This is a genomic window from Nonomuraea sp. NPDC001699 (genome assembly GCF_053596455.1).
In genome coordinates, this window is sequence record NZ_JBSFGF010000002.1 from 451,045 (window position 1) to 560,600 (window position 109,556).

Below are 109,556 nucleotides of genomic sequence, written 5' to 3' on the forward strand. Positions count from 1 at the left end.
GACCGGGCCACCCGGACCTGGCGCGCCCGCGCCGGCAAGCCGGTCCGGTACGAGGGCGTCGTCACAGCGGTCAGGCCCGGCCCGGCCTCGATCCGCGTCCAGGCCCGCGACGGGCGGCCCGGACCCGGCTCGGACGGGCTCGCCTACGTCACCGTCGGCGCGGAGTCGTCGGTGTTCGGCATGCCGCGCGAGGGCCGCGGACGCCGTACGGAGAGATCGGCGGCGGCGACGGCGGCGGCCGGTGACACGTGCGTCCAGGGACGCGTCACTCACGTCAGGACGGACGGTTCCATCGGCGGCGTGCCGATGGCGGAGGTGGACGCGTTCGACACCGACACGGGCGGCCGGCTCATGCTCGGCTGGGCCGAGACCGACGCCTCCGGCGGCTACAAGGTGTGCTTCCCCGGCACCGAGGAGGACGGCACCGGCCAGGACGTCACCATCGAGGTCAGCCCCGCCAACATCTACTGGACCGTGGGCTTCTCGGAGAAGGCCGACGACATCTACACCGACGCGAGCGCGCCGACGCAGGACGTTCCCCCCGGCACGTCGACCACCGTCATCGACTACCAGAGCGCGGGCGGCGATCCGATGGAGGGGGCCTTCCGCCTCCACTCCGCCGCCTACGACACGTGGAAGGCCTACACCGGCTGGCTGAACGACCCGGCCGACGACTGCTGGAAGCCGGGCGAGCAGAACTGCCAGTCCGTGACCCTCATCTGGGCCCCGGACAGGGTCCTGCCCACGTCGTACTACTGCCCGGGCTCAGACGGCGCCGACTGCCTGGGCCGGTTCCAGATCAACCTGGACGCGTCGATCCCGCTGGCGAAGATGACGGTCCCCCACGAGCTGGGGCATTTCATCATGGACTACACCTACGGCCTGATGCCCTCGGACGGCACCGACTGCGGGAAGCACTACATGACGACGCCGATGAGTAGCACGGTCTGCGCGTGGGGAGAGGGCTGGGCGGACTGGGTCGCCGTCCAGACCTACGACGAGACGCACTACCGGTGGTACACGACCGGTCTGGACCTGGAGAGCCCGCACTGGTTCAGCGAGGGCTGGCCGACCAAGGCGGACGCGAGCAAGACCGAGGGCCGCGTGGCCGGGGTGCTCATCGACCTGGCCGACTCGGGAACGCGCGACGAGAAGTACTGGGACCTCGGCGGCCTCGGGCCCGAAGCGATCGTGGCCACGTTCAGGAAGGGGGTCGCCCAGGACCTCGACGACTTCCTGAACCTGCTGGACCCCCAGCACCACGACCTCGCGCAGGCGGCGCTGTTCCAGAACGCCATCCCTGCCCAGCACGTGGAGGACCTGGCCGACCGGACCCCGACGCGCCGGCCCGCCAACGTCCCGCTCCAGACGGCCTTCATCACCACTCCGGACAGATGGCACGTGATGGCCGCGGTCGCCGGCCCGGACGGCGCGGACGTGGACCTGGCCACGACGCCCCACGGCAGCGGCGCCACCGTCAGGAGCGCCGAACTGGCCGCCACCAGCGCGGACTTCGTCGCCGTGCAGCCCAGCCCGGCCACCCGCAACTGGTTCGTGAACTCGGTCAGCTCGGACGCCGACTACGAGGAGTACGGGATGGAGGTGACCGAGGCGCCCGCCGGCAACCTGGAGGCCGGGACGCCGCAGCAGTTCCCCATGGCCGCCGGCCGGCTGGTCGAGGTGCGTACGACGTGGATCGAGAAGGGTGTGCCCGCCACGCTCACCGTCGTGCCGCGCAACGGGCAGGACCTCGACCTCTTCGTGATGGCGCCCGACCCCGCCGTGTGGGGCCTGCCCAGGTCCGCCGCCCGCAAGTCCGCGAGCGGCGGCCCGAACAAGATGGAACGCCTCACCATCAGCGACCCGAAGGTGACCGGGCTGTACGCGGTCGTCGTGGTCAGGAAGGCGGGCGACGGCGACGTCCTGCTGACCCGCGTCTGACGCAGGAGGTGCCCCGCGTGTCTGCGCGGGGCACCCGTGACGGTTACTTGGCCGCGAAGTCCTGCGTCCAGTGGAGGGGGCCCTGGCCGTTCCTGGCCACGCCCACGCCGATCACCGTGTACCGGCAGTTCATGATGTTGGCCCGGTGGCCCGAGCTGTTCATCCAGGAGCTCATCACGGAGGCCGGGGTGGTCTGGCCCTTGGCGATGTTCTCGGCGAAGGCGGTGCCGCCGGTGAAGCCGGCCGCGCGGATGCGGTCCATGAAGCTGCGGCCGTCCTTCGAGGTGTGGTCGAAGTAGTTCTTGGCCGCCATGTCGGAGGAGTGGCCGAACGCCGCGGCGCGCAGTTGCGCGTCGTGCTTGAGCGGGTTGCAGCCGCCCTTGGCGCGCTCGGCGTTGACCAGGCGCAGGACCTCGTTCTCCTCGGCGGTGCCCACCGTGCCGGCGGGCCCGGACGGCTTCGGCGCCGGGGTGGCGGAGGTCGTCGGGCTGGGCTTCGGGGACGGGGTGGCCGTCGGGGTCGGGCTCGGCGTGCCGGTCGGCGCGCAGGACAGCCTGACCGCCTTGGACGTCGCGCCGCGGCCACGGTGGTCGGTGGCGACCGCGTAGTAGACGCCGGGCGCGCAGGGGAGGGTGAGCGCGAGGCTGCCCGACCTGGTGGCGCCGCTCTTGACGACGGGGTCGGTGCCCGGGACGGCGCGCTTGAGCCGGACGCGCAGGAGCGCGTCCGTACGGCAGCCCTGGCGGGCGGCGGAGGAGACGATCTGTGCGGTGTCGGTGACGCGAGGCGTGGCCACGGTGACCCGGCAGCGGCCGGCGGCCTCGCTGCCGGCCGTGGCGGCCGTGGCCGCGGTCATCGGCGTACCGAGTGCCGCCAGGCTCACCAGGCCGGCGAGTACCCCTAGGGGTCTGCGCATTGGGGGCTTCCTCCAGTTGCGATGGACGCTGGATCGCACCGCATTCTGGTAGGACCGCAACCCCCGTGTCACGAAATTTGCGAAATTTCCCTGAGGTCCGAGTAAACCAAAGTGTCGGGAAACGCGTCGTGGCCCGTTCCAGCCGCCGCCGCGCTCAGACCCGGAACTCCTCGGTCCGGTGGGCGTAGGGGGGCACCGCGGCCCGCGTCTCGTCGGTGACCGACGGCGGCGGCAGCGGCACGATCTCCCGCCGGTGGAAGTCGCCGACGTCCTCGCCCTCGGCGAACAGCTCCTGGACCGCCCGCAGGCAGGGGCCGATCACGCCGGGATCGGTGATGCGCCGGCCGCCGCGTCCGCCGCCGTACTCGTCGTAGAGGACCTCGTACATCAGGCCGGGGGAGAAGATCACCAGCTCGGGCACCGGTTCGAGGGCGGCCACGCGCGCCGCGGGCACCACCCGGCAGGGGGAGCCCGCCCGGGCCCGCATGTCCAGCAGGTGCATCTCCCACTGCAGGTACGGGGTGACCGGGAACTCCACCACGCGTACCCGCCGGACCGGCATCCGGTGGCGGAAGTAGCCGGTCACCAGCGGCGCCATCTGCTCGGACAGGGCGAGGGAGCCGCTCCAGTCGCCGTCCATCATGGCCCGCCAGCTCGCCACGTCCGGCTCGTAGAAGGTCTGGGCGCGCTCCAGCTTCCACAGCGGGACGGCGCAGCCCTCGTGGTCGCGGTCGAAGGCCGCCAGGTAGCCGGGCGCGTCCAGGACGAGTGCGTCGGCGCCGCCCACGGCGGCGAACGGATTCGTGACGGCCACCACGGAACCCGGCTCTGCCATACGACGCCCCTTCGTTCGGTGAGACCCGACCAGATCATGAAATGTCACTTGACCCGGGTCAAGACCCAACATCACAAAGGGGCGTGAAGGTCACCCGCGGTAGTGAAATCGGCGGTGGACCAAGTTGGCGACGGTGGCCACCACGAAGACCGCCAGCAGGATCTTGAAGAGGCCGAACCCGAAGACCATCCCCAGCACCCCGAAGAGGATCAGGAAGGGAAGGAACGGTCCGGGGCCGCGGTGGCCGTGCCGGTGACGGCGGGAATGGTCGTGCCAGGGGCGGCCGGCGGGCGCGTGCCGCATGGCCTGCATCTGGTGGCGGTGCGCCCTCATCGCCTCGCGCCAGGCGTCCCGGTCGAACTGGGGGACCTGCTGGGGCGGCGCGTAGGCGGGGGACGAACCGGGCAGGTCGGCCGTCACCTGGGACAGGTCGCGGACCGTCTTGGAGGCCAGCGCCCGGTCGAGCCGCTCGTCGAGCTCCTCGTGGGTCAGACGGCCCTGGGCGAAGTGCTCGCGCAGGGCCGCCATCGTCTGCTCGCGCTCGGCGTCGCCGATGCGGAGATCGTTGTGGTCCATCTCTGGTTCCTCGCTCTCCCCGAACCGGCCTGTCGCTGCGGAGCCGGTCACCTGGTTACTCCTCACCCGGTTCGCCGTCGGCCAGGATCTGGTAGAGCTTGCGCCGGGTCTCAACCAGAGTCTTACGCGCTTCGCGGATTTGTGCGTCGTTTCCGGTCTGAAGAACCTGCATCATGGCGAATGCCGACTGTCGGGCGATGTGCCAGAGATCGGCGGTGTTGTCGTCGATGTCCGGACGCATCTCGTCCCAGGGGGCGCGGACCTCGTCGGCGTGCGCGTCGATGTAGGCGCGTCCCTCGTCGGTGAGGCGGAAGGTCTTGCGGCCCTCGTTCTCCTCCGAGATCACCAGGCCCTCGTCGGTGAGCTGCTGCAACGCCGGGTAGACGGCGCCGGGGCTGGGCTTCCAGCCGCCCTCGCTGCGCGCGGCGATCTCCTGGATGATCTGGTAGCCGTTGCGCGGCTCCTCCGACAGCAGGGCCAGGATCGCGGCGCGGACGTCACCCCGCTTGGCCTTGCGCCCCCGGCCGCCGCCCCACCCGTGGTGCCCGCCCCAGGGCCCGCCCGGACCGAAGGGGCCGCCGCGCCCGAAATCGAACGGGAACGGTCCGCCGGGACCGCCGCGCCGGCCGCGCTGCCTGTGCTCGTCGTGACCGCCGCCGCCCTGGCGATGGTGGTGGTGGCCGCCCATCTGCTCGAAGGCGTCGGCCATGGCCCTCAGCTTCTCGCGGGCCGCGCGCAGGTTCTCCCGCGGGCCGAACCACTGGTTGCCCGCCGCATGTGCGTATGTCATGTTCTTTCTCCTTGTATCGCGATCTATTCTCGATGCGTCAACGATATATCGCTACTGTTTCGTTGGCAAGGCGCGGAAGAGAGTGAGACAGATCACGAAAAAGTTGCGGAATCGGGGAACAGTATTGGGATGCCCGCCGTTGAACAGAGCAGACGAGGTCGTTCCGCGTCGGCAGGGCTGGGGGGTGCTGTCGCCGCGGAGACGACCTCGTCTGCGTTTACGGGTGTTCTCGCCGGACCGTTCCACCGTGAGGACAACCTGGCGGCGGGGCTCTCCGCGTAAAGCGGTTCTTTGCAATACAGTCCCGATCATGATGGGGCACACGCACGCGATGACCGGGGCGATCGCCTGGCTGGGGCTGGCGCCGCCGCTGGCCGCGCTGCCACTGCTGAACGAGAGCTCCCGGTTCATCGAGACCGGCATCATGGCCGGGGCCCTCGGCCCGGCCGAACTGATCGCCGGCGCGCTGGTCTGCGCGGGCGCGGCCATGCTGCCCGACCTCGACCATCCCAGCGCGACCATCGCCCAGACGTTCGGCCCGGTCACCTGGCTGCTCAGCAAGTTCGTGTCGTGGATCAGCGGCGGCCATCGCGGCATGACGCACTCGCTGGCCTTCGCCGCGGCGCTCGGGTTCGGCGTCCACTGGCTGGCCAACACCTACCCGATCGGCCGGGACATCATCGTGGTGTTACTCGTCGGGCTGGCGCTGCGGGCCATCGGCATCGGCATCCCGGGCAACAAGGCCGGATCGGTGATGGTCAACATCGGCCTGACCGCCGGGCTCTACGCCGTCTTCATGTCGTTGCAGGTCGGGTACGCCTGGCTGGGGCTGGCCGTGGGCGTCGGCTGCCTGATCCACGTGGTGGGCGACTGCATGACCGAACGGGGATGCCCGGTGCTGTGGCCGCTGGGCGCCAAGTTCGTGCTGCCGTGGAAGATCGGCATCAAGACCGGCAAGAAGTTCGAGCAGAAGATCCTCGCGCCGATCCTCTCCGTCGCCATCATCGGCCTGCTCTTCTGGCGCCTCGCGCCGCTTTAACTTGATGTCGAGATACCGTAGTAATATCTTGACGTCGAGACATCCGCCGCGAGCCCCGCAGGTTAGGTTCACCTAACGTACGTGTCGTTCCGTGGGTGCGGCAGGATTCAAGTGAGCAATTGTCTGATGGAGGAGGCGAATCACCGTGTCCGCGAACAGCTTCGGCAGCCGTGACACGCTACGCGTCGGAGACGCGGCGTACGAGATTTTCCGGCTTGACGCCGTCGAGGGCGCCGCACGCCTCCCGTACAGCCTGAAGATCCTGCTGGAGAACCTCCTCCGCACCGAGGACGGCGCCAACATCACCGCCGACCACATCCGTGCGCTCGGCGGCTGGGACCCGAACGCGACGCCCAGCGTGGAGATCCAGTTCACCCCGGCCCGCGTCATCATGCAGGACTTCACCGGCGTCCCCTGCGTGGTCGACCTGGCCACCATGCGCGAGGCCGTGCGCGACCTGGGCGGCGACGCCTCCAGGATCAACCCGCTCGCGCCCGCCGAGATGGTCATCGACCATTCCGTCATCGTCGACTACTTCGGTCACCCCGACGCCTTCCAGCGCAACGTCGAGCGCGAGTACGAGCGCAACCGCGAGCGCTACCAGTTCCTGCGCTGGGGCCAGACGGCCTTCGACGAGTTCAAGGTCGTGCCGCCCGGCACCGGCATCGTCCACCAGGTCAACATCGAGCACCTCGCCCGCGTGGTCATGATCCGCGACGGCAAGGCCTACCCCGACACCTGCGTCGGCACCGACTCCCACACCACGATGGAGAACGGCATCGGCGTGCTCGGCTGGGGCGTCGGCGGCATCGAGGCCGAGGCCGCGATGCTCGGCCAGCCGATCTCCATGCTGATCCCGCGCGTGGTCGGCTTCAAGCTCAGCGGCAAGCTGCCCGCCGGCGCCACCGCCACCGACCTGGTCCTGACGATCACCGAGATCCTGCGCAAGCACGGCGTGGTCGGCAAGTTCGTCGAGTTCTACGGCGAGGGCGTCTCCTCCGTGCCGCTGGCCGACCGGGCCACGATCGGCAACATGAGCCCCGAGTTCGGCTCGACCTGCGCCATCTTCCCGATCGACGGCCAGACCATCGACTACCTGCGCCTGACCGGCCGCTCCGAGGAGCAGGTCGCGCTGGTCGAGGAGTACGCCAAGGCCCAGGGCCTCTGGCTCGACCCGCAGGGCCCCGAGCCGGTCTTCTCCGAGTACATCGAGCTCGACCTCAGCACGGTCGTCCCGTCGATCGCCGGCCCCAAGCGCCCGCAGGACCGCATCGAGCTGTCGGCGGCCAAGGACGCCTGGCGCCGCGACGTCCAGAACTACGTGGCCGACGGCGTCGACGAGGAGGGTGAGGAGTCCTTCCCGGCCTCCGACGCGCCCGCCTCCAACGCCCGCGCCGACGGCGGCCGGCCGCACAAGCCGGTCCCGGTCACCTCGCCCGACGGCACGTCGTTCGAGATCGACCACGGCATCGTGTCGATCGCGGCGATCACCTCGTGCACCAACACCTCCAACCCGTACGTCATGCTCGGCGCCGCGCTGCTGGCCCGCAACGCCGTGGAGAAGGGCCTGACCCGCAAGCCGTGGGTCAAGACCTCGCTGGCCCCGGGTTCGCAGGTCGTCACCGGCTACTTCGAGCGCTCCGGGCTCCAGCCGTACCTCGACAAGCTCGGCTTCAACCTGGTCGGCTACGGCTGCACCACCTGCATCGGCAACTCGGGCCCGCTGCCCGCGGAGATCTCCGACGCCATCCAGGCCAACGACCTCGCGGTCACCGCGGTCCTGTCCGGCAACCGGAACTTCGAGGGCCGCATCAACCCCGACGTCAAGATGAACTACCTGGCCTCGCCGCCGCTCGTGGTGGCCTACGCGCTGGCCGGCACGATGGACATCGACCTCGACAACGAGCCGCTCGGGCTCGGCTCCGACGGGCAGCCGGTCTACCTCAGGGACGTCTGGCCCGCGCCGGAGGAGATCGCGGCCGTGGTCAACTCCTCGATCGGCCGTGACATGTTCGAGCGCGACTACGCCGACGTGTTCAAGGGCGACGACCACTGGCGCTCGCTGCCGATCCCGACCGGCGACACCTTCGAGTGGGACCCGTCCTCCACGTACGTGCGCAAGGCCCCCTACTTCGAGGGCATGCCGGAGAAGCCGGAGCCGGTGACCGACATCCCGGGCGCCCGCGTGCTGGTCAAGGTCGGCGACTCGGTCACCACCGACCACATCTCGCCGGCCGGCTCCATCAAGGTCGGCACCCCGGCCGCCCAATACCTGCAGGCCAACGGCGTCGAGGTCAGAGACTTCAACTCCTACGGCTCGCGGCGCGGCAACCACGAGGTGATGATCCGCGGCACGTTCGCCAACATCCGCCTGCGCAACCAGATCGCGCCGGGCACCGAGGGCGGCTACACCCGCGACTTCACCCAGGCCGACGGCCCGGTGTCGTTCATCTACGACGCCTCGGTCAACTACGCCGAGGCCGGCACGCCGCTGGTGGTGCTGGCGGGCAAGGAGTACGGCTCGGGCTCCTCGCGCGACTGGGCGGCCAAGGGCACCGCGCTGCTCGGCGTGCGCGCCGTGATCGCCGAGTCCTACGAGCGCATCCACCGCTCCAACCTGATCGGCATGGGCGTGCTCCCGCTGCAGTTCCCCGAGGGGGCCACGGCCGGCTCGCTCGGACTGACCGGCGAGGAGACGTTCGACATCACCGGCGTTGAGGCGCTCAACGGGGGCGGCATCCCGTCCACGGTGCACGTCAAGGCCGGTGACGTGGAGTTCGACGCGGTCGTCCGCATCGACACTCCCGGCGAGGCCGACTACTACCGGCACGGCGGCATCATGCAGTACGTCCTGCGCTCGCTGCTGGCCAAGTAGGAACTTCCCGAGTCCGCGTCCGGTCAAGAGCCGGACGCGGGCCGGGGACGGGGCGCGGATCCTCACGCGCCCGCATCGGGGGTATCACCCGACCCGTGAGAGCCGTCCGGCGGAACACCCTCCGCCGGGCGGCTCTCCGCTGTTCACCGGCCCTTTCCGGTCACCGGCTGGACGTGCGGTACCGGTGGGTCGCCAGCGGGGCGAAGATCGCGATGAGCGCCACCGACCACAGCAGGCTCGCCGCGACCGGATGCCGCAGCGGCCAGACCGAGCCCGCCGAGGTGGGGTTGCCGAACAGGAGACGGGCGGCGGCCACGGTCGCGCTCATCGGGTTCCAGTCGGCCACCGGCCGCAGCCAGGCGGGCAGTCCCTCGGTGGGCACGAACGTGTTGGCCAGGAAGGTCATCGGGAACAGCCAGCCGAACGTGGCGGCGTCGGCCTGCGCGCCGCTGCGCACGTACAGGCCGATGTAGGTGCCCACCCAGATCATCGCCAGGCCGAACAGCGCCAGCAGCCCGAACGCCGCCGCCGTCCGGCCCGGCGAGCCGTGCGGACGCCATCCGGCCAGGAACACGGCCGCCGCGACCATCGCGGCCAGCGACATCAGGTGCATCGACAGGTCGGCCACGCTGCGCCCGATGAGCACGGCGCTGCGGGCGATGGGCTGCGCGCGGAACCTGTCGATGATCCCGCGTTCCATGTCCTCGCCCACGGCGGTGGCGGCCGCGGTCGCCGTCATGGCCATGACCTGCATGAAGACGCCCGGCATGAGGAATTCGCGGTAGTCGCCGCCGCCGGGGAGGGTGATCGCGCTGCCGAAGACGTACCCGAACAGCACGGTCATGAGGATGGGGAACACCAGGAAACCGGCGATCTCTCCCGGTTGGGCCCGCCATCGCGAGTACGTGCGGCCCGCGATGGTCAGGGAGTCGCTGACGGTCCAGCGCAGGTTCATGCTCGTGGCTCCTGTCAGGGGGCAGGCTGTCGGGCGGTCAGGCGGTCAGGCGGAGGAAGACCTCGTCGAGGGTCGGACGGCGGAGCGCGAGGTCCTCGACGGCGATCCCGGCCGCGTCCAGGGCGCGGGCGACGCGGACGAGCGACTGCGCCCCGTCGGGAGCCGGCAGCGTCACCCGCGTCCCGCCCGGCTCCGACACCAGCTCGGACCCGAGCCCGGACCCGAGCCCGGCCCTGAGCCCGAGCGTCCTGAGGCCCGTTTCCACGTCTCCGGGCTCGCGGAAGACGATCTGGACGCGGTCGCCGCCGACCTGCTTCTTGAGCGCGCTGGGGGAGCCCGCCGCCGCGACCCTGCCCTCGCGCAGCACCACGACCTGGTCGGCGAGGTGGTCGGCCTCGTCGAGGTACTGGGTGGTCAGCAGCAGCGTGGTGCCCTCGCTGACCAGGTCGCGCAGGGCCTGCCAGAGCTGGAGGCGGCTGCGCGGGTCGAGGCCGGCGGTCGGCTCGTCCATGAACAGCACGGGCGGCGCGACGATCAGGCTCGCGGCCAGGTCGAGCCGCCGCCGCATCCCGCCCGAGTACGTCCTGACCAGCCGCCGCCCGGCCTCGGCCAGCCCGAACCGTTCCAGCAGCTCGTCGGCCCTGCTCCTGGCCCTGGCCCTGGACAGGTGGTAGAGGCGGCCGAACAGCTCCAGGTTGCGCCGGCCGGTCAGCAGCTCGTCCACGGCGGCGTGCTGTCCGGCCAGGCCGATGCGGAAGCGCAGCCGCGCCGCGTCGCGCACCACGTCGAGCCCGGCGACCTCGGCCCGGCCGCCGTCCGGGCGGAGCAGGGTCGCCAGGATGCGCACGGTCGTCGTCTTGCCTGCCCCGTTGGGGCCGAGCAGCCCGCAGACCGTGCCGGCCGGGACGTCGAGGTCGATGCCCCTGAGCGCCTCCTTGGCCGCGTACCGCTTTCGCAAACCCTCCGCGCAGATCATCGCAAGGCTCCTTAACGGTGTTAAATCTAACAGCGTTAAGGATGCATTGAACGTTGTTAAGCTGTCAACCGTGGCACTTGAGAAGGGCACCATCGTGGCCGCGGCGCTGCGGCTGCTCCAGGAGACCGGGCTCGACGGGCTCACGCTGCGGCGGCTCGCGGCCGAGCTCGGCGTCCAGGCGCCCGCCCTCTACTGGCACTTCAGGAACAAGCAGGAACTCCTCGACGCGATGGCCGAGGCGATGACGGCCGCCCACATGGACCGCCCCGCGCTCACCGAGCCCGCCGCGTGGCGGGAGTGGGTGCGCGACCACGCTCACCGCGACCGGGCGATGCTCAACTCCTACCGCGACGGCGCCCGGCTGGTGGCCGGCACCCGGCCCTCACCGGTGCTGTTCGAGGTGGTGGAGCGGTCGGTGGTGGCCCTGGAGTCGGCCGGGTTCGCGGTGGCCGACGCGGTGCGCGGGCTGTTCGCGGTCAGCGTGTACGTCGCCGGGTTCGTGCTGGAGGAGCAGGCCGACCGGATGCGGCCGGACGCCGACGGGGCCATGCCGGACATGGCGGCCTTCCAGCGGGCCCATCCCCGGCTGACGGCCGGGCTGACGGAGGTGGGCGACCCGCAGGGGGAGCGGTCGTTCGAGGGCGGGCTGCAGCTCATCCTCGACGGCATGCAGGGCCGCCTCGACCGTCAGGAGACCTGCCAGGCGGGGGCCGACCAGGTGTCGCAGGCCGCCGGCGAGACGGCCCGGTAGCCCCGCTCCAGCCAGCGGACGCGGTTGGCGCCCGTGCCGTGGCTGTGCTCCCCGTCCTCGTCGCCGGCGGCCCTGGTGGCGTCGAGCAGCGCGGCCCAGTCATGCCGGGTACGGCTCAGCGACGGCCACACGCTGCCCATGAACGCGCCCGCCAGGCAGTCGGCCTGGAGCTCGTACCGCCGGCTCTGCGCGCCCTTGCGCACGCCGAGGAGGCTCTGCGCGTGGTGGCCGTACTCGTGGGCGGCGACCTTGAACGGGTAGAGGTCGGTGCGGCCCTCGATCCAGGCGCCGGTCAGGGGGAAGACGAGGGTGTCGCGGCCGATGCAGTAGAAGGCCGCCGCGTGCTCGGGCCAGGCGAACCCGCACACCTCGCGCACCGGCTCGTCGTAGTAGCGGACGACGGGCCTGCGGAACGTCCGGCCGGTACGCCTGAGGTAGGCGGACCAGGACTTGTCCAGGCACTTCACGATCGTCGTGAGGTATTCGCGGCTTCGGGGGATGCCGCCGGAGCTGATCGCCGTCTCCGGGCACGCCGAGCGGCCGAGCCTGGGCGTCGCGGCCTGCGCGGGCCCGGCCTGGAGGACCGTCGCCCCGATCAACAGGGCTGCCAGGATCGTGGGGGCGCGCGGGGCGGGGGAGTGCACGGTGAGCAGCATAGGGCTTCTGGTGGCGGCGGATCGTCCGGTGTGCCCGCTTTCCGTCCACGGGTGGTGGCGGAAAGTATGGGTGATTGACTGCTCTGCGTGAGTGATGAGGTATTGGTACTGGTTGTCGGTAGTTTGGCGGTGTTTGTCGGGGCGGTCGTTCAGGGGAGCGTGGGGTTCGGGTTAGGGCTGGTGGCCGCGCCCGTGCTGACGATGCTCGACCACAGCCTGATGCCCGGCGCGATCCAGGTGGTCAACATGACGCTGCCGCTGTTCACGCTGGCCGTCGAGTGGCGGCGGGTGGACTGGCGGGGGCTGGGGTTCGCGCTGCTCGGCCGCGTTCCCGGCAGCGCCGTCGGCGCCCTCATCGTCGTGTACGTCTCCGTCCAGGCGCTCGGCGTGCTGGTCGGCGTGATGGTGCTGCTGGCGGTCGGGCTCACCGCCCGTACGGTCAGCATCGCCCGCAACGGCGCGACGATCACCGGCGCGGGCTTCCTGTCCGGGATCACCGGCACCGCCACGGGCATCGGCGGCCCACCCCTGGCCCTGGTGTACCAGAGCGCCAAGGGGCCGCAGATCCGCGCCACCCTGGCGATGTTCTTCTTCCTGAGCGCCGCGCAGTCGATCGCCATCCTGGCGTTCGTCGGCCATCTGCCCGCCCGCGCGCTGGCCACGGGCGCGACCCTGATCGTGCCGATGATCCTGGGCTTCCTGGCCTCCGGGCCGCTGCGGCGCTACCTGGACGGCGGCAAGGTGCGCGTCGCCGTCCTGGTCGTGGCCACGGTCTCCGCGCTGGCCCTGATCACGCAGAGCCTGCTGGCCTGACCCGCCGGGCTACTCGCCGGTCTGCCCGTCGACGGCCTCGCGGATGAGGTCGGCGTGGCCGTTGTGCCGGGCGTACTCCTCGATCATGTGGACGAGGATCCAGCGCAGGTGGGGACGGCGGCCGTCCGGCCAGGCGCGCTGGGCCGGCTGGTCGAGCCCGCCGGCGGCCAGCGCCTCGGCGGTCAGGGCGCGGGAGCGGGCCACCGCGTCCCGCCAGAGCGCGCGCAGCTCGTCGGGGGAGTCGGAGGCGGCGGAGTGCCAGTCCCAGTCGGGGTCGGCCGTCCAGTCGACGGTGTCCCAGGGGGCGTGCGGGTCGTGCCCGTGCAGCCGGCGGGAGAACCAGTGGTCCTCGACGTAGGCCAGGTGCTTGAGCATGCCGCCGAGCGTCAGCGTGGACGCGGCGACGGTGGTGTCGAGGCCCGCCGCGTCGAGGCCGGAGCACTTCCACTCCAGGGTGGCCCGCAGGAAGTCGAGGAAGCCCAGCAGGGTCTCGGCCTCGTCGCCCATGAAGGGCGGCTCCGGGCGTCCCTGCTCGTCGAAGTCGGTCATGGGCGGGCAGTCTACCGACGGGTTCGAACACGCGGCGGCGGTCGGGCGGCTTCTGTGTACGCTCGCGTGATGGTCAACGTGGTGGAGTGGACCAGGCTGGAACCGTGGCGGGTGGCCCGCGGCCGTACCGACCGCGACGAGAGCGTGATCGTCAAATGGACCGGGCCGCACGCCTCCGGCGCCCACGACGAGGCGTGGCGGGTGCGCACGGAGGCGGCCGCCCTCCGGTTCCTGTCGGAGGACCTCGGGGCCGGCCTGGCCCCGCGCGTGCTGGCCGTCGATCTGGCGGCGGGACGGCTGGTGCTGGAGGACCTCGCGCCGCGGACCGCGCTCGACGGGCTGCTGCGCCGCGACGGCGCAGCGGCGCACGCCGACCGGCTGGCCGCCGCCGCGCGCGTCCGCGGTGAGCTCGGCGCGATCACCGCGGGGCACGCGGAGGCGTACTACCGGCGGCGGAGCGCGCTCGGGCCGGTCGATCCGGCCGCCGACCGGCTCGGGCGGGTCGCCCGGCAGCGCGCGTCGGGGATGCCGTCGGTGCCGGACGTGCCGGTTCCGGGCGGGGTGGAGCGGGAGTTCGGCGCGGCCCTGGACGAACTGGCCGATCCCGGCCCGTTCCTCGTGCTCAGCAACGGCGACGCCGAGGCCAACAACGTCCTGGTACGCGCGGACGGCCACGCCGACCCGCGGCTGATCGACTTCGAGTTCGCCGGGTTCACGCACGCGCTGCACGACGCCGTCCCCCTGTACGTGCCGGGCCCCGGCTGGTTGTCGCTGGGCGGCGCGGCCGAGGCCGAGATCCACCGGCGGGCGCTGGCGGCCGGGGTCCCGCAGGCCGAGGACGACGGGCGCTACGGGAGGGGGCTGGCGGCGGCGTGCGCGTCGTACGCGCTGGCCAGGCTGACCCGGCTGCCCGTGCTGGACGGCCGCCCGGCGGGGGACGACAGCCGCGCCCAGCTCGTCGCGACCCTGGAGGCGGCCGCCCGTGCCGCCGAGGGGGCCCTGCCCCGGCTGGCCGGGTGGTGCCGACGGGGGGCCGCCGCGCTCCGGCGTCGCTGGCCGGACGCGGACCGCGACTTCGGGGCGCTGGCTCCGTACACGTCGCGCCGCTGACGCCCGGTCGGCGGGCACGAGGAACGGCCCCCGCGGGTGCGGGGGCCGTTCGGCGCTCGCTTAGGCGACGGAGAAGCTTCCCGACCCCGCCGGGACGTGGCTGCCGTAGCCGGGCCGGACCGTGACGGAGGACCCGAGACAGAACGGGTCGCCGTAGATGCGGACGGCCTGATCGGTCTGGTTGTTCAGCACGTGGGCGGCGAGGGGCAACTTCGTGCAGCCGCTGGGGTCGTCGTAGATCTCCAGGGGGAGGGCCTCTACCTGGAAGACGACGACCTGGCCGGTCGCGGCCCGGGCGGGGGCTGCCGCGACGAACGGCGCGGTCGTCGAGGCGAGGACCAGGGTCAGGGCGGCCAGGCGAGCAGAGTGGCGCATGGGCGGGGTTCCTTTCGTTTCGAGGGCCCCTCCATCCTCATGCGCCTCATCTGTCACGCACAGTAACCGTAAGGTGACATTCGATCTAGCCGTGGATCATGCAGTGGCCTCCTGAGCAGCTATGTCGCTCGGCGTGGTCCCCCGCGGGGCATTACTCTCCGTGACGGATCAAGGTGTGCATTCCGGGGTGTCGTCCCGCAGGCCCAGGCGTCCCTCGTAGACCGCCACCTTGTTGGTGATCAGCTTGAGGCAGCCGTCGAGTTCCCGCATCCGGGCGAGCACCCGTTCCTGATGTTCGCGCAGCACCTCCAGCCGTTCCGCCTCGTTGCCGCGGCCCGCCCTGACGAGTTCGGTGTAGCGCCGGATGTCGGTCAGGGGCATGCCGGAGGCGCGTAGCCGGATGCACACGCCCAGCCAGTCGACGTCACCCTCGCCGTAGACCCGGCGTCCCGTCGTTCCCCGCTGTACGGGCTGGGCCAGCAGGCCCTCACGCTCGTAGAACCGGAGCGTGTGCACGCTGAGCCCGGTGCGCTCGGCGACCTGGCCAATGCTCAAACCTGACATGCTGTCCAGTTTGACCTAGAGCCGACTCTAGAACCTACGGTTCCGGGATATGAGATATCGCATCCTCGGCGGCACCGGCATCGAGGTCAGTGCCCACTGCCTCGGCACCATGATGTTCGGCGCGGCCGGCAACCCCGACCACGACGACAGCATCCGCATCATCCACGCCGCCCTCGACCATGGGATCAACTTCGTCGACACCGCCGACATGTACTCGGCGGGCGAGTCGGAGGAGATCGTGGGCAAGGCGTTGCAGGGCAGGCGGGACGAGGTGGTGCTGGCCACCAAGGTGCACTTCCCCATGGGGGAGGGGCCCAACCGGGGCGGCAACTCGCGACGCTGGATCGTACGCGAGGTGGAGGCGAGTCTCAGGCGGCTGCGCACCGACTGGATCGACCTCTACCAGATCCACCGCCCCGACCACCGGACCGACATCGAAGAAACCCTCTCCGCACTCACCGACCTGGTACGGCAGGGCAAGATCCGCGCCTTCGGCAGCTCGGCCTTCCCGGCGCACGAGACGGTCGAGGCCTACCACGTGGCCCGGCAGCGCGGCCTGTACCGGTTCCGCACCGAGCAGCCGCCGTACAACCTCCTGGCCCGCGGCATCGAGGGCGACGTGCTGCCCACGGCGCAGCGGCTCGGCATGGGCGTGCTCACCTACAGCCCGCTGGGCTGGGGGTTCCTGACCGGACGTTACCGCAAGGGACAGCAGGTCGACCTGTCCCGGGGGCGCGCGGCGCGGGCGCCCGAACGGTTCGACCCCTCCATCCCGGTCAACGCGGCCAAGCTGGAGGTCGTGGAGGAGCTGGTCAAGCTGGCGGACGAGCTCGGCTGCACCCTGCCGGCCCTGGCCGTCGCCTTCGTCACGTCGCATCCGGCGGTCACCTCGGTCATTCTCGGCCCGCGCACGATGGAGCAGCTGGAGGGTTCGCTGAAGGGCGCCTCGCTGCTGCTCGACGACGCCGTGATGGACCGGATCGACGAGCTCGTGCCGCCCGGCACCAACGTCTACCACCCGGTCGGCCTCTGGAGCCCCGCGCCCCTGACCGACCCCGCGCTGCGCCGCCGCCACCTGGGTGACCGCGCCGCGAGCTGACCCCGGACATCCGCCGGACCTCGCGCGACGAGGTCCGGCACCCGGCATCCGCTCCGGTCGCGCCACCCCGCCCGACCGGAGCTCCGGCCGCCCAAGAGCCGGCCACTTCCCGCCGCCGGCCGCCCAAGAGCCGGCCACTTCCCCCGCCGCCGCTCGCCCCGGAGTCGGTCACTTCCGGCGGCGCCGGCCCGCTCCCGGTCACGGAACCGCGTCCTCGTGTTTCTGGATTGTTACCGGAAACAACAAACTCCCGAACGGAAGGGTCTTCCAAAGCAGGCTGTGGCGGAATACGTTGCCGCAAACAACATTCATCCGGGCCCCTCCGGAAGAAAGGACCCTGCATCATGCGCAAGGGGATCCTCAGCCTGACCGCCGCGGCGGCGACGCTCGCCCTCGGTCTCACCGCCTGCGGGGGCGACAGCGGTCAGACCGGCACCACCGCCACCTCCTCCGCCACGGCGGCGCAGCCCGCCAAGGCCGGCAAGATCGGCGTCATCCTCCCGGACAGCAAGTCGTCGGCGCGCTGGGAGACGGCGGACCGCAAGTACCTGGAAGAGGCGTTCAAGGCCGCCGGCGTCCAGTACGACATCCAGAACGCCCAGAACGACAAGACGGCGTTCCAGACCATCGCCGACCAGATGATCACCAACGGGGCCACCGTCCTGATGATCGTCAACCTGGACAGCGGCAGCGGCAAGGCCGTGATCGAGAAGGCCAAGTCGCAGGGCGTGGCCACCATCGACTACGACCGCCTGACCCTGGGCGGCGGCGCCGCCTACTACGTCAGCTTCGACAACACCAAGGTCGGCACGCTCCAGGGCGAGGGCCTGAGCAAGTGCCTGGCCGACAAGAAGGCCGACAAGCCCATCGTCGCCTACCTGAACGGCTCGCCGACCGACAACAACGCGACGCTGTTCAAGAACGGCTACGACGGCGTGCTCAAGCCCAAGTTCGACGCCGGCGAGTACGTCAAGGGCCCCGACCAGGCCGTGCCCGACTGGGACAACGCCCAGGCCGGGACGATCTTCGAGCAGATGCTCACCCAGCAGCCGAAGATCGCCGGCGTGCTGGCCGCCAACGACGGCCTCGGCAACGCCGCCATCACCGTGCTGAAGAAGCAGAACCTCAACGGCAAGGTGCCGGTCACCGGCCAGGACGCCACCGTCCAGGGCCTGCAGAACATCCTCGTCGGCGACCAGTGCATGACGGTCTACAAGGCGGTCAAGAAGGAGGCCGACGCCGGGGCCAAGCTCGCCGTCGCGCTGGCCAAGGGCGAGAAGCCCACGGCGAGCGCCAGCGTCAAGGACCCCGAGACCAGCCAGGACGTTCCCTCCGAGCTGCTGGAGCCGCAGGCCATCACCTTCGACAACGTCAAGGACGTCGTGGCCGACGGTTACGTCACCAAGGAGGAGCTCTGCACCGCCGACTTCGCCAAGAAGTGCACTGAGGCCGGAATCCAATAGCAGGGACGGGCGCGGCCGGATGCCGTCGGCGCGAGGCCGCGCCCCTCTTTAGGGAGCCCCATGACCCCCCTCCTCGAAGTGCGCGGGATCGACAAGAGCTTCGGTCCGGTGAAGGTGCTGCACGAGGTCGAGTTCTCCGCCTACCCCGGCGAGGTCACCGCGCTCGTCGGCGACAACGGCGCCGGCAAGTCGACGCTGGTCAAGTGCATCGGCGGCATCTACCCCATCGACTCGGGCGAGATCCTGTTCGACGGCCGCCAGGTCACCGTCCACACCCCCCGGGACGCGGGCGAGCTCGGCATCGAGATCGTCTACCAGGACCTGGCGCTCTGCGACAACCTCGACATCGTCCAGAACATGTTCCTCGGCAGGGAACGCAAGAACGGCTTCCTGCTCGACGAGGACAGCATGGAGGAACTGGCCGAGAAGACCCTCAGCAGCCTGTCCGTGCGCACGGTGAAGTCCATCAGGCAGCAGGTCTCCAGCCTGTCCGGCGGCCAGCGGCAGACCGTCGCGATCGCCAAGGCCGTGCTGTGGAACAGCAAGGTCGTCATCCTCGACGAGCCCACCGCCGCCCTCGGTGTGGCCCAGACGGCCCAGGTGCTCGAACTCGTGCGCAGGCTGGCCGACACGGGCCTGGCCGTCGTCCTCATCTCGCACAACATGAACGACGTGTTCGCCGTCTCCGACCGGATCGCGGCGCTCTACCTCGGCAGGATGGCCGCCCAGGTCAAGACCGCCGACCTGACGCACGCCCAGGTCGTCGAACTGATCACCTCCGGCCGCAGCGGCGAACTCGGCCTCAAGAACGGGGTCACCCCATGAGCAAGGTCAAGGAACTCCCGGGCGAGGCCATCGTCGTCGCCGCGCAGTCCCCGTCGATCGCGCACAGCGTGCGCGCCTACTGGGAGCGCGTGCGCGGCGGCGACATGGGCGCGCTGCCCGCCGTGCTCGGCCTGATCGTGCTCTGCACGGTCTTCGCCCTGGCCCGGCCCGCCTTCGTCACCTCGATCAACTTCGCCAACCTGTTCACCCAGGGCGCGAACGTCACGCTCATCGCCATGGGCCTGGTCTTCGTCCTGCTGCTGGGCGAGATCGACCTGTCGGCCGGCTTCGCCAGCGGGGTCTGCGCGGCGGTGCTCGCCGTCACGCTCGCGAGCTTCGGCCTGCCCTGGTACGTCTGCGTGCTGGCCGCCATCGCCACCGGCGTGCTCATCGGCGTCGTGCTCGGCACGCTGGTGGCCAAGGTCGGCATACCGTCGTTCGTGGTCACGCTCGCCGCCTTCCTGGCTTTCCAGGGCCTGGTCCTGGTGCTGGTCAACGAGGGCACGAACATCTCGGTCCGGGACAGCGTGATCGTCGCCGTCGCCAACAAGAACCTGTCGCCGCTGCTCGGCTGGATCCTGTACGCGGTGTGCGTGGCGGGCTTCGCGGGCGTGCAGCTCGCGCGGGCCAGGAGCCGGTCCGCGCGCGGCCTGGTCGCCGACCCGCTGTCGCTGATCGCGGCCCGGGTGGGCGCGCTGGCGCTGTTCGGCGGGCTCGCGGTCTACGTGCTCAACCTGGAGCGCAGCCGCAACCCCGCGCTGGTCTCGCTCACCGGCGTGCCGATCGTGGTGCCGGTCATCGTCGTGCTGCTGGTCGTGTGGACGCTCGTGCTGCGGCGCACCGCGTTCGGCCGGCACCTGTACGCCGTCGGCGGCAACACCGAGGCCGCGCGCCGGGCCGGCATCCCGGTCGACCGCATCAAGATCGCGGCGTTCGTCATCTGCTCGTCGATGGCGGCGGTCGGCGGGATCGTGGCCGCCTCCAGGGCCAGCTCGGTCGACCCGAACACGGGCGGCAGCTCGGTGCTGCTGTACGCGGTCGGCGCGGCGGTCATCGGCGGCACCAGCCTGTTCGGCGGCAAGGGCCGGGTGCTCGACGCGGTGCTCGGCGGCGCCGTGGTGGCCGTGATCGAGAACGGCATGGGCCTGATGGGCTACGGTGCGAGCGTGAAGTACCTGGTCACGGGGTGCGTCCTGCTGCTGGCCGCGGGTGTCGACGCCCTGGCGCGCAAGCGGGCGGCTGCTGCTGGTCTAAGGTGATCAGCGACCCGCAGCCCCCGAAGGAACCCCAGACGATGCGTGCCGGACCGTCCCAGGAGGACATCAGGCGCCACAATCTCGGCGCGCTGCTTCGCCATGTCCACCTGGGCGGGCCGATCTCGCGTGCCGAGCTGACGTCGAAGATGGGGCTCAACCGCAGCACCATCATGGCGCTCACCTCCGACCTCACCGCCGCCGGGCTGGTTCGGGAGGAGCTGCCGCGCGAGACCGGCCGGGCCGGCCGGCCCTCGCTGGTGGTGCGCCCGGAGTCGGCGCGCGTCTACGTGTTCGCGTTCGACGTGGGCCCCGACCGGCTGGTGGCGGCCCGGGTGGGGCTGGGCGGCGTCATCCTCGACCGCAGGGAGACCACCCGCGAGCGCGGCAAGTTCGCCCTCGACGAGCTGACCGGGGTGCTGTCGGGGTTCGCCCGGCAGATGCGGCGCAAGACCCGCGACGACACCGTGTGCGTGGGCGCCGCCGCCGCCGTGTCCGGCGGGGTGCGCAAGGGCGACGGCGTGGTGACGTTCGGGCCCAACCTGATGGCCCACGACGTGCCGTTCGGCGAGGAGCTGGGCCGCAGGCTGGGCCTCGGGCTGCCGGTCAGCGTGGGCAACGACGCCAACCTGGCGGCCCTGGCCGAGCACAGCCGCGGCCTCGGCGTGGGCGTGCGCGACCTCATCTGCCTGCACGGAGACGTGGGCATCGGCGGCGGCATCATCGCCGGCGGCCACCTGCTCGGCGGCTTCGACGGCTATGGCGGCGAGGTCGGTCACATGGTCGTCAACCCCGGCGGGCGCGAGTGCTCCTGCGGCTCGCACGGCTGCCTGGAGGCCGAGGTGGGGGAGCGGGCACTGCTGGAGCTGGCCGGCCGCTTCGGGCCCGGCCAGCACGGCCGCGACGCGGTACGGGCCGTGGTCGACGCGGCCGACCGGGGAGACATCGTCGCCCAGGAGGCGCTGAGCCGGGTCGGCGACTGGCTCGGGCTGGGCGTGGCGAACCTGGTCAACATCTTCAACCCGGAGATGGTCATCTTCGGGGGCATGCTGCGGGAGGTCTACCTCGGCTCGGCGGCGCAGGTCCGCACCCGGCTGGCGCTGCACGCCATGGCCCCCCAGCGCGAGCACGTACGGCTGCGCACCTCGGCGCTCGGCGACCACGTGACCCTGGTCGGGGCGGCCGAGCTGGCCTTCGCCCACGTGCTGGCCGACCCGCTGGAAGTGCTGGCCAGGGTCAGCTCCTAGCGCACCCGCTCCTTGGCGGCCGTCCAGGTGCCGCAGGCGGCGGTGGAGCCCTCGCGGTAGCCGCGGTCCTGCCAGTAGGCCAGGTTGCGCGGGCGTCCGTGGATCTTGCTGTAGTCCGCCCGGCGCACGGCGGCCAGCCATTCGCGCCAGCCGACGTCGGGTTTGATCGAGGTGAGCGCGGCGTTGTAGAAGACGCCGGCGTAGCACTCGGCCTGCATCTCCAGCCGGTGGCTGAGCACGGTGCGCGCCCCGGTGGAGGCGGGCCAGTACAGGGCGTTCTGCGCGTCCAGCACGCCGGTGAGCTGCTGGACGTGGTGTCCCCACTCGTGCGCGACGGAGTGCGCGATGTTCATCCGGAACGGGTCGTCCAGGTCGTGCTTCATGATGCGGATGACGATCGTGCGCTGCGCCGGGCAGTACTGCGCGCCGTTGGTGGTGATCCGGCCGCAGACGGAGTCGCGTCCCGTGGTGACGGTGACCTCGGGCGGGGTGTACGTCAGGCCCGCGGCCGCGAACCGGCCGGCCCAGAAGCGGTCGGCGCACCCGGCCATGGCCCGGTGGAAGGCTTTGAGCGAGGCGGCGCTGCCCGTCCTGATGGCGGGGATCCTGCACGACAGACGTTCCCGCGCGACGACCGGCGCGGCCGAGAGCCCCCCTTGCGCGGGCCTGCCCGCCGCGGCCGCCGGAGCCGGCAGCAGAAGATCCGCGATCATGCACATGGCAAGCGCCATGAGGGGAATGCGCACGATCGCGGATCTTAGAGGAGTTTGGGCGGGTTCGGGCTAGCGGACCTTGGCCTTGGAGGCGGCCCAGGTGTTGCAGGAGCCCGCCGACCTGCCGGTGAAGCCGCGCTTGAGCCAGTACGCGACGTTGGCGTCCGTGCCGTGCGTCAGGTCGGCCGAGGAACGCGCCTTCACACCGATCGCGCTCAGGTCGAACGCGTTGTGCGACCCCTTGAGCAGCGAGTCGAACTCCTTCTGGCTGCGGCCCAGGGAGTCCCAGACGCTGCCCATGAACACGCCGGCGTAGCACTCGGCCTGCAGCTCGGTACGGCGGACCGGCTCCAGGTCACGCGGGTTGTCCAGGACGTACTCGCCGCGCTTGTTGTGCCGGAGCATGCCGGTGAGCTTCTGGACGTGGTGCCCGTACTCGTGGGCCACGACCAGCATCAGCACCGGGTCCGACGGCTGCTCGACGACGCCCGGGCTGAGCAGGAGGGTCATCGTCTTGTTGACCGGGCAGTACAGGGCCTGCGCGCCCTCGGGGAAGCCGCCGCATCCCGTCGGGGTGCCCAGCTTGGTGGTCACCCTGAACTTCGGCTTGCCGAAGGCGAAGCCCGCCTGCTTGAGCTTCGGGCCCCATGCCTTGTCGAGGCAGCCGAGCACCGCGTCGAAGTAGACCCGCGCCTCGTCCTCGGTCCCGGACTGGACCGGCGGCTCCTCGCACGTCCTGAGCGCGAGCCGGCCGGTCTTGTAGATCGGGTTCTTCGTCAGGACCGGCTTGCTTGCCGGGGCGGCCACGGCCGCGTGGGCCGTACCGGCGACGAAGACGCTCGCCAGGGCGCCGGCAATGATCGCCAATCGGGGGGTACGCATGGGAAGGCACACTACAAAAGAGGGGGTTTTACGTAAAGCGGAAAACGCCCGACGTCACTGGACGTTTCGTGCAGCCGCCGCCCACGTGTTGCAGGCGCCCGGCGCGCCCCGGTTGAAGCCCCTGGTCATCCAGGCCGCCTGCGTCGGGCCCTTGCCGTGGTCGTTCTGCGGCCAGCCCTTGGCGCCGTTCTTGTAGAACCACTGGACGGTGTAGTCCCAGTCGGACTGGTTCACCAGGTCGGTGCCCTTCATCGTGCTCATGAAGATGGCGGAGAAGCACTCGGCCTGGAGCTCGGACCTGCGCGAGAGCTGGAGGCGTCCGGCCTTGCCCGCGGCGGACCTGGCCGTCCAGAAGTAGTTCCAGATGCCGGAGGCCTGCTGGACGTGGTGGCCGTACTCGTGGGCGACCAGGCGGCTGATGCCCAGCGGGAACGGGTTGCGGAGCTGGTCCCGGCTGATCATCAGGTACATCGTGCGGTCGCTGGAGCAGTAGACGCCGTCCGCGCCGGTGTTCCAGGCGCCGCAGGGCGTGCGCACCTTCTTGGTGATGATCCGCAGCCGCGGCCTGCTGAACGACATGCCGGCCTTGCGGAACTGGGTGGCCCACGCCTTGTTCAGGCAGTTCGTCACCCGGGTGAGGAAGCGGCGGTAGGCGATCATGCTGCCCGCGGGCAGGGCGCCCGGCGCGCAGTTCACGTCGACGAGCCTGCCGGTCTTGTAGAGCCGGTTCGCGGTGGCCTGCGTCTGGCCGCCGGGGGCGGCGGCGCCGCCGCTGCGGGCCGCGGCGCCCGCCGGAGGCAGGGCGATCTTCTGAGCTTGGTTGACCGGCGCACGCTCGGCCGAGGTCGGGGCGACGTCGGAAAGCACGAGCACGAGGGAGGCGGCGGCCATGGCGAGGGCGAGGGCGGCGGCGGCGACGGCCGCGATCCTGCCTTTAGGGAGGGAGTTCATATGTCCGGAAAGACTAGGTCAAGATCGGACATAAGTGGGTGGATTTGACTCGATGGAGTCAGTGAGACGTCGGCGAACTAGACTCTTCTGCGTCGTCGAAAAGGAACAGACGGCGAACGAGGCAGAGGGGAGTCGCATCCGTGAGCGGGTTGCTGGGCTCGATAGAGGGACCGCACGACGTCAAACGGCTCGCTGTTGAGGAGCTGCCGCGGCTCGCGGGGGAGATCCGTGACCTGCTCGTCGACTCCTGCGCCAGGTTCGGCGGCCACCTGGGCCCGAACCTGGGGGTGGTCGAGCTCACCATCGCCCTCCACCGCGTCTTCGACTCCCCGCACGACCCCGTGATCTGGGACACCGGCCACCAGGCGTACGTGCACAAGCTCCTCACCGGCCGCGCGGCCGGCTTCGAGGCGCTCAAGCAGGAGGGCGGCCTGTCGGGCTACCCGAGCCAGGCCGAGTCCGAGCACGACTTCGTCGAGAACTCCCACGCCTCCACCGCGCTGTCCTACGCCGACGGCCTGGCCAAGGCGTTCAAGCTGCGCGGCGACCGCGAGCGCACGGTCGTCGCGGTGATCGGCGACGGCGCGCTCACCGGCGGCATGGCCTGGGAGGCGCTCAACAACATCGCCGCGATCAAAGACCTGCCCGTCGTGATCGTGGTCAACGACAACGGCCGCTCCTACTCCCCGACCATCGGCGGCCTGGCCTCCCACCTGTCCTCGCTGCGCGTCAACCGCCGCTACGAGGACATGCTCGAGTACGTCAAGGACAAGCTCGGGAACGTTCCGGTCATCTACGACGCCCTCCACGGCTTCAAGAAGGGCGTCAAGGACGTCCTGGCCCCGCAGGTCATGTTCGAGGACCTCGGCATGAAGTACGTCGGCCCGATCGACGGCCACGACGAGCAGGCCATGGAGGCGGCGCTGCGCAAGGCCCGCGCCTTCCGCGGCCCGGTCATCGTCCACGCCCTCACCCAGAAGGGCCGCGGCTACACCCCCGCCGAGAACCACGACGAGGACCAGTTCCACTCGCCCGGCGCCTTCGACCGCGCCACCGGCGCCGAGAAGCCCAAGCCCCGCATCTGGACCAACGTCTTCAGCGAGGAGCTGGTCAGGCTCGGCAAGGAGCGCGAGGACCTGGTCGCCATCACCGCGGCCATGCTCCACCCCACCGGCCTCAACGCCTTCGCCGACGCCTTCCCCGACCGCATCTACGACGTCGGCATCGCCGAGCAGCACGCGCTGACCAGCGCCGCCGGTCTCGCGCTCGGCGGCCTGCACCCGGTCGTGGCCGTCTACGCCACCTTCCTCAACCGGGCCTTCGACCAGCTCCTGATGGACGTCGCCCTGCACCGGCTCCCGGTCACCGTCGTCCTCGACCGGGCCGGCGTCACCGGCGACGACGGCGCCAGCCACAACGGCATGTGGGACCTGTCGATCCTCCAGGTCGTGCCCGGCCTGCGGATCGCGGTGCCGCGCGACGGCGACCGCGTCACCGAGCTGCTGCGCGAGGCCGTGGAGGTCACCGACGGGCCGACCGTGCTGCGCTTCCCCAAGGGGCCGGTGGCCGAGCCCCTGGAGGCCGTGGGCCGCCTGGGCGAGATGGACCTGCTGCGCGCCGCCGAGGGCGAACCCGACGTGCTGCTGGTGGGCGTCGGCCCGATGGCGCACGTGTGCATGGAGGCGGCCGTCCTGCTCGACGCGCAGGGCATCTCGGCCACCGTGGTCGACCCGCGCTGGGTCAAGCCGCTCGACGAGGCGCTGACGCTGGCCGCCGGCGCCCACAAGCTGGTCGCCGTGGTCGAGGACAACGGCCGCGTGGGCGGCGTGGGCGACTCCGTGGCCCGCCTGCTCCGCGACGCCGACGTCGACGTCCCGGTGCGCACCTTCGGCATCCCGCAGGAGTTCCTCGACCACGCCAAGCGGGCGGCGATCCTCGGCCGCATCGGCCTGACCGGCCAGGACCTCGCGCGTCAGATCACCGAGGCCGTCGCCCGGCGGACCTCCCGCGTGGAGCAGCCCGTCCGCCGTTGAGCACCCGGCGGGCCACGGCGGTGATCGCCAGCACGGCCGCCACCGCCGCGCCCGCCACGGGCAGCAGCAGGCCCGCGTCCCGCCGCGCCACCTGCCCGGCCACCGCCCCCAGCACGATGTACGTGCTCACCCACGCCGTGCTGCCCAGCAGCGCCCACGGCATGAACCTGCGGTAGGGCATGCCCACCGCGCCCGCCACGGCCGGCGTCAGCGTGTGCACCATCGGCAGGAAGTAGGCCAGCGCCAGCGCCCAGCCGCTGCGCCGGAGTATCCGCTCCGCGCGCGTCCAGCGTTCCTCCCCGACGCGCCGGCCGAGCCTGCTCTGGCGCAGGCGGGGGCCGTACCGGCGGCCCAGCCAGTGGCCGCCCGTCGCGCCCAGGAGGCAGGCCAGCACGCCGGTGCCGATCAGCGCCAGAGTCTCCGGCACGCTGCCCGCCGTGGCGCCCGCGACGAGCAGCAGGCCGTCGCCCGGCGTGATCAGGCCGATCCCGACCGAGGCGTCCAGGGTCAGGAAGACCAGGACGAATGACAGCACCACCGCCACGTCCTGCCTGGCCAGCGTGTCCAGCAGATCGTCGAACATGATGCGGGTCCGCTACCCCCAGGGAGGCGCTTCACCGGGAAGCCCGGCGGGAGCGCATGATCACGGAGGGTCTGGGAAGGATCGCTGATCGTGGACATCTTTCGCACGAAGAGCGTCGAACAGTCGATCCGCGACACCGAAACTCCCGAGCACCAGCTGCGCAAGCGCCTGTCCGCCATGGACCTGATGGTCTTCGGCATCGGCGTGATCGTCGGCACGGGGATCTTCGTGCTCACCGGCCAGGTCGCCAAGGAGGTGGCGGGGCCGGCGGTCGCGGTCTCGTTCGTCGTGGCGGCCGTCGTGTGCGGGCTGGCGGCCCTGTGCTACGCCGAGTTCGCCTCCACCATCCCCGTGGCCGGGTCCGCCTACACCTTCTCCTTCGCCACCCTGGGCGAGTTCCCCGCCTGGGTGATCGGCTGGGACCTGATCCTGGAGCTGGCGCTGGCCGCGGCCGTGGTGGCGGTCGGCTGGTCGGGCTACTTCGCCTCGATGCTCGACTCCGTCGGCCTCCACCTGCCGCCCTCCATCGCGGGCGACGACCCCGTGGTCAACGTGCCCGCGGTGGTCATCGTGCTGATCCTCACCGCGATCCTGGTGGCCGGGATCAAGATCTCCTCGCGGGTCAACCTGATCCTGGTGATCACCAAGATCACGGTGGTGCTGCTGGTCATCGTGGCCGGGCTGTTCTTCGTCAAGGCCGCCAACTACACGCCGTTCATCCCCGAGCCGGTGACCACGCCGCGGGTCGAGGGGCTGAAGGCGCCGCTGATCCAGGTGCTGTTCGGGGTCACGCCCGTCGCGTTCGGCGTGATCGGCATCTTCTCGGCCGCGGCCATCGTGTTCTTCGCGTTCATCGGCTTCGACATCGTGGCCACCGCCGCCGAGGAGACCGTGCGCCCGCAGCGCGACGTGCCGCGCGGGATCATCGGCTCGCTGGCCGTCTGCACGATCCTCTACGTCGCCGTCTCGCTGGTCGTGGTCGGCATGCAGCCGTACCGGCAGCTGAGCACGAGCGCGCCGCTGTCGGACGCCTTCACCGCCGTCGGCCATCCCTGGCTGGCCACGATCATCAGCGTGGGCGCCATCGCCGGTCTGACGACCGTGGTGCTGGTGCTGCTGCTCGGGCAGACCCGGGTGCTGTTCGCCATGTGCCGCGACGGCCTGCTGCCGCGCCGGCTGGCCGTCGTCCACCCCACCTTCGGCACGCCCGCCAGGCTCACCATCCTCGTCGGCCTGGTGACCATGGCGCTGGCCGGGTTCGTGTCGTTCGGGGAGCTGGCCGAGTTGGTGAACATCGGCACGCTGTTCGCGTTCATGGTGGTCTCGATCGGCGTGATCGTGCTCCGGCGCACCCGGCCGGACCTGGAGCGGGGCTTCCGGGTGCCGCTGGTGCCGCTGTTGCCGATCCTGTCGGTGCTGGCCTGCCTGTACCTGATGCTCAACCTGCCGCTGGAGACCTGGCTCAGGTTCGTCATCTGGATGATCGTCGGCGTGGTCGTGTACTTCGCCTACGGCTACCGCCACAGCAGGCGGGGCGCCGCCGTGACCGGCGAGTGAGACGGCGGGGGATGGGCCGGCCGCCCATCCCCCTGTCGGCTCAGACGGCCAGGAGCGTCCCGAGGCCCGCCTTCATCGTGCAGGCGTTGGTGTAGACCTTGCCCCACTGGACGGTCTTGCCGTACCACTTGCCGAGGATCATGACGGCACGTGGCTCCACCTCCTTGCCGCAGGCCGCGGCCGCCTTCGGCGAGAGGTTGATCTTGGCCGGGTCACCGTTCACCTTGCGCAGGATCTCGCAGGCGGCGTGGGCGGAGGGGTGGGTGCCGCCGTCGGGGCTGCAGTTGAGCCAGGCGCCCTTGGTGGGACCGTTCTTCACCGCGACGGTGACCTTGAGGACGGCCTTGGGGGTGCGCGGCGCCGCCAGGGAGGGCGACGACGCGCCCAGCACGAGGGCTCCGGACAGAGCGATCGTGCCGACTGCTCGCATCATGGTTACTCTCCGTTCGTAGGACGGCACAGTACGCTACGGCGAAGAAGGCCATGACGTACGGAGACCCGCCGGGCGGGTCTCCGTAAAATCACGCGGGCAGCGAGGCCACGCCGGGCGGAAGGAACCGAGGCTGGGCGATCCCCGACCTGTCCAGATAAGGCGTGATGCCACCCAGATGGAACGGCCATCCGGCGCCCAGGATCATGCACAGGTCGATGTCCTGCGGACCGGCGACGACGCCCTCGTCCAGCATGATCCGGATCTCCCGGGCCAGCGCTCCGAGCACGCGCTCGCGGACCTGCTCGGCCGTGGACGGCGACGTGCCGCCGGCGAACAGGGCCACCGCCTCCGGGTCGAGCGAGAAGTCCGGACGGTAGACGCCGGGCTTGCCCGAGGCGACCAGCTTGGCCATGTTCTCCGAGACGCCGAAGCGCTCGGGGAAGGCCGCGTGCAGCGTCTCGGCCACGTGCAGGCCGACGGCCGGGCCGACGAGCTGCAGCAGCGCGAACGGCGTCATCGGCAGCCCGAGCCCGTCGATCGCGTGCTCGGCGACCTCCAGCGGCGTGCCCTCGTCCACGGCGGCCACGACCTCGCCCATGAAGCAGGTCAGCAGCCGGTTGACCACGAACGCCGGAGCGTCCTTGACCAGCACGGACGACTTCCTCAGCGACTTGCCCACCGCGAACGCCGTGGCCAGCGTGGCGTCGTCGGTCGAGGCGCCCCTGATGATCTCCAGCAGCGGCATCACGGCGACGGGGTTGAAGAAGTGGAAGCCGACCAGCCGCTCGGGGTGGGCCAGCCCGGCGCCCATCTCGGTGAGCGAGAGCGAGGAGGTGTTCGTGGCGAGCACGCACTCGGCCGAGACCACGGCCTCGACCTCGGCGAACACCTGCTTCTTGACCGCCATGTCCTCGAAGACGGCCTCGATGACGAAGTCGGCGTCGGCGAAGGCGTCCTTGGTCAGCGAGCCGGTGACCAGGGACTTGAGCCGGTTGGCCTGGTCGGCCGAGACGCGGCCCTTGCCCAGCAGCTTGTCGACCTCGGCGTGGACGTACCCGACGCCCTTGTCCAGGCGGGACTGGTCGAGGTCGGTCAGGACGACCGGGACCTCCAGGCGGCGGGCGAACAGCAGCGCCATCTGCGAGGCCATCAGCCCGGCGCCCACGACCCCGACCTTGGTGACCTTGCGGGCCAGCGACCGGTCCGGCGCGCCCGCGGGCCGCTTGGCACGGCGCTGGACCAGGTCGAAGGAGTAGAGCCCGGCCCGCAGCTCGTCGCCCATCAGCAGGTCGGCCAGCGCCTCGGTCTCGGCGGCGAAGCCCTCGTCGCGCGAGGCCGTCGCGGCCAGCTCGATCAGGTCGAGCGCCCGGTAGGGGGCGGGGGAGGCGCCGCGCAGCTTCATGTCGACCAGGAAGCGCGCGTCGGCGACGGCCTTCTCCCAGCCGTCGTGCTCCTGCCGCTCGACGGTGACCTCGCCCTTGACGACGCGGGCGGCCCAGCGCAGCGACTCCTCCAGGAAGTCGGCCGGCTCGAACATCGCGTCCGCGACGCCCAGCTCGTACGCGTCCGCGCCCTTGATCATGCGGTTCTGCGACAGCGGGTTCTCGATGATCAGCTTGATCGCCTTGGCCGGGCCGACCAGGCGGGGGAGGAGCTGTGTGCCGCCCCAGCCGGGCACCAGGCCGAGGAAGCACTCGGGCAGCGCCACCGCGGGCACACCGGAGGAGATCGTCCGGTACGTGCAGTGCAGCGCGATCTCCAGGCCGCCGCCCATGGCCGCGCCGTTCACGAACGCGAACGTCGGGATCGGCAGCTCACCCAGCCTGCGGAAGACGTGGTGGCCCAGCGCGCCGATGGCGTGGGCCTCCTCGCGCGAGGCCACGGCCGCCGCGCCCTTGAGGTCGGCGCCGACGGCGAAGATGAACGGCTTGCCCGTGACGCCCACGGCGGCCAGGTCGGTGCGCGCGGCGATCTCCGACAGGGCCTCGTCCAGCGCGAACAGGCCGTGCGGGCCGAAGGTGTTGGGCTTGGTGTGGTCGAAGCCGTTGTCCAGCGTGATCAGGGCCATCGTGCCCGCCCCGCCGGGCAGCGGCACGTCGCGCACCAGGGCCTTGGTGACGACCTCGTCGGTGTTGCGCCCGCTCAGCAGCGCGCGCCAGGTCTCGATGTCGCTCATGCCAGGTTCTCCCAGATCACAGTGCCGCCCATGCCCATGCCGACGCACATGGTGGTGATGCCGTACCGCACGTCGGGCCGCTCGCCGAACTGGCGGGCGAGCTGCGTCATGAGCCGTACGCCCGAGGAGGCCAGCGGGTGGCCGAAGGCGATCGCGCCGCCGTAGGCGTTGACGCGCTGGTCGTCGTCGGCGAGGCCGAAGTGCTCCAGGAAGGCCAGCACCTGGACGGCGAACGCCTCGTTGATCTCGAACAGGCCGATGTCGCCGATGGACAGCCCGGCCAGGCGCAGCGCCCGCTCGGTGGACGGGATCGGGCCCACGCCCATCACCTCGGGGTCCACGCCCGCGAACGCGTAGGAGACCAGGCGCATCTTCGGCGTCAGGCCCAGCTCGCCGGCGACGTCGCGGGCGGCCACGATGCAGCCGGTGGCGCCGTCGTTGATGCCGGAGGAGTTGCCCGCGGTGACGTTGCCGTGCGGGCGGAAGGGCGTCTTGAGCGCGCCCAGCGCCTCCATCGTGGTGCCGGGGCGCGGCGCCTCGTCCTCGGCGGCCAGGCCCCAGCCCTTCTCGGCCGTCCTGACCGCGGTGGGCACGAGGTCGGGCTGGATCTTGCCGTCGGCGTACGCCTTGGCCGCCTTCTCCTGGGAGAGCACCGCGTAGGCGTCGGCGCGCTCCTTGGAGATCGACGGGTAGCGGTCGTGCAGGTTCTCGGCGGTCATACCCATGACCAGCGCGCTCGGGTCGACCAGCTTCTCCGACAGGAAACGCGGGTTGGGGTCCACGCCCTCGCCCATGGGGTGGCGGCCCATGTGCTCGACGCCGCCGGCGATGGCCACGTCGTAGGCGCCGAAGGCGATGCCGCCCGCGACCGTGGTGACCGCGGTCATCGCGCCCGCGCACATGCGGTCGATCGCGTAGCCGGGCACGCTCTTGGGCAGACCGGCCAGCACCGCCGCCGAGCGGCCGATGGTCAGGCCCTGGTCGCCGATCTGGGTCGTCGCGGCGATGGCCACCTCGTCCACGCGCTCGGGAGGCAGACCGGGGTTGCGCCGGATGAGCTCGCGGATGACGCGGACGACCATGTCGTCGGCGCGGGTCTCCGCGTACAGTCCCTTCGGCCCTGACCTGCCGAAGGGCGTGCGTACGCCGTCGACGAACACGACGTCACGAGAGGAAGGCACGGATTCGCTCCTCGTTCTTGGATGGGGTTCCGCGGCCTATGCTACTCGTCGGTAACCACCCCGCAGACGAGGGCGGCGGTCAGCAGCGCGTAAATGATCGGCATGGGCGGCTCCCAGAGATGGGCGCGGGCTCCGAGCAGGGCGGCGACCGCCACGGCCGCGCCCGTCCAGAGCGCCGCGCCCCCTCGTGGACGCGCGCCCCGGCCGGGATCCCACGGATCGCCAGGTGATCCTCCCGGACGGCCGGCGCGCGCCATTATCCCCAGCGCGTCCCGTGCCCACCAGATGAGGAACGACACCCCGGCGGCCGACCCGATCACCATGGCGGCCTCGACGGCCCAGCTCAGGGCGTCGGCGAAGGCGTACAGGGCGGACGCCCTGAACTGGCCGGGACAGGTGCCGCCGAGCAGCAGCAGCACCGCCCAGCCGCACGCGATGCCGAGCCGGCTCAGCGGACGCCGCCGGGCCGAGGGCGGCACGGCGAACAGCTCGCGCTCGCGACGGCGCACCACGCGCGCCCGCGCGCCCCAGACGAGCTGGGTGGCCGCCAGGACGGGCAGCGCGGTCGCGAGCACCGCCAGCGACAACACGGCGAGCGGTAACGTCTGCTCTCTGGTCGGCGCCCGGTCGGCCAGCACCTGGGCCGTGGTCAGCAGCGCGATCGAGCCGGTGAGCGCGACGAAGACGGCTCGGCGGGCGGTTCTGGCCCGGGCACGCAGCCCGGTCAACGCCTCGGCGCCTGGAGGGGGCGCCATCTCGGTCAGAAGCATGAACGTCATGATGGCGTCACGGACCGTAGTGACGCCCCGGGTTTGTGCGCTTCACATGGAGCCCTCGCCGGACGCGTCCCCAGGAGTCTGGCATCGGGTGAAATCCGCGACATTCCGTATTAGTGGAGGAATGTCAGTATGCTGCGCGTCACACCAAAGGGGGCCGCGTTCCGCGAGGGGCGCGCGGGGTGCGTCCTGTGCGGGCGCGCGTAGAGGGGGGCGCGTGAGCGAGGGCCGGAGAGTGGCGGAACGGCCGCAGCGCAGTCCCCATCGCCGCCCGGACCGGCCTCCGGGGCGCACGCGGCGCATCACCCCGCTGGCGTGGACGAGCATGGTGCTGACCTTCGTACTGGTCGCGGTCACGCTGGGCGGGTACGCGTACTACCGCAGCATCGACAGCGACATCCCGCGCGTCGCCGTGGACCCCGGATCGACGCGGCCGCCCGAGACCGGCGCGCTCAACGTGCTGCTCGTCGGCTCCGACTCGCGCGAGGGCGACAACAAGAAGTACGGCGCGAAGTCGCAGGGCCTCGGCGAGCGCACCGACACGATCATGGTGCTGCACATCTCCCCCGACCGGGACAAGGCCACCATGATCAGCTTCCCCCGGGACACCATGGTCATGATCCCGCAGTGCCAGAGCCGCACCGGCGCGACGCTGGCGGGCGGCCTGCGCCAGATCAACTCCGCCTTCAACGACGGCGGCATCAACTGCACGGTCCGGACGATCGAATCGCTCACCAACATCAAGATCAACCACATCGCCAAGGTGGACTTCACCGGCTTCAAGGGCATCGTCGACGCCATCGGCGGCATCGAGATCTGCCTGCCCAAGGCGGTCAACGACCCCAAGGCCAAGCTCCAGCTCAGCGCGGGCAAGCACGTGGTCCGCGGCGAGCAGGCGCTCGCGTACGTGCGCACCCGCTACGCCCTCGGCGACGGCAGCGACCTCGGCCGGATCCAGCGCCAGCAGGTCTTCCTCACCAAGGTGCTGGACAAGATCACCAACGGCGGGTTGCTCACCGACCCCATCAAGCTCAACGCGTTCCTCAGGGCCGGGGCCAAGGCCGTCACCCTGGACGACAAGCTCACGCTGGAACGGATGGTGGAGATCGCGGGCAGCGTCAAGGGGCTGACCGCCAAGGAGCTCAAGGGCATCACCGTGCCCGTGGAGGCGTACCCGGCCGACAAGAACCGGGTGCAGCTCAGGCAGCCGGACGCCCGCAACTTCTTCGAGGCCGTCCGCTCGGACACCGAGGTGAGCCCGCCCTCGACCGCCGCCACCAAGCCGAAGGTCGAGAACGGGCGGGTGCGCGTCCAGGTGCTCAACGGCACGACGGAGGTCGGCAAGGCCGGTCAGGTGGCCGACGAGCTGGCCGACCAGGGCTTCGTCGTCGTCCAGGTCGGCAACGCCGCGCCGGTGCCCACCACGTCGATCCGGTACGCCAAGAAGGACGCCGACAACGGGATCGCCTACGGGGACGCGGTGGCCGCCCGGCTGTCGAAGGACAAGCGCACGCCGGTGGCGGGCAAGGTCGCCCCGGTGAACCCGAAGCCGTACCCGGCCAAGGTCGCCCAGATGCCCGACGGGCCGATCGTGCAGCTCGTCATCGGGGCCGACTGGCCCGGCGTGCGGGTGGTGTCGCCGATCCCGGGCTCGCTCAAGGACAAGGTGGTCGACTCCACCACGAACCCCTGCCTGTGAGGGCGGCGGGCTAAAGGTCCTCGGCCACGAGCAGGTCGACCAGGCCGGGGAAGCGGGCGTCGAGGTCGTCGCGGCGCAGCCGGATGAACAACTTGCGGCCCTCCGGGCGCTGGCAGATGACGCCGGCCTCGCGCAGCACCCGCCAGTGGGCGGTCAGCGTCGACTTCGGCACGTCCTCGACGACCTCGCCGCAGAACAGCTCGTCCCCCGAGGCCAGCGCGCGCACGATCTGGGCGCGTACGGGGTGGCCGAGCGCGGCGAGCACCTCCACCAACTGGATCTGGTCACGCGACGGGTGCAGCATGCGGCCATTGTACGGACAACGCGAACGATGATTTGACGGGCATTGTTCGTATGTACGAAGATTACGTACTCAATCGGTCCGAGGAGGGTGTCGTGTTCGATGTCGCCGTGGTGGGTGGCGGGCCCGTGGGCATGTTGCTCGCCGCCGAGCTGGGCCTTCAGGGGGTACGTCCGCTCGTGCTCGAACGGCTCCCCGCGCCGACCGGCCAGTCCAAGGCCGGGACGCTGCACGCGGGCATCGCCCAGAGCCTCGACCGGCGCGGGCTGCTGGAGGCGGTGGGCCGCACCACGTACGGGAGCGTGAGCTTCCACTTCTCCGGCATGTTCGGGCTCGACCTCGGGGCGGTGTCGGACGGCGGGCCGACCATCGTGGGCAGTCCGCAGGCATGGGCCGAGCAGGTGTTCGCCCGCCGCGCGGCGGCCCTGGGCGCGGAGATCAGGCGCGGCCAGGACGTCACCGGCCTGGAGCAGCGGGACGACCACGTCGTGCTGACCGTGAACGGCCGCGAGCTGGCCGCCCGGTACGTCGTCGGCGCCGACGGCGCGCGTAGCGTGGTGCGCAAGGCCGCCGGCATCCCGTTCACCGGCACCGGGGCCCGCGTCGCCGCGCTCATGGGCGACGTACGGCTGCTCGACCCGTACACGGTGCCGCCGGGTTACACGCGGACGCCGCGCGGCTGGATCATCGTCTGGCTCGACCCCGCCGGGCACAGTCGCGTCACCACCTACGACTTCCGTGCCCCGCACGCCGACCGCGAGGCCCCCGTCGCCCTGGAGGAGCTCCAGGAGGCGGCCGAGCACATCCTCGGCGTCCCGGTCCCGATGGCCGGCGCGCGCAACCTGTCCCGGTACGGCGACGCCGCCCTGCAGGCCGAGACCTACCGCGCGGGCCGCGTCCTGCTGGCCGGGGACGCGGCGCACGTGCACTTCCCGTGGGGCGGCCAAGGGCTCAACACCGGCCTGGGGGACGCGTTCAACCTGGGCTGGAAGCTGGCCGCCGAGGTGCGCGGCGACGCCCCGGCCGGGCTGCTCGACAGCTACCACGCCGAGCGGCACCCGGTCGGGGCGCGGGTGTTGTGGAACGTACGGGCCCAGAGCGCGCTGGCCGACCCCGACCCGGCCGTCGACCCGCTGCGCGAGCTGTTCGCCGAGCTGATGCGGTTCGACCAGGTCAACGAGTACCTGAGCGGGATGATCAGCGGGCTCGACACGGTCTACGACGTGGGCGTGCCCGGGGCCGGGCGGATGGCGCCCGACCTGCCGGTCAAGACGGCCGACGGCGTCGTGCGCACGGTGGAGCTGCTGCGCGGCGGCCGGGCGCTGCTGCTGGACCTCGCCGGGCGCGACGACCTGGTGGCGGCGGCCGCCCCGTGGGCGGACCGGCTGGAGATCGTACGGGGGAGCGCGGAGCACGACGCCGAGGCGCTGCTCGTGCGGCCCGACGGGTATACGGCCTGGACGTCGGGGGTGCCGGGGCGTCCGCTGGAGGCGGCGCTGGCCCGGTGGCTGGGGCCTGTGTGACGGAGAGTAACTTTAGGGAAACATGTGAAATTTCCGGACAAGTCTGTTAAGAAAGGTCGCGGTCCGTATTCAAAGCTAGAGAGGGTCCATCGTGGCGCGCGACGAGAACGACAGGCCGTACGAGGATGGGCAGGGTAGTAAGTCGTTAAATCCGGAGATGACCGGAGACGTGCTGTCCCCCCGGTGGAGCACCGAGGACACCGACGAGCAGCCCGCCATCCAGGTCTCCGGCAACGAGACCTACATCCTGCCGCCCGGCCAGGCCGCGCAGTCCGTCGAGCCCCCGGCGACCCCGGCGACCCCGGCGACCCCGGCCGACGCGCCGCACGACGTCCTGGACGGTCCCAGCGGCCCGCACGACGTCCTCGACGGCGCGAGTGGCCCGCACGACGTGCTGAGCGGGCCGCACGAGGCCCTCAGCGGGCCGCACGAGACGCTGGCCGGGCCGCAGGAGACGCTGAGCGGGCCGCACGCCGTCCTCGGGGCGGACGCACTCCACGCCGCCACCGGCGACCGTGCCGTCGACGACGACCTGCCCTACCTGCCGCTGGACCAGGGCTACAAGCCCGAGCGCGACGACGACGCCGACGCGGGCGGGACGAGGCGCGGATTCCTCGGCTCGGGCTGGACCGACGACGCCGACGACCGCCGTGGCGCCGGCGAGCGCGAGGTGCGCCGGCGTACCAGGGTGCTGGTGCTGGCGGGCGTCGCGGTGGTGCTGGTCGGGGCCGGGGCGGGCTGGCTGCTCACCGGCACCTCCTCCGACGACCCCTGTGGGACCGCCCGCTGCGCGAGCGCGAGCGAGGTCAGCGCCCCGCCGCAGACCGCGCTGCCGGAGCAGACCGAGGAGGCCACCCCCGAGCCCGAGGTTACGGACACCGCCGAGCCGACCGTGTCCGAGACCGTAACCCCCACCCCCGTGGCCCGCCGCCCCCGTCCCACCCGCGAGCCCACGGCCCGGCCCACCACCTCCAGCCGCGAGCGCCGCCCGACGGCCACGCCCGACGACGACGCCACCCGCGGCACGCGCGGCCACATGAACGAGACCTCCGACGGCGCCCCCGAGGACGCGGCCGAGGCGCCCGCCACCAAGGAGCCGGAGCGGCAGGAGACCGGCGCCCCCACGCAGGCGCCGCCCCCCACCCAGCAGGACCAGCCCGCGCCCGCGCCGAGCGAGAAGAAGGGCCTGTTCGACATCCTGTTCCCCTGGTAGCGAGACGCCTGTAGCGGCCCGCCCGAGCACGGTGCGCGGGTTCTGTCGCCGCCGGGGGCGGGCGTGCGAGGATGCGGAGCCAGGTCGCCGTCTGGCAGACTTGGAAACCGCTTTCCGGGAGGTCTCGTGGTCACGCTTGAGGACGTCGCCAAACAGGCGGGCGTCTCCCTCGCCACCGCCTCGCGGGTGCTCAACGGCAGCACCCGCCAGGTGGGCGCGACCCTGCGGGCCCGTGTCGAGCGGGCCGCCGACGAGCTCGGCTACCGCGCGAACATCGCCGCCCAGACGCTGGCCCGGGGGGCGAGCAACGTCATCGGCATCGTCGTCCACGACCTGACCGACCCGTACTTCGCGGCGCTGGCCGACGGCGCGATGCGGGCCGCCGCCACCGAGGGGCTGCTGGTCATGGTCGGCACCACCCATCGCGACCCCGAGCAGGAGATCGCCTACGTCGCCACCATGAACGCCCAGCGCGTGCGGGCCGTGCTGCTGGCCGGCTCGCGGGTCGCCGACCCCGTCGTGACCGGGCGGCTGCGCGAGGAGCTGGCCCGGTACCGGGAGGGCGGCGGGCGGGCCGCGTGCGTGGGGCAGGACCTGCTCGGCGTGGACACCGTCGCGCCCGCCAACCGGGCCGGGGCCGCGGCCCTGGCCCGCGCGCTGGCCGGGCTGGGCCACACCCGGTTCGCCGTGCTGGCCGGGCCGCCGCAGCTGGTGACCGCCGCCGACCGGTGCGAGGGGTTCGCCGAGGCGCTGCGGGGCCTGGGGCTGCCCGAGCCCGTCGTGGTCCACGGGGCGTTCGACCGCGACGGCGGCTACCGGGCCGCGACCGAGATCGGCGACGCCACCTGCGTGTTCGCGGTCAACGACGTGATGGCGGTAGGGGCGCTGGCCGCCTGCCGGGAACGCGGGATCCGGGTGCCGGAGGACGTCTCGGTGGCCGGGTTCGACGACATCGTCACGCTGCGTGATCACGTGCCCGCGCTGACGACCGTGCGGCTGCCGCTGAAGGACATGGGGGCGCGGGCCCTGGAGCTCGCGCTCGGCGGCGCGGACGTCACCGCCGCGCCCGTGGTGGAGCACGTCGCGGGCGAGGTCGTGCTGCGGGAGAGCGTCAGGAGGATGGCGTGAGGCTGGCCGTCAGCACGCTGGGGATGCCGGGCGAGGGGTTGGAACGGGCGGTGGAGATCGCCGCCGCGCACGGCTGTCAGGGGCTTGAGCTGCGGCTGCATCCGGACACCGGCGTCCATGCCGGGCTCACCGCGCCGGAGCGGCGCGCGGTGCGGGAGCGGGTGGGGCGGGCGGGGCTGGAGATCGCCGCCCTGGCCGGATATGTCGGCATCTGCGAGCCGGGCCCGGACGAGCCGGTCGCCGACGCGCTCCTCGCCGACCTGCGGCTCGCCGCCGACCTGGGCGCGCCGGGCGTGCGGGTGTTCCCGCGCGGCGACGATCCGGCGGTGGGCGCCCGCAGGCTGAGGTCCGTCGCCGGTACGGCCGCCGCCCTCGGCGTGCGCGTCCTGGTCGAGACGCACGACGAGATGGCCACCGGGGCGGCCGTGGCCGGGCTGCTGGCCGAGGCGGGCCGGCCCGAGTCCACCGGCGCGCTGTGGGACCTGCTGCACCCCTGGCGGAACGGCGAGCCCCCGGCCGCCACGCTCGCCGCGCTCGGTCCTTCGCTCGCCTACGTCCAGGTCAAGGACGCCGTCTCGGCTGCGGACACCACCCCGGTCCCGATGGGGACGGGCTCGGTCCCGCTGGAGGAGGCCGGCGACCTGCTGCGCGCGGCCGGGTACGCCGGGTGGGTCTCGCTGGAGTGGGAGCGCACGTGGTACCCGCAGGTGGCGCCGGTCGAGGAGATCCTGCCGGGCGCGGCCGACTGGGTGCGGCGGTTCACCGCTTAGATAGGGGAATGCCCCTTAACAAGAACAAAGTCCTCGTGGTCGGCATGGACGGCCTGCGCTTCGACCGGCTCGTCGCCCTCGCCCCGCCGGTCCTGTCGTCCTTGATGGCCTCCGGCGCGTACGGCACCAGCCGGCTCCCGTACGGCGAGGCGGCGGCGCCCAGGACGGAGTCGCCCGGCGAGGTCGTGCCGAAGAGCCCGGAGCCGCCGTCGGCGGGCCGCGTGATCAGGTCGCGGACGGACTCGGGCCCCGGCTGGTCGTCCATCGCCACGGGCACCTGGCCCGACAAACACGGCGTCGTAGACAACAGCTTCACCAGCCCCCAGTTCACGAAATTTCCGGACTTTTTGAGTCGTGCGAAGAATGCCCGCCCCGACCTCACCACCGCCGCCTTCCTCTCCTGGGCGGCCCTGGGCGAGCACAACGCGTTCGGCCCCGCCATCGACCACCGCATGGTCCTGGACGGCTACGCCCTCACCTGGACCGCCGCCGACCGGCAGATCGCCGACGCGGCCGGGCGCCACCTCGCCGACACCGCCCCCGATCTCGCCTTCGTCTACCTCGGCGACACCGACGAGGTGGCCCACGCCCTCGGCCCCCACTGCCCCGAGTACGCCGCCGCCCTGCACGCCCAGGACGCCTACCTCGGCCGCCTGCTCGACGCCGTCCGCGCCCGTCCCGGGGAGAGCTGGACCGTCCTGGTCACCACCGACCACGGCCACGTGGACGAGGGCGGCCACGGCGGCACCTCGCCCGAGGAGCGCACGGTGTTCGTGATCGCCAACCGGCTGGGCGAGGACCTGGGCGGCCGCCCGCTCGACGAGCCCCGCCTGGTGGACGTCGGCCCGACCGCCCTGGCCCTGCTCGGCGTGCCGCTCGACCCGGCCTGGGAACTGGACGGGGAACCGCTGTTCAACAGTTGGTGAATTTATGGCAGACTCCGGGGAAGGGGGTGCCTTCAATGAGGACCACGCGTGACTTCTCCGAGATCGACGCCACGATGCTCGCCGAGGTGGGCGGAAAGGCCGCCAACCTCGGCGAGCTGACCCGGGCCGGCCTGCCCGTCCCGCCCGGCTGGGCCCTCACCACCGACGCCTACCGCCAGGTCGCCGCCGGGCTCGACCTCACCCCGGGCGACGGGCTCGCCGCGCGGGCCAGGCGGCACCTGCTCCAGGCCCCGGTGCCCGGCCCGGTGCGCGAGGCGATCATGGCGGCCTACGCGCGGCTCGGCGCGGACGTCCCGGTGGCCGTGCGCTCCTCGGCCACGGCGGAGGACCTGCCGTTCGCCAGCTTCGCCGGCCAGCAGGACAGCTTTCTCAACGTGGTGGGCGCCGAGGCGGTGCTCGACGCCGTCCGCCGCTGCTGGGCCTCGCTGTGGACCGACCGGGCCGTGGCCTACCGGGAGTCCAACGGCATCGACCACGCCGCCGTCCGGCTCGCGGTGGTCGTCCAGGTGATGGTGGACGCGCGGGTGGCCGGGGTGATGTTCACCGCCAACCCGGTGACCGGCAGGCGGCGCGAGACCGTCCTCGACGCGAGCCCCGGTCTCGGCGAGGCGGTCGTCTCCGGCGCGGTCAACCCCGACCACTTCGTCGTCTCCGGTGGCGAGGTGCGTGAGCGGCACGCGGGCGACAAGAGGCTGGCCGTCCGGCCGTTGCCCGGCGGCGGCGTCGAACGGGTCGAGACCGCCGCCGGCGGCCTGTGCCTGACCGACGCGCAGGTGCTCGCCCTGGCCGCACTCGGCGCGCGCGTCGAGGACCACTACGGCGCGCCCCAGGACACCGAATGGGCCATCGGCCCGGACGGCACGCTCTGGCTCACCCAGGCCAGGCCGATCACCACGCTCCACCCGGTGCCCGAGCCGGCCGGTCCCGGGCTGCGCGTGCACCTGTCGCTCAACGTCGCCCAGGGCGTGATGGGGCCGTTCACGCCGATGGGGGTGTCCGCGTTCAACCTGGTCAGCTCGGGGGCGGCGGGCGTGTTCGGGCACGCGCCCGCCGACCGGCTCGACGGGCCCGCGTTCCTGTCGGAGGCGGGGCAGCGCCTGTGGCTCGACCTGACCACGCCGCTGCGCAGCCGTACCGGCCGGGCCGTCCTGACGCGGCTGATGCCCTTGGGGGAGGCGCGGGCCGCGGCCGTCCTGCGGGAGCTGGCCGACGACCCGCGGCTGTCGGTCGTCCAGAACTCGCGCCGCCCGTTCCTGCGCGGGCTGCGCCGCTTCGCGCGCCGCGTGCACGCGCCGGCGCGCGTCCGCGACGCGCTGCTCAGCCCGGCCAGGGCGCTCGCCCACGCCGCCCGCGTCGGGGCGGAACTGGACGGACGGCTCGAACCGCCGCCCGGCGCCACCCCCGCCCAGCGGCTCGACCACGCCGAACGCCTGCTCGGCGGCACGTTCCCGGCCATCGTCTCGATCATGCCGATCGTGATCACCGGCTACGCGCTGCTCGGCCTGGCCGCCCGGCTCTCCGGCACGCGGGTGGGCGACCTCCAGGACGTCCTGCGCGGCGTCCCGCACAACCCGACCACCGAGATGGACCTCGAACTGTGGGATCTGGCCACCCGCGTCGAGCCCGAGCCGTTCCGCGACCTGCCCGCGGCCGAGCTGGCCCGCCGCTACCAGGCCGGCGAGCTCCCGCCGCGGGCCCAGCAGGGCCTCGCCGCGTTCCTGGACAAGTACGGGCACCGCGGCGTGGCCGAGATCGACCTCGGCGTGCCCCGCTGGTCCGACGACCCCACCCACATCCTCGGTGTCCTGGCCAACTACCTGCGCATCGACGGCGACTCCGACCTCGCCCCCGCCGCGCTGTTCGCCAAGGGCGCGCGGGCCGCGCGGGAGGAGGTGGACCGGGTCGCCGCGCTGGCCGCGCGCAGGGGCCGGTGGCGGGGGCCCGTGGTGCGCTTCGCGCTCGGCCGCACCCGGGCCTACGCGGGGCTGCGCGAACTGCCCAAGTTCCACCTGGTCAGGGCCATCGCCGCCGTCCGGGACAGCCTGCGCGCGGTCGGCGAGCACCTCGTCCGCGCCGGCGTCCTGGACGACGCCCTCGACGTGTACTTCCTGCGCCTGGAGGAGGCCAGGGCCGCCCTGACCGGCGGCGACCTGCGCGACCTCGTGCGCGAGCGGCGGGCGGCGTACGAGCGGGAGTCGCGCCGCAGGCACGTGCCCCGGATCATGCTCTCCGACGGCACCGAGCCCGAGGCCCTGGCCGGCCCCGCCCCCGAGGGCGCGCTGACCGGCACGGCGGCCTCGGCCGGCACGGTCACCGGCGTGGCCAGGGTGGTGCTCGACCCGACCGGCGCCCACCTGGAGCCGGGCGAGATCCTGGTCTGCCCCTCGACCGACCCCGGCTGGACCCCGCTGTTCCTCACGGCCGGCGGCCTGGTGATGGAGATGGGCGGCGCCATGTCGCACGGCGCCGTGGTGGCCCGCGAGTACGGCATCCCCGCCGTCGTCGGCGTGCCCGACGCCACCCGGCGGGTCACCACGGGCCAGAAGATCACCCTCGACGGGTCCGCGGGCACCGTGACCCTGTAGGCCGGCCGGGTGGTTGTCACCGCGGCGCCACCCGATCGTGGGCGGCGCCTGCCGTTAAGCCCGCGCCGCCGAGGGTAACCGGGGAGGGCATGACGTTCCCGGATGAGGCGGTTCCATGCTGGTCACAGAGCTGGTGCGCAGGGTAGGCACGACCCTTGCGCAGTCGCAAGGGCGCTTCCCCCTCTACGCCGACCCCGTGACGGGCGAATGGACATGGTCCGAGGACGGGGACTGGTGCGGCGGCTTCTGGGGCGGCCTGCTGTCCCTGGCCGCGGTCGCCACCGGCGAGCCCGGCTACGCCCGCGCCGCCGGCCAGGTCGCCGAGCGGCTGACGTCCCGCACTGACGCCCCCACCCTGCTGCGCGGCCTGCTGTTCTGGTACGGCGCCGCGCTCCCGGCCGTGCTCGCCGGCGACGAGGACCCGGGCGCCACGACCGCCGTGGCCGCCGCCCGGTCCCTGAGCATCGGCTTCGACCCGCTGGCCGGCCTGCTCCCACCCCAGGAGGACGACGTCGTCAAGTACGACTGGCCCCGGCCGGGCGCCTGCGTGGACGGCCTGCCCGGCACGGTCCCGCTGCTGGCCTTCGCCTGCGAACGCACCGGCGCCCGCGAGCTGCTGGTGATGGCCGAGTCCCACGCCCGCGCCAGCTACGCCATGTGCGTCCGCGAGGACGGCTCGGTCGCCCAGACCTCGGCCGGCGCGGTCAACGGCTCCTCGCCGGGCAGCACCTGGGCCCGCGCGCAGGCGTGGGCCATGCTGGGCCTGGCCCAGGCCGCCCACCTGTCGGCCGAGTTCATCGGGCCGGCCACCGAGGTCGCCGACTGGTACCTGGCCCACGTCCCGTCCGACCGGGTCTGCTACTGGGACTTCGACGACCCCGCCATCCCCGACGCGCCCCGCGACACCTCGGCCACCGCGATCGCCGCCGCCGCCCTGTCCAAGCTCGCGCCGCTGGCCAAGGACGGCTACCGCGAACACGCCGCCGACACCCTGGAGTCGCTGGCCCGCGACCACCTCAACGAGCACGGCGGCCTGGTGGACGGCTGCTACGACCGCCGCAAGGGCCTGGCCACCGGCAACGAGCTCATCTGGGGCGACTACTTCCTGCTCGAAGCCGCCCTCACCCTCGACGGCACGGTCGACCCCAGCCGCGTCTAGACCACCAGCTCGGCGTAGCGGGCCTTCATCGTGGCCAGCACCTCGTCCGGGTCGGCCGCCCAGACGTCGGCGTTGAAGATCTCGACCTCGATGTCGCCCGCGTAGCCGGCGGCCAGCACGGCCCGCGTGATCGGCGCGAAGTCGATCACCCCGTCGCCCATCATCCCCCGGCCGAGCAGCACGTCCGCGGGCAGCGGGTGCAGGTAGTCGCACACCTGGTACGACGCGATCCGCCGGCCGGCCCGCGCGACGTCCTCGAACAGCCTGGGGTCCCACCACACGTGGAAGGTGTCCACCACCACCCCCACCTGCTCCTCCGGGTACGGCAGGCTCAGGTCGAGCGCCTGGCCCAGCGTGGACAGCACCGCCCGGTCCGGGCAGTAGACCGGATGCAGCGGCTCAAGCGCCAGCCGGACGCCGCGCTCACCGGCGTAGGGGGCCAGCACCGCCAGCGCCTCGGCCACCCGCTCGCGCGCACCGGCGACGTCCTTGGAGAAACCGGACGGCAGCGGCTCGCCCGGCCGCACCCCCGGCAGCCCGCCGACCACCATCACCAGGCACGCGGCGCCCAGCTCGGCCGCCTCGTCCACGGCCCGCCGGTTGTCGTCGAGCGCCCGGTCGAAGGCGCGCCGGCCCTCCTCGCCGGGCAGCCCGCCCGCCGTGAGGAAGCCGCCCCGGCACAGCGAGGACACCCGCAGCCCGGCCTCGCGCACCAGCTTGACGCTGCGCGCGAGCCCCTCCTCGGCCACCTTCTCGCGCCACAGCCCGATCGCCTCCAGGCCGTGCCGCGCGCAGCCGTCCACGGCTTCGGCGACCGACCAGCGCCGGGTCGTCCACTGGTTCAGCGACAGGCTCACAGGCCGTTCACCGCCAGCAGCGCCGTCATCCTGCGCACGGCCAGCTCCTGGTCGGCCAGCAGCCCGGCCCGGTCGGCCAGCCGGAACACCTCCGACAGGTGGCGCAGCGAGCGCGCCGACTGGGCGCCGTTCACCATGGCGAACGCGTCCTGGTGGCCGTTCAGCCAGGCCAGGAAGACGATGCCGGTCTTGTAGTGGTACGTCGGCGCCTCGAAGATCTTCCGCGACAGGGCGACCGTGGGGGCCAGGATCTCGTCGTAGCGGGCCAAATGATGGGCCGCCTCAGCACCGGTGGCCGTCTCGGCCGCGTCCAGCTCGCGCAGGGCCGCGGCGGCGGCCGGGGCGATCGCGTCGAAGATGCCGAGCAGCGCGTGCGAGCCCGACCTGATGAGCGAGGGATAGTTGAAGTCGTCGCCGGTGTAGAGGCGGACGCCCTCGGGGAGCGCGGCGCGCAGCCGCACCTCGTGCTGCTCGTCCAGCAGCGACACCTTCACGCCGTCCACCAGGGCGGCGTGGGCGTGGACCAGCTCCAGGAACGACTCCGTCGCGGCGTCCACGTCGCGCGCGCCCCAGTAGCCGGCGAGCTGCGGGTCGAACATCTCGCCCAGCCAGTGCAGGATGACCGGGCGGTCGGCCAGGCCGAGCACCTTGCCGTACACCTGGTGGTAGTCCCGCGGCCCCTCGGCCACCCTGGCGAGCTGCCGGGAGGCCATCACGATCACGCCCGCGCCGGCCGCCTGGACGGTCTCCACCTGCTCGGCGTACGCGGCGGTGATCGTGTGCAGGTTGGCGGCGCCGGGCGCGTGGTCGGTGCCCGCGCCGCAGGCCACCAGCGCCGCCGGGTCGCCGAAGGGGGACGCCTCCTGGGCGCTGAGCCGGATCAGCTCCTTGGTCGCCGCCCAGTCCAGGCCCATGTTGCGCTGGGCGGTGTCCATGGCGTCGGCCACCCGCAGGCCGTGCGACCACAGGTGGCGGCGGAAGCGCAGCGTGGCGTCCCAGTCGACGGCGGCGGGGGAGCCCGGTGTGTTGTCGCCGAGCGGGTCGGCGACGACGTGCGCGGCCGCGTAGACAACCCTGCTCGTGGCCGGGGCGGCCGACACCGGCCAGGTCACCGGCTCGCGCAGCTCGTACGCGCCGCCCGGCAGGTCGATCCTCACAGCTGCGGCACCTCGATCCTGCGGCCCTCGGCGTTCGAGCGCAGGCCCAGCTCGGCGAGCTGCACGCCACGCGCGCCGGAGGCGAAGTCGTAGGGGAAGGGCGCGTCCTCCAGCACGTGCCGGACGAACGCCGTCCACTGGACCTTGAACCCGTTGTCGAACTCGGCGTTGTCCGGGACCTCCTGCCAGTCCTCGCGGAAGCGGGCCGTGGCCGGCAGGTCGGGGTTCCAGACCGGTTTGGGGGTGGCGGCCCGGTGCTGGAAGCGGCAGTTGCGCAGGCCCGCGACGGCACTGCCGTGCGTGCCGTCCACCTGGAACTCGACCAGCTCGTCCCGGTTCACGCGGACCGTCCAGGAGGAGTTGATCTGAGCGATCACGTCCCCTTCGAGCTCGAAGATGCCGTACGCGGCGTCGTCCGCGGTGGCCTCGTACGCCCGGCCCTGCTCGTCCACCCGGGACGGGACGTGCGTGACGGCCTTGGCGTAGACCGACCGGACCCGGCCGAACAGGTTCTCCATCACGTAGTGCCAGTGCGGGAACATGTCGAGCACGATGCCGCCGCCGTCCTGGGACCGGTAGTTCCAGGACGGGCGCTGCGCCTCCTGCCAGTCGCCCTCGAACACCCAGTAGCCGAACTCGCCGCGCACCGACAGGACGCGGCCGAAGAACCCGCCGTCGATCAGCCGCTTCAGCTTGAGCAGGCCCGGCAGGAACAGCTTGTCCTGCACGACGCCGTTCTTCACCCCCTTGGCCGCAGCGGCCTCGGCCAGCGCGACGGCCTCCTCCACAGACTCGGCCGTGGGCTTCTCGGCGTAGACGTGCTTGCCCGCCTCGATGGCCTTGAGCACGGCCTTGACACGGGCGCTGGTGACCTGGGCGTCGAAGTAGATCAGGTTGTCGTCGTCGGCGAGGGCGGCGTCCAGGTCGGTGGTGTGGTCCGGGATCCCGTGGCGGTCCGCGATGTCGGCGATCCTGGCGGCGTTCCGGCCGACCAGCACCGGGCGCAGCCTGACGCGTTCGCCGTCGGAGAGCGTGACGCCGCCCTGCTCGTTGATGGCCAGCACGGAGCGGACGAGGTGCTGGCGATAGCCCATTCGTCCGGTGACGCCGTTCATCACGACGCCGATGGTGCGCACGCTCATGAGGATCCCTTCAGGCAGCGGGGGAGGGGAAAGCGCTTTCCCGAAACGTACGGCCGTCCCCCTCGGAGCGTCAAGTGGGAGGGCGACGACGGCGGGCGGAGGGGTGGACCCTCCGCCCGTACGCCGGCAGTGGGCTAGCTGTCGCCCCGGCCTTCGAGCCGGGCCAGCGCCTTGGCGATGGGATGGGCCGCGAGCGTGAGCTGCCACTCACGCGCCCCGAGCGCCCGCAGCCGCGCGGTCACGCTCTCGTCGGTGATCTCGGACGGGGGTTCCCAGGTGAGCCTGCGCACCGCGTCGGGCTGGAGCAGGTTCTCCGTGGGCATGTGGTGCTCCTCGGCCAGCGCGGCCACCACGGCGCGCGCCGCAGCGAGGCGTTTGGCCGCCGCGGGGTCGCGGTCGGCCCAGCGGTTGGGCGGCGGCGGCCCGTCACCCGGGGTGCTCGGCTGGGGGAGCTGGGCGTCGGGCAGCGCCCGTGCCCGGTTGACGGCGGCCAGCCAGTCGTTCATGTACCGGCGGGCGCTGCGGCCGGTGAAGGCCGAGATCTCCGTCAGCGCCTTCTTCGTGCGGGGGCCCTCAAGGGCCGCCGTGACGATCGCGGCGTCGGGCAGCACCCGGCCGGGAGCCAGGTCGCTCTCCCTGGCGATCGTGTCGCGCATGGTCCACAGCTCGCGCACGATGGCCAGCGCGCGCACGTTGCGCACCTTGTGGATGCCCGACGTACGCCGCCACGGGTCGGACCGCGGCGCCGGCGGCGGGGTGTTGAGCACGGCCGCGAACTCCTCGCGCGCCCACTCCAGCTTCCCCGACTCCGTCAGCTCCTGGTGGAGCATGTCGCGCAGCTCGACCAGCACCTCGACGTCGAGGGCCGCGTAACGCAGCCAGTCTTCGGGCAGCGGCCTGGTGGACCAGTCGGCGGCCGAGTGGCCCTTCTCCAGCCGCAGCCCGAGCACGGTCTCGACCATGGTGCCGAGCCCGACGCGTTCGTAACCGAGCAGCCGGCCGGCCAGCTCGGTGTCGAAGATCTCGCGCGGCTTGAAGCCGACCTCCATCAGGCACGGCAGGTCCTGGGACGCGGCGTGCAGCACGACCTCGGTGCCGGTCAGCGCGGCGTCGAGCGCCGACAGGTCGGGGCAGCCGACCGGGTCGACCAGCGCGGTGCCCGCGCCGGCCCGGCGGAGCTGGACCAGGTAGGCCCGGTTGCCGTAGCGGTAGCCGGAGGCGCGCTCGGCATCGACCGCCACGGGCCCGGTGCCCGCGGCGAAGGCGTCGACGACCCGCGCCAGCCCCTGCGCGTCGGCGATCACCGGCGGGATGCCTTCGCGGGGTTCGAGCAGGGGCTCAACGATGCGTTCTTCTGTCATGAGCTCACCGACCTCATGACGCTGGTGCTGTCTTGACTGGTGCCCTCACTTCGTACGGTCACTCTCCGGATCATCACGTCGGCGCGGCAGCGCGGCCACGTCGGGCGGGAGCGGCGGGATCCCCGCCGCCAGGCACATGAGGTCGCACCAGGCGGCGACGTGGCCGGTCAGATCCTCCTCGGCGGGCGACCAGGACGCACGCAGCTCGAGCTCGGTAGTGACCGGGTCCTCCGCCTTGTTGCCGAAGCCCTCGGACACGGCTCTAGTCACGGTACCGCCCGCGGCGGAGTAGTCGGCTTCGTGCGCCTCCAGGGCCTCGGTCAGCCAGCTCCACACGACCGGGCCGAGCAGCGGGTCGGAGGTGATCTCCGGCTCCATGTCGGCCCGGACGTAGGCCACCAGCCGGAACGGGCCCTCCCAGCCGCGCTGGCCGTCGGGGTCGTAGAGCAGGATCAGCCGGCCGACCGCGAGCTCGTCGTCGTCGCGGTAGACCGAGGCGCCGATGGCGGCCGAGTAGGGGGCCAGCCGCTGCGGCGCGGGCAGGTCCTCGAGCTCGATCTCCGGCCTGACCTCGCACAGCCGCAGGCTCTCCGCCGCGCGGGTGAACGCGGCGGGCGGCGGTGGCTGGTCACCGAGGGTCATAGCCGAAGCGTAGGTCGAGGACGGACGGAAGGGGACCACGGGGGTGCTCATCCTTGGTGATCAAGCCGCTGCCGTAACCAGCTGGCGGACCGGTCGGGTGGTCTCGGCCGGGCCGAGCAGGATCGCGTGGCCGCATTCGGCGCAGGCCCATTCCGGGCACTCGCCCGGCCCGTGCCCGTCGAAACAGGGCGGCTGTTCGAACAGCCGCTCGCCGGCACAGGCGGCACAGCGTTCGCTGCGACGCTCCGGGGAACTCCACAACGCGGTCATCGCACCAGTCATCGAACCGGGGCCTTTCTTCGGGTCGTGGCTCCGACGTTGGCACGAGCCGCTGACAATTCCCCGCAACGCGCTCGGCGTGTCCCGAAAGTGGTCGCTGAATCGATGCCGCGCGGTGCGTTGGTGAACATTTGGTCCAGTCGAGACCGGCTCTCTGGGCGGCCATGGGGTGTGTTCGACCCGTGTGCGACGCCGCTGCCGGGCAGACCGGTAAACCTTCATCTGGCTATCTGATCATGATTTTGGGTATCCAATGCATGTTTTTCCGACACCTCGCGCCGATGTCCCGGCCGATCGGGGGCCATGGCACCCTTGGAGGGTGAATCTCGCCGACTCAGCCTTCCTGCGCGCCTGCCGCAGGCAGCCCGTCCCGCACACCCCGGTCTGGTACATGAGGCAGGCCGGGCGTTCGCTGCCCGAATACCTGAAGGTCCGCGAGGGTGTGCCGATGCTCACCGCCTGCGCGACGCCCGACCTGATCGTCGAGATCACCATGCAGCCCGTGCGCCGCTACGGCGTCGACGCGGCCATCTTCTTCAGCGACATCGTCGTCCCGCTCAAGGCCATCGGCATCGACCTCGACATAAAGCCGGGCGTCGGCCCGGTCGTCGCCGACCCGATCCGCGACGCGCGCGGCGTGGCCGCCCTGCGCCCGCTGGAGCCCGGCGACGTGCCCTACGTGACGGAGGCCGTCTCGGCGCTGGTCGGCGAGCTGGCCGGCACCCCGCTGATCGGCTTCGCCGGCGCGCCCTTCACCCTCGGGTCCTACCTGATCGAGGGCGGTCCGTCGAAGAACCACGACCGCACCAAGGCCATGATGTACGGCGAGCCGGCCCTGTGGCACTCCCTGATGGAGCGCCTGACCGACATCGTCCTGGAACACCTGCGCATCCAGATCGCGGCGGGCGCCTCGGCGATCCAGCTCTTCGACTCGTGGGTGGGCGCGGTGGCCCCGGCCGACTACCGCGAGTTCATCCTCCCCCACACCCGGCGCATCTTCGAGGGCGTCACGGGCGTGCCCCGCATCCACTTCGGCGTCGGCACCGGCGAGCTGCTCGGCGTGCTCGGCGAGGCCGGGGCCGACGTCGTGGGCGTCGACTGGCGGGTGCCGCTCGACGAGGCGGCCCGGCGCGTCGGGCCGGGCAAGGCGCTGCAGGGCAACCTCGACCCGGCGATCCTGCTCGCGCCGTGGGAGGTCGTGGAGCGCAAGGCCCGCGAGGTGCTGCGGCGTGGCGCGGCGGCCGAGGGTCATGTGTTCAACCTCGGCCACGGCGTGCTTCCCTCGACCGACCCCGACCAGCTCAAGCGCCTGACCGACCTGGTCCACGAAGCGAGCGCCTGACCGTCAGGCCGCCGACGGCCCAGGCTCGCCGGGCTCGGCCTCGGCGGGCTTCGGGGCGGCCGGGGGAGCGGGGCGGCGCGCGCGGTTGCGCCGCACCAGGAACACCGCCACGGCCACCAGCGGCACCATGACGACCAGCCACGGCAGCAGCGCGCCGAACACGGTCAGCGCCGTCTTGGTGAACGACACCAGCGCCTCCCAGCCGGCCTTCAGCCCGCCGAGGAAGCCCGCCGGCTCCTCGGCCGGGTCCTCGACCACGGCCACCGGCCCGACCAGCCGGAGCGTCAGCGTGGCCATCGCGACCTGGGTGGCCAGCTCCTTCTGCTGGGCCTGCAACGCCTCCAGATCCGACTCGCGGGAGTTGATCTCCCGCTCCACCTGCAGCACCTGCCCGATGGTGTCGGCCTTCTTCAGCAGCGTGCGCAACGACGCCAGCGACTCCTGGGCCGACTTCAGCCGGCTTTCGACGTCGGCGACCTGGAGGGTGACGTCCTGGGTGCCCTGGTTCATCGAGAGCTGCTTGCCCAGCTCCTTGCCCAGCCTGCCGGTCACGTCGGCGTACCGGGTGGGCGGGATCTTGAACTCCAGCAGGGCCGAGTCCTCGGTGTCGCTGGCGGTGTTGGTCTCCTCCTTCGACAGGTAGCCGCCCGCCGCCGTGACGAGCTGCTTGGCCTGCTGCGCTGCTGAGGTGACCTGCTTGGCCCGTACCGTCATGCTGCCGGTGTAGATGACCTGCCGGTCCTGCTGCTGCTGGGCCAGTTTGACGCCGGAGACCGCGCTGTCGCCGCTCTGCCGCGCGACCCTCTTCTCAGGCGCCGCCTGATCCTGTGCCTCGGGCGCGGCGAGCGCCTGCGAAGACGCCTCCGACGCGCTGCCCGCAGCCACCATGGGCTCGCCACCGCCGGCGCCGCAGCCCGCGAGCAGCAGGGCGGCACAGGCCGAGAGCGCGATGCCTAACCGGATTCTCCTCATGCCCTCTATGACGGACGGTGGATCACCCCGGTTTGGCGACCTACGTCACGGTACGGTCACGTGCCCCGATCAGCTGGGCGGTCTGCCGAGGCGGTAGCGTCAGGAGACGTGGAAGGCAATCGGGCGCACGTCGTCGTCATCGGCGGTGGGATCTCCGGCCTGGCGGCCGCGTGGTTCCTCCGTCAGGGTACGAGCGAGCAGGTCAAGGTGACCGTGTTGGAGGGCAGCCCCCGCCTCGGCGGCAAGCTGCACGCCTCCGAGGTCGCGGGGGTGAGCGTCGACGCCGGGGCCGAGGCCATGCTGGCCCGGCGGCCGGAGGGCGTCGAGCTGGCCAAGGCCGTCGGGCTGGAGGACGATCTCGTCTTCCCGGGCACCGTGCGGTCGGCCGTCTACTCCCGGGGCGCGCTGCGGCAGATGCCGAAGGGGCACGTCATGGGCGTGCCCGCCGACCTGGCCGAGCTGGCGAAGTCGGGCATCGTCTCGCCCGGCGGCCTGCTGCGCGTGCCGCTCGACCAGATCCTGCCGCCCACGCTGGTGCGCACCGACGTGTCCGTGGCCTCCTACATCCGGGCCCGGATGGGCGGCGAGATCGTCGAGCGCCTGGTCGAGCCGCTGCTCGGCGGCGTCTACGCCGGCCGTTCCGACATGTTGTCGCTGGAGGCGACGATGCCGCAGGTCGCGGCCGTCGCCAGGGCCGAGCGCTCGCTGCTCAACGCCGCCCGGCACATCGTCGAGGAGGCCCCCAAGAACGGCGGGCCGGTCTTCACGACGCTGCGCCAGGGGCTGGGCGGGCTGCCCGAGGCGGTGGCCAAGGCGTCCGGGGCCGACGTCAGGACCGGCGTGACCGTGCGCGAGCTCCACCGCACCGAGCACGGCTGGCGGCTGGTCGCCGGGCCGGTGCCGCAGCCGGAGGTGATCGAGGCCGACGCGGTGATCCTGGCCACGCCGGGCCCCGCCGCCGCCCGCCTGCTCAAGGACGAGGTGCCCAAGGCCGCCGCCGAGCTGGCCCGCATCGAGTACGCCAGCATGGCCGTCGTCACCCTCGCCTACCCCGTCGACGCGCTCGCGCAGCCGCCCGGCGGCAGCGGCTACCTGGTGCCGCCGGTCGAGGGCCGGCCGGTCAAGGCGGTCACGTTCAGCTCGGTCAAGTGGCCCCACCTGGCCCAAGACCTGCTGGTCGTGCGCTGCTCGGTCGGCAGGATCGGCGAGGAGCACCTGCTCCAGCGCGACGACGCCGAGCTGGTGTCGCTGGCCACGGCCGAGCTGGCCGACGTCGTGGGCGTGCGCGGCCTGCCGATCGACAGCCGGGTCACCCGCTGGGGCGGCGCGCTGCCGCAGTACAACGTGGGCCATCTCGACCGGGTGGCCCGGGTGCGCGCCGCGGTGTCGGGCGCCGCCGGGCTCGCCGTGTGCGGCGCGGCCTACGACGGCGTCGGCGTCCCCGCCTGCGTCGCGACCGCCCGCACGGCCGCGGCCCGGATTCTGGACCACCTGTCGCGACAAGGAGAATGAAGGACATGACAGAGGGCGCGCCGCGGCTGAAGGCCCGCGATCTCAACCAGGTGATCCGTTACACCATGTGGTCGGTCTTCCAGGTGACCGAGCAGGTCCCGGGCAACCGGGAGAACATGGCCGACGAGGTCGAGGAGCTGCTCGGCCAGGCGGCCGGGAAGGACATCGTGACCAGGGGGGTCTACGACGTCGCCGGCTTCCGTGCCGACGCCGACTACATGTTCTGGTGGCACGCGCCCACGCCCGAGGACCTCCAGGACGTCTACTCCCGGTTCCGCCGCACCGGCCTCGGCCGGCACAGCAGGCCGGTCTGGTCGGCGATGGCCCTCCACCGGCCGGCCGAGTTCAACAAGTCCCACATCCCGGCCTTCCTCGCCGAGGAGGAGCCGCGGGCGTACGTGAGCGTCTACCCGTTCGTGCGCTCCTACGAGTGGTACCTGCTGGAGGACTCCGAGCGGCGGGCGATGCTGGCCGAGCACGGCCGGATGGCCCGCGACTACCCCGACGTGCGGGCCAACACCGTGGCCTGCTTCTCGCTCAACGACTACGAGTGGATGCTGGCGTTCGAGGCCGACGAGCTCCACCGCATCGTCGACCTGATGCGCACGCTGCGCGGCGCGGAGGCCCGCCGCCACACCCGCGTGGAGATCCCGTTCTTCACGGGCGCGCGCAAGCCGGTGCAGGAGCTCGTCGCGGCCCTGCCCTAGCGGGTCAGGGCGGCCCGCAGCCGCCACGACCCCAGGGCGAGCAACGCCGCCGCGAAGAGCGCGAGCACGCCGAGCTGCGGCAGGACGTCGGCCACCGTGCCGTCCCTGCGCAGCAGCTCGGCGAAGCCGTCCAGGGCCCAGGCGTGCGGCGTGAGGTGCGCGATCTGCCGCATCGGGCCGGTGAACTGGTCCAGCGGCACCATCGCGCCGCCGATCGCGGCCAGGCCCATCCCGGCCAGCACCCCCACGGACACCGCCTGCTGCGAAGTGCGCGCCACCGCGCCGAGCAACATCGCCCGGCTGCCGACCGGGGCGGCGTACATCCGCCGCGACACCCCGAGCCGCCTGGTCTCGATCAGCGCCGACGCGCCGGTCAGCGAGGTGAGGAAGACGAACAGCAGGAGCTGGGACGTGGCGGCGACGTCGAAGCCGGACACCTCAGGATCTCGTCCTGGGCCACAGGAGCAGTGTCGTGCCGGACGGCCGGGAAGATCAAGACCAACTTGACGATCTCCCTGCATTGATCTATCCCCTTTGTCACAATCGAGGATAAATTCCCTCGGGTGGCGTGACGTCGGTGGCACGGTCCACGAGGGGGCGAGGAGGGCGGGGTGGAGCAGTCCGCGGAAGGGCCGCGCCCCGGACGGCGCCGCGCGACGGGCCGCCATGCGGCGTTACGGGAATCGGGACGCGCCGACAGCCTGACCGGCGAACAACCGACTGACCCTCGACCGACCCGCGAGCGGGCGACCAGCGAGCGGGTGGAGGTGCAGGCGGGGCGTGGGCGGCATGGACGGCGGCGGCGCGGGCGTACGAGGAAACGCGGCCTGACGGCGGGCGCGATCGCGCTGGCCGGCGGGGTCGCGCTGCTCCTCGGCCTGAACGGCGCGCTCGGCGGTACGGTGACCGCCCTGGGAGTCCAGGCCGGCGCGGAAGGCGACACGGCCCGGCAGGACCCGGCGGCCGACAGCCGTGTCCCGGCGAACGCGGGCCGGGCGCCGGCGAACGGCAAGGGCGCCGCGGACGCCCGCGAGCAGCAGAAGGGCGAGGCCCGGCCGAGCACATCGCCCACGGACTCCGGAGGCTCCGGCGCCCCCGCCCAGACCGGCACGGCCGATCCCGCCGGGAAGCCCGGCACGGAGTCCGCCGCGAAGCCGGACGCCGTCCCGGGAAAGGCCGACACCGTCCAGGGGACGACCGACACCGGCGACGCCGAGGTGAGCGTCCCCGAAGCCGACGACCCGGCCGGTCGCAAGGACGACTCCGCCGGCCGCAAGCGCGGCGACTCGGCCGGCTTCAAGGCGGACGGGCCGTCGCGGCACACCGACCGGGAGGCCGTCGAGTACTTCCGCGCCCGTTGGGGCCCCGGCGACAAGGCGATGAAACACCTCAAGGACATCCGCACCATAGGCGGATATCTACGCATCTACACGAACCTGCCGGACTCAGCCGACAACTCGCGCACGGCCATCACGCTGTGCAAACGCGGCCTGGAATTCCTGCGGGCGAACGGCGTGAAGCGTCCGATCGTCTTCGTGCAGGCGGAGTTCGGCGAGAACGGGAACCCCGTCCTCGCCAACATCCTGGGCCCGTCCGACCGCAGCTGCCGTGTCACCTACCCCCGGCCGAACTGACCCGTGGCCGGACTAGCGCACCCGGACCCGCGTCTTCGCGCACACTTCACACCGCTGGGTCATGACACGTCCGATCGTCTCAATCGTCATCCAGCGGTGGCGAAGATGGACCCGGCCCACGAAGAGGCCCCTACCCTCCGTGGGCGATCGGTACGCTCTGTCGGTGATCGATCACCCCTTGGGTTCGAGCCGCAATGAGAGCGAGTTGATGCAGTAACGATCGTCGGTCGGCGTCGCGTAGCCCTCGCCGTGGAAGACGTGACCGAGGTGGGAGTCGCAGCTCGCGCAGCGCACCTCCGTGCGCGTCATGCCGTGACTGCGGTCCTCGATCAGCCTCACCGCCTCCGACTCCGACGGCTCGAAGAAGCTCGGCCAGCCGCAGTGCGACTCGAACTTCGTGTCGGACCGGAACAGCTCCGCGCCGCAGGCGCGGCACGAGTACACGCCCTCGGTCTTGGTGTCGACGTACTCCCCCGTGAACGGGCGCTCGGTCCCGGCCTCCCTGAGCACGTGGAACTCCTCAGGAGAAAGCCTGGCCCGCCATTCGGCCTCGCTCTTGACCACCTTGTCCATGTGTCCAGACTACGAGATCCGGCAAAAAGAGATCTCCGCAGGGTGAAGCATCCTTTCTCGGCCGAATTCGCGTCTTTGTCGGTAAGGGGGTGTCATCGCCTCCTGCCAAGGGGTGAGATCGTCCGCGGCTCGCCGTAGCGGCACAGCCCACGCCCGTGCTGGCGCCGCCGGCGACCGGAGATGGCCGGCCGGGTGGCGCGCCAGCGCCCGGAACGGCGAAGGATGATCTTAGGTCCGTCCCGTCGAGCCCCGGTCCCGCCACCGACGCGGCTCCGGGACGGGCCCACCTCTTTTGTCGGGGCGGGGGAGTAGGTTCGGTGGCATGGCATCGCCGTTCATAGAGCTCGAGGTGGGGGAGCGGACCGTCAAGGTCACCAATCCCGACAAGGTCTACTTCCCGGAGATCGGGGCGACAAAGCGGGAGCTGGTCGAATATTACGTAAGCGTCGGCGAGGGTGCCCTGCGCGCGCTCCGAGACCGGCCGACCAACATCAAGCGCCATCCCGACGGCGTCCAGACCGAGGCCATCTACCAGAAGCGCATGCCGCCCAGGCACCCCGAGTGGCTGCAGTCGGTCACGGTCACCTTCCCCAGCGGCCGCACCGCCGACTCGCTCCGGGTGACCGAGATCGCCGCGATCGCCTACTGCGCCAATCTGGGCACGATCGACTTCCACCCCTGGCAGGTGCGGGCCGCCGACGTCGAGCACCCCGACGAGCTGCGCATCGACCTCGACCCGCAGCCTGGCCTGGAGTTCGACGCGGCGCGCCGGGCCGCCGAGTGCACCCGCGAGGTGCTCGACGAGCTGGGCATGACGGGCTTCGTCAAGACCTCGGGCAACCGCGGCGTGCACATCGCGGTGCGCATCGAGCCCCGCTGGGACTTCGTCCAGGTGCGGCATGCCGGCATCGCCCTGGCCAGGGCGGTCGAGGCGCGCGACCCGAGCCTGGTGACCACCGCCTGGTGGAAGGAGGAGCGCGGCGACCGCGTGTTCGTCGACTTCAACCAGAACGCCAGAGATCGCACGGTCGCCAGCGCCTACTCCGTCCGGGCCCGCCCGCACGCCCCCGTCTCGACCCCGCTGACCTGGGACGAGCTGGCCGACGCCGATCCGCGCGACTTCGACATCCGCACCGTCCCGGCCCGCTTCGCCAAGCTGGGCGACGTGCACGCGGCCATCGACGACCAGGCGTACTCGATCGAGCCCCTGCTGGAGATGTACGCCGCCGACGATCGCGGCGACCTGCCCTACCCGCCCAACTACCCGAAGATGCCGGGCGAGCCCAAGCGCGTCCAGCCCAGCAAGGCCAGACCCGACACCGGGGAGTGACCCGCGGCCGGCCCCTGTCGCCGAGGCAGGGTCCTGTCGCCAAGGGGGTGACGGCGAAAAGCCAGCCCCGTCGCGGAGGCCGGCCTTTTCGCGGGAGCCGGTCAGCAGGTGTCGGCTCCGTCGAAGGTACGCACGCCGCGCGGCACGCGCGAGTAGATGGTCTCGCCGGGGTCGACGGTCTGGCACGCGCCGTCGGTCCCGTGCGCCCAGATGATCTTCAGCCTGAGCCGGCCCTCGCAGTCGTTGCGGGCGTAGCCGGTCTTGGTGATGGTGCCGGTGCTCTGCCAGACGGTCACGCACGACGGCGCGTTACCGGCCGGCGCGGCGGCCCAGGCCGGCAACGTGCTGAAGGTGCAGCACGCGACGGCGAGGGTGGTGAGGGCTGCTCGGGTGGCTGGGCGCATATGCGATGTCCTTCCGTTCCAGCCTCGGCCAGGCGGCTGCCTGGGCAGGGGGCGAGGTGGAGACATAAGCGAACATCTCAGACTGGTAACGGTGGTGGCGATCGTGTCAGGGCACAGGATGAGAGCCGCAGGTCTGGGCGTGTCGCGTGTAACGCCGCGACGGCGTTCCCGAAAATATGGTCGAGTCCCCACAAAGACCTGCGCGCCTTCCGCCTGACGAAACGCCGCGAACGGCATGACGGCAGATGTCATGCGCCTCCGGCCGAACTTGTCAGGCGTTTCCCGCATCGAAACGGTCATGAACTCAAGCGCCACGCACAAGAACAGCCCGACGGCCCGCCGGCTCCTCGTCTGGGCGTCGACCGTCGCCCTGTCGGCCTCACTGGCGCCGATCCTCGCCACGGGCGCCGCCTCCGCCGCGACCGGCCGGGCGACGGACCCCTTCCGGGGCGTCGACTGGGCGCCCGTCGTGGAGCGGGCCCTCCACTGCCCCAAGCCGGGGCCGAAGGACAAGTGGTACGTCGTCCGCGCCCGCGTCGCCGCCGTCGGCGACCTCACGCGTGACGGACGGCCCGAGGCCGTCGTGGTCTCGTCCTGCCCGAGCCCCACGGCGGGCAACCCGATGATCGCCTTCGTCTACGACGGCGCCTCCAAGCGCTCGGCCCCGCGGCTGATCGGCGAGCTGGGCAAGAACCGCTACTTCAAGACCCAGAGCGTCACCATCCAGCAGGGCCAGGTGCGCCTGAGCGGCAAGGTGCTCAGCGACCGGGCTCCCCGATGCTGCCCCGACCTGCTCGTCCGCCAGACCTACAAGTGGACCGGCAAGGCGTTCCAGCGGACGTCCGAGAAGCTGACCCGCATCTCCTGACGTGCGGCCCGCGCCGGGCGTGAGAGCCGCACGGCCGGACCCGGCGCCTGGGACGGGACCCGACGGCCCGGCCGTGCGGCGGCACAAGAGGTGCGGCCGAGAAACGAAGGTAACGCGCACATCTCCCGCTGAGGGAGGAATCGGATATCTGATTTCCGCTCGCGGTAGAGGATTCTCCCCTCAGGTAGAAGAAATCTCATCCTGGGTGGAATCGCCGAAGCACCCGTCCAGGACGAGCCGGGACGGGTGCGGAACGCTGGTTCAGCGGCGCACGAGATGATGTGGCGCCAGCTCGCGGGTCTCGCCGCGTTCCAGGTAGACCACGCGGTCGGCCAGGCCCACCTGCTCGATGTGGTGCCGAAAGTCGTCCAGCGGCGAGCTGAAGACGCCGTAGTCGTCGAAGTGCACCGGCACCACCGTGTGCGGGTTGATCAGGTCGACCCAGGTCGCGCCCTGCTCGCCGTCCATGGTGACGAGCAGCGTGCCGAGCAGGCGGGTGCCGCCCAGGTGCACGAGGGCCAGGTCGACGTCGGGGAAGCGGCGCGGGATCGCCTCCAGGCGGCGGTCGAGCAGCGTGTCGCCGCTGATGTGCAGGCGCAGCTCCACCAGGCCCTCGGGGCCACGGAACTCCAGCATCGTCCCGATCACCGGCGGCAGCAGCGCCTCCGCCGGGCCGGGCGCGTGCCTGGCGGGCAGGGCGGTGACGGTCACGCTGCCCTGCGGGCCGTTCAGCTCGTGCTGCTCCCACACCTCCAGGCCCGTGCTGCGGCCGAAGCCGCGGCGGCGCAACGTGCGCGCCGCCTGCCGGGTGGTGATGATCTGGGTGTCCTTGTCCAGCCCCTTCTCGGTCACCCGGTCCCAGTGGTCCCCGTGCAGGTGCGACAGCACCACCGCGTCGACGGGCGGCAGGTCCGACACGTCGATGGCCGGGTCCTTCAGCCGCCGCGAGCTCAGGCCGTAGCCCAGGTAGGCCCGCTGGCCGCGGTGCAGGAAGTTGGGATCCGTCAGCATCGTGAAGCCGTTGTAGCGGATCAGCGTGGTCGCGTTGCCGATGAACTGCAGGCTGCCCTTCATCGTGCTCACCCCGGATACGGCGGGTGCTGGCCCGGGGGCACGCCGCCGCCCTTGCCGCCGCCCTTGTGTCCCTTGTCGCTGCCGTGCGGCCGCCCGGCCCGCTTGCCGCCGCTCTTGGACTCCGGCACGGCGTCGGTGGATTTGGAGTTCGCGCCGGACTTACCCGACCGGCGAAGTTCGGGCTGTTGCGGATTACTCATGGCTTTTGTCCCCCTTTGCGGCTTATCACCTACCTCGCACCTCCGCCGCCAAACCCTCCGCCCGCCGACGGCTACCGGGTCAGGCCCGCGTCGTGGGCGATCAGGCCCGCCTGGGTGCGGTTGAGGCAGCCCAGCTTGTCCAGCAGGCGGGACACGTAGCCCTTGACGGTGGGTTCGGCCAGGTGCAGCCGGGCGCCGATCTGCGCGTTCGACAGCCCTTCGCCGAGGCACGCCAGCACCTCGCGCTCGCGTCCGGTCAGCGACTCCACCAGCTCGCGGGCGCGGGCGCGCGCCGGGTCCGCCGCCGTCGAGGCCGCCACCAGCCTCCGGGCGGCGACCGGTGACAGCACGGTGTGCCCCTCGGCGGCCACCCGGACGAGCCCGATCAGGTCCTCCGGCGGCGTCGACTTGACCAGGAAGCCGCAGGCGCCCGCGCGCAGGGCGCGCAGCACGTACTCGTCGGCGTCGAACGTCGTCAGCACCACGACGACCGGCGGACGGGGCAGCTCGCCCAGGCGTTCGATGGCGGTGAGCCCGTCCAGGCCGGGCATGCGCAGGTCCATGAGCACGACGTCCGGACGGCTGCGCACGACCGCCTCGATGCCGGCGGCGCCGTCGTGGGCCTCGTCCACGACCTCGATGTCGGGCGCCGAGCCGAGGATGGTGCGCAGGAAGCGGCAGACCATCGGCTCGTCGTCCACGACCACGACCCTGATCATGTGGCCACGTACGCGGGGAGGACGGCCTCGACGCTGAACCCGCCGTCGTCGGCGGGCCCGGCGCGCAGTGTGCCGTGCACGACCTCGACCCGCCGCCGCAGGTTGGCGATGCCGAGGCCGGAGCCGGTCCCGGCCAGCGGGCCGCCGGGCAGGCCGGTCGGCGGGGTGTTGCGCACGGTGAGCCGCACCTGGGCCTGGCCGTACTCGATGCGCACCTCCACCCGCGCGCCCGGCGCGTGCTTGCGCACGTTCGTCAGTGCCTCGCGCACGATCCGGTACGCCGTGCGCCCCACCACCGGCGAGGCCAGCGCCCGGTCGCCCTCCTCGACCAGCTCGGCCGGGGTGCCCACGGAGGCGGACTCGGCGACCAGCGCGGCGAAGTCGGCCGCCGACGGCGGCGCGTCCGGCTCCGGCGCGGTGCGCAGGAGGCCGATCACGTCCCGCAGCTCGTCGAGCGCCTGGCAGCCCGCGGCCCGCAGCTCCTCGGCGGCCTGCCGGGTCTGCTCGTCGCCCGCGGTCACCCGCAGCGCGCCGGCCTGCAACACCATGAGGCTCACTCGGTGGGTGACGACGTCGTGCATCTCGGCGGCCAGCCGGGCGCGCTCCTCGGCGCGGGCCTGCTCGGCCAGCAGGTGCCGCTCGCGTTCGGCCCGTTCGGCGCGCTCGGTCAGCATCCTGATCACCCGCCGCCGTCCGTCGAGGTAGAGCGCGAGCAGCGGCCCGACGGCCGTGCGCAGCACCCCGTTGACGAGGACGCCCACCGACGGCTCCCACACCCGCGCGATCACCAGTGTGTACACGGCCAGCGCGGCGAGGGCGACCCGCCGGTCCCGGCGGTAGACCGGCCCGTACGCCGCCGCGATGGTCGCGAACGGCGCCCACACGTTCCCCGGTCCGGCCGGGACCAGGGCCCCGCCCGGCGAGATCAGCAACGTCAGCACCAGCGTGAACGTCCCCAGGACGGCCAGGACCGTGAGCGGCGCCCGGCGGCGGGCCACCAGCGACAGGCAGACGGCCGCCTGGACCGCCAGCAGCCCCCAGGCGAGCGGGCCCGGACGCTCGGGCCACCACGTGAGGCCGAGCAGCGTCGAGCCGGTGTCGAGCAGCGCGAAGCCGACCGCGATGACCACGTCCAGCACGAGGGAACGGCGACACGCCCCTGCACTCATGCCGCAAACGCTATGACATCCCTGTATGCCGTAGATATCGGGCAAGTTGGAATCCATACGAAAGTCGCACGCGCTCCCTCCGAACGTCGCCCCCACGACCGACGGCCCGCCCTGCCGGACGGCCGTCCCGCCGCCGTGCAATGGACCCATGACGAACCTTCCCCCGCTGGGCCGCTACGAGATCGACGTCGAGAACTCCGCGATCCGCTTCACCACCAGGCACCTGTACGGCCTCGGCCGCGCCCGCGGCACGTTCGACGTCAAGGGCGGCACCGTGGACGTGGCCGAGCCGCTCGCCGATTCCCGCGTGCGCGTGGAGATCGACGCCGCCGGCTTCCACACCGGCAACCACCGGCGCGACGAGACCGTCCGCTCGGCCCGCTTCCTCGACGTCGCCCGCAACCCGGTCATCACCTTCACCGGCGGCCACACCGACGGCGAGACGCTGACCGGCACGCTCACCGTCGCCGGCGTCGAACAGCCGCTCACCCTCACCGTCGAACGCTGCGACGTGACCCCGAACGGCTTCACCGTCGTCGTCGCCGCCCGCGTGGACCGCACCGCCTTCGGGGTGACCGCCATGCCCGGGCTCGCCGCGCGTCACCTGACGATGTCGGCCGAGGTCAGATGCGTGCGGGCGGGCGTCAAGGATCGCGGGGAAGACCGAGCGCGCGCTCGGCGATGATGTTGAGCTGCACCTCGGTGGTGCCGCCGCCGATGGTGAAGGCCCGGGTGGCCAGGATCATGCGGTTCCAGTGACGGTCGGACGGAACCAGCGACCAGCAGAACTCCGAGATCGCCTGCGCGTGCCGCATACCGAGCAGCTTGCGCACGCTGGAGGCGGGCCCGGGGTCGGCGCCGGCCAGCCTGGACAGCGTCACGCGCAGCCCGAGCGCCGAGATCGCCTGCCCCTCGGCCCACAGGCCCCCCGCCTGCTCGCGGCGCGACTGCCGCAGCGGCGGCAGGCCGCCGATCAGCCGGATCATGTCGGTGTGCTGAGAGCCGGGTCCCCAGGAGTCGCCGAGCGCGACCCGTTCGTACGAGAGCGTGTCGCGGGCCACCCGCCAGCCGCCGTCCACCTCGCCGACCACCAGGTCGTCCGGGACGAAGACGTCGTCGAGGAAGACCTCGTTGAAGATCTCGTCCCCGTTGATCTCCTTGAGCGGCCTGACGGTGACGCCGGGGGCGGACATGTCCACCAGGAAGTACGTGATCCCCTCGTGCTTGGGCCTGTCGGGTGAGGTGCGGGCCAGGCAGATGCCCCAGTGGGCGTACTGGGCGAGGGACGTCCAGATCTTCCGGCCGTTCAGCGACCAGCCGCCCTCCACGCGGGTGGCCCTGGTCGACAGGCCGGCCAGGTCGGACCCGGCGCCCGGCTCGCTGAACAGCTGGCACCACACGAGCTCGCCGGTGAACGTCCTCGGCAGGAAACGTTCCTGCTGCTCGCGGGTGCCGTACGTGACGATGGACGGGACCGCCCAGGCGGCGATCCCCAGGTTGGGGCGTTTGAGGTCGCGGAACTCCTGGTGGATGATCACCTGTTCCAGCGGCGTGGCCGCGCGCCCCCACGGCCTGGGCAGATACGGCATGATCCAGCCCTCGCGGGCGAACCGTCCCAGCCGGGCGAGCGGCTCCTCGCGCCGCAGCGACCCGGCCTCCGCCCTGATCGTCTCCCTGAGGGGGACGGACTCCTCGGGCAGGTCGGGCTCCATCGCCCGGCGGACGCCCGCGAGGGCCAGCTCGGCGACCTGCTCGGCCCACGGTCCCGGGTCCCCGGCGAGCATGCGGCCGGACAGGGCGCGGCGATAGTGGCGGTGGGCGTCGTGCTCGAAGGTGTAGCCGATGCCGCCGAGCACCTGGATGGCGTCGGCCGCGCAGCGCACCGCCGCGTCGGGCCCCAGCACGGCCGCCACCCCGACGGCCAGCCTCGCCTCGCCGCCGAGCACACGCGTTCCGTCCTCGCGCGGTTCGGCCTCGTGCGGGCCGTCCGGGTGGGAGGCGTATGGGCGGGGGCCGTCCGAGGGCGGGGCGTCCGGGTGGGGGCTGTCCGAACGGGGGTGGTCGAGGGCGCGGGCGGCGTCCCAGACGGCGGCGCGGGCCTGCTCAAGGGCCACCAGGGCGGCGGCCACCCGGTGCTTGACGCCCTGGAACTGGCCGATCGGGCGGCCGAACTGCTCGCGTACCTTGGCGTGGGCGGCGGCCGTGCCGACCGCCCAGGCGGCGGTGCCGCACGCGTCGGCGCCGAGCAGCACCGCGGCCAGCTCCCGCACCGGCACCGGGCCGAGCACCCGCTCCGGCGGGATGGCGCGGACCAGGCGGTCCGGCGGCACCCCGCGGGCCGTGACCGTGCAGAGGTCCCGGTCCAGATCGACGCCCTCGGCGGGTTCGGCGGTCACGTCCGCACGGTCCAGCAGCGCCCACCCGTCGCCGTGCGGCACGAGGAACAGGTCGGCCCCGGCCGCCCCGAGGGCGACCGGCCCGAGGACGACGGCCGCCGTCAGCGACCCGTCGGCCAGCCCGCGCAGCAGGCCGGGCGCGGGGGCCCGGGACCGGGCGAGCGCCGCCGAGGCCAGCACGACCGGCAGGTACGGCCCCGCCACCCGCAACTCGCCCAGCACCTCCACGGCCACGCACAGCTCCACCAGCCCGTACCCCTGCCCGCCGTGCTCCTCCGGCAGGTGCAGCCCCAGCAGCCCCTGCCCGGCCAGCGCCCGGTGCTCGACGGTACGCCCCGCCAGCCCCCGTACGGAGGCCGCCAGCGCCCGGTGTTCCTCGGTCAGCCCGATCCCCATGGACGCACACTAGAACGATATTCGGTCGATCTCCAGCGCCCCGGAAAACCGTTGGCGCGCGACCGGCGGGGATGGTTACCCTCGCAACTGTCCCGTTCGGCGCGATTTCTGGAGGTGGGTTGATGCCCGGCACGGCGCCCAGCGCGCCTCTCCGTGCCACGGGTGTGCCCCGCCTTCCCTGAGAGCCGGAGGACCGGCTTCCGAAAGGGTCAAGGCCTCGGAAGGACCGGACCACCTGTCGCACCAGCGTGCCTGTGAGGCCCGCTCGGCGCTCCCTTGCTGCCTTTTCTCGTACCAAGATCCGGCAAGGAGAACCCAGGTTGTCTGCCAACGGCAAACCTCGTTCCATCATCAGCACCGACACCTTCGCGTGCGTCCGCTGCGGCCTGACCGTCGCCGCGCACGGCCCCGACGGCGCCCGCCGCAACCACTGCCCGAGCTGCCTGCACTCGCTGCACGTGCTCGACCGGGTGGAGGGCGGCCCGTCGGAGTGCCGGTCGCGGATGAACCCGATCTCCATCGCGGTGCTCCGCACCGGCGACTGGATGATCATCCATCGCTGCTCGCGCTGCGGCGAGCTGACGTCCAGCCCGATCTGCGGGGACGACAACCAGCTCATCCTCATGCGCATGGCCGTACGCCCGCTCGCACAGCCGCCGTTCCCGCTCGAAGCGTTCGGCGACCTGTGACATGCCCAGGAAGAACCCTGGCCGGGCCAGGCCGCAACAGCCCAAGGCCGTACAGCGGGGCGAGCGCGGCGACGCGTTCCGCTGCGTCGGCTGCCGGCTGGACGTACCGATGGACGCGCCGGGAACGGCGCACCGCAACCACTGCCCGCACTGCCTGACCAGCCTGCACGTCGACCACCGGATCCCGGGGGACCGGCGGGCGGGCTGCCGGGGCCCGATGGCGGCGCTGAGCGTCACCGTCAGGCCGGACGGGGAGTGGCTGATCATCCACCACTGCCAGGCGTGCGGCGGGCTCAGCGCCAACCGCATCGCCGGCGACGACAACGCGCTGGCCCTGCTGCGCATCGCCGTCCGGCCGCTGTCCGACAGCCGCCTGCCGGTCAACGCGCTGCTGGCGCTGTGAAGACGCGTTCTGCGTGAGACGCGCCTCTGAGACGCGTTCTGTGAGGCGCGCCTTGTGAGGCGCGTTCGTGAGACGGCGGGTCGTCCTTCGGGGCGGCCCGCCCCTCGCGTCGGCCTAGTCGTCCCCGAACTCCAGGCGCAGGGCCAGCGTGAAGTCGGTCACCGCCTCCTCGTGGCGTTCCATCTCCTGGAAGATCTCGCCGCGCACCCGGTAGGCCCAGATGTACTCGGGGTCCAGCTCGACGGCCCGGTCCAGGTCGCGCAGCGCGGCCTCGTTGTCGCCCATCTCGCTCAGCACCGCGCCCCGGCTGCCGAACGCCCGGTCGTTGTCGGGGTCCAGCTCGACCGCGCGGTTCAGGTCGGCCAGCGCCTCCTGGTACCGGTCGATCATGCGCAGCGCCTCGCCGCGCCGGCTGAGCGCCCGTACGTGGTCGGGGTCGGCCGCCAGAGCCCTGGTGTAGTCGTCGATGGCCTCGCTGTAGAGGTGCATGCGCTGGTACAGGTCGCCGCGCGCCACCCACGAGTACGCCAGCTCCTCGTTCAACGCGATGATCTTGGCGTGCTCGTCCAGGGCCTCGGCCAGCCGGTCCATGTCCACCAGGGCGTCGGCCTTGGCCTCCAGGATCCACAGGGACTCGGGGGCGAGGGTGAGGGCGTGGTCGAAGTCCTCCATCGCCTCCTCCGGCCGGCCGAGCGCCGCGTACGCCTGGCCGCGCGAGCCCAGCGCGTACGCGCTGTCGGGTTCCAGTCTCAACGACTCGTCGAAGTCCGCCAGGGCGGCCTCGTACCGCTCGATGACCCGATGGCTCTCACCGCGCAGCCGCCAGGCGCGGGCGTTGTCCGGGACCAGCGCTATCGACTCGGTCAGATCGGCGATAGCGGCCTCGTGCCGCGACAGCGCGATGTACGATTCGGCTCGGCTGCGCAACACTGACGCGCGCGACTGGGCGGCTGCCTCGGTCAGCTCGGTCAGCTCGGACTGGTCGTTGATCCCCTCGCTCATGGAGGGAATCTATCTAACTAAATCTGGATGATGGCCGCCTTTTCGCGGGTGTACTCCAGGACCGAGTCGTGGCCGTACCCGCTGTCCTTCACGCCGCCGAACGGCAGGCCCGGAGGCATCTGGCGGTAGGTGTTCACCCACACGGTCCCGCTCTGCAGATCCCGGACGAACCGGTGCGCCCGCCCGAGGTCCCGCGTCCACACCCCGGCCGCCAGCCCGTACGGCGAGTCGTTGGCGATCTCCAGCGCCTGCTCGTCGCCGTCGAACGGGATGGCCACCGCCACCGGCCCGAAGATCTCCTCCTGGCAGATGCGCAGGCCGTTGTCCTCGGTCGTGTAGAGCGTGGGCGCCACCCAGTAGCCGCCCGGCAGGCCGGGCACCACCTCGGCCCCCGACCGTCCGCCGAAGACCAGCTCGGCCCCCTCCTTCTCGGCCGTCTCCAGGTACGACCGCACCCGCTCGAACTGCCCGGCCGACACGATCGGGCCCATGGACGTGGCCAGGTCGAGGGGGTCGTCCAGGACCAGCCCGGCGCAGATGTGCCTGATCCGCCCGAGCAGGTCGTCCCAGACCGACCGGTGGACGAGGATGCGCGAGCCGGCCACGCACACCTGCCCGGCGTTGCCGGTGTAGATCGAGTTCACCGTGACGCCCTGCGCGGCGGCGTCCAGGTCGGCGTCCGGGAAGACGATGTTGGGCGACTTGCCGCCCAGTTCGAACGTCAGCGGCTTCAGCGCGTCCGCCGAGGCCCGGGTGATGGCCTGGCCGGTGGCCGTGGAGCCGGTGAGGCTGACCTTGGCGACGTCCCGATGCCGGACGAGCGCGTCGCCGACCTCCTCGCCGAGCCCGCTGACGATGTTCAGCACGCCGGGCGGGAACACCTCGGCCAGCAGCTCGCCCAGCCGCAGCACCGACGCGCTCGCCTGCTCGGCGGGCTTGACGATCACCGTGTTCCCGGCGGCCAGGGCGTAGGCGGCCTTGGCGGAGAAGGTGGAAATGGGGGAGTTCCAGGGGATGATGCAGACCGCCACCCCGTACGGCTCGCGCCGCGTCAGCCCCAGCGTGTCGGGGCCGAGCAGGACGGTGTCGCCCTTGACCGCGTCCAGGCACTGCCCGGCGGCGAGCTGCCACAGGTACGCCATGCCCGGCAGGTCCTTCTTGAGCGTGTCGCGCAGGATACGGCCGTTGTCGCGGGTCTCCAGCCGGGCCAGTTCCTCGGCGTGCCGGCCGAACAGCTCCGACACCTTGCGCAGGAAGTGCGCCCGGCCCAGCGCGGGCATGGCCGACCAGGCGGGGAAGGCCGCCCGCGCCGCCGCCACGGCGGCCTCGGCCTCCCGTGCGCCACTGGCCGGGATGCTCGCCCACGCCTCGCCGGTGGCGGGGTTGACGGTGTCCATCGTCCGGTCCGCGGGGACCAGCTCGCCGCCGATGAGATTGCGATACTCAGGCACGCGCCCAAGCATATGCTTGCTTGACAGCGATGGGCCAGTCCTGGATGGATCGGGGCATAATGGTCTTCCGTGAAGATTGAGCTGACCTGGCCGGAAACCGCCGACGAACCCGTGCTCGCCGCCGTCCACCGCGTGCTGCACGCCGTCGTCGAGCTGGGTGGCGCCGTCGGCTACCTGGCGCCGCCCACCCGGGACGAGACCGACCCCTGGGTGCGGGCCGCGCTCGCGTCGGCGGCGAACGGCGAGGGCCGCCTCGCCCTCGCCACGGTCGACGGCACGGTCCAGGCCATGGGGGTCTGGCGCCGCGGCCAGGAGGCCGTCTTCCGGCACTCCGGCGAGATCGGCAAGGTCATGGCTCACCCGGAGGCGCGCGGGCTCGGTCTTGGCCGGCTGGTCGTGTCCGGCCTCGCGGACGACGCCCGCGCCGCCGGCATCGAGACGCTCACACTGCGCGTGCGCGGCAACAACCACGGCGCGATCGCCCTGTACGGGAGCCTCGGGTTCCGTGAGTGGGGGCGGCTGCCGAACGTCGTCGAGGTGGGGGAGTGGCGCTTCGACGAGGTGAGCATGTATCTGGAACTCGGCCGCCGGTCCGGCGTCATCCTCCACGGCTCCTCCCCGGGCGGCCCCGGCTCCTCCCCCAACCCCGCAACCCCCTGATCCACGACCCCCTGGCCCGTCCCTGGCGGTCCGGCTCCTGTTCGCCCGGGAGTCGCGGTTAGGATCGGGGGCATGCTGCTGGCCCCCGGAGTGCACGCCGTCGTCACCGACCGCCACGGAGGGGTCAGCGCCCCGCCGTACGGCTCGCGCAACCTCGGCGGCATGGTCGGCGACGACCCGGCGGCCGTACGGGCCAACCGCGAGACCCTGGCGGCCGAGCTGGGCGTGCGCGCCGTCGTGTACATGCGCCAGGTCCACGGCGCCGAGGTCGCGTACGTGAGCGAGCCCTTCGGCGACGACCCGCCGCCGCTCGACGGCGTGTTCACCACCGAGCCGCGCCTGGCGCTGGCCTCACTGGGCGCCGACTGCCCCGCCGTGCTGGTGGCCGACCCCGAGGCGCGCATGGTGGGCGCCGCGCACTCCGGCCGTCCGGGCACCGAGGCGGGCGTGGCCACCGCCCTCGTCGAGGCCATGGCCGCCAAGGGCGCCCGCCCCGGCAGGATGGTCGCGCTGATCGGCCCGGGCGCGTGCGGCCGCTGCTACGAGGTGCCCGCGGAGCTGCGCGACCGGGTCGCCTCGAAGGTGCCGGCGACCTGGTCGACGACGTCGTGGGAGACCCCGGCGCTCGACCTGCGGGCCGGGATCGAGTCCCAGCTCAGGGCGGCGGGCGTGCCCGACGTGCGGCACGACGCCCGCTGCACCATCGAGTCCGCCGAGCTCTACTCCCACCGCCGCGAACAGCCCGGCGGCCGATTCGCCGGCCTCATCTGGCTGACCTGACCCCGGGGCCTCGCCGGACGGCGGCGGCGCCCGGGCCGGGGGCCTACTTCTCGCGGGAGCTGTTGAAGACCACGTTGACGATGATGATCCCCACCCAGATCGGGATCATCATCAACGCCCGCCCGCCCCCCGCGAACGCGAGCGCGATCGTGGACAGCGTGCCCAGGGAGAGCGAGACGATCGCCAGCGCCAGCCGCTGCCCGTCCGACCCCCTGGCGGGCGCCTTGGCGCGCGGAGCCGCGCCGGCCAGACGCTGGTCGACGCGCCGATCGACCTCCTGGCCCACCTTGTCGAGGAACGACTCCACCAGCGCGTCCTCGAAGTCGGGGCCGAGGTCGCGCCGCGCGGACACGGCCGCCTTGAGCTCATCACCGGTGGTCATACGGGAGAGACTAGACCGCTTTGCCCCCTAACGGGCGAGGATGTCATCGAGATCGTAACTGACCGGCCGTTCCAACTGTTCGTACGTGCACGACTGCGGGGTACGGTCGGGCCGCCAGCGCCGGAAGTGCGCCGTGTGCCGGAACCGGTCGCCCTCCATCTGGTCGTAGGCCACCTCGATCACCAGCTCGGGCCTGAGCGGGATGAACGACAGGTCCTTTTTGGCGTTCCACCGCGACACCGCGCCCGGCACCCGCTGCCCGCCGGTGGCGGGCCCCGCCGCCGGCTGCCCGGCGTTGGCGGCGGACTGCTCGGCCCAGTGGCCCCACGGGTGCTCACTCAGCTCCGCCAGGTACGGCCTGAGCTCCTCCACCAGCTCGGCCCGGCGCGCCATGGGGAACGACGCCGCCACGCCCACGTGGTGGAGCCGGCCGTCGTCGCCGTAGAGGCCGAGCAGGAGTGAGCCGACGATGGGCCCGCTCTTGTGCTCGCGGTAGCCGCAGATCACCACGTCGGCCGTGCGCTCGTGCTTGACCTTGAACATCGTGCGCTTGTCGGGCACGTAGGGCTGGTCGCCCGGCTTGACGATGATGCCGTCGAGCCCCGCCCCCTCGAACGTCTCGAACCATTCGCGCGCCTGCTCGTCGGCGGTGGTGACCGGCGTCAGCCGGACGGACCCGCCCTTGTGCGGGAACAGCTCCTCAAGCCGCCGCCGACGCTCGGAGAACGGCTCCTCCATCAGCGACTCGTCGCCCACCGCCAGCAGGTCGAAGGCGACGAACTGGGCCGGCGTCTGCTCCGAGAGCAGCTTCACCCGCGAGGCGGCCGGATGGATGCGCTGCTGGAGGGCGTCGAAGTCGAGCTGCGCCCCCCGGGGCAGCACGATCTCGCCGTCGACGACCACCTTGTCGGGCAGCTCGGCCTTGACCGCCTCGACCAGCTCGGGGAAGTAGCGGGTGAACGGGCGCTCGTTGCGGCTGCCGAGGTAGACCTCGTCGCCGTCGCGGAACACGATGCAGCGGAAGCCGTCCCACTTGGGCTCGTAGAACAGCGTGCCGTCCTGTTTGGGCATGGCCTTGACCGGCTTGGCCAGCATCGGCGGCACGGGCGGCCGGACCGGCAGGTTGGGCACCGGCTCTTCGACGGGCTGCTCGGTCATGGGCTCTGCTCCCTCGTGTATCTGCAGAAGAGGACCCCCTCCTCTTCCAGGACCTGGCGGAGGTCAAGCGGGACCTGCGCGGCCACGCCGTTCAGTATGCGGGCCGCGCCGCCCGCGACCAGCATGGGACTCACCGACAGGCACAACTCGTCGATGAGGTCGTCGGCCGAGAGCTGCGCGTTGATGCGCGGGCCGCCCTCGCACAGGACGCGGGTCAGGCCGCGCTCGTGCAGCTCGCGCACGGCCAGCCGCATGTCGACGCCGTCGTCGCCGGCGATGATCAGGTCGGACCGCTGGGCGGCCAGTTTGCGCCGCTCGGCGGGCGCGGCCTCGCAGGTGATCAAGATCGTCGGGCTGGTCGCGTCGGTGAACAGCTCGCCGTCGAGGTCGAGGTCGAGGCTGCGGGTGATCACCGCGATCGGCGGCACCTCCGGACGCCCGGCCCGCATCGACGACCAGGAGGCGCGCGGCTTGACCGGGCCGTAGCCCTCGGTGCGGACGGTCGCCGCCCCCGCGACGATCACGTCGGACATCCCGCGCAGGACGCCGAAGATGCGCTTGTCGCCCCTGCTCGACAGCCCGCCCGAGCGCCCCTTCAGCCAGGCCGCGCCGTCGGCGCTGGACACCATGTTGAGCCGCAGCCAGGGCCGCCCCTCGGGGTAGGCGTACGCCTGCTCGATGTCCGGGTTGTCTTGAATGTCGGGATAGATGCGCCGCACTCCTCTACCTTGGCACACCCCACTGACAATCCGTCCCGGGGGTTTGCCGCCGACAGCACTTTTGGGTAATCGAAGGACGAAAGGCCCCTTGCCTGCATACGGTGACGGAAGGGACTTGCCGGGAGGGAACGTGGGCCTGGTCACCGCCGCCGCATGGGCGATCGCCGCACTGATCGGGGTGTACCTGCTCTACCGCTGGCTCTCGGCCGGCGGCCTGCGCGGGCAGGAGGCCAAGGTCACCCGCTTCCCCGTGACGCTGCTGCTGTCCCATCCGGCGCTCGCGGTGTCGTCGCTGGCCTGCTGGGTCGCGTACGTGCTGACCGGCAGCGTGCCGCTGGCCTGGATCGCCTTCTGCGGGCTCACCGTGGCGGCGCTGCTCGGCTTCGCGATGTTCACCCGCTGGCTCGGCGGCGGACGTCACCAGCGCCGGGCCGCCGGCTTCCCGGTGCTCGCGGTGGTCCTGCACGGCGTGGCCGGGGTGACCACGTTCGCCCTGCTCCTCGTCACGGCCGGCATCGCCCGCCTCTTCTAGCGGCCCGGCCGGCTACGGCGTCCGGGGCTCCCTGGGCAGCCGCAACACCTGGAACGACCGGCCGGTGACCGCCACCAGGTCGCCCGCCCGCCACCGCTCGTCGCCGGACGCCTCCTCCACCACGTCGTGGCCGGTGTCGAGCACCGGCAGCCACTCGGCCCCGAACTCCGGCCCCGGCAGCGTGAACGACAGGTTCTCGTGGTGGGCGTTGATGAGCAGGAGGAAGGAGTCGTCGACGATCCGCTCGCCACGGGGGCCCGGCTCGGTGATGGCCTCGCCGTTGAGGTAGACCATCAGCGACTTGGCGTAGCCGGTGTGCCAGTCGCCGGCCGTCATCTCCTTGCCGCCCGGGGTCAGCCAGACCAGGTCGCGTTTGCCGTTGTCGGGATGGCGGCCGTGGAAGAAGCGGCGGCGCTGGAAGACCGGGTGCTCGCGGCGCAGCTTCGACAGCGTGCGGACGAACGCCAGCAGGTCGGACTCGGCGTGCAGCATCGACCAGTCGATCCAGGCCAGCTCGTTGTCCTGGCAGTAGGCGTTGTTGTTGCCCCGCTGCGTGCGGCCGATCTCGTCGCCGTGGGAGAGCATGGGCACGCCCTGCGACAGGAACAGCGTGGTCAGGAAGTTGCGGCGCTGGCGGCGGCGCAGCGCGACGATGTCCGGGTCCTCCACCGGCCCCTCGGCGCCGCAGTTCCAGGAGCGGTTGTCGTTGGTGCCGTCGCGGTTCTCCTCGGCGTTGGCCTCGTTGTGCTTGTGGTCGTACGAGACCAGGTCGGCCAGGGTGAAGCCGTCGTGGCAGGTGACGAAGTTGATCGAGGCCACCGGGCGGCGGCCGGAGGACTCGTAGAGGTCGGCCGAGCCGGTCAGGCGGGAGGCGAACTCGGGCAGGGCGGAGTTCGTGCCCCTCCAGAAATCGCGCACGATGTCGCGGTATTTGCCGTTCCACTCCGTCCAGAGCGGCGGGAAGTTGCCGACCTGGTAGCCGCCCGGCCCCACGTCCCAGGGCTCGGCGATCAGCTTCACCTGCGAGATCACCGGGTCCTGCTGGATGAGGTCGAAGAACGCGCTCAGCCGGTCGACGTCGTGCAGCTCCCTGGCCAGGGCCGAGGCCAGGTCGAAGCGGAAGCCGTCGACGTGCATCTCCAGCACCCAGTAGCGCAGCGAGTCCATGATGAGCTGCAGCGCGTGCGGCGAGCGCACGTTGAGCGAGTTGCCGCAGCCGGTGTAGTCGAGGTAGTAGCGCCGGTCGCCGTCGTGCAGGCGGTAGTAGTTGACGTTGTCGATGCCCCGGAAGCCCAGCGTGGGGCCCATGTGGTCGCCCTCGGCCGTGTGGTTGTAGACCACGTCGAGGATGACCTCGATGCCCGCCTCGTGCAGCGCCCGCACCATGGCCTTGAACTCCAGCACCTGCTGGCCCCGCGTGCCCGAGCCGGAGTAGCGGCCGTGGGGCGCCAGGTAGGCCATCGTGTTGTAGCCCCAGTAGTTGGTCAGCCCCCGGGCCACCAGGAAGTGCTCGGGCACGTAGTGGTGCACCGGCATGAGCTCGACCGCCGTCACGCCGATGGACAGCAGGTGCTCGATGATCGCCGGATGCCCCACCCCCGCGTACGTGCCGCGCAGCTCCTGCGGCACGCCCGGGTGGCGCATGGTCAGCCCCCGCACGTGCGCCTCGTAGATCACCGTCTCGTGGTACGGGATGCGCGGCGGCCGGTCGTTTCCCCACTCGAAGAACGGGTTGACCACCACGTTCTTCGGCATGTACGGGGCGCTGTCCTCCCTGTTGCGCACCGACGGATCGGTGAAGTAGTAGGGGAACAGCGCCTCGTTCCAGGTCAGGTCGCCGTCGATGGCCTTGGCGTAGGGGTCGAGCAGCAGCTTGGACGGGTCGCAACGACGCCCCTGCGACGGCTCGTACGGCCCGTGGACGCGGTAACCGTACCGCTGGCCCGGCTGGATCCCCGGCAGGTAGCCGTGCCAGACGAAGCCGTCGACCTCCGGGAGCGGGACCCGCTCCTCGCTGTCGTCATCGTGAAAAAGGCACAGCTCGACCCGCTCGGCGACCTCGGAGAACACGGCAAAGCTGGTGCCGACGCCGTCCCAGGTGCCGCCGAGTGGATAGGGCTCGCCCGGCCAGACCTCGCGCATGTGACCCGATTGTCGCACGCCAAAGCGCTCCCGTTAGAGGAGTTCGGCGTTCAGTGTGATCGTGGTGCCCGCCAACGCCTTGCTGACCGGGCAGTTCGCCTTGGCGGTCGCGGCGGCCTCCTGGAACTGCTCGGCCGTGATGCCCGGAACCTGTCCCTGCACGGTGAGCACGATGCCCGTGATGCCCTCACCCGGCTGGAATGTCACGTCCGCGCTCGTGCGCAGCGACTCCGGCGGCGTGCCCGCGCCGGCCAGGCCGTGCGACAGGGCCATGGCGAAGCAGGAGGAGTGGGCGGCGGCGATGAGCTCCTCCGGCGAGGTCTTGCCGCCCGCAGCCTCGGCCCTGGAGGGCCAGGAGACGTCGAACGTGCCCACGCCCGAGGAGTCGAGCGAGACGGTGCCCGAGCCGTCGAGCAGGGCGCCCTTCCACTGCGCGGTGGCGGTGCGGGTGGTGGCCATGGCGGGTGATCCCTCCTGTCGTCGTCCTCCCGACACTATCGTGGGCCTCAGGAGCCGCCGCGGGGGGTCGTCCGCCTCAACATTTCCGGCGAACAATGGCATGCTCGGGTCGCGGCGCACCCGCCGTCTTGGTCCGGACCACGGGAGTGTGGTGCCAGTGGAGGCACCGTACGACGACCGCCTGCTGCACCAGCGGGTGGTCGGCGGCGACGAGTCGGCGCTCGGGGAGGTCTACGATCGGCTGTCCGCGCTGATCTTCGGGCTCTCCTTACGGGTCACCAGGGACCGTGTGATCGCCGAGGACATCACGCAGGAGGTGTTCCTGGTGTTCTGGGAGCGCCCGCTGGCCTACGACCCGGAGCGCGGCACGCTGCGCGCCTGGCTCGCCACGATCGCCCACCGCCGCGGGGTCGACCACGTACGGGCCGAGGAACGCCGCCGGGTCTCCGTCCTCGGGCCGAAGCTGTTCGAGCGCGAGCCCGTGCGGCCGGAGGACACCGTGCTGGCGGCCGAGGAGGCCGAGCGCGTTCGGCAGGCCGTGACGTCGTTGCCCGAGGGGCTGCGCCGGCCGGTCGAACTGGCCTACTACGGCGGCCGTACCTATCGGCAGGTGGGTGAGGAGCTGGGCGTGCCCGAGGGCACGGCCAAGTCGCGCATCCGGCTGGCGCTGCGGCGCCTGGCGGACGCGCTGGCGGAGGAAGAAGGCTGATGGATCCTGTCGAGCGCCTCTTTCTGGACGCGTTGATGGAGGACCCGGCGGTGCCGGTCGGCTCTCTGCGCCCGCAGCTCCTGGCCGGCGCCAGGGCCCGCCGCCGTCCCGCGGCGCCGACCGCCGGCTGGGCGCGGCCGTACGCGGGCCGCGTCGCCGCCATGGACGCGCTGCTGGCCTCGGCCGTGGACGACGACTGGTCGCGCGTCATCGTCGAGGGCTGGACGTTGCAGGAGCTCGTGGCCCACCTGGCCGCCAAGGACGGCCTGCTGGCCGCCTCCGTCGGCGCGCCCGTGCTCGGCCCTCCGCCGGCCGCCTCCGACGCGGCCGGCCGCACGGCCGACGTGCAGGCGTACGAGCGGGCCCGCAGCCCCGAGCAGACCAGGCGCGACTGGCGGGCCCAGGCCGACGCCCTCTGCCGCCACCTGGACGGACTCGACCCGGCCCGGCCGGCCACGGTGGACGGCATGGAGGCGGCCGTGCGTGACCACGTGCTGGCCAGGAGCCTGGAGACGTGGGTGCACACCGCCGACGCCGCCACGACGGCCGGGATCCGCCTGCCCGACCCCGTGCCCGAGCACATCCGCCCGACGGCCGACCTGTGCGCCCGCCTGCTGCCCTGGACGATGCTGCTGTCCGGCCTGGACGGCTCCGGCCGCACCCTCCTGCTCACGCTGACCGGCGCCGGCGGCGGCGAGTGGCGGATCCCGCTCGGCGTCTCCGACACCGCGCCGGGCACGCCGGACGCCCACGTGACGGCCGACGTGGTCGCCTTCTGCTTCCTGCTGGGCGGCAGGGGAGAGCCGGACACGTTCCCGGCCGAGCTGACGGGCGACCTCGCGCTGGCCCGCGACGTCCTGACCACGGCTCCCGCGCTGTCGGGGCCGTGAGCGGGTAGGCTGTGATCGATTTGTTACCTAATATAAGGTGATAAATCGGGATCCATAGGGAATCCTTTGATCCGAAGTCCAGCAGAGGGCTTCATCTCACGTTCAAACGTGGCGTGCCTCTGCCTGGGCTTTTTCCATGGGCAGAGCCGCCATCGGGCATATGGAGCTACTCAGATGGCCGTCCTGGAAATCGCACTCGACGAAATGACCGCCGAACAGCTTCTGGCTGAGATGAACAGGCCGGAAGCCTCGGACGAGCACAAGGCCCGCATCCGCGAGCGTGTCGTCACCATGTACGACTCCCTCGTCACCGAGGTCACCCGTCGCTACCGCCACCAGCGCGAGCCGATGGAGGACCTGCGCCAGGCCGCGTACGTCGGCCTGATGAAGGCCATCAACGGCTTCGACCCCGAGCTCGGCCACGAGTTCCGCGGCTACGCCATGATCACGATGGTCGGCGAGGTCAAGCGGCACTTCCGCGACCGCACGTGGGCCGTCAAGGTGCCGCGCGTCTACCAGGAGCGCAGGCTGGAGCTCAACAAGGCTACAGCCGACCTCACCCAGACGCTCGGCCACTCGCCCACCGTCTCCGAGCTCGCCGCGCACATGAACATCACGGAGGAGGACGTCCTGCTCACCATGGACGCCTCGACCGCCTACAGCGCCCTGTCGCTGGACGCCCCCGTCGGCGGCGACAACGACGGCGCCGACCTCGGCGACTTCCTGCCCTCCCAGGACGACTCGCTGGACACGCTGCTCGGCAAGTACGCCGTCAAGCCGCTCATCGACGCCCTGCCGTCGCGCGAGCGCAACATCCTGTTGATGCGCTTCTACGGCAACATGACCCAGTCGGAGATCGCCGCCGAGTTCGGCATCTCGCAGATGCACGTCTCCCGCATCCTGCGCGCCGTGCTCACCCGGCTCCGCACCGCCCTGTCGGACTGACCGGGCGGGCAGGCGGTCCGCGGCCCGGCCGACAACCCGCGCCCCCCGGCGCCTCCGCACGGCGGGGGCGCCGGGGGGCGCCGGGGTCACTCCTCGCCGATCCCCGTGACGAGGTCTCTGGCGTAGTCGTCGTCGCTCTCCTCCAGCACCCGCCGGACGCCCTGCTCGGCCCGCTCGTCGCCGCGCGTCGCGAGCCCCCGCGCCGCCTCGGCCACCGTGCGCAGGTCGGCGTCGCCCAGCCGGTCGGCCAGCGCCTCCCGGATGCGGGGCGTGTCCGCCGACAGCCCGGCCAGCCCGGCCGTGGCCCAGTCGCGGATCTCGGCCTCCTCGTCCCGGGACATCTCGATGAGCAGGGCCAGGCCCTCCTCGTGGTCGGCGGGCAGGACGTCGGCCAGCGCGATGGCGTCCGTCATCGTGCGTTTGTGGCCCGGCCGGCCGATGATGTCGAGCACGGCGGGCAGCGCGCGCGGGTCGCCCTGGTGCCCGAGCGCGGCCAGCACCGAGCGCAGCACCTGCGGGTTGCCCTCGGTGGTCACCATCTTCTGCAGCAGCGCGAGAGTGCGGTCGAGATAGGGCTTCTCGCCGTCGGCGAAGCCGAACTGGGCGATCGCGTCGACCCCGAACTCCCGCTCCCGCGCGTCCTCGCTCACGCACAGCCGGGCCAGGGCCTCGTACGTCTCGTCGTCGGCCCGCCGGCCCAGCGAGTCGGCCACGATCCACCAGGTCTCGGCGTCCTCGTCGACGTCGCGGTGGGCGACGGCCCTGGCGACGAGCTGGTCGGCCGGCGTGTAGACGCCCGCCGCGTCCTCCAGGACGGTCGCGATGGCGGCGTGGCCGCGCTGGGCCTGCACCTGCTCGGTCTCCGAGCCGTCGGGGGAGCGGCCGGCCACGGTGACCAGCTCGGTGCCGTCCTTGGCGTACTGGCGGCCGACGACGTACTCCCAGCCCTCCTGGGCGATCTGGTCGAGCAGCGCGGACTCCAGGTGCACGCCCACCCAGTCGGCCGCGATGTCGAGCGGGCTGTCGCCGTCGCCGTCGAACTTCTCGTGGTCGGCGCCCGCCTCCAGTAGCGTCTGCACCACGCCCAGCGCCCCGCGCCTGGCCGCCAGCGTCAGCGGCGTGTCGCCGTCGTCGTTGGCGGCGTCGAGCTCGGCCCCGGCCTCGATCAGCACGCGGGCGGTGGCGGCGTGGCCGTTGGCGGCGGCCCACAGCAAGGCGGTCCAGCCGCCGGCCTCGCGGCCGTCGACTGCGGCCCCGGCAGCGAGCAGCGCCTCGGCGACCTCGACGCGGTCCCAGGCGGCGGCCGCGCAGAGCGGCAGCCCGGCCTCCTCGCCCTCGCTGGCCTTGTTGGGGTCGGCGCCCCCGGTGAGCAGCTTGCCCACGGTCTCGGTCTCGCCGTTCAACGCCGCGCGGTAGAGCTGTTCCTCATGCATGACAGGACCCTAGCGTCTTCGCCGCCCGGGGTCGCCGGAGCACGCTGACGGGCGCGCGCGGCGGCGGCGATGGGGCGGCGCCGGGGAGCGTGCCCATCCAAGGGTGTACGGATGTTCCTCCCAAGGGAGGAGTCCAGATCGGTCCAAGACGCGATATGTTGCGTCTATGACAGATCCGGGTGAGGTGCGCGCGTCGGACGCCGAACGCGAGGCCGTCGTGGAGCAGCTCCGTGTCGCCTCGGTCGAGGGCCGGCTCACGCTCGCCGAGCTGACCGACCGTACCGAGGCCGCCTACACCGCGACCACGCACGCCGAGCTCGCGCTGCTCACCCAGGACCTCCCCATGGGTGCCGGCCCTGTGCCCGCGCCCGCCCCGGCCCGTCAGGGTGGCAAGCGGCGCTGGTTCGTCGGCATCATGGGCGACACCAAGCGGCGCGGCACCTGGCGCATCGACCAGGAGCTGGGCGCGGTCGCCGTCATGGGCGACGTGCTGCTCGACCTGCGCGAGGCCGAGGTGCGCACGGACGTGGTCGACGTCACGGCGGTGTCCGTGATGGGCGACGTCAAGATCATCGTGCCGGACGGCGTGAACGTGGACCTCGACGGCGTCGCCGTGATGGGCGACAAGAGGGTCGACGTGCTGGAGGCGGCCCCCGGGATGAACGTGCCGGTGATCCGGGTGCGCGCCTACGCCGTGATGGGCGACGTCAAGGTGCTCGGCGACTCCCGCGCCCAGCCGCTCAAGCGCGGTCTGGCCGCCTGGCGGGAGCACTGGCGGGCGCTGCACGGCGACGACTGGCGCGAGATCGGCCGCCGGATGCGCGACGACGCCCGCGAGGTCGGCCGGCAGATCCGCGACGAGCACCGCGCCCTGGAGCACGAACGCCGCGAACGCCGCCGCGACTACCGGGGCTACTGAGGCCGTGCAACGTACGCGGGGGTCCTCGGCGTACTGATCGGTGAACATCACCGGACAGTGAGGATCTCTCGATGCGGGATCGTGCCGACTTCGAGCGCTACGTCGAGCAGCGCTCGGCCCGCCTGCTCAGGACGGCGTACCTGCTGTGCCGCGACTGGCCCTTGGCGGAGGACCTGACGCAGACCGCGCTGGCCAAGGCGTGGCTGGCCTGGCGGCGCGTCGGCGCGAACCCCGACGCCTACGTCTACCGCATCCTGGCCAACACGCACGCCACCTGGTGGCGGCGGCGCTGGCGGGGCGAGGTGGCCACGGGCGAGCTCCCGGACCAGCCGCAGCGGGACGAGACGGCCGGGATCGGCACCCGTGACGCGCTCAGGGCCGCCCTGGCCGCGCTGCCGCCCAAGCAGCGGGCCGTGGTCGTGCTGCGGTACTTCGAGGACCTGCCCGACGAGGCGATAGCCGGGATCGTGGGGTGTTCGGTGGCCACCGTACGCAGTCAGGCCAGCCGCGCGCTGGCCAAGCTGCGGCTGGACCCCGCGGCCAGGGCCGCGGCGGAGACCGGGAGCTGACGATGACAGAACAGCGACTGCGCGACCTGCTCGACCACGACAGCGCCGGAGCGCCCCCGGGCGGGATCCGGCTGGCCGACGTGGACGCCCGCGTCCGCCGCCTGCGGTGGCGCCGGGGCCGGGCGGCGGGCTCGGTGGCGGCGGCGGCCCTGGCGGTCACGGCCGTCACGGTGCTCACCGTGGACGCCCGGCCCGTTCCCCAGGCCGCCTCCGCCTCCGGGGACGTGTGGGTCGGCGCCCTGGCTGAGCCGTCGCCCGGCCGCGCCCAGCCTGGCCTGCCGCTCTTCCACGGCTACTCCCAGGGAGGCAGGCGGGAGACGTTCACCTTCAGGGCGAAGGCCGAGAAGCTGTCCTTCGCCCTCACCTGCCCGTCCGGCGGCTACGGGCTGGTCTGGCTCAACGGCGACCTGGCCGCCACCGGCGCGTGCGGGCCCACGGTCCGGCAGCCTCCCGGCTGGTTCGGCGACGCCACGGCCCGCGACGGCGTGAACGAGGTGAGCGCCGCCGTCGTGCGCGCCGCCGACGTGGGCGCCGGCCCGATGACCGCCGCGAGCGCCGAGCTGCTGCTGGCCAGGACCGCGTCCTACGCCGCCGAGTGGCGGCTGACGCTGGTAGACGCCCGCACCCGCTCGTGCCGGGCCGACGTGATCCGGGTCGATCCGAGGAGCGGCGAGATCACGGCTCGGTGCTGAGCGCTCAGCCGGCCACCGGGACGCGGTCGAGCAGGGCCGCCTCGTACCGTTCGAGCAGCACGTCCACCAGCTCGGGCGCAGGGCCGAGCACGTCGGCGCAGACGGCCGGGGCGGTGACCCGGCGGATGCGGTCGGCGAAGAAGCCGGGAGCCAGCAGGTAGGGGGCGACGGCCACGCGCGGCGCGCCCGCGGCCCGAAGCCGCGCGACGGCCTCCTCCGGGGTCGGCCCGGCGGCCGAGGCGTAGGCCGCGGTCACCGTCCACCAGCCGGCGCGCCGCCAGGCGCGGGCCATGCCGGCGACCACCTCGTTGGCCCTGGCGTCGCTCGAACCGGCCGAGACCAGCACCACCGCCGTGTCGGGGTCGCCGGCCGGGACGCCCGCCTCCGACAGCCGCCGCTCCAGCGCCGGCAGCAGCAGCGGGTGCGGCCCGAGCGTCGTGCCGTAGCGCACCCGCAGGCGCGGGTCGCGCGCGCGGGCCTCGTTGAGCGCGGCGGGCAGGTCGACCCGGCTGTGGTAGGCCTCGGTGAGCAGCAGCGGCAGCACCACGGCCGCGCCGAGCCCGTCGAGCGCCTGCCCCAGCGTGGGGGCGCAGTGGTCGAGGTAGGCCACCCGCACCGGCACGTCGGGACGCGCCAGGCGCACGCGGTCCAGCAGCGCGGCCACGGTGGCGGCGGCCCGCGGGTCACGCGACCCGTGCGCCACCGCCACCAGTGGCACGCGCCCGGGGGCCGGCCCGCCTGCCAACGGGACGCGGCCCCTTCCGGGGATCACAGGTGAATGCCGCATTCGACCTTCCCCAGCCCCGCCCAGCGGCCGCTGCGCGGGTCCTCGCCCTCGGCCACCTGGCGCGTGCACGGCGCGCAGCCGATCGAGGGGTAGTTGTCGTAGTGCAACGGGTTGATCAGCACCCCGTTGTCGGCGATGTAGTTGTCGACGTCCTCCTGCGTCCAGGCGGCGATCGGGTTGACCTTCACCATCTGGCGCTTGGCGTCCCACTCGACGACCCTGGTGTCCGTACGGCTTGACGACTCGTCCCGGCGGATGCCGGAGATCCACGCCAGGTACGGCTCCAGCGCCCGGTTCAGGGGCTCCACCTTGCGCAGGTAGCAGCACAGGTCCGGGTTGCGGCCGAACAGGCGCGGCCCGAGGTCGCGATCCTGCTCCTGGACCGTCCTGGACGGCTTGATGTCGATCACGTTGACGTCATAGACCTGCCGCACCGCGTCACGCGTGCCGATGGTCTCGGCGAAGTGGTAGCCGGTGTCGATGAACAGCACGTCCACGCCGGGTTTGACGCGGCTCACCAGATCGATGAGCAACGCGTCGCTCATGGAGGACGTCAGGCACAACCGGTCGCCGAACGTCGCCGCGGCCCACCGGATGATCTCCCGGGCCGGGGCGCCCTCAAGGAACGTGGCGGCGGACTCGACGATGTCCTGCAGGTCGAGCGTGCCGCGCTGATCTCTTAAACCGACTTCGATGTCGACCAGCGTCATATCTTCACTCCGATTCCGAGAAACTTCAGCTTGAAGGCGCGGGCGCAGGCGCGGCAGTACCAGCCGCCGTCCCCCTCGTAGGGCTCCAGGTCCTCGTCGCCGCAGTACGGGCAGTGGAAGGGAACCGCTCGCGTGGTCATTTCAGGTCCGCCTCGTCCGCGCGCTGCACCCAGTTGGCGAAGGTCTCGCCCTCCTTCTTCTGGGCGTCGTAGTTGCCCACCACGCGCTCGACGTAGTCGGGCAGGGCCTTGGCGGTGGTCTTCAGGCCGCGCACCTTGCGGCCGAAGCCCGACTCGACGCCGAGCGAGCCGCCCAGGTGGATCTGGTAGCCCTCGACCTGCTCGCCGTTCTCGTCCACGACGAGCTGGCCCTTCAGGCCGATGTCGGCGACCTGGATGCGGGCGCAGGAGTTGGGGCAGCCGTTGACGTTGATGGTGAGCGGCTGCTCGAAGTCGGGCAGCCGCCGCTCCAGCTCGTCGATCAGATGCGCGGCGGTGGCCTTGGTCTCGACGATGGCGAGCTTGCAGTACTCGATGCCGGTGCAGGCCATCGTCTGGCGGCGGAAGGTGGAGGGATTGACCTGGAGGTCGTTGGCCTCCAGCTCGGCCACGAGGGACTCGACCCGGTCCGGCGCGACGTCGAGGACGACCATCTTCTGCTCGACGGTGGTGCGCACCCGGCCCGAGCCGTGCCGCTCGGCGATGTCGGCGATCGTGTGGAGCTTGTCGCCGTCGAGGCGGCCCACCTTGGGCGCGAAGCCGACGTAGAAGTTGCCGTCCTTCTGCGGGTAGACGCCCACGTGGTCGCGGCGGCTGCCGCGCGGCAGGGCCGGCGCCGGGCCGTCGGGCAGGCTCTCCTTGACGTACTCGGTCTCCAGCACCTCGCGGAACTTCTCCACGCCCCAGTCGTTGACCAGGAACTTCAGCCGGGCCCTGTGGCGCAGCCGCCGGTAGCCGTAGTCGCGGAAGATGCCGATCACGCCCGCGTAGACGTCGTCGACGCGGTCAGGGCTGACGAACACGCCGAGGCGCTTGGCCAGCATCGGGTTGGTGGACAGGCCGCCGCCGACCCACAGGTCGTAGCCCGCCTCGCCGTGCTCGTTGACGACGCCGACGAAGGCCACGTCGTTGATCTCGTGCACCGTGCAGTGGGCCGGGCAGCCGCTCAGCGCGCTCTTGAACTTGCGCGGCAGGTTGGAGTACTCGGGGTTGCCGATGAACTGCCGGTTGATCGCGTGGATGTCGTCGGTGGCGTCCAGCACCTCCTCGGCGTCGATCCCGGCCAGCGGGCAGCCCAGGATCACGCGCGGGGTGTCGCCGCACGCCTCGGTGGTGGACAGGCCGACGGCCTCCAGGCGCTCCCAGATGTCGGGCACCGACTCGATCTCGATCCAGTGGAGCTGGATGTTCTGCCGGTCGGTCAGGTCGGCCGTGCCGCGGGCGTACTCGTTGGCGATGTCGGCGATCGTGCGGAGCTGGCGCAGGTCGAGCTGGCCGCCGTCGATGCGCACGCGGAGCATGAAGTAGCGGTCGTCGAGCTCCTCCGGCTCCAGGATCGCGGTCTTGCCGCCGTCGATGCCGGGCTTGCGCTGGGTGTAGAGGCCGTACCAGCGCATGCGGCCACGCAGGTCGGCGGGGTCGATCGAGTCGAAGCCCCGCTTGGAGTAGACGTCGATGATGCGCTGGCGGACGTTGAGGCCGTCGTCGTTCTTCTTGTTCTCTTCGTTCTTGTTCAGCGGCTCCCGGTAACCGAGGGCCCATTGGCCTTCGCCGCGCGGGCGCTTGTGATGCCGGCTGGCAGGGGTGCTCATTGCGCGTCCTTCGAATTGTGGGCGCGCGCAGCGTTCCTCCTGCCTCGTCGTCGAGTGCAGGGGTTCAGGTGGTTGCGACGCGCTCTGCGGTGGAGAAGATGAGTTAGCGGGCGTCGCAACAGATGGCACTGCGGACACGCTGAAGGTCGACGTGGCGTCGACCGACGAGCATGGGGTCCGCTGGCATACCTCTGAAGATACTCCGGAGATCCCGGATGTCCAAGATGGGGTCCAGAGTCTGGACTCCGCCGGACCCTAACCCTGGCGCGGCCAGTCGAGCGCGGACTCCTGCGGCCGCTCCTCGCTCTGGTGCTGGCAGTCGCACCAGGAGCCGCCGCGGCAGTCGTCGTGACGCTTGTCCTTGCAGCTCTCGCAGATCACGTCTGCATTATTCTCCTAGAACGTTGTTCGGGTTAGGCTGGCGTGCGTGGACCTCATGGCCGGGCTGCTGGCCGACCTCCGGGCCGAGACCGATTCCCTGGAGGCGCTGCTGGCGCCCCTGCGACCCGCCGACTGGGAGACGCCCACGCCCGCCGACGGATGGGCCGTGCGCGACCAGGTGAGCCATCTGGCCTGGTTCGACGACGCCGCCGTGGTGTCGGTCACCGATCCGGCCGCCTTCCGGGCCCTGGCCGCGCGGGCCGGCTCGGTGGACGACCTCGCCGCCGCCTGCCACGCGATGCCGCCGGGAGAGCTGCACGCCTGGTTCCGCACGGCCCGCGCCGGCTCGCTGGAGGCGTTCGGCGCGCTCGGCGCCCGCGTACGGGTGCCCTGGTTCGGGCCGGCGATGTCGGGCGCGTCCTTCGTCACCGCGCGCCTGATGGAGACCTGGGCCCACGGCCAGGACGTGGCCGACGCGCTCGGCGTCACCCGGGAGCCCACCGAACGGCTGCGGCACGTGGCCCTGCTCGGCTGCCGCGCCCTGCCCTACAGCTTCGCCGCCCGCGGCCTGCCCGAGCCCGCCGAGCCCGTACGCGTCGAGCTCACGACCCCCGGCGGCGACCCGTGGACCGCCGGCCCCGCGGACGCCTCCGCCGTCGTACGCGGCCCGATGCTCGACTTCTGCCTGCTCGTCACCCAGCGCGTCCACCTGTCGGACACGGCCCTGGAGGCGACAGGGGAGCCCGCCCGCGCCTGGATGGAGATCGCGCAGGCGTTCGCCGGGCCGCCGGGGAAGGGGCGGCCGCCGCGGTCAGGGTAAGTTCAGGGTCGTACCGGATGACGTCGGCGGCACGGCCGGTGACATCCTGTGAGCATGCGGACCATTCTGAACGTCATCTGGCTCGTGTTCGCCGGAATCTGGCTGGCGATCGGCTACGCCGTGGCCGGGATCATCTGCTGCGTCCTCATCGTCACCATCCCGTTCGGGATCGCCTCGTTCAGGATCGCCGCCTACGCTCTGTGGCCGTTCGGCCGGACGGTCGTGCGCGACCCGGACGCCGGCGTCTTCTCCCTCATCGGCAACATCATCTGGTGCGTGGTCGCGGGCATCTGGCTGGCGATCGGGCACGTGATCACCTCGATCCCGCTGTTCATCTCCATCATCGGCATCCCCCTCGGCATCGCGAACCTCAAGCTCATCCCCGTCTCCCTCCTTCCGCTGGGCGCGCGCATCGTGGACAACGACTAGGGCAGGTGCCGGGACGTAAGCTGTCCCGGAGAGTCACTGCGAAATACCGTTGGGTGCCATGACGTCCACCAATGCGCCTTCCCGGTCCAGGAGGCGGCTCGCCTCGAACGCCCGGGCCAGGCTGAACTGGGTGCTCGACACCAAGTCGTGGGCGATCGTGCGCGCGGCCACGAACGCCGGTGTCGACTACCGGGTCACCGGCCTGGCCGGCGAGGCCGCGTTCTTCGCGCTGCTGTCGCTGCCGCCGTTCGTGCTGGGCCTGATCGGCGTGCTGGGCAAGCTCGGCACCTGGCTCGGCGGCGGCGTCGTCACCGAGGTCAAGACCTGGGTGATCGATCAGGCCGGGCTGCTGTTCACCGACGAGGCCGTCAAGAAGGTGATCAGTCCGCTCATCACCGACGTGCTCAGGGACGACGCCAACAAGGTGTCCATCATCTCCCTCGGTTTCCTGCTGTCGCTGTGGTCGGGCTCGCGGGCGCTCTATGTCTACGTCGACCTCATCTCGGTCGCGTACGGGCTGGGGGAGGAGCGCGGCATCATCCGCACCCGGCTCCTGTCGTTCGGCCTCTACGTCGTCGGCCTGATCATCGGCATCATCGTCATGCCGATCCTCGTCATCGGCCCCACCCTGCTCAAGGACGCCCTCCCCGGCGAGTACGGCATCCTCATCGACGTCCTCTACTGGCCGGTCGTGATCATCGGATCGGTGCTGTTCCTCACCGTGCTCTACCACGTCAGCGTGCCGGTGCGGACGAAGTGGTACCGGGAGCTGCCCGGCGCGATCCTGGCCCTGTTCCTGTGGATCGTGTGCGCCGCCGTGCTGCGGGCGGTGCTGGCGGCCTGGTTCTCGCCCGTGTCCGTCTACGGCTCCCTGGCCGCCCCGATCGCGCTGCTGCTGTGGCTGTACATCACCGCCCTGGCCGTGCTCATCGGGGCCATCCTGAACGCCGAGGTCGACCGGCTCTGGCCCGGTGTGAGCCGGACCAAGTAGCGGGACGAGCGGCCTGCGGCGCATCCGCTATCGTCTAGGGCGACGCGACTGGCGCATTCGGTGGGATCGACCACCAGGGAGCGAATCAACCGGGAGCGGAGGCCGAGCGCCTGGGTCTTCGCCAATTGTCAATGATGACAGGGGAGTCATGAGTTCTCTTGCTAGCGCCGACCCGCAGCTCGCCGAGCTCATCAAGGCGGAGGAGCGCCGCCAGGCCGACACCGTCAAACTGATCGCGTCCGAGAACTACGTGTCCAAGGCCGTGCTCGAAGCGACCGGCACGGTGCTGACCAACAAGTACTCCGAGGGCTACGCGGGCAAGCGCTACTACGAGGGCCAGCAGGTCATCGACCAGATCGAGACGCTGGCGATCGAGCGGGCCAAGGGCGTGTTCGGCGTCAACCACGCCAACGTCCAGCCGTACTCGGGCTCGCCCGCCAACCTGGCCGTCTACCTGGCCTTCCTGCAGCCCGGCGACACCGTGCTCGGCATGGGCCTGCCGTTCGGCGGCCACCTGACCCACGGCTGGTCGGTCTCGGCCACCGGCAAGTGGTTCAACCCGGTCCGCTACGGCGTGCGCCGGGACACCGGCCGCGTCGACCTCGACGAGGTCCGCGAGCTGGCCCTGGAGCACCGGCCGAAGCTGATCTTCTGCGGCGGCACCGCGATCCCGCGCACGATCGACTTCGAGGGCTTCGCCTCCATCGCCCGCGAGGTCGGCGCCGTGCTCGCGGCCGACATCGCGCACATCGCCGGCCTGGTCGCGGGCGGCGCCCACCCGTCCCCGGTGGGTCACGCCGACGTGATCTCCACGACCACCCACAAGACGCTGCGCGGCCCGCGCGGCGCCATGCTCATGGCCACCAGCGACGAGCACGCCACCGCGCTCAACAAGGCCGTCTTCCCCGGCCTCCAGGGCGGCCCGCACAACCACACCACCGCCGCCATCGCCGTCGCGCTGCACGAGGCCGCCCAGCCGTCCTTCCGCGACTACGCCCACCAGGTCGTCGCCAACGCCAAGGCCCTGGCCGAAGAGCTGTCCAGCCGGGGCTTCGACCTGGTCTCCGGCGGCACCGACAACCACCTGATCCTGCTCGACCTGACGCCCAAGGGCATCGGCGGCAAGCCCGCCGCCCAGGCGCTCGACCGGGCCGGCCTGGAGACCAACTACAACGCGGTGCCGTTCGACACCCGCAAGCCGTTCGACCCGTCGGGCATCCGCATCGGCACCCCGTCGGTCACCTCGCGCGGCATGGGCGAGGCCGAGATGCGGCAGATCGGCGCCTGGATGGACGAGGTCGTCACGGCCCTGGCCAAGGGCGACGCCGAGGACGTCATCACCCGCGTCCACCACGAGGTCAGCGAGCTGACCGCCCAGTTCCCCGCGCCCGGCCTGTCCTGATCCGGCGCCCGGCCCGTCCCGCTGCTGACGGCGGACGGCCGGACGCCCCGCCGCACGGGCTCCCGGTGTGCGGCGGGGCGCCGGTCGCGAGCGGGGGCCGGAGTTCCCCCGTCGCGGTGGCCGGTCCGCGTGGACCGGCCGGCACGGCCGGCGGGGGCGGACCGAATCGCCCCTGACCGGCATCGGGCGACCGCCCCTGGACGGAGCGGCGTGTACTCCAGGCTGTACGCGGCCCGGCCCGTCCGAGGTTCAACCGTCCCGCGGAACGGTCACTGCCGGACCGTCACCACGATCTTGCCGAACTGCGCGTTCGACTCCAGGTGCCGGTGGGCCTCGACGATCTCCTCCAGGTCGAACGTGCGATCCACCACCGCCCGGAAGGCCCCGGAACGCAGCCCCGACGCCACGAACGCCGCCGCCCGCCGCAGCCGTTCGGGCACCCGCGTCGTCTCGTGCATCGTGTACGTCCGCATGTTCAGCGCCGGCATGCCCAGGTCGATCGCCGGGTAGGGCGTCGGCCGGCCGCTCAGCGCGCCGTACACCAGGAGCAGGCCCTCAGGGGCGACCACCCTGGCCAGGTCCGTCACGCCCGGCCCGGCCACGGCGTCGAACACGAACTCGGCCCCGCGCCCGCCCGTCGCCGCCAGCACCCGTTCGGTGACGTCCTCCTCCTCGGTGACGATCACCTCGGCCGCGCCCTCCTTCAGCAGCGCCTCCTTCTTGGCGGCGGTACGGGTGAGGGCGATCGGCGTGGCGCCCACCCGGTCGGCGACCCGGATGGCGGCCAGGCCGACGCTGCTGGAGGCGGCGTTCAGCACGACCGTGTCACCGGGACGCATCCCGCCCACCTCCACCAGCGCGCCATAGGCCGTCACGTACGGCATCCACACCGCCGCGCCCTCCACCGGGCCCACCCCCTCGGGACGGGCCAGCACCGCCGCCGCCGGCACGACGGCCCGCCCGGCGTAGACGCCGTAGTCGTTCTGCGAGAACGCCGGCACCGTGCTCACCGGCCGGCCGGCCTCCAGCCCCGTGACGCCCGCGCCCACCGCCTCGACCACGCCGGCGGCCTCGGTGCCCAGCCGGGCGGGGAAACGCCGTACGGGCTCGATGTAGTGCCCGCTGCGGAACAGCGCCTCGGACCGGTTGAGCCCGATCGCCTCCACCCGGATCCGCACCTCGCCCGGCCCCGGCTCGCCGGCCGCCACGTCCTCCAGCCTCAGCACCTCGGGCCCGCCGAGCTCGTGGAACAGCACCGTCCTGGTCATCACTTCGCCCTTCCGCGTCAGAGGCCGTCATTCAACCGCCAAAGTACGACCGTCGTCAAACTTCGATGGTTGTCGTACTATGGCCCCATGGACGCCGACCGCACCCCGGACCACCCCGACCTGCGCGAAGTCACCCTCCAGCGGGTGCTCGAAGCCCTCGTCGACCCGGTCCGGCGCAGCATCGTCACCCAGCTCAGCGACGCCCCCGCCGACATCAGCTGCGGCGGGTTCGACATCTCCGTGAGCAAGTCCACCGCCACCCACCACTTCCGCGTGCTGCGCGAGGTCGGCCTCATCCGCCAGCACTACGTCGGCACCTCGCGCATGAACACCCTGCGCAGGGCCGAGTTCGACCAGGCGTTCCCCGGTCTGCTCGACGCCGTCGTCACCGCCGACCGCGCGTCCTCGTGAACGCGCCGAAGGCCCTCCCGCCCGCCGGCGGAAGGGCCTTCACCGAAGCGGGGCTCAGGTCTTGACGGTGAGCAGGGTCGTGCCCGTCCTGGTGACCACCTCGAAGCGGTCGATCTCCTTCAGCGGCGTCGCGCTGCCGCCGTGCATGTAGAGCGGGGCCGGCGAGCCCGGCACCCCGTAACCCGGCGCCGGAACCGCCCAGCCGGTCATCACGCGCCGCTCGCCCGACTTGCCCACCGACACCAGCTCGCACTCCAGCGGCCCCTTCACCCCCGACAGCTTGAGCGCCGCGTGCGTGCCCCAGGCCTTCGACTCCACCACCAGGCCGCCCGACACCCCGTCGACGCCCTTGCCCGCGATCGGCGTGCCGTCGGCGTAGAACTGCTCGGCCGGGCCCATGTGGTCGGTGCGCCCCGCCATGGCCTGCGGCGGGTCGCCGCCGCCGGTGAGCTGCGTGCCGACGGTCAGCCCGCCGGCCGCCAGCGCGACCGCCGCCGCCATCCCGAGCAGGAACGTGCCCCTGCGCGACCGCCGGTCGGCCGCCTTCTTACGGCGGAGCAGGTCGACCACGGCGGCCTGCCCCTCATCGGGAGGAGGGCCGGCGTCCTCCACGGGGCCGAGGCCGTGCAGCATGTCGGCGACCCCCGCGAGGTCCGACAGCTCGAAGCGGCAGGAGGGGCAGGTGCGCAGGTGGGCCTCGAAGGCCACCCGGTCGTCCGCCTCCAGCAGGCCGAGGGCGTAGGCGCCCACGTCGGTGTGCTCGACTCCCGGGCTCACGCCGTCACCCCCCGCTCCTCCAGCGCGACCCGCAGCGCGCGGACCGCGTAGTAGACCCGGGACTTCACCGTGCCCACCGGGATGCCGAGCGCCGCCGCGGCGTCGTTGACCGACCGGTCCCGCAGGATCGTCTCGTTCAGGATCTCGCGGTGCGCCGGTGACAACGCCTTCAGCGCCTCTGACACGACCACCTGGCGCAGCAGCCCCTCCAACTCGTCCGGCACCGGCACGCTGTCCAGCGCGCCGTCGCCCGATTCCGGCGGGCGCGCCTCTCTGCGCCGCCGGTCATCGATCACGATACGTCTGGCCACGGTGGCGAGCCAGGGCATGAGCGAGACCGAGTCGGGGTCCAGCCGCTCGGCGCTGCGCCAGGCCCGGATCATCGTCTCCTGCACCACGTCTTCCGCCCACTGCCGGTCGCCCGCCGTCAGGCGTACCACGAAGGCCAGCAGCGGCCGGTGGTACTCCCGGTAGAGCACGGACACGACCACCTCGTCGTCCGGCCGCACCCGCCGGATCAAGTGGCGTAGGCGCGTCTTGCCCGCCGGGGCCGCGTCCTCCGCCGAGGGCGGGGGATACGTGCTGATCCGCATCATTCCCCTTTCTCGCGTCCGTCGGGAGGGAGTACGCTCGGCCGCCCTGGCAGGGTTCAACGGATCGGCGAAGATAATCCGATTGCATCGCCCGGGACAGGTGGTTAGAGTCGCTTGCGCAACCGATCGAGGAGGTGAGGACCATGCGGGTCGTTCTTTTCCGTCTGCCGTCCCTCTACCTCCGGGGGCTCGTCTGAGCTGCCCGTTTCCTTCTCGATCAAAGGTTTCACCGTCTTGTCTCACGATCTTTCCCTGCTCGGCTGGACCGACCTGCGCGCCGCCGAGCTTCCCGCTGACACCGTCCCGGCGCGGGTGGCCCGCGTCGACCGCGGCGCCGCCGAGGTGATCGCCGCCGACGGGCAGCACCACGTCAAGTACGGCGCCCGCGTGCGCCGTTCCTCCGCCGACGACCCGGTGGCCCTGCCGTGCGTCGGCGACTGGGCCGCGCTCAGATGGCTGCCCGAAGGCCGGTACGAGCTCGACCAGGTGCTTTCCAGGACCACCGCGTTCGTCCGGGGCGGCGTGAGCCGCGACTCGGTCGGCGGCCTGTCCGGCGACGGTCAGGGCCAGGTGCTGGCGGCCAACGTCGACGTCGTCTTCGTGGCCGAGCCGTCCATGCACGCGACCGACTTCGCCGACCTGGGCCGTATCGAGCGTCTGGTGGCGCTGGCCTGGGAGTCCGGCGGCACGCCCGTCGTGCTGGTGACCAAGTCCGACCTGTTCGAGGCCGGGCTCGACGAGCTGATGGCCGACGTACGCGCCGCCGCGCCGGGCATCGACGTGCACGCCGTCTCCTCGCTGCTGGGGGAGGGGGTCTCGCTGGCCGCGAGCTATCTGCACGGCTCCCGTACGGCGGTCGTGCTCGGGCCGTCCGGCGCGGGCAAGTCCACCCTGGTCAACGCGCTGGCCGGCATGGGTGCGATGGACACCCAGCAGGTCCGGGCGGCCGACGGGCGCGGGCGGCACACGACCGTCCACCGGGAGCTGATCCCGTTGCCCGGCGGCGGCCTGATCATCGACACCCCGGGCATCCGGCGCATCGGCCTCTACGACATCGGGGAGGGCGTGGATCTCGTCTTCTCCGACATCGAGAAGCTGGGCCAGCGGTGCCGGTTCGCCGACTGCGGGCACGTGAGCGAGCCGGGCTGCGCGGTCCTGGACGCCATGGAGAGCGGCGAGCTGCCCGAGCGCCGGCTGCAGAGCTGGCGCAAGCTGCAACGCGAGGCCGCGTGGATGGCGTCCCGCACGGACGCGCGGCTGCGCAAGGAGCAGCAGAACAAGTGGAAGATCATCCACAAGGAGATGCGCCGCTCCAACCGCAACCGCCCCTGACCCCTGATCCCACCTCCCGCCCTGCCTGACGCGGAAGGTGTGGCCGGGCCCACCTCCCGTTCCGCTCGGTGCGGGAGGTGGGGGCGAGCCCGCACCCCTTCCGCCTCCTGGGGTGGGAGGCGAGTAGGGCGGGTTGTGGGGGTAGGCACAGGTCATGGAGCTGTTCGCGGATCGGGCCGAGGCCGGGGCGTTGCTGGCCGAGCGGCTGCCGGAGGTGAACGACCCCGTCGTGCTGGCGTTGCCGCGCGGCGGGGTCGCCGTGGCCGTGCCCGTCGTACGGCGGCTCGGCGGGGAGCTGGACGTGCTCGTCACCCGGAAGATCGGCTACCCGCCGGCGCCCGAGCTGGGTGTGGGGGCGATCGCCGAGGGCGGCGAGCCGGTGTTCGACCTGACGATGCTCGACCGGCTGGGCATGACGCCCGAGGACGTGGCCGGCGTGGTCGAGCGGGAGCGGCACGAGCTGGCCAGGAGGGTGGAGGTGTACCGGGGCGGCCGGCCGTTGCCGCCGCTGGCCGGTCGCGAGGTGATCGTCGTGGACGACGGCCTGGCCACGGGCGTCACCGCGAGGGCGGCCCTGCGCGCGGTCGCCGCCGCCGGTCCCGCCAAGGTGACGCTGGCCGTGCCGGTCGGCGCCGAGGACACCGTCAGGATGATGCGGGCGGAGGCCGACGAGGTGGTGGTGCTGCTGACCCCGGTCGACTTCAGAGCGGTCGGCCAGTGGTACGAGCACTTCGACCAGCTCACCGACGCCGACGTGCTCGACCTCCTGAACCGGAGATGACCCCTACCGGACACCGACGCTCAGGCTGGTGCCTAGGTGGACAGGACCGCCCACACCAGCTTCCTGGAGCTGCCGGGGGCGAACCAGCCCCATGCGCTGCAGAGCGCGTCCACCAGCCGCAATCCGCGCCCGAACTCGGCGAACACGTCGGTCTGCGCCGCCACCGGGACGGTCTGGCTGTGGTCGGTCACCACGCAGGCCAGCTCGGGCCGCCGGAAGAGCAGCCGCAGCTGTACGGCCCCGCCGCCGTGCCGCATCGCGTTCGTGACCAGCTCGGAGACCACCAGCTGCATGTCGAAGGCCACGTCGGCGACCGCCCACGAGGTGAGGGTCTGGTCCACGAAACGCCGGGCCATCGCCACGCACCCCGGCTCGGACGCGGTGCTTTCGTGGAACGGGAACACCGCGTCGCACGGTCCGGCCCGCCCATCCACCAGAATGGAGGCGAGCCACCCTGGTGGCCCGGAACCTATGGCGGCTTGCGGCCGAGCGTCGAAAGTCGTCATCCTGGCCCCCGAAGCGCGGTCTGGTGATCCAGTGCCCATCTTTACGGGGTGTGGTTATTGATGCAAGACTTTTCGTGTTTTACCGATGCGAATACCATCTGCACGTGCAGATGATCTAGGAGCGGTCGAGTGAGCGCACAGAGCGCGGAGGGAAAGCTTCTCAGCTACTCGCCGGGAAGCCCGACGGTGCTGCGGATCCTGCTGGGTACGCAACTGCGCAGACTCCGTACCGAGAAGGGCATCTCCCGAGAGGATGCCGGATACTCCATTCGCGCATCTCATGCGAAGATCAGCCGACTTGAGCTCGGGCAGGTCAGCTTCAAGCAGCGGGACGTCGCCGACCTGCTCACCCTCTACGGCGTCACCGATCCCGACGACCGGGAGCCGCTGCTCGCCCTGGCCCGGCAGGCCAACGCCCCCGGCTGGTGGCACAAGTACGGCGACCTGCTCCCCGGCTGGTTCGAGGTCTACATCGGCCTGGAGGGCGCCGCCTCCGCCATCCGCACGTTCGAGAACCAGTTCATCCCCGGCCTCCTGCAGACGCCCGCCTACGCCAAGGCCGTCATCCGGCTCGGCAACGAGAAGGCGCTCGACTCCGAGCTCGACCGCCGCGTCACCCTGCGCACCACCCGGCAGAGGCGGCTGGAGAGCGGGCTCAAGCTCTGGGCCGTGATCGACGAGGCCGTCCTGCGCAGGCCGCTCGGCGGGGCCGAGGTCATGCGCGAGCAGGTCCGCCACCTGCTCGACGCCACGGAGGAGCGCAACGTCACCGTCCAGGTGGTGCCGTTCGAGAGCGGTGGGCACGCGGCGGCCGGTGGCTCGTTCAGCATTCTGCGCTTCCCCGAGCGCGAGCTGCCCGATGTGGTCTACATGGAGCAGCTCACCAGCGCCCTCTATCTGGACAAGCCGGCAGACTCCGACCACTTCATGGAGGTCATGGACCGGCTGAGCATCCAGGCGCTGGAGCCGAAGCAGACGAGGCGCTTTCTGGAACAGTTCATTTCCGGATGAGCTGCTGAAACTCCTGTGATCCACTCCATAGTCGGATTTTTGGGCATCCGGTATATGGAGTCTGTCGTGCTGTCGTAGGGTCAGCGCAAACGCGGATGCACGTGCATCCGTAAGATCGCTAGGAGCTGTCCCCCATGCACGAGTTCCGGAACGGAACCCCCGCCGGTCACCTCCCCGTCGTATGGCGCAAGAGCAGGCGCAGCAACCCCAACGGCAACTGCGTCGAGGTCGCGGGCCTGCCCACGGGGGAGATCGCCATGCGCAACTCCCGGTTCCCCGACGGCCCCGCGCTGGTGTACACGCAGGCCGAGATCAGCGCGTTCGTCCTCGGGGCCAAGGACGGGGAGTTCGACGACCTGATCGTCTGATCAGCGGGGTTCGTTGTACCAGCGCCACCGGGGCAGGCGCGGGCGTCCGGGCAGCTCGCCGCGGCCGGTCGCCCACAGCAGCGTGGCCCACGGGGCGGTGTCCACGGGGGCGTCGGGGAACAGGCGGGCCAGCACCCGCGAGCACAGATCCGCGGACGGCTCCCAGGCCAGGCCGAGCCCCGCGGACACGTCGTGCATATGCACGAGCGTTTCCACCAGGCCCATCGCGGCGAACGCCGTCGCGTCCCCCGTGCCGAAGATGTGATGACCTCCGGCCCCTGGCGGCGCGGTGCGGACCATGGCCGACAACAGCGCGCCGCTGGCCTGGAGCACCTGCAGCAGCCCGACGGGCCCGGCCGCGCGGTCGGCGTGGACGGCGTTGTTCGGGCCGCCGGGCCTGCGCCGGTCCAGTGCGAAGGGCACGTACGTGTCCAGCGGCGGCACCCTGAGCCCGAGCTGGGCGGCGTAGGAGAACAGGTCGTCGGCGAGATGCTCGACGGTCTCCCAGCAGGTCCACTCCAGCGAGCCCGCCTGCTCCTCCCACGCCTGCGGCGGCGCGTCCCGCAGGGTGTCGACGGCGAGGGCGACGGCCTCGTCGAGGTCGTCCGCGGTCACGAGCGGTGAATCCGGCATAGGGCGCACCTTATCTCCGTCCGCTTCGTGCGTCCGCGTGTAGGGTCGTCACGATCCGCACGTCCGGACGGGAGCCGTACCGCATGACCGAGCCCGAAGACCTCACCGCGCGCGCCCGCATCAGGGAGGCGGCGCTGCTGCACTTCGGCGAGCACGGCTTCGAGGGGGCCACGACCCGGGCCATCGCCGAGACCGCGGGCGTGTCCCCGGGGCTGCTGCGCCACCACTACGGCTCCAAGCGGGCGCTGCGCGAGGCGTGCGACGAGCACCTGATCAGGATCGTCCGGCGCATCGAGGGCGACGTCCGCGCCGGGGCCGTGCCCGCCGGGAGCAACCCCGTGGCCGCCGCGCTCGACGCGCTGGCGCCCTACCGGCTGTACGTGGCGCGGGCGCTGGCCGAGGGCTGGGCGGAGCCGCTGTTCGACGGCATCGCCGAGCTGAGCGAGCGGTGGCTCGAAGAGCTCGACGAGACCCGCACGGACGAGCCGTTCGCCGGCCGCAAGGCCCGCGCGACGGTGTCCACGGCCATGTCGCTGTCGATCGGCGTCCTGCACAAGCACGTCTCCCGCGGCCTGGGCGTGGACGTGTTCAGCCCCGAGGGCGCCCACCTGCTCGCGCTCACCCTGCTCGACCTCTACTCCCACCCCCTGCTGACCCCCGCGGCGGCGGCGGAGCTGCGGGACGCCCTCGGCAGAAGCCGCGCGAGCGGATGATCCCGCTCAGGACAGGAAATCCGCCAGGACCGGACGCAGCGCCTCGGGCCGGCCGAGCACGCCGTGGTCCTCGCCGGGAAGCACCAGGTGCCGCGCGGCCGGCACGGCCTCGGCGACCGCCCGTACGGCGTCGAGCATCCACTTCGGAGACTGGTCGCCGCCGATCGCCAGGGTGGGCACGGTGATCCGGGACAGCCGCTCGACCGGCGGGAGCTGCCCCGGACCGCACACGGCGGCGTCGTAGGGGAGCGTGTGCGCCAGGCCGGTGAACCAGCCCCACACGCCCTCCGAGCGCATGCCCGCCACGGTCTCCTCCGGCACGTCGACGCCCTCGGTCAGGAACAGCGCCACGGCGTCGTCGCGGCGGTCCTGCGCGATGAGGGCGCGCAGGCGCTCGGCGAAGTCGTCCCCGGGAGGGGTGCGGGCGCCGTCCACGACGTACGGCGGCTCGTAGACGGCCAGGCGGGCGATCGGCAGCCCGTACGCGGCGGCCTCCAGCGCGAGGATGGCGCCGGAGGAGTGGCCGAAGACGCTCGCCGAGCCGCCCGCGTGCTCGATCAGCGCCGCGAGGTCCTCGATCTCGCGCTCGACGGCGTAGGCGGGCGCGTCGCCGCTGCCGCCCCGGCCGCGGCGGTCGTAGGCGATCGCGCGGAAGCCGGGGGCGAGCGCGGTGGCGAGGGCGGCGACGGTGGTGCGGTCGTTGAACGCGCCGCCCACCAGGATCACCGGGTGGCCGTCGCCGCCGCTCTCGAACGCGATGCGGGTGCCGTCGGCCGAGGTGACGGTCTGAAGCGTGGACTGCATTGCCGGACTCCTTCTTCGTGCTTGTGTCACCAGGAGGTCGGAGCCGGCCCGCGCCTCTCTACATGCCTCTAACGAAAAATTCGCGGATCCGCCTGAAGGCCGCGCGAGAGGCGGACGGTGATGAACTCGTTGTCGTCGGGACGACCCGGCGTGCGGCCGCTGGAGAAGGGGAAGTTGTTGTCGTCCAGGAGGGCCAGGGTGCGGTCGTCGAGCACGACCACGTCCTCGATGGTCTGGAAGGGGAACCGGAACGTGCCGGGCGTGCCGCCGAGGCCGCGCGGGTCGGCCAGGTCGAGCAGGTCGGCCACCTGCGTCTTGTCCAGTGCGCCGTCGTGGTCCCGGTCCCGCGTGTCGGCCAGGTAGACGCGCTTGACCTTGGCGGCGTCGCCCTGGAGGTTGTCCCGCTCGATGATCAGGAAGCGGTTCTCGTCCACGGCGACGGCGTCGCCGATGGAGTGCGAGGGGTCCTCCAGCCGGTACGTCCACGTGCGCCCGGTGTATGCGCGCTTGCGTAGGTCGAACTCGTTCATCCGCAGAGTGCCCGCCGGGTCGCCGTTCACCGTGCCTTCGAGCAGCGGGTAGAGCCTGCGGCCGTCCACCGACCTGGCCATGCCCTCGAAGCCCTTGCTACTGGCCAGGTTGGGACGGCCGCCGTTCAGGTAGGGGTTCTCGGGGGCCTTGACGCCGGGCAGTTCGATCGGGGCGTCGAGCAGCCGGCCCTTGCGGTCGAAGTGCAGCAGGAACGGGCCGAACTCGTCGCCGATCCAGTACGTGCCGTCCGTGGCGCGCACGATCGACTCGACGTCGAAGTCGGAGCCGGTCAGCGTACGGTCCGGGCGGGTCAGGGGGAACGGGACGAGCCCGCGCGGATCGGTGAGGTTGAAGCCGCCGAGCACCTCGACCGTCCTGGCGTCGAAGTCCGGCTTGACGTTGTGCACGCGCAGGAGGAAGTCGGCGCTGTTGGCCTTGTTGCCGAAGCCGTTGTCGGACAGCACGTCGAAGCTGCCGTCGTGGCGGCGGGCGATGCCGCTGAAGCCCTGCACGGGCTGGCCGGGGAAGGGCGGGGTGACGCCGTTGACCGGCGCGGTGCCGAGCAGCGAGCCCGACGGCTCGCTCCGGGGGACGTAGGTCTGGGCGGGAAGCGCGGCGAAGCCGGTGAGCGTGGCGCGGCCGAACGTCGCGCTGCCTCGGCCCTCGGGCTGAGCGGGGTCGGCCAGGGCGGCCGTGGCGGGGGCGGCGAGGGCGAGCGTCATGGCCGCCGCGCACGTCAAGGTGGTGATGCGTCTCATGGCGGGCACGCTAGAGGCGCCACATGACGGCATTCCGAACAACGGGCAACCGCCAGGAAACCGGCCATACCAGGAGCAAACACACCCAAGCCCGCAGAAAAACCAAGGCGGGTACGCCCACAAGAAAGGCCCACCTGGAGGAAGGGGCGATCCGGGAAAGAGGCGGCCGAGTTCGGAGGAAAGGCCGAGCCGGGAGGAAAGGCGGACACGCTCGGGAGAAAGGTCGAGTCCGCAGGAAAGACGGAAATGCCCGGAGAAAAGGTGGGTGCGGTGGAAACCGCGACGGCCACCCCTGCCCAGGATCGGGCGGGGGTGGCCGGGTGTGTCCGGGATGACGATCTCGGGCCTGATCAGGCAGTTACCCCGACCGGGTTCGCCAGAGCCTGGACATGGAAGGCCAGGCTCCGGTTCATCGGGACAACTGAGTGATCACGCGATGATCGTTGATGCTGCCGAGGTGTGTCAGGCGGCGGAGATGCCGGCGCTGGCGGCGCGGCGCATGCGACGGCGACGCTCGCTGGCGCGCTCGTCCTCGTTGAGACCGCCCCACGTGCCGTACTTCTCCGGCCGGGACAGCGCGTAGTCTAGGCACTCGTTGCGGACAGGGCACCCGGCGCAGATCGCCTTGGCCTTCCGCTCACGTACGTCACGCTCGGGCTGCCGCTCCCCGTCGGGGCCGAAGAAGAGCACGAGATCCTCACCCCGGCACGCGGCATCATCCTGCCAACCCCAGCTGGGGCGCGGGCGGGCGAGCTGCCGACGTACCTGAGACATGAGAAAACCACCTTCGTGAGAGGTATTTCGGTAATTGAGCCGCATTGGACGCTTTTGGCGTCACTGTTCCAACGCAAGGACGGGCCGTGATGTTCCCTAGTCAGGCGAGGGCGGGCGTGGCGTACCGCACAGGCGTGAGCCTGTCCAGCGAAACCAGCCGGTAGGTGGTGATCGTCTCGGCGCAAGCCGTACCACACGGCGCTGTGAACGCCGATGGCTCAACCACAACCTGGAACCGGACGTCTCCGCAGCGCACGACTGCTTCGGTGACGTCGCCGTCCGACCTGGAGGATTCCACGGCCACTGCGCCGACGGAGCACTCTCCCGTATGGGCTCGGGCAAAATGCTCGACGGCTTGCAATGGCTCAGGGATGCCTGCGCGCCCCCGGAGACGGTCGAGAATGACCTCGCCCGACCGGTACGCGTTAGCCGCTGCCAGTGCAGCAGCCTGAGACATGCTGCCGTAGAAAATTCCGTGTGGCAAGCACACGAGGTTGGCGGCGTAGCGATCGCCGCCAACGTGTGACGTTTCCCACACTCTGTCGGGCAAAGATTCGGCCAGCGACCGAGCGAGGGGTAGTCCAATGCGGGCGCAGCACACATTGCGCTTGGCGTGCGTGCAGACCAGAAATACCGGCTCGTCTTCAAGTATGCAGGACTCCGGGAGCACTCCCGCCACGAAGGCGTCCAGGTCAAGATCGTCCGGACCTGCGACGACACCGCGGGCCAACCAGGGGCGGTCGCCCGCCGCGTAGGCCAATAGCACACGGATTCCCTGGTCCCGCTGGCGGGTTCGCCTCCCCGGACGCCTGATGAGCTGGGGCCTGATACCGCGTTCGAGCGCTCGGCGCACGAGTTCGGAGATTTCTTCAGGAAGTTGCAAGCTTTCCAGGTGGGAGGGCCAGGGGCCGTCGTACTCGACGAGCAGCCAGAGCCTGGCTCCCACGGTGGCGCTGGCCAGGGTCGGCATGGCTCCCGTGTGGCAGCCCGCCATGTGCTCGCAGCCCCTCGCCAACGCCTCTCCCTTCCCGACGAATTAGGTAAGGATAACCTAACGCATCGGCGGGTTCGGGGGCGGGGTCACCGGTTCCCGAGCACGTCGCGTGTCGCGGGCAGCGCCCGAACGCGGTCGGCGGCGACCAGGCCGATCCTGGTCCTGCGGTCCAGCAGGTCGGCCTCGTCCAGCGCGCCCTCGTGCCGGACCGACCAGAGCAGGTCGCCCTTGGTCAGGCCGAGCCCGACCTCTTCCGGATGGGCCTTGACCAGCTCGTACGCCGCCTCGGCCTCGCTGCCGTACCGCTCGGTGAGCCGCGCCGGCACGCCGCCCGGCTGCGGTCCGGCGCCGACCAGGGGGATCTTCTTCGTCCGGCTCGGTCCGGCGTCGAGCTCTTTGAGGGAGACTGCCCGGTCCACGGCGTCCTCGGCCATTCGCCGGTATGTGGTGAGTTTGCCCCCGACGACCGTGACCACGCCGCCGTCCGACAGGACCGCGTGCCGGCGCGAGAGGTCCGCCGTGCGGCCGTCGGCGGCCAGAAGCGGCCTCAGGCCCGCGTACGCGCCCGCGACCGCCTCAGGGGTCACCCGGGCCTCAAGGATGCCGTTCAGCACCTCCAGGAGCGCTGTGACGTCCTCCGCGGGCACATCGGGAACGTCCGGCACCGGCCCGTCCACCGGCTCGTCGGTCAGCCCGACGTAGACGCGCCCGTCGCCCTGGGGAAGTACGAGCGCGAATCGGTTGGTCTCTCCGGGAATGGGCACGTGCATGCCGGCGATCAGCCCCGGCAACGTCCCCGCGTCGAGCACGAGGTGGCTGCCCCTGGACGGACGCAGCCGCACCGCCGGGTCGAGCTGCCCGGCCCACACGCCCGTCGCGTTGACCACCGCCCTGGCCCGGACGGTGAACTGCTCGCCGGTCAGCTCGTCGCGCACCTCGGCGCCCTCGTCCGTGAGCCGCAGGGCCCGGCAGCGGGTCAGGACGCGGGCGCCGTGCCCGGCGGCGGTCCTGGCCAGCGCCACGACCAGGCGGGCGTCGTCGAGCAGCCGGCCGTCCCAGGACAGCAGGCCGCCGCGCAGGCCGTCGCGCGCCAGCACCGGGGCGAGCGTGTGGGCGCGCGCCGCGCCGAGCCGCGTGGGGCCGGGCAGCAGGCGGCGCGGGGTGCGCGCGGCGGTCCGCAGCCCGTCGCCGAGCCGGTAGCCGGCCATCACCACGGCGGCCTGCCGCCGGTCGACCGCCGGCGTCAGCGGCAGCAGGTACGGATGCGCCTTGACCAGGTGCGGAGCCGTCGTCCTGAGCAGGATGCCGCGCTCGACCGCGCTCTCGTAGGCCACGTCCACCTGGCCCTTGGCCAGGTAGCGCAGCCCGCCGTGGACCATCTTGGAGCTCCACCTCGACGTGCCGAAAGCCAGGTCGTGCGCGTCGATCGCGGCTACCCTCAAGCCGCGGGAGGCGGCGTCCAGGGCCGCGCCGGCTCCCGTCGCACCGAGCCCCACCACCAGCACGTCGAGCCGCTCCCCGGCGACCACGCCCAGTTCGTACGACCTTCTGCGGGCGTTCAGCGAGCTATCCAAGGTAGGCCTCCAGCAGCGCGGCGAGTTCGGCGTCCAGGTCGTCGAGCGTCACGGGGTCGAGCATCGTGGGGGCCGACAGCAGGAACGACTGGGCCACCAGCAGCACGGCCCGCGCCCTGGCCGGGCCGCCGACGGCCGGCTCCAGCAGGGCCAGCACCGCCTCGTGGCTCGCCCCCCGCCGGTCCAGCAGGTACGGCAGCAGCAGCTCCGGGTCCGCCTCCACGATCTTCCGCCACAGCGGGTGCGCGCGCAGCCCGCGTACGCCGTCCACGATCGCGCGTACCGGATCGGACAGGTCGAGCCGCGACACCACCGCGACCCACTCCCGCGTCATCAGGTCGGCGACCAGCGAGCGCACGTCCGGCCAGCGGCGGTAGATCGTCATCCGCGACACGCCCGCCCGCCTGGCCACGTCCGTGAGCGTGGTCCTGCGCACGCCGTAGGCCAGCACGCACGCGCGCGCCGCGTCCAGCACGCCCTCATTGTGACGGTTCGACGTCATGTGTCACAGTGTATGCGTGACCGGTGAACCCATGCTCTGGTGTGGCTGGGGCGACCCCGCCAAGGCCCGCGAGCTGCCCGAACAGATCCGCAAGCTGCTGCACGACCTCCTCGGCGTGCGCGCGCCCGAAACCCCGGCCGCCGCCTTCGACGACGTGCGGCTGCCGCCGGTCGCGCTGCCCGAGCCGGTGCTGGCCGCCCTCGCGGCCGTCGCCGGGCCCGCGCACGTGCTGACGTCGCACGAGGCCAGGCTGCGGCACACGCGCGGCAAGTCCACGCCCGACCTGCTGCGGATGCGCGCCGGCGACGGGTCCGACGCCCCCGACGCGGTCGTGCTGCCCGGCTCGCACGACGAGGTGGCTGAGCTGCTGCGGCTGTGCGCGGCCGAGCGGGTCGCGGTCGTGCCGTTCGGCGGCGGCACCTCCGTCGTCGGCGGGCTCGTGGCCGCGCGGGCCGGCTTCACCGGCGTGATCGCGCTCGACCTGGGCAGGCTCGACCGGCTGCGCTCGGTCGACGCCGAGTCGATGGTCGCCGACTTCGAGCCGGGCGTGCGCGCCCCCGAGGCCGAGCGGCTGCTCGCCGAGCACGGCCTCACGCTCGGGCACTTCCCCCAGTCCTTCGAGTACGCCACGCTCGGCGGCTTCGCCGCGGCCCGCTCCAGCGGCCAGGCCTCGGCCGGGTACGGCCGCTTCGACGACATGGTCGTCGGCCTCACGCTGGCCACGCCGTCCGGGACGCTGGAGCTCGGCCGCGCGCCGAAGTCCGCGGCCGGGCCCGACCTGCGCCAGCTCGTCCTGGGGTCGGAGGGGGCGTTCGGTGTCATCACGTCGCTGCGGCTGCGGGTGCGCAGGCGTCCGGCCGAGCGCCGCTACGAGGGCTGGCGGTTCGAGTCGTTCCGAGCGGGGACGGCCGCCGTGCGGGCACTCGCCCAGGACGGCCCGCTTCCTACCGTGCTGCGGCTCTCCGACGAGACCGAGACCATGATCGGCCTGGCCCGGCCGGACGCGATCGGCGGCGGCGGCTCCGGCTGCCTGGTGATCCTCGGCGTCGAGGGCGACTGGATCGGCCACCGGCACGCCGCGGCCGCCGCGGTCCTGGCCCGGCACGGCGGCGAGCCGCTGGGCCCCGAGCCCGGCCAGGCATGGGAGCACGGCCGCTTCTCCGCGCCGTACCTGCGCGACTCGCTGCTCGGCGCGGGGGCCACCGTGGAGACCCTGGAGACGGCCGGGTTCTGGTCGAACCTGCCGCGCCTGTACGACGCCGTCCGGCTGGCCCTGCTCGGCGCCCTCGGCTCGCCGCTGGTCATGTGCCACGTCTCCCACGTGTACGAGACCGGCGCGTCGCTGTACTTCACCGTCGTGACCCCGCAGGAGGGCGACCCCGTCGAGCAGTGGGAGCGGGCCAAGCAGGCGGTGAACGCGGCCATCGTCGAGGCCGGCGGCACGATCTCGCACCACCACGGGGTGGGCCGCGACCACCGGGACGCCTACGGCGCGGAGCTGGGCCCGCTGGGCGTGGGAGTGCTCCAGGCGGTCAAGGACCGGCTCGACCCGGCCGGGATCCTCAACCCCGGGGTGCTCGTGCCTCAGTCGCCGCCCGGGATCTGATCGGCCTCGGCCAGCGTCTCGGCGGCGTCGCTGTAGCGGTGGAGCGCCTCGTACGCCTCGGCCAGCCGGTACAGCGAGACCGCGAGGTGGCCGCCGCCGAGCCCGCGGCTGAGCGCCACCGCCTCCTGCGCCATGGGCAGCGCCTCGACGGCGCGGGAGCGGTCGAGCAGCAGCCCGGCCGTGGTGCGCAGGCAGTGGACCAGCAGGCCGGTGTACTCGGCGGGGGAGCCGGCGGCCAGCGCCCGGCTCTGCGCGATGGCCTCGCGGGCCCGTTCGGCGCCCCGGCCCCACCGGGGCAGGCGCAGGGCGTAGGCCAGCAGCGCCTGCACGGCCGCCGCGTCGGGGGTGCCCATCCGGGTCGCGTCGTCCGGGCCGTTCCGGTTCATGGGAGCCCACCTCCGCGTCCCAAGGGCTTGCTTGGGGACGTGAGGTTACACCATGCCGCACCATCTGTGTTTCCGGGAGTACGGAGCGTGGAGTGTGCGCGAATGGAAGATGCCGGTAAAGATGTGGTCATGGTGGAAGTGGCGGCCGAGCGCGGGAAACAACATTCCTCACGGGTGTCGGAGGCGGGGGCCGGCTGGGCCTGTGCGGAACCGGGGACGTTCGCCCAGCTCAGGCCGGACAAGGGCGGATTCACCTGGTTTAATTTACGCACGCTCTGGTTGTCCAGGAACGAGATCCTGGCCGGCTTGTTCGGTGATCCTTCCGGGGAGGTGCGGGAACGGTGGATCGCGGCTCAGGAAGCGCGCGGGATAGATCCGGAATTTCGCATCAAGCCCGGCGTCGGGGGAAATTTCAATTTCCTGATCCTCGGCGACACCGGCGAGGGCGACGCCTCCCAGTACGCCGTCGTCCCCGGCATGCTGAGGCTGGGGCAGGACACGTCGTTCGCCGTCATCGCCAGCGACGTCATCTACCCGACGGGGTCGGGCAACGAGTACGGGAACAAGTTCTTCCGCCCGTACCAGGACTACGAGGCGCCGATCTACGCCATCCCCGGCAACCACGACTGGTACGACGGGCTCGGCGGCTTCATGCGGGTCTTCTGCGACGCCCCGCCACTCAAGCCCAAGCCGGACCGCGGGCTGCGCGGCCTGCTGTGGCGCAAGCCGGAGACGATCGACGAGGCGAAGCTGGCCGAGGCGCGCAAGCTGCGGGGGCGGCCGGCCCAGCAGGCCGTGCAGCCGGCGTCGTACTGGGCGATCGAGAGCGACAGCCTGGTGATCGTGGGCGTGGACACCGGCATCAAGAACGTGATCGACAAGGCGCAGACGGCCTGGCTGCGCCGCGTCTCGCTCGACCCGCGGCCGAAGATCCTGGTGACCGGGAAGCCCATCTACACCGGCAACGTCCACAAGCCGTCACTGCTGGAGGAAGGCGGCACGATCGATGACATCGTGCGCGACCCGGCCCACCGGTACGTCGCGGCCATCGGCGGAGACGTGCACAACTACCAGCGCTATCCGGTCAAGGTGGGCGACCGGGTGATCCAGTACGTCGTGACCGGCGGCGGCGGCGCGTTCATGCACGCCACCCACATCATCGACAGGGTGGACGTCGCCGGCGTGGCCGAGGACGACTTCAAGTGCTACCCGCTGCGCGGCGACTCGCTGTCCTTCTACAGCCAGCTCTACGCCCGCCGGCTGCGGATGAAGTGGCTGCGCCTCACGCCCGAGGAAGCGGTGTGCATCATGTCGAGCCGGATCGGCAACCGGCCGGCCCGGCCGATCGAGGGCCAGGTCACGGTCACCCGGCGGATGCGCTGGGCGGCGCGGCTGCTCGGGGCCTGGCCGTGGCCGTTCAGGCTGCCGGTGGACAAGGTGTTCCACCGCTTCCTGTCGGAGCTGTCCGACTGGGACCACCCGCCGTTCTTCAAGCAGTTCCTGCACGTGTCGGTCACGCCCGACCGGCTGACCCTGCGGTGCTTCGCCGCCACCGGCTGCCTGGAGCAGGAGCTCCGGCCGCCGCTGGAGGACGAGGTGCACATCGGTTTGTCGTAGCTGTTTGGCACCCTTATGTGCGTGTATGTCGTGGTAGCAGGGGAGACGGTGCTCCCCGTCGGGGGAACGGCCCGGCGCGTGGCCGATCCGGCGTCCGCGGTGCGGGAGCTGGAGGCCGGGGCCGGGCCGCGGTGGGTCTGGGCCGACACGCGGGAGACGTACCCGCCGCTGCTGGAGCAGGGTGTGCGGGTCGCGCGCTGCCACGACCTCGCGCTCACCGAGGGGCTGCTGCTCGCCCACGAGGGCCGCTACGGCGAGCCGCGCTCAGCGCGGGCCGCGCATGCCCGGCTGCACGGCCTGCCGGTGCCCGACGACCAGCCGAGCGTGTCCGGCACGCTGTTCGCGCCCGAGCCGCTGGGGGCCGAGGCGGTGGCCGAGGTGCTGGCCGAGCAGCTCCGCCGCATCGAGGCGCTGCCCGAGCCGGGCCGCTTCCGGCTGCTGGTCGCCGCCGAGTCCGCGGGCGCGCTGGTCGCCGCCGAGATGTCGGACGAGGGCATGCCCTGGCGCCGGGACGTGCACGACGCGCTGCTCACCGACATGCTCGGACCGCGTCCCGTGCACGGCATGCGCCCGGCCAAGCTGCAGGCGCTGGCCGACGAGGTGGCGGCGGCCTTCGGGCACCCGGTCAACCCCGACTCGGTGCAGCAGCTCGTCAAGGCGTTCAAGGGCGCGGGGGTGGCGCTGAAGACGACCCGGTCGTGGGAGCTGAAGAAGATCGAGCACCCGGCCGTCGCGCCGCTGCTGGCCTACAAGGAGCTGGCCCGGCTGTACAGCTTCCACGGCTGGGTCTGGGCCGACCAGTGGGTGCGCGGCGGGCGCTTCCGCCCCGAGTACGTCGTCGGCGGCGTGGTGTCCGGACGGTGGGCGACCAGCGGCGGCGGGGCGCTGCAGATCCCCAAGGTGATGCGCCGGGTCGTGGTGGCCGACGAGGGATGGACGCTGGTCGTCGCCGACGCGGCCCAGCTGGAGCCGAGGGTGCTGGCCGCGATGGCCGGCGACGGAGGGCTGGCCAGGGCGGCGGGGGAGATCGACCTCTACTCTGCGCTGGCCCGGTCGTTCGGGGGCGAGCGCGCCAATGCCAAGATCGCGATGCTGTCCGCCATGTACGGCGGCACCAGCGGCGACGCCTCCAAGCTGCTGGCCGTCATGCGGCAGCGCTTCCCGAAGGCGTACCAGTTCGTGGAGGACGCGGCCAAGGCAGGGGAAGAAGGGCGGCTGGTCCGGTCGTGGCTCGGGCGTACCAGCCCGCCGCCGTCCGGGCGGTGGAAGGAGCTCGTGTCCGGCCCGGAGGGCGGGCGGGCGGCCCGCGACCGGGGCAGGTTCACCAGGAACTTCGTGGTGCAGGGCACGGCGGCCGAATGGGCGCTGGCGCTGCTGGCGGTGCTGCGCGGGCTGCTGCCCGAGCCCGCCAGGCTGGTGTTCTTCCAGCACGACGAGGTCATGGTGCACTGCCCGCTGGAGCAGGCGGAGGAGGTGGCCGCGGCGGTGACGACGGCGGCGGCCGAGGCGAGCAGGCTGCTGTTCGGCTCCACCCCGGTGCGCTTCCCGATGGAGACCGTCGCCGTCGCCTGCTACGGCGACGCCAAGTGACCGTCCGAGCCGGTCAGGCGCGTTCGCGGTAGCGGGCCGAGGCCAGCCAGAGGCCGGACAGGGTGACCATGACGCCGACGACCAGGCCGAGCACGCCGTAGGACAGGATGCCCACGATGGCGCCCGCGATGATCGTCCCGGTGGCGCCGCAGACGTTCATGAGCAGGTCGGACAGGCCCTGCACGGCGGGACGGCGGTCGATCGGCACCGACTCGGTGACCAGCGCCGACCCGGCCACCAGCCCGCACGACCAGCCGAGCCCGAGCACGATCAGGGCGGTGGTCACCTGCCACACCCGGTGCCCGGCCGTGCCCGCCAGGACGGCCGCCGCGAGCAGCAGCGCCGAGCCGAGCAGCAGCACCGGCACCTTGCCCGCCCGGTCGGACAGCCAGCCCACGACCGGCGAGAGCATGTACATGCCGGCGATGTGCAGGCTGATCACCAGGCCGATGACGTTCAGGGTCGAGCCGTCGTGGTGGAGCTTCACGGGGGTCATCGACATGATCGAGACCATCGCGGTGTGCGAGACCGCGATCATGACCAGCGCGCGGCGGGCCATGGGGGTCTCGCGCAGCGTCCGCAGGCCCGTCCTGATCGTGCGATGGCGGCCGGGGCCGGGCTCCGGGGCGCCGTCCAGCTCGCGGGCCAGCTTGAGCGGGTCGGGACGCAGGCCGCCGATGATGATCACCAGCGCCACGGCGAACGCCAGCGCCGCGAACGCGAACGGCCCGGCCTTGGCCGCCAGCCCCGCCTGGATGCCCATCCGGTCGGCGGGCTCGGCCAGGTTGGGCCCGGCGACCGAGCCGACCGTCGAGGCCCACACCACCAGCGACAGATGCCGGCCCGCGTGGCCCTGCGGCGACAGATCGGTGGCCGAGTAGCGGGCGGCCAGGCTGCCCGCGCTGCCACCGCCGACCAGCACCAGCCCGGCCAGCAGCAGCGGCCAGTTCCCCAGGCTGATCGCGGCCACCGAGATAGCGCAGCCCGCCAGCGCCGCCAGGTAGGTCAGCGACAGGCCCGCCCGGCGTCCCCCCACGGTCGACAGCCGCGCGGTCGGCAGCGCGAGCAGCGCCGCCCCGAGCACGGTCGCGGTCCCGGCGAACCCGCTGATCACGGTCGAGCCGGACAGCTCGTCGACGACCACCGAGCTGAGCGCCAGCCCGACGGCCACGCCCACACCGCCCACGATCTGCGCGGCGGACAGGACGACC

113 protein-coding genes and 1 riboswitch (2 of these 114 only partly in view) are annotated in these 109,556 nt (G+C 72.1%); of the genes, 52 read left to right on the forward strand and 61 right to left on the reverse strand.

Annotated features, from left to right (window positions below; all coding sequences use genetic code 11):
* On the forward strand, window positions 1-1,941 hold the 3' portion of the coding sequence (locus tag ACWCSU_RS07565) for a hypothetical protein (protein WP_449934263.1). The gene continues 306 nt to the left of window position 1, outside the view; the window shows 1,941 of its 2,247 coding nt (coding positions 307-2,247); its start codon lies beyond the left edge, outside the window; its stop codon occupies window positions 1,939-1,941.
* A 43-nt stretch (window positions 1,942-1,984) separates the two neighbouring features.
* Here the strand turns inward: ACWCSU_RS07565 and ACWCSU_RS07570 are convergent, their stop codons facing one another.
* The 4 genes from ACWCSU_RS07570 to ACWCSU_RS07585 form a co-directional block, all read right to left on the reverse strand.
* A complete protein-coding gene (locus ACWCSU_RS07570; RefSeq protein WP_357697998.1) occupies window positions 1,985-2,857 on the reverse strand; it encodes a CAP domain-containing protein in 873 nt (290 codons plus the stop codon).
* Between the two features lie 154 nt (window positions 2,858-3,011).
* On the reverse strand, window positions 3,012-3,692 hold the full coding sequence (locus tag ACWCSU_RS07575) for a DUF6879 family protein (protein ID WP_449934265.1): 681 nt from the start codon (window positions 3,690-3,692) through the stop codon (window positions 3,012-3,014).
* A gap of 90 nt (window positions 3,693-3,782) precedes the next feature.
* Window positions 3,783-4,268, reverse strand: coding sequence for a DUF1707 SHOCT-like domain-containing protein (locus ACWCSU_RS07580; protein WP_449934267.1), 486 nt, complete (start codon window positions 4,266-4,268; stop codon window positions 3,783-3,785).
* A 55-nt stretch (window positions 4,269-4,323) separates the two neighbouring features.
* Window positions 4,324-5,058, reverse strand: a complete 735-nt coding sequence (locus tag ACWCSU_RS07585) for a PadR family transcriptional regulator (protein WP_449934269.1) — start codon at window positions 5,056-5,058, stop codon at window positions 4,324-4,326.
* 310 nt (window positions 5,059-5,368) lie between these two features.
* Between ACWCSU_RS07585 and ACWCSU_RS07590 the strand changes: the two genes are divergently transcribed.
* Window positions 5,369-6,097, forward strand: a complete 729-nt coding sequence (locus ACWCSU_RS07590; RefSeq protein ID WP_364090088.1) for a metal-dependent hydrolase — start codon at window positions 5,369-5,371, stop codon at window positions 6,095-6,097.
* A 145-nt stretch (window positions 6,098-6,242) separates the two neighbouring features.
* Window positions 6,243-8,972, forward strand: coding sequence for an aconitate hydratase AcnA (acnA, locus tag ACWCSU_RS07595; protein ID WP_449934272.1), 2,730 nt, complete (start codon window positions 6,243-6,245; stop codon window positions 8,970-8,972).
* A gap of 160 nt (window positions 8,973-9,132) precedes the next feature.
* Here acnA and ACWCSU_RS07600 read toward each other — a convergent pair whose 3' ends face one another.
* Both ACWCSU_RS07600 and ACWCSU_RS07605 read right to left on the reverse strand, forming a co-directional pair.
* Window positions 9,133-9,927: an ABC transporter permease gene (locus ACWCSU_RS07600; RefSeq protein WP_449934274.1), complete on the reverse strand. Its 795-nt coding sequence runs from the start codon at window positions 9,925-9,927 to the stop codon at window positions 9,133-9,135.
* A gap of 37 nt (window positions 9,928-9,964) precedes the next feature.
* Window positions 9,965-10,903, reverse strand: a complete 939-nt coding sequence (locus ACWCSU_RS07605; protein ID WP_449934276.1) for an ATP-binding cassette domain-containing protein — start codon at window positions 10,901-10,903, stop codon at window positions 9,965-9,967.
* 70 nt (window positions 10,904-10,973) lie between these two features.
* Here ACWCSU_RS07605 and ACWCSU_RS07610 point away from each other — a divergent pair, with 70 nt between their 5' ends.
* The gene (locus ACWCSU_RS07610; RefSeq protein ID WP_449934278.1) at window positions 10,974-11,654 is read left to right on the forward strand and encodes a TetR/AcrR family transcriptional regulator C-terminal domain-containing protein; all 681 of its coding nucleotides are present in this window, start codon (window positions 10,974-10,976) and stop codon (window positions 11,652-11,654) included.
* Here ACWCSU_RS07610 and ACWCSU_RS07615 read toward each other — a convergent pair.
* Window positions 11,591-12,310: a neutral zinc metallopeptidase gene (locus tag ACWCSU_RS07615; RefSeq protein WP_449934280.1), complete on the reverse strand. Its 720-nt coding sequence runs from the start codon at window positions 12,308-12,310 to the stop codon at window positions 11,591-11,593. The genes ACWCSU_RS07610 and ACWCSU_RS07615 overlap by 64 nt on opposite strands.
* A gap of 129 nt (window positions 12,311-12,439) precedes the next feature.
* Between ACWCSU_RS07615 and ACWCSU_RS07620 the strand changes: the two genes are divergently transcribed.
* On the forward strand, window positions 12,440-13,123 hold the full coding sequence (locus ACWCSU_RS07620; protein ID WP_449934765.1) for a sulfite exporter TauE/SafE family protein: 684 nt from the start codon (window positions 12,440-12,442) through the stop codon (window positions 13,121-13,123).
* Between the two features lie 9 nt (window positions 13,124-13,132).
* On the opposite strand, the gene ACWCSU_RS07625 is transcribed toward ACWCSU_RS07620, so the two are convergent.
* A complete protein-coding gene (locus tag ACWCSU_RS07625) occupies window positions 13,133-13,672 on the reverse strand; it encodes a DinB family protein (RefSeq protein WP_364090071.1) in 540 nt (179 codons plus the stop codon).
* Window positions 13,673-13,741: 69 nt separating this feature from the next.
* Here ACWCSU_RS07625 and ACWCSU_RS07630 point away from each other — a divergent pair, with 69 nt between their 5' ends.
* Entirely contained in the window at window positions 13,742-14,782 is a 1,041-nt protein-coding gene (locus tag ACWCSU_RS07630) for a hypothetical protein (protein ID WP_449934282.1), read from the forward strand.
* Window positions 14,783-14,842: 60 nt separating this feature from the next.
* On the opposite strand, the gene ACWCSU_RS07635 is transcribed toward ACWCSU_RS07630, so the two are convergent.
* Both ACWCSU_RS07635 and ACWCSU_RS07640 read right to left on the reverse strand, forming a co-directional pair.
* Entirely contained in the window at window positions 14,843-15,157 is a 315-nt protein-coding gene (locus ACWCSU_RS07635; RefSeq protein WP_449934284.1) for a hypothetical protein, read from the reverse strand.
* Window positions 15,158-15,325: 168 nt separating this feature from the next.
* A complete protein-coding gene (locus ACWCSU_RS07640; RefSeq protein WP_357698024.1) occupies window positions 15,326-15,721 on the reverse strand; it encodes a MerR family transcriptional regulator in 396 nt (131 codons plus the stop codon).
* A 49-nt stretch (window positions 15,722-15,770) separates the two neighbouring features.
* Here ACWCSU_RS07640 and ACWCSU_RS07645 point away from each other — a divergent pair, with 49 nt between their 5' ends.
* The 5 genes from ACWCSU_RS07645 (at window position 15,771) to ACWCSU_RS07665 (ending at window position 21,608) form a co-directional block, all read left to right on the forward strand.
* Window positions 15,771-16,820, forward strand: coding sequence for an aldo/keto reductase (locus ACWCSU_RS07645; protein WP_357698026.1), 1,050 nt, complete (start codon window positions 15,771-15,773; stop codon window positions 16,818-16,820).
* A 344-nt stretch (window positions 16,821-17,164) separates the two neighbouring features.
* Entirely contained in the window at window positions 17,165-18,283 is a 1,119-nt protein-coding gene (locus ACWCSU_RS07650) for a sugar ABC transporter substrate-binding protein (RefSeq protein WP_357698028.1), read from the forward strand.
* Between the two features lie 60 nt (window positions 18,284-18,343).
* On the forward strand, window positions 18,344-19,108 hold the full coding sequence (locus ACWCSU_RS07655; RefSeq protein ID WP_357698030.1) for an ATP-binding cassette domain-containing protein: 765 nt from the start codon (window positions 18,344-18,346) through the stop codon (window positions 19,106-19,108).
* The gene (locus tag ACWCSU_RS07660) at window positions 19,105-20,367 is read left to right on the forward strand and encodes a sugar ABC transporter permease (protein WP_357698031.1); all 1,263 of its coding nucleotides are present in this window, start codon (window positions 19,105-19,107) and stop codon (window positions 20,365-20,367) included. The genes ACWCSU_RS07655 and ACWCSU_RS07660 overlap by 4 nt, the downstream gene beginning before the upstream one ends.
* 35 nt (window positions 20,368-20,402) lie before the next feature.
* Window positions 20,403-21,608 (forward strand): ROK family transcriptional regulator, encoded by a 1,206-nt coding sequence (locus tag ACWCSU_RS07665; RefSeq protein ID WP_364090053.1) that lies wholly within the window; start codon window positions 20,403-20,405, stop codon window positions 21,606-21,608.
* On the opposite strand, the gene ACWCSU_RS07670 is transcribed toward ACWCSU_RS07665, so the two are convergent.
* Genes ACWCSU_RS07670 through ACWCSU_RS07680 form a run of 3 tightly spaced genes read right to left on the reverse strand, consistent with a single transcriptional unit; the run spans window position 21,605 to window position 24,154 of the window.
* Window positions 21,605-22,354: a neutral zinc metallopeptidase gene (locus tag ACWCSU_RS07670; protein ID WP_449934289.1), complete on the reverse strand. Its 750-nt coding sequence runs from the start codon at window positions 22,352-22,354 to the stop codon at window positions 21,605-21,607. The two genes, ACWCSU_RS07665 and ACWCSU_RS07670, sit on opposite strands and share 4 nt — an antisense overlap.
* 36 nt (window positions 22,355-22,390) lie before the next feature.
* Window positions 22,391-23,203: a neutral zinc metallopeptidase gene (locus ACWCSU_RS07675; protein WP_357698037.1), complete on the reverse strand. Its 813-nt coding sequence runs from the start codon at window positions 23,201-23,203 to the stop codon at window positions 22,391-22,393.
* Between the two features lie 54 nt (window positions 23,204-23,257).
* The gene (locus ACWCSU_RS07680) at window positions 23,258-24,154 is read right to left on the reverse strand and encodes a neutral zinc metallopeptidase (RefSeq protein ID WP_357698039.1); all 897 of its coding nucleotides are present in this window, start codon (window positions 24,152-24,154) and stop codon (window positions 23,258-23,260) included.
* 140 nt (window positions 24,155-24,294) lie between these two features.
* Between ACWCSU_RS07680 and dxs the strand changes: the two genes are divergently transcribed.
* Window positions 24,295-26,187, forward strand: a complete 1,893-nt coding sequence (gene dxs / locus ACWCSU_RS07685) for a 1-deoxy-D-xylulose-5-phosphate synthase (RefSeq protein WP_449934292.1) — start codon at window positions 24,295-24,297, stop codon at window positions 26,185-26,187.
* On the opposite strand, the gene ACWCSU_RS07690 is transcribed toward dxs, so the two are convergent.
* On the reverse strand, window positions 26,132-26,770 hold the full coding sequence (locus ACWCSU_RS07690) for a DedA family protein (protein ID WP_449934294.1): 639 nt from the start codon (window positions 26,768-26,770) through the stop codon (window positions 26,132-26,134). The genes dxs and ACWCSU_RS07690 overlap by 56 nt on opposite strands.
* A 90-nt stretch (window positions 26,771-26,860) precedes the next feature.
* Here ACWCSU_RS07690 and ACWCSU_RS07695 point away from each other — a divergent pair, with 90 nt between their 5' ends.
* Window positions 26,861-28,327, forward strand: a complete 1,467-nt coding sequence (locus ACWCSU_RS07695) for an amino acid permease (protein ID WP_357698043.1) — start codon at window positions 26,861-26,863, stop codon at window positions 28,325-28,327.
* A 40-nt stretch (window positions 28,328-28,367) separates the two neighbouring features.
* Here ACWCSU_RS07695 and ACWCSU_RS07700 read toward each other — a convergent pair whose 3' ends face one another.
* The 4 genes from ACWCSU_RS07700 to ACWCSU_RS07715 form a co-directional block, all read right to left on the reverse strand.
* Window positions 28,368-28,760 carry an SSI family serine proteinase inhibitor gene (locus tag ACWCSU_RS07700; protein WP_357698045.1) on the reverse strand — a complete coding sequence of 131 codons (393 nt, stop codon included), beginning with the start codon at window positions 28,758-28,760 and terminating at the stop codon, window positions 28,368-28,370.
* Between the two features lie 88 nt (window positions 28,761-28,848).
* Window positions 28,849-30,936: a 3-hydroxyacyl-CoA dehydrogenase NAD-binding domain-containing protein gene (locus ACWCSU_RS07705; RefSeq protein WP_449934297.1), complete on the reverse strand. Its 2,088-nt coding sequence runs from the start codon at window positions 30,934-30,936 to the stop codon at window positions 28,849-28,851.
* A complete protein-coding gene (locus tag ACWCSU_RS07710; RefSeq protein ID WP_397037318.1) occupies window positions 30,933-32,096 on the reverse strand; it encodes a thiolase family protein in 1,164 nt (387 codons plus the stop codon). Before ACWCSU_RS07710 ends, ACWCSU_RS07705 begins: the two co-directional genes overlap by 4 nt.
* Window positions 32,097-32,158: 62 nt before the next feature.
* Window positions 32,159-32,887 carry a hypothetical protein gene (locus tag ACWCSU_RS07715; protein ID WP_449934299.1) on the reverse strand — a complete coding sequence of 243 codons (729 nt, stop codon included), beginning with the start codon at window positions 32,885-32,887 and terminating at the stop codon, window positions 32,159-32,161.
* 331 nt (window positions 32,888-33,218) lie between these two features.
* Between ACWCSU_RS07715 and ACWCSU_RS07720 the strand changes: the two genes are divergently transcribed.
* On the forward strand, window positions 33,219-34,592 hold the full coding sequence (locus ACWCSU_RS07720; protein WP_449934301.1) for an LCP family protein: 1,374 nt from the start codon (window positions 33,219-33,221) through the stop codon (window positions 34,590-34,592).
* Window positions 34,593-34,602: 10 nt separating this feature from the next.
* On the opposite strand, the gene ACWCSU_RS07725 is transcribed toward ACWCSU_RS07720, so the two are convergent.
* Window positions 34,603-34,896, reverse strand: a complete 294-nt coding sequence (locus ACWCSU_RS07725) for an ArsR/SmtB family transcription factor (protein WP_357698054.1) — start codon at window positions 34,894-34,896, stop codon at window positions 34,603-34,605.
* 92 nt (window positions 34,897-34,988) lie between these two features.
* Here ACWCSU_RS07725 and ACWCSU_RS07730 point away from each other — a divergent pair, with 92 nt between their 5' ends.
* From ACWCSU_RS07730 to ACWCSU_RS07760, 7 genes are all read left to right on the forward strand, one after another.
* On the forward strand, window positions 34,989-36,416 hold the full coding sequence (locus ACWCSU_RS07730; RefSeq protein ID WP_364090029.1) for an FAD-dependent monooxygenase: 1,428 nt from the start codon (window positions 34,989-34,991) through the stop codon (window positions 36,414-36,416).
* 157 nt (window positions 36,417-36,573) lie between these two features.
* The gene (locus ACWCSU_RS07735; protein ID WP_449934304.1) at window positions 36,574-37,629 is read left to right on the forward strand and encodes a hypothetical protein; all 1,056 of its coding nucleotides are present in this window, start codon (window positions 36,574-36,576) and stop codon (window positions 37,627-37,629) included.
* 126 nt (window positions 37,630-37,755) lie between these two features.
* The gene (locus tag ACWCSU_RS07740) at window positions 37,756-38,757 is read left to right on the forward strand and encodes a LacI family DNA-binding transcriptional regulator (protein WP_357698059.1); all 1,002 of its coding nucleotides are present in this window, start codon (window positions 37,756-37,758) and stop codon (window positions 38,755-38,757) included.
* Window positions 38,754-39,527: a sugar phosphate isomerase/epimerase family protein gene (locus tag ACWCSU_RS07745; RefSeq protein ID WP_449934306.1), complete on the forward strand. Its 774-nt coding sequence runs from the start codon at window positions 38,754-38,756 to the stop codon at window positions 39,525-39,527. Before ACWCSU_RS07740 ends, ACWCSU_RS07745 begins: the two co-directional genes overlap by 4 nt.
* A gap of 8 nt (window positions 39,528-39,535) precedes the next feature.
* The gene (locus ACWCSU_RS07750) at window positions 39,536-40,453 is read left to right on the forward strand and encodes an alkaline phosphatase family protein (protein WP_449934308.1); all 918 of its coding nucleotides are present in this window, start codon (window positions 39,536-39,538) and stop codon (window positions 40,451-40,453) included.
* A 35-nt stretch (window positions 40,454-40,488) separates the two neighbouring features.
* Window positions 40,489-43,059, forward strand: a complete 2,571-nt coding sequence (locus tag ACWCSU_RS07755) for a PEP/pyruvate-binding domain-containing protein (RefSeq protein WP_449934310.1) — start codon at window positions 40,489-40,491, stop codon at window positions 43,057-43,059.
* A gap of 115 nt (window positions 43,060-43,174) precedes the next feature.
* Window positions 43,175-44,218: a hypothetical protein gene (locus ACWCSU_RS07760; protein WP_449934312.1), complete on the forward strand. Its 1,044-nt coding sequence runs from the start codon at window positions 43,175-43,177 to the stop codon at window positions 44,216-44,218.
* Here ACWCSU_RS07760 and ACWCSU_RS07765 read toward each other — a convergent pair.
* From ACWCSU_RS07765 to ACWCSU_RS07790, 6 genes are all read right to left on the reverse strand, one after another.
* Window positions 44,215-45,075 (reverse strand): sugar phosphate isomerase/epimerase family protein, encoded by an 861-nt coding sequence (locus ACWCSU_RS07765; RefSeq protein ID WP_449934314.1) that lies wholly within the window; start codon window positions 45,073-45,075, stop codon window positions 44,215-44,217. The two genes, ACWCSU_RS07760 and ACWCSU_RS07765, sit on opposite strands and share 4 nt — an antisense overlap.
* Window positions 45,072-46,232, reverse strand: a complete 1,161-nt coding sequence (locus tag ACWCSU_RS07770) for a dihydrodipicolinate synthase family protein (protein ID WP_449934316.1) — start codon at window positions 46,230-46,232, stop codon at window positions 45,072-45,074. Before ACWCSU_RS07770 ends, ACWCSU_RS07765 begins: the two co-directional genes overlap by 4 nt.
* Entirely contained in the window at window positions 46,229-47,374 is a 1,146-nt protein-coding gene (locus tag ACWCSU_RS07775; protein WP_449934318.1) for a Gfo/Idh/MocA family protein, read from the reverse strand. The genes ACWCSU_RS07770 and ACWCSU_RS07775 overlap by 4 nt, the downstream gene beginning before the upstream one ends.
* Window positions 47,375-47,508: 134 nt before the next feature.
* Window positions 47,509-48,735, reverse strand: a complete 1,227-nt coding sequence (locus ACWCSU_RS07780; protein ID WP_449934320.1) for an HRDC domain-containing protein — start codon at window positions 48,733-48,735, stop codon at window positions 47,509-47,511.
* Window positions 48,736-48,780: 45 nt separating this feature from the next.
* The gene (locus tag ACWCSU_RS07785) at window positions 48,781-49,377 is read right to left on the reverse strand and encodes a DUF3000 domain-containing protein (RefSeq protein ID WP_357698075.1); all 597 of its coding nucleotides are present in this window, start codon (window positions 49,375-49,377) and stop codon (window positions 48,781-48,783) included.
* Between the two features lie 60 nt (window positions 49,378-49,437).
* Complete coding sequence (locus ACWCSU_RS07790) at window positions 49,438-49,647, reverse strand: hypothetical protein (protein WP_357698077.1); 210 nt, start codon at window positions 49,645-49,647, stop codon at window positions 49,438-49,440.
* A 400-nt stretch (window positions 49,648-50,047) separates the two neighbouring features.
* Here ACWCSU_RS07790 and hemE point away from each other — a divergent pair, with 400 nt between their 5' ends.
* Window positions 50,048-50,998, forward strand: a complete 951-nt coding sequence (hemE, locus tag ACWCSU_RS07795; RefSeq protein WP_364090306.1) for a uroporphyrinogen decarboxylase — start codon at window positions 50,048-50,050, stop codon at window positions 50,996-50,998.
* Window positions 50,999-51,001: 3 nt separating this feature from the next.
* Here hemE and ACWCSU_RS07800 read toward each other — a convergent pair whose 3' ends face one another.
* Complete coding sequence (locus ACWCSU_RS07800) at window positions 51,002-51,970, reverse strand: DUF4349 domain-containing protein (protein ID WP_449934323.1); 969 nt, start codon at window positions 51,968-51,970, stop codon at window positions 51,002-51,004.
* 108 nt (window positions 51,971-52,078) lie between these two features.
* Here ACWCSU_RS07800 and hemG point away from each other — a divergent pair, with 108 nt between their 5' ends.
* Window positions 52,079-53,482, forward strand: a complete 1,404-nt coding sequence (gene hemG / locus ACWCSU_RS07805) for a protoporphyrinogen oxidase (RefSeq protein WP_449934325.1) — start codon at window positions 52,079-52,081, stop codon at window positions 53,480-53,482.
* Between the two features lie 5 nt (window positions 53,483-53,487).
* Complete coding sequence (hemQ, locus tag ACWCSU_RS07810; RefSeq protein WP_364090303.1) at window positions 53,488-54,189, forward strand: hydrogen peroxide-dependent heme synthase; 702 nt, start codon at window positions 53,488-53,490, stop codon at window positions 54,187-54,189.
* Here hemQ and ACWCSU_RS07815 read toward each other — a convergent pair.
* Window positions 54,186-54,626 carry an ABC transporter permease gene (locus tag ACWCSU_RS07815; protein ID WP_449934327.1) on the reverse strand — a complete coding sequence of 147 codons (441 nt, stop codon included), beginning with the start codon at window positions 54,624-54,626 and terminating at the stop codon, window positions 54,186-54,188. The genes hemQ and ACWCSU_RS07815 overlap by 4 nt on opposite strands.
* 174 nt (window positions 54,627-54,800) lie before the next feature.
* On the opposite strand from ACWCSU_RS07815, the gene ACWCSU_RS07820 reads away from it, so the two are divergent.
* Window positions 54,801-55,823, forward strand: coding sequence for a hypothetical protein (locus ACWCSU_RS07820; protein ID WP_449934329.1), 1,023 nt, complete (start codon window positions 54,801-54,803; stop codon window positions 55,821-55,823).
* 171 nt (window positions 55,824-55,994) lie between these two features.
* On the opposite strand, the gene msrB is transcribed toward ACWCSU_RS07820, so the two are convergent.
* Window positions 55,995-56,396: a peptide-methionine (R)-S-oxide reductase MsrB gene (gene msrB / locus ACWCSU_RS07825; RefSeq protein ID WP_364089976.1), complete on the reverse strand. Its 402-nt coding sequence runs from the start codon at window positions 56,394-56,396 to the stop codon at window positions 55,995-55,997.
* 322 nt (window positions 56,397-56,718) lie between these two features.
* Here msrB and ligD point away from each other — a divergent pair, with 322 nt between their 5' ends.
* Window positions 56,719-57,726, forward strand: a complete 1,008-nt coding sequence (ligD, locus tag ACWCSU_RS07830; RefSeq protein ID WP_449934332.1) for a non-homologous end-joining DNA ligase — start codon at window positions 56,719-56,721, stop codon at window positions 57,724-57,726.
* A 101-nt stretch (window positions 57,727-57,827) separates the two neighbouring features.
* Here the strand turns inward: ligD and ACWCSU_RS07835 are convergent, their stop codons facing one another.
* Complete coding sequence (locus ACWCSU_RS07835; RefSeq protein ID WP_357698095.1) at window positions 57,828-58,130, reverse strand: hypothetical protein; 303 nt, start codon at window positions 58,128-58,130, stop codon at window positions 57,828-57,830.
* Between the two features lie 298 nt (window positions 58,131-58,428).
* On the opposite strand from ACWCSU_RS07835, the gene ACWCSU_RS07840 reads away from it, so the two are divergent.
* On the forward strand, window positions 58,429-58,998 hold the full coding sequence (locus ACWCSU_RS07840) for a hypothetical protein (RefSeq protein ID WP_357698097.1): 570 nt from the start codon (window positions 58,429-58,431) through the stop codon (window positions 58,996-58,998).
* A gap of 261 nt (window positions 58,999-59,259) precedes the next feature.
* Here the strand turns inward: ACWCSU_RS07840 and ACWCSU_RS07845 are convergent, their stop codons facing one another.
* The 4 genes from ACWCSU_RS07845 to ACWCSU_RS07860 form a co-directional block, all read right to left on the reverse strand.
* The gene (locus ACWCSU_RS07845) at window positions 59,260-60,072 is read right to left on the reverse strand and encodes an MBL fold metallo-hydrolase (RefSeq protein ID WP_449934766.1); all 813 of its coding nucleotides are present in this window, start codon (window positions 60,070-60,072) and stop codon (window positions 59,260-59,262) included.
* A 5-nt stretch (window positions 60,073-60,077) separates the two neighbouring features.
* Entirely contained in the window at window positions 60,078-60,272 is a 195-nt protein-coding gene (locus ACWCSU_RS07850) for a hypothetical protein (RefSeq protein WP_352325673.1), read from the reverse strand.
* Between the two features lie 71 nt (window positions 60,273-60,343).
* Complete coding sequence (locus tag ACWCSU_RS07855) at window positions 60,344-60,991, reverse strand: response regulator transcription factor (RefSeq protein ID WP_357698099.1); 648 nt, start codon at window positions 60,989-60,991, stop codon at window positions 60,344-60,346.
* Window positions 60,988-62,160 (reverse strand): sensor histidine kinase, encoded by a 1,173-nt coding sequence (locus tag ACWCSU_RS07860; protein ID WP_449934335.1) that lies wholly within the window; start codon window positions 62,158-62,160, stop codon window positions 60,988-60,990. Before ACWCSU_RS07860 ends, ACWCSU_RS07855 begins: the two co-directional genes overlap by 4 nt.
* A gap of 148 nt (window positions 62,161-62,308) precedes the next feature.
* Here ACWCSU_RS07860 and ACWCSU_RS07865 point away from each other — a divergent pair, with 148 nt between their 5' ends.
* Window positions 62,309-62,845 carry a YceI family protein gene (locus tag ACWCSU_RS07865; protein ID WP_357698103.1) on the forward strand — a complete coding sequence of 179 codons (537 nt, stop codon included), beginning with the start codon at window positions 62,309-62,311 and terminating at the stop codon, window positions 62,843-62,845.
* Here the strand turns inward: ACWCSU_RS07865 and ACWCSU_RS07870 are convergent.
* Window positions 62,805-64,952, reverse strand: coding sequence for an acyl-CoA dehydrogenase (locus ACWCSU_RS07870; protein WP_449934337.1), 2,148 nt, complete (start codon window positions 64,950-64,952; stop codon window positions 62,805-62,807). The two genes, ACWCSU_RS07865 and ACWCSU_RS07870, sit on opposite strands and share 41 nt — an antisense overlap.
* Before the next feature lie 320 nt (window positions 64,953-65,272).
* On the opposite strand from ACWCSU_RS07870, the gene ACWCSU_RS07875 reads away from it, so the two are divergent.
* Complete coding sequence (locus ACWCSU_RS07875) at window positions 65,273-65,641, forward strand: RNHCP domain-containing protein (RefSeq protein ID WP_449934339.1); 369 nt, start codon at window positions 65,273-65,275, stop codon at window positions 65,639-65,641.
* Window position 65,642: 1 nt separating this feature from the next.
* Window positions 65,643-66,044: an RNHCP domain-containing protein gene (locus tag ACWCSU_RS07880; RefSeq protein ID WP_357698109.1), complete on the forward strand. Its 402-nt coding sequence runs from the start codon at window positions 65,643-65,645 to the stop codon at window positions 66,042-66,044.
* A gap of 114 nt (window positions 66,045-66,158) precedes the next feature.
* Here ACWCSU_RS07880 and ACWCSU_RS07885 read toward each other — a convergent pair whose 3' ends face one another.
* Together ACWCSU_RS07885 and ACWCSU_RS07890 are read right to left on the reverse strand one after the other, a co-directional pair.
* Window positions 66,159-67,046 carry a tetratricopeptide repeat protein gene (locus tag ACWCSU_RS07885; RefSeq protein ID WP_357698117.1) on the reverse strand — a complete coding sequence of 296 codons (888 nt, stop codon included), beginning with the start codon at window positions 67,044-67,046 and terminating at the stop codon, window positions 66,159-66,161.
* 17 nt (window positions 67,047-67,063) lie between these two features.
* Window positions 67,064-68,509 (reverse strand): aldehyde dehydrogenase family protein, encoded by a 1,446-nt coding sequence (locus ACWCSU_RS07890; protein WP_449934342.1) that lies wholly within the window; start codon window positions 68,507-68,509, stop codon window positions 67,064-67,066.
* 57 nt (window positions 68,510-68,566) lie between these two features.
* On the opposite strand from ACWCSU_RS07890, the gene ACWCSU_RS07895 reads away from it, so the two are divergent.
* Together ACWCSU_RS07895 and pgeF are read left to right on the forward strand one after the other, a co-directional pair.
* The gene (locus ACWCSU_RS07895; RefSeq protein WP_449934344.1) at window positions 68,567-69,157 is read left to right on the forward strand and encodes an N-acetyltransferase family protein; all 591 of its coding nucleotides are present in this window, start codon (window positions 68,567-68,569) and stop codon (window positions 69,155-69,157) included.
* Window positions 69,158-69,229: 72 nt separating this feature from the next.
* Window positions 69,230-69,937: a peptidoglycan editing factor PgeF gene (pgeF, locus tag ACWCSU_RS07900; RefSeq protein ID WP_357698123.1), complete on the forward strand. Its 708-nt coding sequence runs from the start codon at window positions 69,230-69,232 to the stop codon at window positions 69,935-69,937.
* Window positions 69,938-69,980: 43 nt separating this feature from the next.
* On the opposite strand, the gene ACWCSU_RS07905 is transcribed toward pgeF, so the two are convergent.
* Genes ACWCSU_RS07905 through ACWCSU_RS07915 form a run of 3 tightly spaced genes read right to left on the reverse strand, consistent with a single transcriptional unit; the run spans window position 69,981 to window position 72,196 of the window.
* A complete protein-coding gene (locus ACWCSU_RS07905) occupies window positions 69,981-70,319 on the reverse strand; it encodes a hypothetical protein (RefSeq protein ID WP_357698125.1) in 339 nt (112 codons plus the stop codon).
* Between the two features lie 27 nt (window positions 70,320-70,346).
* Complete coding sequence (locus ACWCSU_RS07910; RefSeq protein ID WP_364089947.1) at window positions 70,347-71,477, reverse strand: ATP-dependent DNA ligase; 1,131 nt, start codon at window positions 71,475-71,477, stop codon at window positions 70,347-70,349.
* A complete protein-coding gene (locus ACWCSU_RS07915; RefSeq protein WP_449934347.1) occupies window positions 71,474-72,196 on the reverse strand; it encodes a pyrimidine reductase family protein in 723 nt (240 codons plus the stop codon). Before ACWCSU_RS07915 ends, ACWCSU_RS07910 begins: the two co-directional genes overlap by 4 nt.
* A 130-nt stretch (window positions 72,197-72,326) precedes the next feature.
* Between ACWCSU_RS07915 and ACWCSU_RS07920 the strand changes: the two genes are divergently transcribed.
* A complete protein-coding gene (locus tag ACWCSU_RS07920) occupies window positions 72,327-72,728 on the forward strand; it encodes a hypothetical protein (protein WP_449934349.1) in 402 nt (133 codons plus the stop codon).
* A 12-nt stretch (window positions 72,729-72,740) separates the two neighbouring features.
* Here ACWCSU_RS07920 and glgX read toward each other — a convergent pair whose 3' ends face one another.
* Both glgX and ACWCSU_RS07930 read right to left on the reverse strand, forming a co-directional pair.
* On the reverse strand, window positions 72,741-74,870 hold the full coding sequence (glgX, locus tag ACWCSU_RS07925; RefSeq protein ID WP_357698133.1) for a glycogen debranching protein GlgX: 2,130 nt from the start codon (window positions 74,868-74,870) through the stop codon (window positions 72,741-72,743).
* A gap of 33 nt (window positions 74,871-74,903) precedes the next feature.
* Complete coding sequence (locus tag ACWCSU_RS07930; RefSeq protein WP_449934351.1) at window positions 74,904-75,329, reverse strand: OsmC family protein; 426 nt, start codon at window positions 75,327-75,329, stop codon at window positions 74,904-74,906.
* 151 nt (window positions 75,330-75,480) lie between these two features.
* On the opposite strand from ACWCSU_RS07930, the gene ACWCSU_RS07935 reads away from it, so the two are divergent.
* The 3 genes from ACWCSU_RS07935 to ACWCSU_RS07945 all read left to right on the forward strand — a co-directional run bounded on the left by ACWCSU_RS07935 (window position 75,481) and on the right by ACWCSU_RS07945 (window position 77,873).
* On the forward strand, window positions 75,481-76,038 hold the full coding sequence (locus ACWCSU_RS07935) for a sigma-70 family RNA polymerase sigma factor (RefSeq protein ID WP_357698137.1): 558 nt from the start codon (window positions 75,481-75,483) through the stop codon (window positions 76,036-76,038).
* Window positions 76,038-76,928, forward strand: coding sequence for a maleylpyruvate isomerase family mycothiol-dependent enzyme (locus tag ACWCSU_RS07940; protein WP_449934354.1), 891 nt, complete (start codon window positions 76,038-76,040; stop codon window positions 76,926-76,928). Before ACWCSU_RS07935 ends, ACWCSU_RS07940 begins: the two co-directional genes overlap by 1 nt.
* Window positions 76,929-77,102: 174 nt before the next feature.
* Window positions 77,103-77,873: a SigB/SigF/SigG family RNA polymerase sigma factor gene (locus ACWCSU_RS07945; protein ID WP_364089934.1), complete on the forward strand. Its 771-nt coding sequence runs from the start codon at window positions 77,103-77,105 to the stop codon at window positions 77,871-77,873.
* An 86-nt stretch (window positions 77,874-77,959) separates the two neighbouring features.
* Here ACWCSU_RS07945 and ACWCSU_RS07950 read toward each other — a convergent pair whose 3' ends face one another.
* Window positions 77,960-79,306, reverse strand: a complete 1,347-nt coding sequence (locus ACWCSU_RS07950) for an ankyrin repeat domain-containing protein (protein ID WP_449934356.1) — start codon at window positions 79,304-79,306, stop codon at window positions 77,960-77,962.
* A 166-nt stretch (window positions 79,307-79,472) separates the two neighbouring features.
* Between ACWCSU_RS07950 and ACWCSU_RS07955 the strand changes: the two genes are divergently transcribed.
* The 3 genes from ACWCSU_RS07955 (at window position 79,473) to ACWCSU_RS07965 (ending at window position 81,486) form a co-directional block, all read left to right on the forward strand.
* Complete coding sequence (locus tag ACWCSU_RS07955; RefSeq protein WP_357698144.1) at window positions 79,473-80,225, forward strand: DUF1707 SHOCT-like domain-containing protein; 753 nt, start codon at window positions 79,473-79,475, stop codon at window positions 80,223-80,225.
* A 71-nt stretch (window positions 80,226-80,296) separates the two neighbouring features.
* Window positions 80,297-80,794, forward strand: a complete 498-nt coding sequence (locus tag ACWCSU_RS07960; RefSeq protein ID WP_449934358.1) for a SigE family RNA polymerase sigma factor — start codon at window positions 80,297-80,299, stop codon at window positions 80,792-80,794.
* A gap of 2 nt (window positions 80,795-80,796) precedes the next feature.
* Window positions 80,797-81,486, forward strand: coding sequence for a hypothetical protein (locus ACWCSU_RS07965; protein ID WP_449934360.1), 690 nt, complete (start codon window positions 80,797-80,799; stop codon window positions 81,484-81,486).
* Between the two features lie 4 nt (window positions 81,487-81,490).
* On the opposite strand, the gene ACWCSU_RS07970 is transcribed toward ACWCSU_RS07965, so the two are convergent.
* The 6 genes from ACWCSU_RS07970 to ACWCSU_RS07995 form a co-directional block, all read right to left on the reverse strand.
* A complete protein-coding gene (locus ACWCSU_RS07970; RefSeq protein WP_357698150.1) occupies window positions 81,491-82,231 on the reverse strand; it encodes a sirohydrochlorin chelatase in 741 nt (246 codons plus the stop codon).
* Between the two features lie 23 nt (window positions 82,232-82,254).
* Window positions 82,255-82,983, reverse strand: a complete 729-nt coding sequence (locus ACWCSU_RS07975; protein WP_352328173.1) for a phosphoadenylyl-sulfate reductase — start codon at window positions 82,981-82,983, stop codon at window positions 82,255-82,257.
* A complete protein-coding gene (locus tag ACWCSU_RS07980; RefSeq protein ID WP_103955276.1) occupies window positions 82,980-83,123 on the reverse strand; it encodes an Insertion element protein in 144 nt (47 codons plus the stop codon). The genes ACWCSU_RS07975 and ACWCSU_RS07980 overlap by 4 nt, the downstream gene beginning before the upstream one ends.
* Complete coding sequence (locus tag ACWCSU_RS07985) at window positions 83,120-84,793, reverse strand: nitrite/sulfite reductase (RefSeq protein WP_364089916.1); 1,674 nt, start codon at window positions 84,791-84,793, stop codon at window positions 83,120-83,122. The genes ACWCSU_RS07980 and ACWCSU_RS07985 overlap by 4 nt, the downstream gene beginning before the upstream one ends.
* A gap of 103 nt (window positions 84,794-84,896) precedes the next feature.
* A complete protein-coding gene (locus ACWCSU_RS07990) occupies window positions 84,897-84,980 on the reverse strand; it encodes a putative leader peptide (protein WP_311132608.1) in 84 nt (27 codons plus the stop codon).
* Window positions 84,981-85,048: 68 nt separating this feature from the next.
* A complete protein-coding gene (locus ACWCSU_RS07995; RefSeq protein ID WP_260478325.1) occupies window positions 85,049-85,174 on the reverse strand; it encodes a hypothetical protein in 126 nt (41 codons plus the stop codon).
* A 55-nt stretch (window positions 85,175-85,229) separates the two neighbouring features.
* On the opposite strand from ACWCSU_RS07995, the gene ACWCSU_RS08000 reads away from it, so the two are divergent.
* The 4 genes from ACWCSU_RS08000 to glyA all read left to right on the forward strand — a co-directional run bounded on the left by ACWCSU_RS08000 (window position 85,230) and on the right by glyA (window position 88,816).
* The gene (locus tag ACWCSU_RS08000; protein ID WP_449934767.1) at window positions 85,230-85,994 is read left to right on the forward strand and encodes a TIGR03084 family metal-binding protein; all 765 of its coding nucleotides are present in this window, start codon (window positions 85,230-85,232) and stop codon (window positions 85,992-85,994) included.
* 54 nt (window positions 85,995-86,048) lie between these two features.
* Window positions 86,049-86,423, forward strand: coding sequence for a YccF domain-containing protein (locus tag ACWCSU_RS08005; protein WP_357698154.1), 375 nt, complete (start codon window positions 86,049-86,051; stop codon window positions 86,421-86,423).
* Window positions 86,424-86,481: 58 nt separating this feature from the next.
* Complete coding sequence (locus ACWCSU_RS08010; RefSeq protein ID WP_364089912.1) at window positions 86,482-87,414, forward strand: YihY/virulence factor BrkB family protein; 933 nt, start codon at window positions 86,482-86,484, stop codon at window positions 87,412-87,414.
* Window positions 87,415-87,448: 34 nt separating this feature from the next.
* Window positions 87,449-87,537: riboswitch (ZMP/ZTP riboswitch) on the forward strand.
* A 1-nt stretch (window position 87,538) separates the two neighbouring features.
* Window positions 87,539-88,816, forward strand: coding sequence for a serine hydroxymethyltransferase (gene glyA, locus ACWCSU_RS08015; RefSeq protein WP_449934768.1), 1,278 nt, complete (start codon window positions 87,539-87,541; stop codon window positions 88,814-88,816).
* Window positions 88,817-89,085: 269 nt separating this feature from the next.
* On the opposite strand, the gene ACWCSU_RS08020 is transcribed toward glyA, so the two are convergent.
* On the reverse strand, window positions 89,086-90,084 hold the full coding sequence (locus ACWCSU_RS08020) for a zinc-dependent alcohol dehydrogenase family protein (protein ID WP_449934364.1): 999 nt from the start codon (window positions 90,082-90,084) through the stop codon (window positions 89,086-89,088).
* An 87-nt stretch (window positions 90,085-90,171) separates the two neighbouring features.
* Here ACWCSU_RS08020 and ACWCSU_RS08025 point away from each other — a divergent pair, with 87 nt between their 5' ends.
* Entirely contained in the window at window positions 90,172-90,495 is a 324-nt protein-coding gene (locus tag ACWCSU_RS08025; RefSeq protein WP_449934366.1) for an ArsR/SmtB family transcription factor, read from the forward strand.
* 54 nt (window positions 90,496-90,549) lie between these two features.
* Here ACWCSU_RS08025 and ACWCSU_RS08030 read toward each other — a convergent pair whose 3' ends face one another.
* Both ACWCSU_RS08030 and ACWCSU_RS08035 read right to left on the reverse strand, forming a co-directional pair.
* A complete protein-coding gene (locus tag ACWCSU_RS08030) occupies window positions 90,550-91,272 on the reverse strand; it encodes an anti-sigma factor family protein (protein WP_449934368.1) in 723 nt (240 codons plus the stop codon).
* Window positions 91,269-91,865 carry a sigma-70 family RNA polymerase sigma factor gene (locus ACWCSU_RS08035; protein ID WP_449934769.1) on the reverse strand — a complete coding sequence of 199 codons (597 nt, stop codon included), beginning with the start codon at window positions 91,863-91,865 and terminating at the stop codon, window positions 91,269-91,271. The genes ACWCSU_RS08030 and ACWCSU_RS08035 overlap by 4 nt, the downstream gene beginning before the upstream one ends.
* Window positions 91,866-92,099: 234 nt before the next feature.
* Between ACWCSU_RS08035 and rsgA the strand changes: the two genes are divergently transcribed.
* Together rsgA and ACWCSU_RS08045 are read left to right on the forward strand one after the other, a co-directional pair.
* On the forward strand, window positions 92,100-93,197 hold the full coding sequence (gene rsgA / locus ACWCSU_RS08040; RefSeq protein WP_449934370.1) for a ribosome small subunit-dependent GTPase A: 1,098 nt from the start codon (window positions 92,100-92,102) through the stop codon (window positions 93,195-93,197).
* 154 nt (window positions 93,198-93,351) lie between these two features.
* Complete coding sequence (locus ACWCSU_RS08045) at window positions 93,352-93,978, forward strand: phosphoribosyltransferase (protein WP_449934372.1); 627 nt, start codon at window positions 93,352-93,354, stop codon at window positions 93,976-93,978.
* Between the two features lie 32 nt (window positions 93,979-94,010).
* Here ACWCSU_RS08045 and ACWCSU_RS08050 read toward each other — a convergent pair whose 3' ends face one another.
* Entirely contained in the window at window positions 94,011-94,382 is a 372-nt protein-coding gene (locus ACWCSU_RS08050; RefSeq protein WP_357698169.1) for an ATP-binding protein, read from the reverse strand.
* Window positions 94,383-94,613: 231 nt separating this feature from the next.
* On the opposite strand from ACWCSU_RS08050, the gene ACWCSU_RS08055 reads away from it, so the two are divergent.
* Window positions 94,614-95,495: a helix-turn-helix domain-containing protein gene (locus tag ACWCSU_RS08055; RefSeq protein WP_449934374.1), complete on the forward strand. Its 882-nt coding sequence runs from the start codon at window positions 94,614-94,616 to the stop codon at window positions 95,493-95,495.
* A 134-nt stretch (window positions 95,496-95,629) separates the two neighbouring features.
* Entirely contained in the window at window positions 95,630-95,863 is a 234-nt protein-coding gene (locus ACWCSU_RS08060) for a DUF397 domain-containing protein (RefSeq protein ID WP_352327185.1), read from the forward strand.
* Here ACWCSU_RS08060 and ACWCSU_RS08065 read toward each other — a convergent pair whose 3' ends face one another.
* Entirely contained in the window at window positions 95,864-96,496 is a 633-nt protein-coding gene (locus tag ACWCSU_RS08065) for a hypothetical protein (RefSeq protein ID WP_449934376.1), read from the reverse strand.
* 83 nt (window positions 96,497-96,579) lie between these two features.
* Here ACWCSU_RS08065 and ACWCSU_RS08070 point away from each other — a divergent pair, with 83 nt between their 5' ends.
* A complete protein-coding gene (locus ACWCSU_RS08070; protein WP_357698175.1) occupies window positions 96,580-97,209 on the forward strand; it encodes a TetR/AcrR family transcriptional regulator in 630 nt (209 codons plus the stop codon).
* Between the two features lie 6 nt (window positions 97,210-97,215).
* Here ACWCSU_RS08070 and ACWCSU_RS08075 read toward each other — a convergent pair whose 3' ends face one another.
* The 6 genes from ACWCSU_RS08075 to ACWCSU_RS08100 form a co-directional block, all read right to left on the reverse strand.
* On the reverse strand, window positions 97,216-98,013 hold the full coding sequence (locus ACWCSU_RS08075) for an alpha/beta fold hydrolase (protein ID WP_449934379.1): 798 nt from the start codon (window positions 98,011-98,013) through the stop codon (window positions 97,216-97,218).
* A 68-nt stretch (window positions 98,014-98,081) separates the two neighbouring features.
* Window positions 98,082-99,302 carry an esterase-like activity of phytase family protein gene (locus ACWCSU_RS08080; protein ID WP_449934381.1) on the reverse strand — a complete coding sequence of 407 codons (1,221 nt, stop codon included), beginning with the start codon at window positions 99,300-99,302 and terminating at the stop codon, window positions 98,082-98,084.
* Window positions 99,303-99,764: 462 nt separating this feature from the next.
* On the reverse strand, window positions 99,765-100,076 hold the full coding sequence (locus ACWCSU_RS08085) for a WhiB family transcriptional regulator (protein ID WP_125634885.1): 312 nt from the start codon (window positions 100,074-100,076) through the stop codon (window positions 99,765-99,767).
* A gap of 100 nt (window positions 100,077-100,176) precedes the next feature.
* Window positions 100,177-101,046: a sucrase ferredoxin gene (locus ACWCSU_RS08090; RefSeq protein WP_364089878.1), complete on the reverse strand. Its 870-nt coding sequence runs from the start codon at window positions 101,044-101,046 to the stop codon at window positions 100,177-100,179.
* Between the two features lie 110 nt (window positions 101,047-101,156).
* Complete coding sequence (locus ACWCSU_RS08095) at window positions 101,157-102,644, reverse strand: glycerol-3-phosphate dehydrogenase/oxidase (protein WP_449934383.1); 1,488 nt, start codon at window positions 102,642-102,644, stop codon at window positions 101,157-101,159.
* Window positions 102,637-103,146, reverse strand: a complete 510-nt coding sequence (locus tag ACWCSU_RS08100; RefSeq protein WP_357698184.1) for a TetR/AcrR family transcriptional regulator — start codon at window positions 103,144-103,146, stop codon at window positions 102,637-102,639. The genes ACWCSU_RS08095 and ACWCSU_RS08100 overlap by 8 nt, the downstream gene beginning before the upstream one ends.
* Window positions 103,147-103,177: 31 nt before the next feature.
* Between ACWCSU_RS08100 and ACWCSU_RS08105 the strand changes: the two genes are divergently transcribed.
* Window positions 103,178-104,752 carry an FAD-binding oxidoreductase gene (locus ACWCSU_RS08105; protein ID WP_449934770.1) on the forward strand — a complete coding sequence of 525 codons (1,575 nt, stop codon included), beginning with the start codon at window positions 103,178-103,180 and terminating at the stop codon, window positions 104,750-104,752.
* Here ACWCSU_RS08105 and ACWCSU_RS08110 read toward each other — a convergent pair.
* Complete coding sequence (locus ACWCSU_RS08110) at window positions 104,731-105,138, reverse strand: hypothetical protein (RefSeq protein ID WP_449934385.1); 408 nt, start codon at window positions 105,136-105,138, stop codon at window positions 104,731-104,733. The genes ACWCSU_RS08105 and ACWCSU_RS08110 overlap by 22 nt on opposite strands.
* A gap of 129 nt (window positions 105,139-105,267) precedes the next feature.
* On the opposite strand from ACWCSU_RS08110, the gene ACWCSU_RS08115 reads away from it, so the two are divergent.
* Window positions 105,268-106,755, forward strand: coding sequence for a metallophosphoesterase family protein (locus ACWCSU_RS08115; RefSeq protein ID WP_449934387.1), 1,488 nt, complete (start codon window positions 105,268-105,270; stop codon window positions 106,753-106,755).
* A gap of 15 nt (window positions 106,756-106,770) precedes the next feature.
* A complete protein-coding gene (locus ACWCSU_RS08120; RefSeq protein WP_449934389.1) occupies window positions 106,771-108,345 on the forward strand; it encodes a bifunctional 3'-5' exonuclease/DNA polymerase in 1,575 nt (524 codons plus the stop codon).
* A gap of 13 nt (window positions 108,346-108,358) precedes the next feature.
* On the opposite strand, the gene ACWCSU_RS08125 is transcribed toward ACWCSU_RS08120, so the two are convergent.
* Window positions 108,359-109,556 carry the 3' portion of an MFS transporter gene (locus ACWCSU_RS08125; RefSeq protein WP_449934391.1) on the reverse strand. Its footprint extends 68 nt past the window's final position, so only the last 1,198 of its 1,266 coding nucleotides appear in the window; the start codon falls outside the window, past its right edge; its stop codon occupies window positions 108,359-108,361.

Coding starts and splice junctions, on each gene's coding strand:
- ACWCSU_RS08005 (WP_357698154.1), top strand. CDS start 86,049: ATGCGGACCATTCTGAACGTCATCTGGCTCGTGTTCGCCGGAATCTGG.
- ACWCSU_RS07700 (WP_357698045.1), bottom strand. CDS start 28,760: ATGATGCGAGCAGTCGGCACGATCGCTCTGTCCGGAGCCCTCGTGCTG.
- ACWCSU_RS08060 (WP_352327185.1), top strand. CDS start 95,630: ATGCACGAGTTCCGGAACGGAACCCCCGCCGGTCACCTCCCCGTCGTA.
- ACWCSU_RS07625 (WP_364090071.1), bottom strand. CDS start 13,672: ATGACCGACTTCGACGAGCAGGGACGCCCGGAGCCGCCCTTCATGGGC.
- ACWCSU_RS07590 (WP_364090088.1), top strand. CDS start 5,369: ATGATGGGGCACACGCACGCGATGACCGGGGCGATCGCCTGGCTGGGG.
- ACWCSU_RS08065 (WP_449934376.1), bottom strand. CDS start 96,496: ATGCCGGATTCACCGCTCGTGACCGCGGACGACCTCGACGAGGCCGTC.
- ACWCSU_RS08110 (WP_449934385.1), bottom strand. CDS start 105,138: ATGAACCGGAACGGCCCGGACGACGCGACCCGGATGGGCACCCCCGAC.
- ACWCSU_RS07960 (WP_449934358.1), top strand. CDS start 80,297: ATGCGGGATCGTGCCGACTTCGAGCGCTACGTCGAGCAGCGCTCGGCC.
- glgX (WP_357698133.1), bottom strand. CDS start 74,870: ATGCGCGAGGTCTGGCCGGGCGAGCCCTATCCACTCGGCGGCACCTGG.
- ACWCSU_RS07965 (WP_449934360.1), top strand. CDS start 80,797: ATGACAGAACAGCGACTGCGCGACCTGCTCGACCACGACAGCGCCGGA.
- ACWCSU_RS07755 (WP_449934310.1), top strand. CDS start 40,489: ATGAGGACCACGCGTGACTTCTCCGAGATCGACGCCACGATGCTCGCC.
- ACWCSU_RS07635 (WP_449934284.1), bottom strand. CDS start 15,157: ATGCGCCACTCTGCTCGCCTGGCCGCCCTGACCCTGGTCCTCGCCTCG.
- ACWCSU_RS07955 (WP_357698144.1), top strand. CDS start 79,473: ATGACAGATCCGGGTGAGGTGCGCGCGTCGGACGCCGAACGCGAGGCC.
- ACWCSU_RS07680 (WP_357698039.1), bottom strand. CDS start 24,154: ATGAACTCCCTCCCTAAAGGCAGGATCGCGGCCGTCGCCGCCGCCGCC.
- ACWCSU_RS08085 (WP_125634885.1), bottom strand. CDS start 100,076: ATGTCTCAGGTACGTCGGCAGCTCGCCCGCCCGCGCCCCAGCTGGGGT.
- ACWCSU_RS07990 (WP_311132608.1), bottom strand. CDS start 84,980: ATGCCAGCGGACCCCATGCTCGTCGGTCGACGCCACGTCGACCTTCAG.
- ACWCSU_RS07850 (WP_352325673.1), bottom strand. CDS start 60,272: ATGAGTAATCCGCAACAGCCCGAACTTCGCCGGTCGGGTAAGTCCGGC.
- ACWCSU_RS07720 (WP_449934301.1), top strand. CDS start 33,219: ATGGTGCTGACCTTCGTACTGGTCGCGGTCACGCTGGGCGGGTACGCG.
- ACWCSU_RS08115 (WP_449934387.1), top strand. CDS start 105,268: ATGGTGGAAGTGGCGGCCGAGCGCGGGAAACAACATTCCTCACGGGTG.
- ACWCSU_RS08035 (WP_449934769.1), bottom strand. CDS start 91,865: ATGCGGATCAGCACGTATCCCCCGCCCTCGGCGGAGGACGCGGCCCCG.
- ACWCSU_RS07930 (WP_449934351.1), bottom strand. CDS start 75,329: ATGGCCACCACCCGCACCGCCACCGCGCAGTGGAAGGGCGCCCTGCTC.
- ACWCSU_RS07630 (WP_449934282.1), top strand. CDS start 13,742: ATGGTCAACGTGGTGGAGTGGACCAGGCTGGAACCGTGGCGGGTGGCC.
- ACWCSU_RS07690 (WP_449934294.1), bottom strand. CDS start 26,770: ATGTTCGACGATCTGCTGGACACGCTGGCCAGGCAGGACGTGGCGGTG.
- ACWCSU_RS07905 (WP_357698125.1), bottom strand. CDS start 70,319: ATGACCACCGGTGATGAGCTCAAGGCGGCCGTGTCCGCGCGGCGCGAC.
- ACWCSU_RS08020 (WP_449934364.1), bottom strand. CDS start 90,084: ATGACCAGGACGGTGCTGTTCCACGAGCTCGGCGGGCCCGAGGTGCTG.
- ACWCSU_RS07975 (WP_352328173.1), bottom strand. CDS start 82,983: ATGACGCTGGTCGACATCGAAGTCGGTTTAAGAGATCAGCGCGGCACG.
- ACWCSU_RS07575 (WP_449934265.1), bottom strand. CDS start 3,692: ATGGCAGAGCCGGGTTCCGTGGTGGCCGTCACGAATCCGTTCGCCGCC.
- ACWCSU_RS07600 (WP_449934274.1), bottom strand. CDS start 9,927: ATGAACCTGCGCTGGACCGTCAGCGACTCCCTGACCATCGCGGGCCGC.
- ACWCSU_RS08105 (WP_449934770.1), top strand. CDS start 103,178: ATGCTCTGGTGTGGCTGGGGCGACCCCGCCAAGGCCCGCGAGCTGCCC.
- ACWCSU_RS07675 (WP_357698037.1), bottom strand. CDS start 23,203: ATGCGTACCCCCCGATTGGCGATCATTGCCGGCGCCCTGGCGAGCGTC.
- ACWCSU_RS07880 (WP_357698109.1), top strand. CDS start 65,643: ATGCCCAGGAAGAACCCTGGCCGGGCCAGGCCGCAACAGCCCAAGGCC.
- ACWCSU_RS07705 (WP_449934297.1), bottom strand. CDS start 30,936: ATGAGCGACATCGAGACCTGGCGCGCGCTGCTGAGCGGGCGCAACACC.
- ACWCSU_RS07855 (WP_357698099.1), bottom strand. CDS start 60,991: ATGATCAGGGTCGTGGTCGTGGACGACGAGCCGATGGTCTGCCGCTTC.
- ACWCSU_RS07735 (WP_449934304.1), top strand. CDS start 36,574: ATGACCGGAGACGTGCTGTCCCCCCGGTGGAGCACCGAGGACACCGAC.
- ACWCSU_RS07785 (WP_357698075.1), bottom strand. CDS start 49,377: ATGACCCTCGGTGACCAGCCACCGCCGCCCGCCGCGTTCACCCGCGCG.
- hemE (WP_364090306.1), top strand. CDS start 50,048: ATGAGGCAGGCCGGGCGTTCGCTGCCCGAATACCTGAAGGTCCGCGAG.
- ACWCSU_RS08010 (WP_364089912.1), top strand. CDS start 86,482: ATGACGTCCACCAATGCGCCTTCCCGGTCCAGGAGGCGGCTCGCCTCG.
- ACWCSU_RS08120 (WP_449934389.1), top strand. CDS start 106,771: ATGTGCGTGTATGTCGTGGTAGCAGGGGAGACGGTGCTCCCCGTCGGG.
- ACWCSU_RS07840 (WP_357698097.1), top strand. CDS start 58,429: ATGAACTCAAGCGCCACGCACAAGAACAGCCCGACGGCCCGCCGGCTC.
- ACWCSU_RS08000 (WP_449934767.1), top strand. CDS start 85,230: ATGGCCGGGCTGCTGGCCGACCTCCGGGCCGAGACCGATTCCCTGGAG.
- ACWCSU_RS07640 (WP_357698024.1), bottom strand. CDS start 15,721: ATGTCAGGTTTGAGCATTGGCCAGGTCGCCGAGCGCACCGGGCTCAGC.
- ACWCSU_RS07750 (WP_449934308.1), top strand. CDS start 39,536: ATGCCCCTTAACAAGAACAAAGTCCTCGTGGTCGGCATGGACGGCCTG.
- ACWCSU_RS07650 (WP_357698028.1), top strand. CDS start 17,165: ATGCGCAAGGGGATCCTCAGCCTGACCGCCGCGGCGGCGACGCTCGCC.
- ACWCSU_RS08080 (WP_449934381.1), bottom strand. CDS start 99,302: ATGAGACGCATCACCACCTTGACGTGCGCGGCGGCCATGACGCTCGCC.
- ACWCSU_RS07865 (WP_357698103.1), top strand. CDS start 62,309: ATGACGAACCTTCCCCCGCTGGGCCGCTACGAGATCGACGTCGAGAAC.
- ACWCSU_RS07845 (WP_449934766.1), bottom strand. CDS start 60,072: ATGAAGGGCAGCCTGCAGTTCATCGGCAACGCGACCACGCTGATCCGC.
- hemQ (WP_364090303.1), top strand. CDS start 53,488: ATGACAGAGGGCGCGCCGCGGCTGAAGGCCCGCGATCTCAACCAGGTG.
- ACWCSU_RS08075 (WP_449934379.1), bottom strand. CDS start 98,013: ATGCAGTCCACGCTTCAGACCGTCACCTCGGCCGACGGCACCCGCATC.
- ACWCSU_RS07890 (WP_449934342.1), bottom strand. CDS start 68,509: ATGCTTGGGCGCGTGCCTGAGTATCGCAATCTCATCGGCGGCGAGCTG.
- ACWCSU_RS07860 (WP_449934335.1), bottom strand. CDS start 62,160: ATGAGTGCAGGGGCGTGTCGCCGTTCCCTCGTGCTGGACGTGGTCATC.
- ACWCSU_RS07715 (WP_449934299.1), bottom strand. CDS start 32,887: ATGCTTCTGACCGAGATGGCGCCCCCTCCAGGCGCCGAGGCGTTGACC.
- ACWCSU_RS07605 (WP_449934276.1), bottom strand. CDS start 10,903: ATGATCTGCGCGGAGGGTTTGCGAAAGCGGTACGCGGCCAAGGAGGCG.
- ACWCSU_RS07760 (WP_449934312.1), top strand. CDS start 43,175: ATGCTGGTCACAGAGCTGGTGCGCAGGGTAGGCACGACCCTTGCGCAG.
- ACWCSU_RS07645 (WP_357698026.1), top strand. CDS start 15,771: ATGAGATATCGCATCCTCGGCGGCACCGGCATCGAGGTCAGTGCCCAC.
- ACWCSU_RS07655 (WP_357698030.1), top strand. CDS start 18,344: ATGACCCCCCTCCTCGAAGTGCGCGGGATCGACAAGAGCTTCGGTCCG.
- ACWCSU_RS07940 (WP_449934354.1), top strand. CDS start 76,038: ATGGATCCTGTCGAGCGCCTCTTTCTGGACGCGTTGATGGAGGACCCG.
- ACWCSU_RS07615 (WP_449934280.1), bottom strand. CDS start 12,310: ATGCTGCTCACCGTGCACTCCCCCGCCCCGCGCGCCCCCACGATCCTG.
- ACWCSU_RS07790 (WP_357698077.1), bottom strand. CDS start 49,647: ATGACCGCGTTGTGGAGTTCCCCGGAGCGTCGCAGCGAACGCTGTGCC.
- ACWCSU_RS08070 (WP_357698175.1), top strand. CDS start 96,580: ATGACCGAGCCCGAAGACCTCACCGCGCGCGCCCGCATCAGGGAGGCG.
- ACWCSU_RS07570 (WP_357697998.1), bottom strand. CDS start 2,857: ATGCGCAGACCCCTAGGGGTACTCGCCGGCCTGGTGAGCCTGGCGGCA.
- ACWCSU_RS07985 (WP_364089916.1), bottom strand. CDS start 84,793: ATGAGCACCCCTGCCAGCCGGCATCACAAGCGCCCGCGCGGCGAAGGC.
- ACWCSU_RS07800 (WP_449934323.1), bottom strand. CDS start 51,970: ATGAGGAGAATCCGGTTAGGCATCGCGCTCTCGGCCTGTGCCGCCCTG.
- ACWCSU_RS07585 (WP_449934269.1), bottom strand. CDS start 5,058: ATGACATACGCACATGCGGCGGGCAACCAGTGGTTCGGCCCGCGGGAG.
- ligD (WP_449934332.1), top strand. CDS start 56,719: ATGGCATCGCCGTTCATAGAGCTCGAGGTGGGGGAGCGGACCGTCAAG.
- pgeF (WP_357698123.1), top strand. CDS start 69,230: ATGCTGCTGGCCCCCGGAGTGCACGCCGTCGTCACCGACCGCCACGGA.
- ACWCSU_RS08100 (WP_357698184.1), bottom strand. CDS start 103,146: ATGACGTCGAACCGTCACAATGAGGGCGTGCTGGACGCGGCGCGCGCG.
- msrB (WP_364089976.1), bottom strand. CDS start 56,396: ATGGACAAGGTGGTCAAGAGCGAGGCCGAATGGCGGGCCAGGCTTTCT.
- ACWCSU_RS07885 (WP_357698117.1), bottom strand. CDS start 67,046: ATGAGCGAGGGGATCAACGACCAGTCCGAGCTGACCGAGCTGACCGAG.
- ACWCSU_RS07580 (WP_449934267.1), bottom strand. CDS start 4,268: ATGGACCACAACGATCTCCGCATCGGCGACGCCGAGCGCGAGCAGACG.
- ACWCSU_RS07950 (WP_449934356.1), bottom strand. CDS start 79,306: ATGCATGAGGAACAGCTCTACCGCGCGGCGTTGAACGGCGAGACCGAG.
- ACWCSU_RS07835 (WP_357698095.1), bottom strand. CDS start 58,130: ATGCGCCCAGCCACCCGAGCAGCCCTCACCACCCTCGCCGTCGCGTGC.
- ACWCSU_RS07775 (WP_449934318.1), bottom strand. CDS start 47,374: ATGAGCGTGCGCACCATCGGCGTCGTGATGAACGGCGTCACCGGACGA.
- ACWCSU_RS07870 (WP_449934337.1), bottom strand. CDS start 64,952: ATGGGGATCGGGCTGACCGAGGAACACCGGGCGCTGGCGGCCTCCGTA.
- ACWCSU_RS07725 (WP_357698054.1), bottom strand. CDS start 34,896: ATGCTGCACCCGTCGCGTGACCAGATCCAGTTGGTGGAGGTGCTCGCC.
- ACWCSU_RS07980 (WP_103955276.1), bottom strand. CDS start 83,123: ATGACCACGCGAGCGGTTCCCTTCCACTGCCCGTACTGCGGCGACGAG.
- ACWCSU_RS07660 (WP_357698031.1), top strand. CDS start 19,105: ATGAGCAAGGTCAAGGAACTCCCGGGCGAGGCCATCGTCGTCGCCGCG.
- ACWCSU_RS08045 (WP_449934372.1), top strand. CDS start 93,352: ATGGAGCTGTTCGCGGATCGGGCCGAGGCCGGGGCGTTGCTGGCCGAG.
- ACWCSU_RS07780 (WP_449934320.1), bottom strand. CDS start 48,735: ATGACAGAAGAACGCATCGTTGAGCCCCTGCTCGAACCCCGCGAAGGC.
- ACWCSU_RS07945 (WP_364089934.1), top strand. CDS start 77,103: ATGGCCGTCCTGGAAATCGCACTCGACGAAATGACCGCCGAACAGCTT.
- ACWCSU_RS08090 (WP_364089878.1), bottom strand. CDS start 101,046: ATGCCGACCCTGGCCAGCGCCACCGTGGGAGCCAGGCTCTGGCTGCTC.
- ACWCSU_RS08025 (WP_449934366.1), top strand. CDS start 90,172: ATGGACGCCGACCGCACCCCGGACCACCCCGACCTGCGCGAAGTCACC.
- ACWCSU_RS07665 (WP_364090053.1), top strand. CDS start 20,403: ATGCGTGCCGGACCGTCCCAGGAGGACATCAGGCGCCACAATCTCGGC.
- ACWCSU_RS07910 (WP_364089947.1), bottom strand. CDS start 71,477: ATGACCGAGCAGCCCGTCGAAGAGCCGGTGCCCAACCTGCCGGTCCGG.